Below are 111,629 nucleotides of genomic sequence, written 5' to 3'. Positions count from 1 at the left end.
GCCGATGAGGGCATGCTTGCCGTTGTCACGGAAGTATTCGCCCATCGCGCAACCGGCGAACGGTGCGAGGTACTGCATCGGAGCCGGGTCGGACGCGGTCGCAGCAACGATGATCGAGTACTGCAGAGCGCCACGCTCTTCCAGAACCTTCACGAACTGCGCAACCGTCGAACGCTTCTGGCCGATTGCGACGTAGACGCAATACAGCTTGTCACCTTCCGGACCATTGTCGTGAATGGCCTTCTGGTTGAGGATCGTGTCAAGGATGATCGCGGTCTTGCCGGTCTGGCGGTCGCCGATGACGAGCTCGCGCTGGCCACGACCAACCGGGATCAGAGCGTCGATGGCCTTGAGGCCGGTCGACATCGGCTCATGAACCGACTTGCGCGGAATGATACCCGGAGCCTTGACGTCAACGCGCGAGCGCTGCTTGGCGTTGATCGGGCCCTTGCCGTCGATCGGGTTGCCGAGCGCGTCGACGACGCGGCCGAGCAGTTCCGGACCAACAGGAACGTCCACGATGGCGCCGGTCCGCTTAACGGTGTCGCCTTCCTTGATGTCACGGTCGGAACCGAAAATAACGACACCGACGTTGTCGGCTTCGAGGTTCAGCGCCATGCCGCGAATTCCACCCGGGAATTCGACCATCTCGCCTGCCTGAACATTGTCGAGGCCGTAGACGCGGGCAATACCGTCACCGACGGAAAGCACCTGACCGACTTCGGAGACTTCTGCTTCCTGGCCGAAATTTTTGATCTGATCTTTGAGAATTGCGGAAATTTCCGCGGCGCGGATATCCATCAGCCGACCTCTTTCAGTGCAAGCTTAAGGGTAGAGAGTTTGGTGCGAAGGGAGGTGTCAATCTGGCGGGACCCGACCTTGACGATCAGACCTCCAAGAATAGACGGGTCGACGGTGACGTTGACCGTCACGTCTTTGCCGGTGACGCTTTTCAGCGTCGCCTTCAATTCATTTTCCTGCGCTGCAGAGAGCGCATGGGCCGACGTGACGTCGGCGGAGACTTCGCCACGATGGCGTGCGGCGATCAGGCGGAACGCCTTGATCATGCCCGGCAGCGCGAAGAGGCGGCGATTGCGGGCAACGACCTTGAGGAAGTTGCCGACGAGCCCGGAGATGCCAGCCTTCTCGGCAACTGCCGAAATGGCCTTGAACTGGTCGTCTGCAGAAAAGACCGGGCTTACGATCAGCCGCTTCAGATCATCGCTGCCGTCGATCAGGGCCTGGACGCGGGTCAGATCCGCGCCGACTGCCTCGACGGAACCGGCGCCGAGCGCGAGTTCAAAAAGCGAGGACGCGTATCTTTCTGCAACACCGGAAATAAGCTGGGATGTGTCTGCCACGGGCACAAGCTTCTCTCATTTTCATCCAAGAACCGAGCTGGCGGTGGGCCGTCAACTTAAATTCTTGAATTTGCTGCAATAATTTGCAGGATATCGAGGCCTGGCGACCCACTTCCCCCGCAATTCGCGGTTCGTCTAGCATAGGATGTTTGGACTCGCAACACGCGAACGGCAGGAATGCGGCATAAGTCGGCCACCTTGGCCGAATTTTGCCGTAAATTCGTTTCCTGCGTTGTGAATCGCGGAATGGCCCGCGGCACGATCAGATCATGCCGAAGACGTATGCGAGCGGAAGGATGGCGAGTGCCGCCTGAACGAAGAGCGCCAGCCAGTTGTAGACCGTGCCGCCGTTGTCGCTCATCATCGAGAGGATTCGGCCGAAGGCGGCAAGCGCGAACGCCGCTCCGACGGCAAGATAGACCATCGGCTGCGCCAGGAGGATCGCGGCAAGGCCGAGCCCCACATGCATGCCGCCCATGGTGGAGCGAGCCTCGGCATAGCCGCCGCGCCGCCCCTCGGCAATGCCGATGCCAGCCGCACGAAAGGTAAGCCGCGGCGCAAACAGCATGACGACGCCGATCAGCGCCGCAGCCACGGCCGCGCAGAAGGCGAGGAATTCGCCGGTTTCCGTCGGAATGTAGAATTCCATGCCCGTTCCTGCAGATGAGCCCTTGTCATGCCGTTTCGTCTTCGGCCGAAGCGGCGCGTCCTTGACCTCTAGCGCATGTCGCCCCGGTTGTGAATCGCCCGCGGCCTGTTCAACGCGACGATCACAGGAAACTTGAATTTACAGGAAGCTTTGGGGATCGATGTCGAGCTGGACGCTGATCGAGCCGCGCTCCTTGGGGCCGGCGGCGATCATCGCCTTGACGAAAGCCTGCATGTCGCTGTTGCGCCGGCCATGCACCAGCAGGCGGAAGCGATGCCGTCCACGGATCAGCGCCAGCGGCGCCTCCGCCGGGCCGAGAATGGTGATGCCGTCGGTCCGCGGCGCAGCCATGCGCAAGCCCCGCGCATGGCCCTCGGCATCCTGACGGGTATCGGCCGAAACGATCAGCGAGGCGAGCCGGCCGAAGGGCGGCAGCAAGGCCTTTTCGCGCTCGGCGATCTCGCGGTCGTAGAAGGCATCCGCATCGCCGGAGACGATGGCCCGCATCACCGGATGCTGCGGCTGGTAGGTCTGCAACAGGCCGAGACTCTTGAGGCCGGTTCGCCCGGCGCGGCCGGTCACCTGCGAAAGAAGCTGGAACGTCCGCTCGGCTGCCCGCGGATCGCCATTGGCCAAGCCGAGGTCGGCATCGACGATGCCGACCAGCGTCATCAGCGGAAAGTTATGCCCCTTGGCGACAAGCTGGGTGCCGATGACGATGTCCGCTTCGCCGCGCGCAATGGCGTCGAGTTCCAGCCGCAGCCGCTTGACGCCCATGAGGTCGGAGGACAGCACGATCGTGCGCGCCTCGGGGAAATGCCGCTCCACCTCCTCGGCAATGCGTTCGACCCCCGGGCCGCAGGCAACGAGGTGATCGAGCGTGCCGCATTCGGGGCAGGCCTCCGGCGTCTTCTCCGTATAGCCGCAATGGTGGCACTGGATCTGCCCGCGGAAGCGGTGTTCGACGAGCCAGCTTGAACAGTCCGGGCACTGGAAGCGATGGCCGCAGACGCGGCAGAGCGTCAGCGGCGCATAACCGCGGCGGTTGAGGAAAAGCAGCGCCTGTTCGCCGCGCTCAACGGCCTTGCCGATCTGGTTGATGAGAACCGGCGAAAGGAAGCCGCCGCGCGCCGGCGGATGCTGGCGCATATCGACCACGCCGAGCCGCGGCAGCGCCGCATCGCCGAAACGCGTCGGCAGGTGGATCGGCTTGTAACGGCCGACTTCGCCATTGACTCGGCTTTCGACCGATGGCGTCGCCGAGACGAGCACGACGGGAAAGCCGGTGATCCGACCGCGCACGACCGCCATGTCGCGCGCATTGTAGAAGACGCGGTCTTCCTGCTTGTAGGCCGGGTCGTGCTCTTCGTCGACGATGATGAGACCGAGCTCTTCGAACGGCAGGAACAGCGCGGACCGCGCGCCGGCAACGACACGCACCGTGCCGGTCGTCACCTGGCGCCAGACCTTTTCGCGCGTCCGCGGCGCAAGGTCCGAGTGCCACTCCGCCGGCTTCGCCCCGAAACGATCCTGGAAGCGCTCGAGGAAACTCGATGTCAGCGCGATCTCCGGCAAGAGTATCAGCACTTGCTTGCCTGCCCGAAGCGTCGCGGCAATCGCCTCGAAATAAACCTCGGTCTTGCCGGAGCCGGTGATGCCGTCGATCAGCGACACAGAGAAGCCGCCCTCCTCCACCGCCGCCAGGAGATCGGCTGCCGCATCCTTCTGGGGCCCTTCGAGCCGGGGCGCGACAAAATCGGGATCAGGCAAGGCAACCACCGGCGGCGGCGCCATGAATACGGTTTCTAAGACGCCTTGCTGCGTCAGCCCCTCGATCACGCTCGACGATGTGCCGGCCGCATGCGCAAGCCCGGAGCGCGTCCAGGAGAGGCCGTCGCTCGCGGTCGCGATGACGCGCTCACGAGCCGCCGTCATGCGCTCCGGTCGCATCTCCGTGAGGCGCAGCGCTTCCACCATCGGCTCGGGATCGAAGGCGGCCGGTGCCCGGAGCGCCATGCGCGCGACGAGCCCCGGCGGCGTCACGGTGTAGGCAGCAACCCAGTCGAGAAAAGTTCGCATGTCCCTCGTCAGCGGCGGGCAGTCAAAAACCTTCTCGATTGTCTTGAGTTTCTTCGGATCGACATTGCCGTCATCGTCTCCATCCCAGACCACGCCGACGACGAGCCGGGGGCCGAGCGGCACCTGCACGATCGAGCCCGGCTCGACCGCCATGCCGTCGGGAACCGCATAGGAATAGGCTTTCGGCGCCGGCATGGGCACCAGGACCGGCACGACGCGACGGGCAGAAATCGGCCCGAGCAAATCGCCGAATAAATCGGTTGAATCGCGAGTCATTTTGCCGTGACCTTGCCACGTGTTTCGGTTAAAGAAAACTGCGCTGCGAACCGCAGCCTTGCCGGCGCAGGGTTTGTCACGGTTCCACCAGAGTTTCAACGCGCGCGATCTCTGCCAACGGAATTCCTCCCCGGTAGAGATGCGCCCGAGCGGCAATCGTGCCCAAGGAGTGACTCCATGAAATTTTTCGTTGATACCGCCGACGTCAAGGAAATCCGCGAGCTGAACGATCTCGGCCTTCTCGATGGCGTCACCACCAACCCGTCGCTGATCCTGAAGTCGGGCCGCGACATCACGGAAGTCACCAAGGAAATCTGCTCGATCGTCGAAGGCCCGGTTTCGGCTGAAGTGACCGCCACCGAATACGCCGAGATGATGAAGGAAGCGGCCGTTCTTTCGAAGATCGCCGACAACATCTGCATCAAGCTGCCGCTGACGCTTGACGGTCTCAAGGCATGTAAGGCGCTGACCTCGGACGGCCACCAGACCAACGTGACGCTGTGCTTCTCGGCCAACCAGGCCCTGCTCGCCGCCAAGGCCGGCGCGACCTTCGTTTCGCCCTTCGTCGGCCGCCTCGACGACATCGCCTTCGATGGCATGGACCTGATCCGCGAGATCCGCCACATCTTCGACAACTACGGCTATGAGACCGAGATCCTTGCCGCCTCGATCCGCACCGTGAACCACGTCAAGGAAGCCGCCCTCATCGGCGCCGACGTCATCACCGCGCCGCCGGCAACGCTGAAGGCTCTGGTCAAGCACCCGCTGACCGACAAGGGCCTCGAGATGTTCCTGGCCGACTGGGCCAAGACCGGCCAGAAGATCGCCTGATTGCTTCAGGAATGAATGGAAAACCCCGCAGCGATGCGGGGTTTTTTGTTGCTACTCGTCGCCGTCCATCAGCCCCGTCAGCCGCATGCCCTCGATCCAGGTGGCGCTGTCCTTGCGGATCACCCGGCGCGGACGGATGCCGCAACGCTGGCGCACTTCCTCCGCCAACCGCTCAGAATGGGTGACGATCCAGATCTGGCTTTCGCGCGAAGCGCTGGCGACCATGTCGGCGAGCGCCGGCAGCATGTCCGGATGCAGGCTCGTCTCCGGCTCGTTGAGCGCAATGAACCGGGGCCGGCGATAGGAAAGCAGCGCTGCCGCCAGCGCCAGGAACCGCATCTGCCCATCCGACAGCTCGCGCGGCGAGAACGGCCGGTTGGGGAAATCCGGAAAGACCAGCGAAAACTCGGCAAACTGTCCCGGTTCGGGAACGTCGAGATAGGCGCCGCCGAAGGCGTCGGCGACCGCTCGATCGAGATCAACCGTATCCTCACGTGTGTGCCTGAGCGTCGCAAACACCGCAGCCATGTTGACACCCGTCTCGTCAAGCATCGGCGCCGTGACGGCGAGGCAAGGCAACCGCAACGGCGAATCGCGATCGGTGCGGAAGCCATGGAAGAACCGCCATTGGTCGACCGCGCGGCGAAAGGTGCCGACCTCCGGATAGTGACCGGCATCGCCGAGCAGCGAGATCGCCGTTTCCGAAGTCAGAGCCGTTTCCGGATAGTCCTCCATCCGCCCGCGCTCGCCGCGCACGAAGATGCCGGGGCCAGACCGCTTCATCATCGTCACCGGCCGGCGGCCGGTTTCGACCGTCAACTCCTCTTCCTTGACCTGAGGCTCATAGGCAAAGCCGGCGGCAGCCGTGGGCGGGCGCAGTCCCGCCTCGATGCGGTAGCGGAAGGTGATCGCCCGTTCCTCGTCCAAAAGCTCCGTTTCGAGCCGGATGCGCGCCGGCTTGTCGGCGCGGCGGCGGCCACTCCAGAGCGCCGACGACATGCCGCCCTCCTCCGCGATCTCGCGCGCCAGAGTGCCGCGCGTCGCCGACTGCACGAGTTGAAGCGCACGATAGAGATTGGACTTGCCGACGCCGTTCTCGCCGATGAACAGGTTGACGCCGGTCAGATCCATGCGGATCGACTTCAACGAACGGTAGTTTTCGGCAAACATGGATTGAAGCTGCATGCCCAAGACCTAGCCGATCCGCCGCACGGCGTGAAGCCCGGCAGGCATGGCGCGGCTGATCGCTAGAGCGCGACCTCTGCTTGCAACCGGGGCTGGAACGCCACGTCCGCGTCCATGGCCAGATCGAACACCGTGTGCCGCTCGAGCGCCTTCGTCACCTCGCCAGGCTCGCCTTCCAGCGCCTCCGGCGGGATCAGGTTGCCGATGCGGAAATCGAAGAAGTCGCCCTTCTTGTTGAGCAGCTCGTGGAACACGGTCATGTCGCGCAGTTCCGTCGACCATTTGGCGAACCAGTAGAACAGGCCGGAATTGCGGGCGCTCATGTGCACCGGCAGGATCGGCAGGCCGTATTTGCGCGCAAAGCCCACCGCAGACGTCTTCCACGGCCGCTCGTTGAGGCAGCCGTCCGCCCAATAGGCGATGCGCCCGGAAGGGAAGAGCACCGTCGCCTTGCCCTCGCCGATCGCCCGGTTGGTCACCTGCAGCGTCTCGCGGGCCTTCAGCTTGCTCTTGTGCTCCTCGCGCCATTCGACCGGGATGACCATCTCGACAAAGCGTGGATTGACGCGGATGGCGTCGCGGTTGGCGAAGAACATCATGTCCGGCCGCCGTGTCTTGAGCAGGTCGAAAACAGCGATACCGTCGGCTATGCCGGTCGGGTGGTTGCTGACGAGCAGGAAGCCGCCCTTGGCCGGAATGCGCTCGGCCCGGTCGACCCGCACCTCCAGCGAGAGAAGCGAACTCAGATGTTCGAAGGCCTGGAAGCCGGGCATGTTGGCGACCGCATCGGCGAACTCGTGCGCCTTGCGGTAGTTCAGCAACGCGTAGAGAAAAGGTCGCATCAACGGCCACATCGGGCTCTTGACGATGCGCTGCCCGCGCTCGGCAATCAGGGTGTCAACGATGTGACCAGGTTTTCCCTGTGAGACCAGGGCGAGTACTTCAGCAAAATGCGCGAATCCGTTCACCGAATCCCGTCCCACCATAGTCCGATCCGATTCTTTCCGGCTGACCATCGCAATTCTATATGATCGAAGAATGACAGATTCCAAGGGCGCATTAGCAAAAACATAAGATGCGTCAGGGCATTGTCGCCGATGGACCAACTTGGGAAGCGACAATGAACGAGCTCCTCGTCATCGGCCATCCGGAACTCCTTGCCGAACGCCAACGTTGGCTCAATGGGCTCATGCGGGAGCGGCGCCTCTCCGACAACACCGTCGAGGCCTATGAGCGCGACACCCGTCAATTCCTGACATTCCTGACCGGCCATCTGGCCGGGCCGCCGCGCCTTTCCGACATCCGGACGCTGCGGCCGGCGGATCTGCGCGGCTTCCTCGCCCAGCGCCGCAAGGGTGGCGCCGGTGCACGCACGCTCGGCCGTGGCCTCGCCGGCTTGCGCTCCTTCCTGCGCTTTCTCGAACGCAATGGCCTTGCGAACGCAGCAGGTGCCGCCGCCGTGCGCTCGCCGAAGCAGCCGAAATCGCTTCCGAAGCCGCTGACCGACCGAGAGGCGCTGAACGTCGTGACCTCGGAGGCGCAGCTTGCCGAGGAGCCCTGGATCGCCGCGCGCAATGCCGCGGTGCTGACCCTGCTCTATGGCTGCGGCCTGCGCATTTCCGAAGCGCTCGGGCTGACATCGGGCGATTTCGCCGGCACGCCCTCGTCGCTGCGCATCATCGGCAAAGGCGGCAAGACGCGGCTCGTGCCGCTGATACAGGCCGCACGTGAAGCCGTCGCAGCCTATATCAAACTCTGCCCCTATCAGCCGCCTGCTGATGAACCGTTGTTTCGGGGTGCCCGTGGCGCCAAGCTGCAGCCGGCAATCATCCAGCGGGAAATGCAAAAGCTGCGCGGCGCCCTCGGCCTGCCGGACACGGCAACGCCGCATGCGCTGCGACACTCCTTCGCCACCCATCTGCTGGCCGGCGGCGGCGATCTCAGGACCATCCAGGAACTGCTCGGCCACGCCAGCCTGTCGACCACGCAGGTCTATACCGGTGTCGATTCCGCGCGGCTTCTGGAAATCTACGATCGCGCCCATCCGCGCGCCTGATTTTCGGCGAAACGATGGATTAACCATGCCCTTTAAGGAAGCCGTGACCGGCCCGGCCCTAGGGTTCAGCAACGACCGTCCGACCGTCGGGGAACAACGATGACCGCCTTTGCGAGACCTGATCGAAATCTGCCCCGCGACCTGCTTGCGTTGGTCGCCGACGGTACACTTTGGCTCATTGCCCTCTTGCATGTCGTTCTTGCCGCCAGCCTCGTCGTTGCACTCTTCTTCGTCGCGGAAGCCGATGCACAGGAAGCCGAATGCGGCGGTTCGAATGTGCTTACCGCCCTTGCCCAGTCGGATCCGACCAAATTCGCCGCACTTGAAGCGGAAGCCGCCGCCGTGCCGAACGGCAAAGGCATCTTCTGGAAGATCGAGAAGGAAGGCATCGCGGCCTCCTGGCTGCTCGGCACCATGCACGTGACCGATCCGCGCGTACTGGCATTGCCTGCCGAGGCGCCGGCCGCTTTCGAAGCAGCCTCAACCGTCATCGTCGAATCGGACGAGATCGTCGACGAGAAGAAATCGGCCGCCGCGATCCTGATGCGGCCCGACCTCACCATGTTCCCGGATAACAAGACGATCGCCGATTTCCTGAAGCCCGGCGATCGCGAACAGCTCGAAGCGGGCCTCAAAGCCCGCGGCATTCCGCTGACGCTCGTTGCGCGCATGAAACCCTGGATGATCGCGAGCTTCGTCGCATTGCCCGCCTGCGAGATCAGCCGCAAGGCGACCGGCGCCTCCTTCCTCGACAAGAAGATTGCCGAGGATGCGGTCAGCCAGGGCAAGACGCTCAAGGGCCTGGAGACGCTGATCGAACAGCTCGCAGCGATGGATTCGCTTCCGACCGAACTGCACCTGCGCGCGCTCATCGAGACGCTGGCGCTCGGCAAGACGATCGACGACGTCTTCGCGACAATGACCGACCTCTACCTTTCCGGCGACACCGGCATGATCATGCCGATGATGAGATCCGTTTCCGACAAGGGCACAGCGGAGGATTTCGGCTATGCCGATTTCGAGCAGCGCATCATCGTCGACCGCAACAAGACGATGGCGACACGTGCCGAACCGATCCTGAAGGACGGCGGCGCTTTCATGGCCGTCGGAGCGCTGCACCTTCCGGGCAAGGAAGGCCTGGTCGAACTGCTCCGCGCCCAGGGCTTCACGGTCACGCGCGCCAACTGACTGGCGGGCGTTCAAGCCGGAGACTGATCAGCCAATCTGACCGCCCGGACCCGCCACCCGGGCCAGAAGCGTCGGCACGATCACCTTGTGAAACGGCGTGACCGCCGCGAGGTAAACCCGCCCGAGCGCATTGTGCCGCCGGACGAGCGTGGTGACGCCGACGATCTGGTTGACCGCGGATCCCGCCCTGACATCGACGACGATGCGAAAATCGAGATGCTTGTCGTCAAAACCGAGCACCACTTCGTCATCGCTTTTCGACAGCACCGGAAACGCCCCGACCAGCCCGAAGCGACCCGGTTTCGGCGCCGCCGATTTCAGGCCAATGAGCGAGACCACGCGGTTGCGCAGGCGCAGCAGTTCGCGAATCCATCGCGGCGAACGGCCAAGCGAACGTTCGGCCGCTTCCGCGGCGGTCACGCCCTTGCCGTCGAGGGCGAGCTCGAAACGGTCGGCCCAATCGGCGTGCGGTAGATGCCGGTTCGGCAACGAGGTGGCCACGGCTCTCGGTTTCATGTTTCCTCCTGACGCCACGGCGTCGTTTGTCCTTTGAAACATGATTGCGCCCTCCGTCGTGCCTGGACAGGAGACCGCTTGTCGCAGCCCTCGGTCCAATCGTCACACCCAGTCTGCCGCCGGGGCCGTCCTACGCCGATGCGGTGGGGCCTTCCCTTCGCGCCGACAAGCTGCATAACTCAAGCTGAACGTTGCAAATTCTGGAGATGGACAATGGAAACCAGCCACGACACACGCGAACTCGAAATGGTCGTGCTGATGACGCCGGACATGGCCAATTTCAGCGGCAAGGTCCATGGCGGCGCGCTGCTCAATCTCCTGGATCGCGTGGCTTTCTCATGCGCCTCGCGCTATTCGCAGCAATATGCGGTGACGCTTTCGGTCGACCAGGTGACCTTCCGCCAGCCGATCCATGTCGGCGAGCTCGTCACCTTCCGTGCCGCGGTCAACAATGCCGGCCGAACCTCGATGGAAATCGGCATCCGCGTCGAGGCCGAGAACATCAGGAGTGGCGAGCGGCGACACACCAACTCCTGTTACTTCACGATGGTCGCGGTCGACGCCGACGGCGCGCCGACGCCCGTACCTCCGCTGAACACTGACACCGCTGACCGCAAGCGCCGGCAGCGCGCGGCCGAAGCACGACGCAGCCTCAGGCGGGAGTTCGAGGAGCGCTTCCACGCGCTCCGATCTGCTTCTGAAGAGTGAGAGATAATCGCCATCCGCCACGAAATATCCGGGGGGATGTCAGCGAACGCTGACGCGGCACTGGCGAAAGCACCGCAACAACAGCCGGCATGTTGAAAGCGCGCGGCTGGAACAAGGGGGCCGCTTGCTGCAGCCCCCTCGCTGGATCATTACATGTGAATCGGCTTGAAGAAGGTCGAAAGAGCCGCTTCCTTGACCGCTTCCGACATGGTCGGATGCGCATGGCAGGTGCGGCCGAGGTCTTCCGACGAACCGCCGAATTCCATCAGCACGGCGATTTCGTGGATCATCTCGCCGGCGCCGAAGCCGACGATGTGGCCGCCGAGAACCCGGTCGGTTTCCTTGTCGGCGAGAATCTTCACGAAGCCGTCGGTGGCAAGCATGGCGCGCGCGCGGCCATTGGCTGTGAAGGGGAACTTGCCGATCTTGTAGGCGACGCCTGCAGCCTTCAGCTCTTCCTCGGTCTTGCCGACGGAGGCGACTTCCGGCTGGGTGTAGACGACGCTCGGGATGACGTCATAGTTCACGTGGCCGGCCTGTCCGGCGAGGATCTCGGCAACGGCGACGCCTTCGTCTTCCGCCTTGTGGGCGAGCATCGGGCCGCGCACGACGTCACCGATCGCGTAGATGCCGGTAACGCTCGTCTGGTAGTGATGGTCGATCTCGACACGACCGCGCTGGTCCATGACGACGCCGGCCTTATCGAGGCCAAGACCATCGGTGTAAGGCTTGCGGCCGGTGGCAATCAGCACCACGTCGGCATCGAGCGTCACGGCGTCGCCGCCCTTGACCGGCTCGAAGGTCACCTTGGCGCCCTTGCCGTCCTTGACGACGCCGGTCACCTTGGCGCCCAGCTTGAAGTCCATGCCCTGCTTCGCGAGCATGCGCTGGAACTGCTTGGCAACTTCGCCGTCCATGCCGCCGAGGATGGTATCGAGATATTCGACAACCGTAACCTTGGCGCCGAGGCGCGCCCAGACCGAGCCGAGCTCGAGGCCGATGACGCCGCCGCCGACGACGATCATGTTGGCCGGGACCTTTTCGAGCGCGATGCCGCCGGTCGAGGAGATGATCACCTTCTCGTCGATATCGACCTGAACGCCCGGAATGCCGGCGACGTCGGAGCCGGTGGCGATCACGATGTTCTTGGTTTCGAGGATCTGCTCCTCGCCCTTGTCGTTGGTGACCGAAACCTTGCCCTGACCGAGAACCTTGCCGGTGCCCTGGATGCCGTCGATCTTGTTCTTCTTGAACAGGAACGAGACGCCCTCGACGTTGGACTTAACGGTCGCGTCCTTGTGGGCCAACATCTTTTCGAGGTTCAGCTTCGGTGCTGCGACTTCGACGCCAAGCGCGTCGACGCCATGGGCGACCTGATGGAACACCTCCGAAGCATGCAGTAGCGCCTTCGACGGGATGCAGCCGATGTTGAGGCAGGTGCCGCCATAGGTGGCGCGCTTCTCGACGACGGCCACCTTCAGGCCGAGCTGAGCCGCCTTGATGGCGCAGACATAGCCGCCGGGGCCGCTGCCGATAACGATGAGATCATAAGCCATTAGAATATCCTTCCTTCAGGGCGGTTACCGCCCGCCGCTGACATTGAGAATTGCCCCCGTCACATAAGTCGCCTTGTCTGACAGGAGGTAGAGAACCGCGTCAGCGACTTCCTCGGCGGTGCCGGGTCGCTGAACGGGAATGGTGGGAGCAAGATCGCGCGCCCGGTCCGGCAGGCCGCCGGAGGCATGGATCTCGGTATCGATGACGCCGGGACGGATCGCATTGACGCGAATGCCCTCGGTCGCAACCTCGCGCGCAAGGCCGATGGTGAAGGTGTCGATCGCACCCTTCGAGGCGGCGTAGTCGACATATTGCGCCGGCGAGCCGAGCACGGCTGCGGCCGAGGAGATGTTGACGATGGCGCCACCCTTGCCGCCGTAGCGCGTCGACATGCGCCGAACCGCTTCCGCCGCGCAGCGAATGGAGCCGGTGACGTTAATGCGGAACATCCGCTCCAGCCGCTCGACCGACATCTCGTCGATCCGCGCGGTCGGCCCAACGATGCCGGCATTGTTGACGAGGCCATCCAGCCGGCCGAAGGCCGCATCGACGGCAGCGAACATCGCCTGGATATCCGCCTCCGAGCCGACATCGCCCTGAACCGCAATCGCCGAGCCGCCGGCCGCTTCGATCGCGCCGACAACCGCATCTGCCGCATCACGGTTCGTCGCGTAGTTGACTGCGACACGCCAGCCGGCTTTCGCCGCGGCGACACAAACCGCCGCGCCGATACCGCGGCTACCGCCTGTCACGAGAAGAACGGGGCCTGCGCTCATGCGGCGCATCCCTTGAGGGTGAAAGAATCCCAGCTGTCGGCCTCGGCCTTGCCCTTGCCCCAGGCGCTCGATGCTCTGAGGGAAGGCCCGAAATCGGGAAGCAGCAACTGCTCGGCCGCCTGTTCGGCTTCACCAGGGATCTCGCTGATCGCACCGGCCTTGTCGAGCGCATAGACGACGCCCTGCCATACCGTGCAGGCGCGCAGTTCCTCGCCGGTCGCGTCACCCTCCGGGCAATTGTGCATGATCAGCCCCGTGGCGCGTTCCGGCTCTCCCGCCGGCATCACGACGCCGTCGAGCAGAAGCCCGGGTTTGAGCACCGCCACCTTGAAGTGGTTGCTGGTCGCCGCACTTGCCGAGCCGACCGGCTCGAAGCGCAGCTCATAGCCGCCGTCACGATCGGCGTAGATCGCGTGCGACTGCTTGCAATCGGCAGCGGCAGCCGGCGCTGCAAGCGCGGTGCAGAACAGCATCAAGATGAAGCGACCGGAGATCATGATCACGCTGCCTTCTCCGTCGCGAGCCTGAGACCAAGCGCAATGAAGACCACGCCGCTGGCGCGGTCGATCCACTTGCTGGCGCGGGTGAAGGCGGCGCGCATCCGCGGCGTCGTCATGAACAGGCTGACGCCGACGAACCAGAGGATCAGGCAGGTGGCCATGACCAGCCCATAGCCGAACTTGACGAGGATCGGCGTGTGGGCGCTGACGACGGTCGAGAAGATCGACAGGAAGAAGAATACCGGCTTCGGATTGAGCGCATTGGCGGCAAAGCCGAGGCCGAAAGCCTTGGCGGTCGACTGGCCCTTGGCCGGCTCATTGCCTTCCGCGCGCTCGACCTTGATCTCCGTCTGGCCGGCACGGAGCGCCTTGATGCCGATATAGATCAGGTAAGCGACGCCGCACCATTTGACGATGTTGAAGAGGTAGATCGACTGCGAAATGATCAGCCCCAGACCGAGGATCGTGTAAGTCACATGGAACATCAGCGAGGTGCCGATGCCGAAGGACGTGATGATGGCCGGGCGCCGGCCATGCACGATCGACTGGCGCATGACCATGGCCAGATCGGCGCCGGGAGAGACGATCGCAAAGGCGAAGATCGCCATCAGCGATGCGAGTTCTAGGAGATATTGGCTCATGGTTGTGCGACCGGTGCGTTGAAGGCCCAGACGTGGCCGAAGGGATCCTGGATGCGCGCGTAACGTGCGTGCCAGAAGGTATCCTGCGGCTCCAGAACTGTCGATGCCCCGGCGGCGATCGCCCGGTCATAGGCTGCATCGACGTCGGCGGCATCAGGCAGATTGATGTTGATGGCGACGCTCGCACCACCGACCGTCTTCGGCGAAAGAACGTTCGAGCCGAATTCGGGAAATTCGTCGTGCAGCATGATCTCGCCGCCGAAGAGCGCGAGATTGGAATGCATCACGCGCTTGCGATCCTCCGCCAGCTGGCAAAAGGTGTGTTGGGCACCAAAGGCCTTCTCGTAAAAGGCGATCGCCGCGATGCCGTCCTTGACGCAGAGATGCACCTGGATCGGCGGAACGTTTGGTTCGGATGCCATGCGAGTTCCTCCGTTCAGATCAGAATACCCGCAATCATCAGCAGGAGCCCGACCGCCGAAACGGTCCAGACGGCGGAGCGAACCAATCCGAGGCCGCCAATATAAATCGGCAGGTAGGCGGCTCTTGCCCAGAACCAGATCCCCACGCCCCATTGGGTGAGCGGTCCGCTCCGTCCGGAGAATTCTATCACGACCGCAAGGGCGATGAAGACCGGATAGGTCTCGTGAAAATTGCGCAGCGCCCGTCCCGCCCGCCCGGTAAAGACATTGGGCTCCGGCACGACGTCGCGATTGGTATCAGCTTCGATGACGCCGTGCTGCAGGCGATAGGCGCCCGCCTGCGCCATCATATAGGCGAAGGCGAGAACGGCACTCCAGAGCAGGTAGGTCAGTTCGAACGACATCGATGCGATCCGGAGAAGCGCGGCGCAGAAAGAAGCGGGGGCTGCAATCGCCCCCGCCCAACTCTTAGAGATCGAGAACCAGACGCTCCGGATCCTCGAGGCTTTCCTTGACGCGGACGAGGAAGGTCACGGCTTCCTTGCCGTCGACGATGCGGTGATCGTACGAGAGCGCGAGGTACATCATCGGGCGGATGACGACCTGGCCGCCGATGGCGACCGGACGGTCCTGGATCTTGTGCATGCCGAGAATGCCCGACTGCGGCGCGTTGAGGATCGGCGAGGACATCAGCGAACCGTAGACGCCGCCGTTGGAGATGGTGAAGGTACCGCCCTGCATGTCGGCCATCGACAGCGCGCCATCACGCGCAGCCTTGCCGAGACGGCCGATGTCCTTCTCGATCTCGGCGATCGACATCTGGTCGGCATCGCGCACGATCGGAACGACAAGGCCCTTGTCGGTGCCGACGGCGACGCCGATGTGGCAGTAGTTCTTGTAGATGATGTCGGTGCCGTCGATCTCGGCGTTAACAGCCGGGATTTCCTTCAGCGCGTGGGTCACGGCCTTGGTGAAAAAGCCCATGAAGCCGAGCTTCACGCCATGCTTCTTCTCGAAGATGTCCTTGTACTTGTTGCGCAGCGACATGACGGCGCTCATGTCCACCTCGTTGTAGGTGGTGAGCATGGCGGCGGTGTTCTGCGCATCCTTGAGGCGCTTGGCGATCGTCTGGCGCAGGCGGGTCATCTTGACGCGCTCTTCGCGCACGACATCTTCTGCCGTCGACGGCGCACGGGCCTGGACCTTTGCGGGCTCTGCGACAGCAGGGGTCGAGATGCCCTTGGCGACGGCTGCAAGCACGTCACCCTTCAGCACCTGGCCACGCTTGCCGGAGCCATCGAGCTGATCGGCCGACAGGTTGTTTTCGGCGAGCAGCTTCGCGGCAGCCGGTGCCGGCGGCATCGACGAGGCAGCGGGTGCTGCAGCGGCAGCCGGGGCAGCCGGAGCGGCAGCGGCCGGCTCGGCCTTCTTTTCGGCAGCAGCCGCCGGAGCGGCAGCAGCAGCGCCGGCAGCGATCTGGCCGAGCAGCGCGCCGAGACCGACGGTCTCGCCGGCCTGCGCAACGATTTCGGAAAGCGTGCCAGCGGCTGGCGCCGGCACTTCGATCGTCACCTTGTCGGTTTCGAGTTCGAGCAGGGGCTCATCGGCCTTGATGGCATCGCCGACCTTCTTGAACCAGGTGCCGACGGTCGCTTCGCTGACGGATTCGCCGAGGGTGGGAACGCGGATTTCTGTTGCCATGATTTTTGTTCCGTTGATCAGATATCTGTTTCTATTGGCTCAGAGCGTGGGGAGCGTCAGCCCCCCAGCGCGTCCTCGAGGAAGGCGGCAAGCTGCGCCTGGTGCTTCGACATCAGGCCCGTTGCCGGCGAGGCGGCAGCCGGACGGCCGGTGTAGCGCACGCGCTGATACTTGGCGTCGATATGGGCGAGAACCCATTCGAGATAGGGGTCGATGAACGACCAGGCGCCCATGTTCTTCGGCTCTTCCTGGCACCAGACCATCTCCGCGTTGCGGAAGCGGCTGAGCTCGTTGATCAGCGCCTTGGCCGGGAACGGATAGAGCTGTTCGACGCGCAGCAGGTAGACGTCGTCGATGCCGCGCTTCTCGCGCTCTTCGAGCAGGTCGTAGTAGACCTTGCCCGAGCAGAGCACGACGCGACGGATCTTCGAGTCCTTCTGCAGCTTGATCGGACCATCCTTGATCACCTCGGCATCGTCCCACAGCAGGCGGTGGAACGAGCTCTCGCCGGCCATTTCCGACAGACTCGAAACCGCCCGCTTGTGGCGCAGCAGCGACTTCGGCGTCATCAGGACCAGCGGCTTGCGGAAGTCGCGCTTCACCTGCCGGCGCAGGATGTGGAAGTAGTTCGCCGGCGTCGTGACGTTGGCGACCTGCATGTTGTCTTCGGCGCAGAGCTGCAGGAAGCGTTCGAGGCGGGCGGACGAGTGCTCCGGACCCTGGCCCTCATAACCGTGCGGCAGCAGGCAGACGAGACCAGACATGCGCAGCCACTTGCGTTCGCCCGACGAGATGAACTGGTCGAAGACGACCTGTGCACCGTTGGCGAAGTCGCCGAACTGGGCTTCCCAAAGCGTCAACGCGTTCGGACGGGCGAGCGAGTAACCGTATTCGAAGCCGAGGACCGCTTCTTCCGAGAGCATCGAGTTGATGACTTCGTAGCGGGCCTGGGTCGGCGACAGGTTCGCAAGCGGAATGTAGCGCTCTTCGCTCTGCTGATCGTAGAGCACGGAATGACGCTGCGAGAAGGTGCCGCGTTCGCAATCCTGGCCCGAAAGGCGGATCTTGGTGCCTTCGGTGACGAGCGTGCCGAAGGCGAGTGCCTCGGCCATCGCCCAGTCGACGCCTTCGCCGGTCTGGATCATCTGAGCGCGGTTTTCCATGAAGCGCTGGATCGTGCGGTGTGCATTGAAACCGGCCGGGATCTCCGAGATCTTGCGACCGACTTCCTTGAGCTGCTTCATCGGCACCGAGGTCTTGCCGCGGCGCTGTTCGTCCTGGTTGTCGGCCGAGCGCAAGCCCGACCAGACACCATCCAGCCAGTCGGCCTTGTTGGGCTTGTAGGACTGGCCAGCCTCGAACTCCTGCTCGAGGTGAGCGCGCCAGTCGGCCTTCATCTTCTCGACTTCGCCTTCCGACATCAGGCCCTCGGCGACCAGACGGTCGGAGTAGAGCTGGACGACGGTCTTGTGGGCGCGGATGACCTTGTACATCTTCGGCTGCGTGAACGCAGGCTCGTCGCCTTCGTTGTGGCCGAAGCGGCGGTAGCAGAACATGTCGATGACGACAGGCTTGTGGAACTTCATCCGGAATTCGGTGGCGATCTTGGCCGCGTAGACAACCGCTTCCGGATCGTCGCCGTTAACGTGGAAGATCGGCGCCTCGATCATCTTGGCGACGTCGGACGGATAGGGCGACGAACGCGAGAAGGCCGGATTGGTGGTGAAGCCAATCTGGTTGTTGATGATGAAATGGACGGTACCGGCAACGCGGTGGCCGCGCAGGCCGGAAAGGCCGAGGATTTCAGCAATCACGCCCTGGCCGGCAAAGGCGGCGTCGCCATGCAGCAAGAGCGGCATGACCTTCGAGCGTTCGCGCAACGGAATGATGTCGCCTTCAAACACGGTCGCCATCTGGTCCTGCTTGGCACGGGCCTTGCCCATGACGACAGGGTTGACGATTTCGAGGTGCGAGGGGTTCGCCGTCAGCGACAGGTGAACCTTGTTGCCATCGAATTCGCGGTCCGAGGAAGCGCCGAGGTGGTACTTCACGTCGCCCGAACCTTCGACGTCGTCAGGCGCGTAGGAGCCGCCCTTGAACTCGTGGAAGATGGCGCGATGCGGCTTGGCCATCACCTGAGACAGCACGTTCAAGCGGCCGCGGTGGGCCATGCCGAGCACGATTTCCTTGAGGCCTTCCTGGCCGCCGCGCTTGATGATCTGCTCGAGTGCCGGGATCAGCGATTCGCCACCGTCGAGACCAAAGCGCTTGGTGCCCTTGTACTTGACGTCGATGAACTGCTCGAAGCCTTCCGACTCGATCAGCTTCTGGAGGATCGCCTTCTTGCCCTCGGGCGTGAACTCGACGCCCTTGTCCGGTCCTTCGATGCGCTCCTGGATCCAGGCCTTCTCTTCCGGGTTGGACATGTGCATGAATTCGACGCCGATCGTCGAGCAGTAGGTGCGCTCGAGGATTTCGACCATTTCGCGAATGCTCGCGTATTCGAGGCCGAGCACGTTGTCGATGAAGATCTTGCGGTCGAGATCCTTCTCCTCAAACCCGTAGTTCGAGGGCGAAAGCTCGTTGTAGTCCTCGACCGGGGCAGCAAGGCCGAGCGGATCGAGCTTGGCATGCAGGTGGCCACGGGCACGATAGGCGCGGATCATCATGATGGCGCGGACGGAATCGCGCGTCGCCTGAAGGATATCTGCCTCGCTCACGGCAGTGCCGGTGGCGACGGCGGCTTCCTCAGCCTTCGCCTTGACCTTCTTCTCGATGACCTTTTCGACCGTGCCCCAATCGCCGTCGAGCGCAGAGACGAGTTCGCCATTGGCCGCGATCGGCCAGTTGTTCTTTTTCCAGGAGGCGCCCTTGGCTGCCTTCACCACATCTTCCGGCCGGTCGGCGAGCGCCTTGAAGAAGGCCTGCCATTCGGCCGAGACGGACGCCGGGTCCGTTTCATAGCGTGCTTGGAGCTGCTCGATATAGGCGGCGTTGGCGCCGTCCAGAAACGAAGTGAGCTGGAATTGCTCGTTGGCCTCTTGCCTTGTCATGGTCTCACGCGGACTGTTCTGTCCGCCTCCTGACTGAAGTTGGGTTGCCGGGTATCCCGGTCGTTCATGTTCGTTCGGCGCGTTGGCGCCTGGTGTTCCTACGGCGCCGCGCATCGAAAGGACGCGCCGGGATCCGTGGCACTAAGGTTGCCGCGCATCCTGATCTTCAATCAGCCAAGGAAACACGCGGCAGGCACGCTGTCCGGACCGGAATGGTCCGGCCCGGACAGAAGTCTTGAGATCAGCCCTTGAGGACTTCGACCAGCGTCTTGCCGAGACGGGCCGGCGACGGCGACACGCGGATGCCTGCCTGCTCCATCGCAGCGATCTTGGATTCCGCATCGCCCTTGCCGCCGGAAACGACGGCGCCGGCGTGACCCATGGTGCGGCCCTTCGGCGCGGTACGGCCCGCGATGAAGCCGGCCATCGGCTTCTTGCGGCCCTTCTTGGCTTCGTCGATGAGGAACTGCGCCGCATCCTCTTCGGCCGAGCCGCCGATCTCGCCGATCATGATGATCGAGGTCGTGGCTTCGTCCGCCAGGAACATCTCCAGCACGTCGATGAACTCGGTGCCCTTGACCGGGTCGCCGCCGATGCCGACGGCCGTCGTCTGGCCGAGGCCTTCGTTGGAGGTCTGGAACACGGCTTCATAGGTCAACGTACCGGAGCGCGAAACGATGCCGACCGAACCCTTGCGGAACATCGAGCCCGGCATGATGCCGATCTTGCATTCTTCCGGCGTCAGGATACCGGGGCAGTTCGGGCCGAGCAGGCGCGACTTGGAGCGGTCGAGACGAGCCTTGACGCGCACCATGTCGGCAACCGGGATGCCTTCGGTAATGCAGGTGATGAACGGGATTTCCGCATCGATCGCCTCGATGATCGCGTCCGCGGCGCCTGCCGGCGGAACATAGATCACGGATGCGTCCGCACCGGTCTTTTCACGGCCTTCGGCAACCGACGCGAAGATCGGCAGGGTTTCGCCCTTGGAGCCGGTCCAGGTTTCGCCGCCCTTCTTCGGGTGAATGCCGCCGACCATCTGCGTGCCGTAATAGGCAAGCGCCTGTTCGGTATGGAAGGTGCCGGTCTTGCCGGTCAGGCCCTGAACGAGGACCTTGGTGTTCTTATTGACGAGAATCGACATGAGGTCTGGTCCTTCAGTTAGCCGTTGATCGCGGCGACGATCTTCTTGGCAGCGTCATCCAGATCGTCGGCGGCGGTGATCGCCAGGCCGGATTCGTTCAGGATCTTCTTGCCAAGCTCGACATTCGTGCCTTCGAGACGAACGACCAGCGGAACCTTGAGGCCGACTTCCTGCACGGCCGCAACGACACCTTCAGCGATGACATCGCACTTCATGATGCCGCCGAAGATGTTGACGAGGATACCCTCGACCTTCGGGTCGGCGGTGATGATCTTGAAGGCTGCCGCAACCTTCTCCTTGCCGGCGCCGCCGCCGACGTCACAGAAGTTCGCCGGCTCCTTGCCGTAGAGCTTGATGATGTCCATCGTCGCCATCGCAAGGCCGGCGCCGTTGACCATGCAGCCGATGTTGCCGTCGAGCGCGACATAGGCGAGGTCCCACTTGGAGGCCTCGATTTCCTTGGCGTCTTCTTCGGTTTCGTCGCGCAGTGCCTTGATGTCGTCGTGGCGGAAGAGCGCGTTGCCGTCGAACGAGACCTTGGCGTCGAGAACGCGCACGCGGCCGTTCTTCATGACGATCAGCGGGTTGATCTCGAGCAGGCTCATGTCCTTCTCGACAAAGGCCTTGTAGAGGATCGGGAAGAGCTTTTCGGCATCAGCCTTGGCTTCGCCTTCGAGCTTCAGGGCCGAGGTGAGCTTGGCGAGATCAGCGGCGGTAACGCCGGCTTCCGGGTTGATCGCGACGTTGACGATCTTTTCCGGCGTGTCGTGCGCAACAGCCTCGATGTCCATGCCGCCTTCGGTCGAAACGACGAAGGCAACCTGGCCGACCGAGCGGTCGACGAGCAGCGACAGATAGAGTTCGCGGTCGATGTCGGCGCCATCCTCGATATAGAGGCGGTTCACCTGCTTGCCGGCAGGGCCGGTCTGCGCAGTGACGAGCGTGTTGCCGAGCATGTCCTTGGCATGAGCCTTGGCTTCATCGATCGAGAAGGCAAGACGAACGCCGCCCTTGGCGTCGGCGGAAAGTTCCTTGAACTTGCCCTTGCCGCGGCCGCCAGCATGGATCTGGCTCTTGACCACGTAGAGCGGGCCCGGGAGCTTCTTGGCAGCGGCTTCTGCCTCTTCTGCGGAGAAGATCGCGACACCTTCCGCGACCGGCGCGCCATAGCTCTTCAGGAGAGCCTTGGCCTGATATTCATGAATGTTCATGGTGTTTTTCCTGTCTGGAGCATTCTGCAGACAGGTGAAACACCTGCCGTCGCACAAATGCGGCAAAAACAAAGAGGTTGAGCGGATGCCAGCATCCGCTCAACGGGACGCGATTACTGCTTCAGGCTCGGCGCAATGCCGATGCAGGCTTCGCAAAGGCCAGCGACCGAAGCGACCGACTTGTCGAACGCTTCCTTCTCGGCCTTGTTGAGATCGATCTCGATGATGCGCTCGACGCCGCCGGCGCCGATGACCGTCGGAACGCCGACATACATGTCCTTGACGCCGTACTGGCCGGTCAGATGCGCGGCGCAGGGCAGCACGCGCTTCTTGTCCTTGAGGTAGGCTTCCGCCATCTCGATCGCCGAAGCGGCCGGAGCGTAGTAGGCCGAGCCGGTCTTGAGCAGGCCGACGATTTCAGCGCCGCCGTCACGGGTGCGCTGGACGATTTCTTCGAGGCGCTCCTTGGTGAGCCAGCCCATCTGCACGAGGTCGGTCAGCGGGATGCCGGCAACGGTCGAGTAGCGGGCGAGCGGCACCATGGTGTCGCCGTGGCCGCCGAGAACGAAGGCGGTGACGTCCTGGACCGAAACGTTGAATTCCTGGGAAAGGAACAGGCGGAAGCGCGCGCTGTCGAGAACGCCGGCCATGCCGACGACCTTGTTCTTCGGCAGGCCCGAGAACTTCTGCAGCGCCCAGACCATGGCGTCGAGCGGGTTAGTGATGCAGATGACGAAGGCGTTCGGAGCGTACTTTTTGATGCCGGCGCCGACCTGTTCCATGACCTTGAGGTTGATGCCGAGCAGATCGTCGCGGCTCATGCCGGGCTTGCGGGCAACGCCGGCGGTGACGATGCAGACATCGGCGCCTTCGATGGCGGCGTAGTCGCTGGCACCCGTCAGGTTCGCGTCGAAACCTTCGACCGGGGAGGACTGGCCGATGTCGAGACCCTTGCCCTGGGGGATGCCGTCGGCAATGTCGAAGAGGACGATGTCGCCCAGTTCCTTCAGGCCGGCGAGATGCGCCAGCGTGCCACCAATCATCCCTGAACCGATAAGTGCGATCTTGTTGCGAGCCATGAAAGTGCTTCCTTTGTGATCCCAATATGATCAAGGCCTGAAACGCGGCAAACGCCAAACCTTCGCCGAAAGCCATTAAACGGCAAATGGTAAAATATCAAACGATACTTTTGGATGAAGCAATTTCAATCGGTTAGATCATAAAAGTCTTACGTAAACGTAAGACTTTCCGTCACAACCGCGTCACGAAACGGTCCGATTGGCGGGGTGTTCGGCGGCATATTCCTCGCTTTGCATCTCGATCAGACGCGAAACCGTGCGGTCGAACTCGAAGCCTTCCGTACCCTTCTTCTGGGTCAGGAGATCCTGTGGCTCGGCCGCGGCCGACGCGAACAATCGGGCGCCATTGTCGTAGAGCGTGTCGACCAGAAGGATGAAGCGCTTGGTCTCGTTGCGCATATGGGGTCCCAGATGCGGCACGTGGTCGACGAAGATCGTCGAGTAACGCTCGAGGATTGCCAGATAATCGGCAGCACCCAGTGGCTGCTGGCAGAGATCGGCGAACGCAAAGCGGGCGCTCTGCCCGGCGGCAGCCGGCACATGGATCTTGCGGCCCTTGCGCGGCACTTCGGCCGGAGCAACAGCCTCGTTGCGGGTTTCCCGCATCCAGGCGCGCGCCATCGCCGCATCCGCCTCCGGGCCGAGCGGCGAAAGCCACACCGGACTTCCGTCCGTCTTCGTGAGGCGATAGTCGGTATCCGTGTCCAAGGAAATGACCTCGGCATTCGCCTTGAGCAGATCGATGAAGGGCAGGAACAGGCCGCGATTGAGGCCGTCACGATAGAGATCGTCAGGCGCCACGTTCGACGTCGCGATCAGCACGCAGCCCTTTGCGAAAAGCTCGCCGAAGAGCCGCCCAAGGATCATCGCGTCGGCAATATCGGTCACCGAAAACTCATCGAAGCAGAGCAGCCGGGCCTCGCCGAAAAGCTCCGAGGCGACGGGCGGGATCGGATCGGCCTGTTTCGTCTCGCCGTTCTTCAGCTTCTGGCGGTGCTTGTAGATGCGCTCGTGCACATCGGCCATGAACTCGTGGAAATGCGCCCGACGCTTGCGCTGGATCGGCACGGTATCGAAGAACAGGTCCATCAGCATGGTCTTGCCACGCCCGACGCCGCCATGGATGTAGAGACCCTTTACCGGCGGATGGTCCTTCTTGCGCGAGGCGAACAGCCAGCCGAGCGCATTGGTCTTGCGCGACGGGCGGCTGGCGAGCAGCTCTGCGGAAAGATGATCGAAACGCCGCGCAATCGTAAACTGTGCGGGGTCGCGCTTACGCTCGCCACTCGTAACGAGCGCTTCGAGCTTGCGGTAGATACTGTCGTCAGGATTGAGCACGTCTCACCCGAGAGGAGCCGGAAAACAAAAGCCCGGCGCGAGACCGGGCTGGAAAAGCGTCAGCGGCTGAGGCTGACCGGCTGGCCGCCATTGGTCGAGCCGTCGAACCGGGCGTCGGCCGTCTTGTAGAGACGGGCGATGGCGTTGCCGCTGCGGTCCTTCAGAACCACCTGCTTGCCGGCCACTTCCCAGGAGCCCATGGTCGTCAGCTCACCGGCGCAGCCACGGGTGCCGCCGCGCGAGCCGGAGCCGAGATTGGTGAGTGTCAGGAACATGTCACAGGAGGAGCCGGCGCTCGAGACGCGCCAGTTGCCAACCATCGATTCCTTGGTGACGTCGAGCCCGCCTCCTGCAGCCGCGGCGACCTGCGTGCCGGGCTGCTGAACACCGCCGCCGGCGATCGCCGTGCCGCTCGCCGGTGCAGCCGGGAATTGCGAGGTGTTGCCGCTCGGCGCCGGAAGCTGATTGGACGAAACCGAGGGAACCGGTGCGGCCTGGATGGGAGCGGGTGAAACATCCTGGGAACCGAAACCGCCCATCGATGTTCTTTGGCATCCGGTCAGCGCAAGCACAACTGCCAGCCCCGCCGCCGCATGAATAACCCGCATATCCCTACTCCTGTTCGTGTCCGCGAACCATGATGCAACGCGACAATATAGGCCGAAATACAGCAAATCCACCTGACAAATCAAGCGACGACGATTCCTTGCGACCTGTTGCAGGATTGAAACGTCCTGACAGCCCGGCTGCAAGACGCATGCTCGGCACGGTTATCGCCACATTGCCAATCACCGATCCCCTGTCGCCGCGGCACAATCACGAATTGTCGATCGCCGTTTCACCGATGACATCAAAAAGAAAACGGCGAGCCAAGGCTCGCCGTCTCCTGAACTTCGTTTCCAATCCGGCCGGTCAGACGCGGCGCTCGACCAGCATCTTCTTGATTTCGCCGATCGCCTTCGCCGGGTTCAGGCCCTTCGGACAGGCCTGGGCGCAGTTCATGATCGTGTGGCAGCGGTAGAGGCGGAAGGGGTCCTCGAGATTGTCGAGACGCTCGCCGGTCGCTTCGTCGCGGCTGTCGATCAGCCAGCGATAGGCCTGCAGCAGCACGGCCGGACCGAGGTAGCGGTCGCCGTTCCACCAATAGCTCGGACAGGAGGTCGAGCAGCAGGCGCACAGAATGCACTCGTAGAGGCCGTCGAGTTTCAGGCGGTCCTCGTGGCTCTGCTTCCATTCCTTGGCCGGCGTCGGCGACACCGTCTTCAGCCAGGGCTCGATCGAGCGGTGCTGGGCGTAGAAGTTGGTGAGGTCCGGCACAAGGTCCTTGACGACAGGCATGTGCGGCAGCGGATAAACCTTCACCGTGCCCTTCACCTCGTCCATGCCCTTGGTGCAGGCGAGCGTGTTGGTGCCGTCGATGTTCATGGCGCAGGAGCCGCAGATGCCTTCGCGGCAGGAGCGGCGCAGCGTCAGCGTCGGGTCGATCTTGTTCTTGATGTAGAGCAGACCGTCGAGCACCATCGGGCCGCAATCGTCGACATCAATGTAGAAGGTGTCGATGCGCGGATTGGCGCCGTCATCCGGGTTCCAGCGGTAGATGCGGTATTCGCGAACGTTGGTCGCGCCCTGCGGCTTCGGCCAGACCTTGCCTTCCGTCATCTGCGAGTTCTTGGGGAGAGCGAGTTCAACCATGTGGCTTATTCCTCAAGATCAGTAGACGCGCGCCTTCGGCTCGATCTTCTTGGGATCGATGCCGTCGGCAATCAGGTCGGTATGAACGGGGCGGTAGTCGAGCTTGACGTCGCCGGCTTCGTTGACCCAGGCAAGCGTGTGCTTGCGCCAGTTGACGTCGTCGCGGCCGCCGAGAGCGCCTTCGGTGAAGTCCTCGCGGGCGTGCGACCCACGGCTCTCCTTGCGCGCTTCGGCGCCGTAGATCGTCGTGATGGCGTTGGCCATGAGGTTTTCGAGTTCCAGCGTCTCGACGAGGTCGGAGTTCCAGATCATCGAGCGGTCGGTGACCTTGATATCAGGCAGCTCCTTCCAGATCGCCGAGATGCGCTTGCAGCCCGATTCCAGCGATTCCTGGGTGCGGAACACGGCCGCGTCTTCCTGCATGGCGCGCTGCATCTTTTCGCGCAGCACCGCCGTCGGCGTGCTGCCATTGGCGTTACGCAGACGGTCGAAGCGGTCCATGATCCGGTCGCAGGCGGCCTTGTTGAGCTCCGGCACCGCCTCGTTGCGGTCGATCACCTGGCCGGCGCGGATGGCAGCGGCGCGGCCGAAGACCACGAGGTCGATCAGCGAGTTGGAACCGAGACGGTTGGCACCGTGCACCGAGGCGCAGCCGGCTTCGCCGACGGCCATCAGGCCGGGCGCGATGCGCTCCGGGTTTTGGGCATCGGCGTTCAGGACTTCGCCCCAGTAGTTGGTCGGCACGCCGCCCATGTTGTAGTGCACCGTCGGCAGAACCGGGATCGGCTCGCGCGTCACATCGACGCCGGCAAAGATCTTCGCCGATTCCGAGATGCCCGGCAGGCGCTCGTGCAGGACCGCCGGATCCAGGTGGTCGAGGTGCAGGAAGATGTGGTCCTTGTTCTTGCCGACGCCGCGGCCTTCGCGGATTTCCATCGTCATGCAGCGCGATACGACGTCACGCGAGGCAAGGTCCTTGGCCGAGGGCGCGTAGCGCTCCATGAAGCGCTCGCCTTCGGAGTTGACGAGGTAACCGCCTTCGCCGCGTGCGCCTTCGGTGATCAGGCAGCCCGCGCCGTAGATGCCGGTCGGGTGGAACTGGACGAATTCCATGTCCTGCAGCGGCAGGCCGGCGCGCGCGATCATACCACCGCCGTCACCGGTGCAGGTGTGCGCAGAGGTCGCCGAGAAATAGGCGCGGCCGTAGCCGCCGGTCGCCAGCACCACCATCTTGGCGGAAAAGCGATGGATCGTACCGTCGTCGAGGTTCCAGGCGACGACGCCGGTGCAGCGGCCGTCATCCGACATGATCAGGTCGAGCGCGAAATACTCGATGAAGAACTCGGCATTGTTCTTGAGCGACTGGCCATAGAGCGTGTGCAGGATCGCGTGGCCGGTACGGTCGGCAGCAGCACAGGTGCGCTGAACCGGCGGGCCTTCGCCGTAGTTCTGCATGTGGCCGCCGAAGGGCCGCTGGTAGATCTTGCCTTCGGCATTGCGCGAGAAAGGCACGCCGTAGTGCTCGAGCTCATAGACCGCCTTCGGCGCTTCCATGGCGAGATACTGCATGGCGTCGACGTCGCCGAGCCAATCGGAACCCTTGACGGTGTCGTAGAGGTGCCACTGCCAGCTGTCCGGCGTCATGTTCTGCAGCGAGGCAGCGATGCCGCCCTGGGCGGCAACCGTGTGCGAGCGGGTCGGGAAGACCTTGGTGATGCAGGCGGTCTTCAGACCCTGCTCTGCCATGCCGAGGGTGGCACGCAGACCGGCGCCGCCGGCGCCGACGACGACGACGTCGAAGGCGTGATCGACATATTCATAGGCCTTGCCGTTTGCAGCGGGTGAACTGTTCGATGCCATGGCGAAATTACCCTGCAAAAGCGATCTTCAGGATGGCGAAGAGACAGAGCCCACCAACCGCGATCGTGAAAAATGTATTGAGCATGAGAAGGACGATCTTCGTGCCTTCGCCATGCACGTAGTCTTCGATGATCACCTGCATGCCGAGCCGCATGTGGATGAGGCCCGAGAGCACGACAAGAGCCATGACGACGGCGACGAAGGGGTTCGCAAGCGCGGCGACGACGTCCGCGTGGGGCGCACCGGCGTAGCGAACGAGGAAGATGACGAAGAAGATCAACAGCGGAACGTTGGCGACCGCCGTCAGGCGCTGGCGCCAGAAGTGATCGGTGCCTTCCTTGGCCGAACCGAGGCCGCGGACCTTGCCGAGAGGTGTGCGCATATCCATGGGTGTCTTTCCTCTCAGTTAGCGGACGAGATAGCCGACAACCCAGATCAGCAGCGTCAGAGCCACCGAACCGATGATCGTCGCCTTGGCCATCTTGGTGGCGAAGTGCTTCTCGTAACCGTAGCCGAGATCCCAGGCAAAGTGGCGCAAGCCTCCGAGCATGTGGTGCACCAACGCCCAGGTATAGCCGAAGAGCACCAGCTTGCCGATCAGCGTGCCGAACAGCCAGCTGACCCAGTCGTAGTAGGCCGCACCCGACGCGGCGGCGATCAGCCACCAGGCAACGAGGATGGTGCCGAAGTAGAGCGCGCCGCCGGTGATGCGGTGCACAATGGACATGACCATCGTCGGGATCGGCTTATAGATTTGAAGATGCGGCGAGAGTGGCCGGCTTCTTGTGACATTCGTCATCGGAACCTCACGGAATGCCCGGATTTTCGCCCAAAAAACTGGACGAATTTAGTCCGGTATCGCACCTGATTGTGCGCAATTCAGTCATTCGGACCTTTAATCACCATAATGCTTAACGACAAGTGTGTTTGCGGTGCAAAATCAATTTAATCGATTAGACGAATTGCGCCATTTTCCAGCCTGCCGGAGACATGGGCATCCGTTAACGATAGCCGCAAAAAGCCAAGCAATTCCGTGACTTTCCCGCGAAAGTGGGCGAGAGTGATCTTAACCAATTGTTAAGTGTCCTCCGGAGGGCGAACAGAATGACTCTGTTCAAGGCAATCCATGCGACCAAAGTGCTAGCGCTCGCCGGCCTGGTCATCGTCACCACCTGCATCCCCTTGGAGGCCCGCGACTGGGGCGGAGCACGCGGCGTTCAGACACGAACCAACCATGTCCGCATGTATCAAGGTCGCCCCGGTCCGCGCTACGAGTTTGGCGGCATGGGCTACCGCAACGGCTGGAACCGCAATCGCATGCACCGTCGCGACTGGATGGCCAACGATGGGTTGCCGGACGTGAACACCCGCACCCGGCACGTTCGCCTTCCCCGATATCGCCCCTATCCCGGCCCCTACACCGGGCGCTGGGAGCATCGCGGCGGATGGGTTCGTGACAGGGCAGGCAACGACATCTGGACGTCCGGAGGCCGTCGCCACGATGGTCGACCACGCATCGCCAATGGACTGCCGGAAGTCGAGACACGCACGCGGCATGTTCGCCTCCCGCAGTATCGCCCATATCCCGGCCGCTATGCCGAGCACTGGGGAAGCGGCGGCGGATGGGTTCGCGACAGGGCCGGCCGCGAGATCTGGACGTCCGGTGGCCAGCGCCGCGACTATCGCCAGGGCTACTATGGCGGCGATGAATATCCAGACACCATCCCGGGCATCGGCACCTATGTCGGCGGCATTTCCGCCTATGTGGATCTCGGCAACGGCATCTATTTCAACCAGGAAGGCGACTATGGCTATGCCGACGACGGGCAGTCCGAATCGCCGCCGCAGACCAGACGCGGCAAGATCATCAATGTCACGCCGCAGACGATGAACGGCTCCTGCGCCTATGAACACGGCGTCTGCGTGATCCGGCGTTAGTCACGGCCCTGCCAGCCGGCTCAGCGCCATCACACACCCATGGCGCCGATGATCGTGCCCATTGCCAGAAGCACCAGCAGCCAGTGTCCGCCGTCGATCAGCGACAGGTCCCAACCGAAGCCCTGGTAGCGATGGTTGACGATGAGCGTCGTCGCGACGAAGCCGAGCCAGAGGAAGAAGGCCGAGACGACGCCATTGACGAGCGTGACCTCGCCCGGCCCGAGGTGGCCGACGACGCCGGCGACCATGGTCGCCATCACCAGTTCCGAGACGAAGGAAATGGCAAAGAGAACCGGCGACATTTGCGCAGCCGCGGGATCGATGCGCGCCGCCTTCATCCAGGGTTTGCCGAGAACGCCGTAGTAGATCGCGCCGATGACGAAGGCCGCAATGGCGGCGATCAGCACCGCCAGATAGTTCATGCCCGCAAATACCATGTTCGTTCCCCCGTTTTTGCGGGGATTGGAATCGAAGGCCTTTGGGCTGTCAACTGTCCGTGTTCGCAGTGCCCCCGAAGCGCCAGACCGTCGTGCACTTGACCTCGCTGTCCTCCAGCGCGCGGGTCACGGGAACCTCGTAGGTGGCAAGGGCCGTCATCATCTCGCGCGGGCAATAGGAACGGCCGGGGTCGCCGACGATCACTGTCGCCCCTTTCGCCGTCAGATCCGAAAACCACGGTTTCAGCCGGTCGGCAAAAGCCTTGTCGTAGAAGACGTCGCCGGCGAGGTAGACATCGGCGCCAAGTTCGCGACCGGTCACGTCCTCGTCCGTATAGGAAAGGGCGACGCCGTTGAGTTCGGCATTGAGACGGACGGCCGTTTTCGCCCAGGGATCAATATCGGCGGCAAGAACCGAAGCCGCCCCCGCCTTCATCGCGGCGATTGCCACCAGGCCCGAACCGGAGGCGAAGTCGACGACCTGCCTGCCGCGGACCGTTTCGGGATGATCAAGGATGTAGCGGGCAAGCCCCTGCCCGCCGGCCCAGGCAAAGGCCCAGAACGGCGGCGGCAGGCCGATTTCCTGCAATTCCTCCTCGGTCTTCAGCCAGAGTTCATGCGCCTCTGTTGCCAGATGCAGGCGCACCTCCGGCACGTGAGGCGGCGAAAGCACGCCGGTATTGGCGAGGATGAAACTTTCCGGATCGGTCTTCACGAAAACTCTCCGAGCCTATCCGAAAGGCGAAAGCGGTTTCCGGATAGGCGGAAAAACAAGATTACCGCGGAGGATTGTCGAGCCCGCCCATGCGGCAGACCTCAATCCATTCGTCCTCGGTCACCGGCTGCACCGACAGGCGCATGGAGGTGACGAGCGACATCTTGGCGAGCTTCGGATTGTCCTTGATCTCTTTCAATGTCACCGGACGCGGCATGTCGGCCACGGCGCGGATATCGACGCAATCCCAGCGGGCGTCACCCTCGGCGGTCGAATCCGGATGCGACAGCGCGCAGACCTCGGTAATGCCGACGATCTCCAGACCCTCGTTCGAGTGGTAGAAGAAGCCTTTGTCGCCGATCTGCATCGCCCGCATGTTGTTGCGCGCCAGATAGTTGCGCACGCCGGTCCATTCGGTGCCCTTGGCGCCCGCATCCTTCTGCATCTGCCAGGACCACTTGACCGGTTCGGATTTGTAGAGCCAATGCGCCATCGCGTCTCAGGCCTCCGGATTGTTGAAGACCCAGTTGAAGGCCTTGATCTCGACATTGGAGAAGAGGCCCGCCTTGGCATAGGGATCCGCTTCGGCAATGGCGCGGGCTTCCGCGATGGTCTCGGCCTTGACGATCACCAGGCTGCCGGTCGGCTTGCCGTCGTCACCCAGGAACGGGCCCGCCATCTTCAGAATGCCCTTGGCATTGAGATCATTGAGATAGGCGACATGATCGGGGCGGGTATCGAGCCGAAGCTGCAGCGCGCCGGGTTTGTCGGTGCAATGAAGTGCGAAGAGCATGCTTCCTCCTGAAGTTGTCGTTTGGCGCGGGATGCGAGCGGAAAACCGCTTTACACTTTTCCGCATCCCACTGCCGGATTATTCCTGGGTGATCGGGCGTGTCATCAATTGTTCGAGTGCGGTGCGGACATCGAGCTTGCCGTCGATGATCGCCGCCACCGCTTCGGTGATCGGCATCTCGACACCGAGATCATGGGCGACGCGCGCGGCGACCGACGCGGCAAAGGCGCCTTCGACCAGCTCGCCCTTGCCCCCATCGGCGCGGCCGTTCTGGCCGAGCGCGATGCCGAAGCGCAGATTGCGCGACTGGTGGCTGGTGGCCGTCAGCACGAGATCGCCGAGACCGGAGAGGCCGCGCACCGTGTCGGCTTCGCCACCCTCGGCGGCGATGAAGCGCGACATCTCGGCAAGGCCGCGCGAGATCAGCGCTGCGCGGGCGGAATCGCCGAGACCCGCACCCTCGACGATGCCGCAGGCAATCGCCAGCACGTTCTTGAGCGCGCCGCCGAGCTGCACCCCGATGCGATCCTGCGACGGGTAGAGCCGGAAGGTCGGGCCTGAAAGCACCTCTGCCAGCATCGTCGCCGTTTGAGCATCGGCGGCAGCGATTACCATCGCAGTCGGCAGGCCCTTGGCGATATCTGCGGCGAAACCGGGACCCGAGAGCACGCCGATCGAACGACCGGGCAATTCCTCCGCCAGAACGTCGGTCAGCAACCGGCCGGTCGCTTGCTCCATGCCCTTGGCACAGGTGACGATCGTAGCGGCTGCATTGATCTGCGGGCCATATTGCCGCGCCGCATCACGGTGCGCCTGGGACGGCATGGCGAACAGCACGACTTCGGCTTCGGCGAGAACGGAGACATCCGCCGTATGTTTCAGCGCCGGCGGCAGATCGATGCCCGGCAGGGCATCCTCGTTGCGGCCGGTATTGCCGCACGCTTCAGCAATCTCCTGCCGACGGGCGAGCAACGTCACGTCGCTGCCTGCCGCCGAGGCCGCAACCGCAGCCAAGGCAGTGCCAAAGGCGCCAGCGCCAACCACGACGATTTTCGGCCCGATCTTGGAGGTTTCGCTCATTCTTTATCCGTCACATTCTGGCATCATGCCTTGGCGCCGCGTTTGCCGGAGCCGAGCAGTGCCTGCGCTTGGGCGTCGAGCGGCCAGCGCGAGCGCGGCGCAACGTCGAGGCCATCGGCCACCATGCCCGCCGCCAGGCGCTCCGCACCGGCCCAGGCGATCATCGCCGCATTGTCAGTGCAGAGCGAAAGCGGCGGCGCAATAAAGTCGAAACCGGATTGCGCGCACAAGCTCTGCAGCGTCGAACGCAGCACCTGGTTAGCAGCAACGCCGCCGGCGACCACCAGGGCCGGGCGCACCACGCCGGCATGCTCCGCCTTGAAGCGCTTCAGCCCGCGCCCGACGCGATCCTTGAGCGTGCGCGAGATCGCCCGCTGGAAGGAAGCGCAGATATCGGCGATGTCCTGCTCCGTCACCGGCTCCAGCGATTGCGCCGCCTGGCGCACCGCCGTTTTCAGTCCCGAGAAGGAGAAATCGAGCCGGGCGTCACCGACGAGCGGGCGCGGAAAATCGAAACGCTGGGGATTGCCGGCGAGCGCCGCACGCTCGACCGCCGGACCACCCGGATAGGCAAGACCGAGCAGTTTCGCCGTCTTGTCGAAGGCCTCGCCAAGCGCATCGTCGATCGTCGTGCCCCAGCGCTCGTATTCGCCGACGCCCTTGACGAGGATAAGCTGCGTATGGCCGCCGGAGACGAGCAACATCAGATAGGGAAAGGAAAGTCCGTCCGTCAGCCGCGCCGTCAGCGCGTGGCCTTCGAGATGGTTGACGGCGTAGAGCGGCTTGCCTGTCGCGCGCGCGATCGCCTTGCCGGTCATCAGCCCGACGATCAGGCCGCCAATCAGACCGGGACCACTTGTCGCAGCGATCGCATCGATGTCGGCAAGCGTGACGCCGGCGCGCAGCAGCGCCTCCTCGATCAGCGTGTCGAGCGCTTCCACATGGGCGCGCGCGGCGATCTCCGGAACCACGCCGCCATAGGCGCTATGCTCTTCCAGCTGGCTCAGAACGACGTCGCCGAGAATGTGACCCTTGCCGTCGGAATCGCGCAAAATAACGGAAGCGGCGGTTTCGTCGCAGCTTGTTTCTATGCCGAGGATGCGCAGGGGCGGAGACATCAGAGTATACTCAAAGATTGCGGTCGCACCGAAAGGTGGGTACACGGAACTCCGGTAACAATGGATAGCCTTTGATGCAAACAAAACCTTTCCGGATCGGCACGCGCGGCAGTCCGCTGGCGCTCGCACAAGCCCATGAAACGCGCGATCGCCTCGCAGCGGCGCATGGTCTGGCGCCGGAAATGTTCGAGGTCGTCATTCTCTCGACCAAGGGCGACCGGATCACCGACCGCTCGCTCGCCGAGATCGGCGGCAAGGGCCTGTTCACCGAGGAGATCGAGCAGCAATTGCTGTCGGGCGAACTCGATTTCGCCGTGCATTCGTCCAAGGACATGCCGACGAAGCTGCCGGACGGGCTCTGTCTTTCCGCCTTCCTGCCGCGCGAGGACATTCGCGACGCCTTCATCGGCCGCACGGCACCGAAACTGATGGAACTGCCTGAAGGCGCCACTGTCGGTTCCTCGTCGCTGCGCCGCCAGGCGCTGATCCGCCGGCTGCGCCCGGATATCAACGTCATCACCTATCGCGGCCAGGTGGAAACGCGGCTAAGGAAGCTCGCCGAGGGCCAGGTGGATGCGACGCTGCTCGCCTATGCCGGCCTGAAGCGGCTCGGCATGACCGACGTTCCGACCGAACTGCTCGACCCGACGGATTTCCCCCCGGCCCCGGCGCAAGGCGCGATCTGCATCGAAAGCCGGATCGGCGACAGCCGCATCAACGATCTGCTCGCGGCCATCGACGACCAGCACACCCACGAGGCCGTTACCTGCGAGCGCGGTTTCCTTGCGACGCTTGACGGCTCCTGCCGCACGCCGATCGCCGGCCTCGCCACCTCGGATGGCACCCATCTCCGTTTTTCCGGCATGATCCTCACGCCCGACGGCCAGACCCATCATCGCGTCACGATCGAAGGCAGGGCCACCGACGCCGAAGCGCTCGGCAAGAAGGCCGGCGAGGAAATCCGCGCCAAGGCCGGCCCGGGCTTCTTTGCAAGCTGGACCTGAGCCGATGCGCGTGCTCGTCACCCGGCCGCTTCCCGCCGCCGAGGCGACGGCGCGTCGGCTGGAGGCTGCGGGCCACCAGCCGATCCTCCTGCCATTGATGCGGGCCATGCATCTGACCGCCGTTGCCGAAGCAGCGCTAGACATACCGTTTGAAGCCATTGTCTTGACCAGCGCCGAAGCGGTTCGGGTCCTCGCGACACTGGGCGGCAAATTGGAAAAGCATCTGAAAACCCCGTGCTTCTGCGTCGGCGAGGCGACTGCGCGGGCAGCACGAGAACTTGGCTTCACCGATCTCCGCATCGGCGATGGCACCGGCGAAGCGCTGGCCGGGCTGATTGTTTCGGCGGTCGGCACTTTGCCGAAACAGCCGCTGCTCTACCTGACCGGCTCTCCGCGCTCCGACGGCCTCGAAAGCACGCTCCGGCAACATGGCGTCGAGTATAGGACGGTCGAATGCTATCGCATGGAACCGACCGTGCAGCCGCCCGGTGCGCTGAAAGATCTCGCGCGAACCGACCGGCCCGACGCCGTTCTGCTCTATTCCCGGGAGACGGCTCGACGCCTGGCGGCATTGCTGCTGGAGGCCAGTCTGGACGCTGCGTCCTTCAGCCCGCGCTATCTCTGCCTGAGCGCTGCCGTCGCCGAGGCGCTGCCAAGCAACGTCATGGCGCAGATCGCCGCTAAGCCCGACGAAGAAAACCTTTTTAGTTTGATCTAAAATGGGATGAAGAAAAATGTTGGCGGTTTTCCGCCCGCATTCCACGTCACTCCAGGGCCGATTCAGCCAAAATCGAAACGCAGGGGCTTTCCCTCACCGTTCGGGCTGACTAGGTTTGAGAGAAGAGCCGACAGGAACCAACGGTAAGAGGTCACCATGGTATCGGAAAACCCGCCGCGCCGCTCGAAGTCCGAGAAGGAACCGCTGACGATCGACCTCGAAGCGGAAAAAACCGTTGCGGAACCGACTGAGGCCGAAACAACCCGCGAGACGGTGACGGACGTGGCAAGCGAAAGCCCGGCAAGCGACGCCAAGGCGGATGAGACGGCAACAGACAGCAGCGACGACAGCGCCGCTGGATCGCGCCTGGAAGAAGAGATCGAGGAGCAGCGTGCCGACGCGGCCGCAGCCGTCTTCGCCGAAGAACCGCCGCACGCGGCACAGGAGACGGAACCGGCCCCTCGACAGAAACCGGTGTCGAACTCCGGCGCGCTCGCCGCCGGTATCCTCGGTGGCCTTGTGACGCTGCTAGGCTTTGGCGGCCTGCAATATGCCGGCATCGTCCCCGGACTTGGCCCTGAGCGTGGCGTCGAGCAGAACATCTCCAGCGAACTGCAGGCACTGCGCGATCAGGTCGCAGCACTGCCCACGACCGCCGCAGTCGTCGACAACACGGCGCTCGAAGGCCGCATCGCCGCCCTCGAACAATCAGCCGCCCAACCGGGCACGAACGGCGCGCCGAGTGCCGAGGTCGAAACGCTGAAGGCGGAGATCGACAACCTTACCAAGGAACTAGCAGGGCTGAAGACGACACTCGCCGACGCCCAACAGACGGCGACAACGGAGAAGGCGGAACTGACGAGCCGCATCGAATCCGCCGAGCAGAAGCTCAACGAGCCGGTCAACGACATCCAGATGGCCAAGGCGGTCGCGGTCACCGCGCTGAAGTCGGCAATCGATCGCGGCGGCCCCTTCCTCGCCGAACTCGACGCGCTGCGCAGCATCGCACCGGACGAACAGGCCGTCGCCGCTCTGGCCCAGGACGCTCAGGTCGGCGTGCCGACCCGCTCCGATCTGCGGCGCGAGTTCCCGAAGACGGCCGACGCCATGCTCGACGCCCTCAATCAACCCGATCCGAACGAGGGCATCTTCGACCGGCTGGTGTCCAGCGCCATGTCCGGCATTCGCGTACGCCCTGTCGGCAGCGTCGAGGGTGAAACGCCCGAAGCCGTCATTGCCCGCATCGAGGACAAGCTGAACAATGGCGATCTCAAGGGCGCTGCCCTGGAGTGGGATGGCCTGCCGGATGCCGCCAAACCGGCGGGCGAGGCCTTCAAGGCCAAGCTCGACCAGCGTCTGCGTGTCGAAGCCGCGATCGATGCCGCCGTCGCCGCGACGATGGCAAAGCCGGGCACAGAGGGCTAGAGCGGGATGAGGAAAAGTGTATGCGGTTTTCCGCCCGCATCCCGCTCTAACTTATGGAAAACGATCACGTTTATGACTTTGGGTCGGCGACCCAAAATCATCGTGATCTGAGGGAACCAGATATGATCCGCATTCTGATTTTCATCCTGATCGTGCTTGGTCTCGGCCTCGGCTTCGCGTGGCTCGCGGACCGACCGGGTGAACTTTCGCTCGTCTGGCAAGGTCAGCTCATCGAGATGAGCCTGATGCGCGCCGCATCGCTCCTGATCTCGCTGATCGCAGCCGTGCTGATCGCCGTCTGGCTGGTACGCACCATCTGGCTCTCGCCTCACACCGTCACCCGTTATTTCCGCGCCCGCAAGCGCGACCGTGGCTACCAGGCGCTTTCGACCGGCCTGATCGCTGCCGGCGCGGGCGATGCCAATCTTGCCCGCAAGATGACCGCCCGCACCCGCGGATTGATCAGCGCCGACCAGGAGCCGCTGATCCACCTGCTCGAAGCGCAAACCGCCCTCATCGAAGGCAAGTACGATGACGCGCGCCGCAAGTTCGAGCTGATGGCCGACGATCCGGAGACCCGCGAACTCGGGCTTCGCGGCCTCTACCTCGAAGCCAAGCGCCTCGGTGCCCACGAGGCCGCCCGGCAATATGCCGAACGCGCCGCCGAGAAAGCACCGCATCTGCCCTGGGCGGCTCTCGCGACGCTCGACAGCCAGAGCCAGGCCGGACAGTGGGACGATGCTCTGCGTCTTCTCGACAAGAGCCGCGCCGCCCATGTGGTCGAACGCAAGGAGGCCGACCGTAAGAGGGCGGTGCTCTTGACCGCCCGGGCGATCACAAAGCTCGACGGCGACGTGAAGGGTGCCCGCGACGATGCGCTTGCCGCACTGAAGCTCGACGAACATCTGGTGCCGGCGGCGCTGACGGCCGCCAAGGCGCTGTTTCGCGAGGACAACCTGCGCAAGGGGACCTCGATCCTGGAGAAAAACTGGAAGCACGAGCCTCACCCGGACGTGGCGCGGCTTTACGTGCGTGCCCGCGGTGGCGACACCGCCGTCGACCGTCTGAAGCGGGCGCGCAAGCTTGAAGCCCTCAGGCCCAACAATGCCGTGGCGATGGCAGCTGTCGCCGAGGCCGCGCTCGAAGCGCGCGAACTGCTTCTGGCCCGCACCAAGGCGGAAGCCGCCGCCAGGCTCGATCCGACCGAGAGCGTCTTCCTGTTGCTCGCTGACATAGAAGAAGCCGACACCGGCGACGAGGGCCGCATCCGCCACTGGATGGCGCAGGCCCTGCGCAGCCCACGGGATCCGGCCTGGACTGCCGACGGCGTGACGTCGCCGACCTGGCTGCCGGTCTCGCCCGTCAGCGGACGGCTCGATGCGTTCGAATGGAAAGCGCCGCCGCATACGCTTTCGGCGACCGTCGACCACGACCAATCGAATGCCGACGAAGCGATCCGCAGTCTGCCGCCGGTGGCCGCGGAGCCGCGTGCGCATGAACCGGCCCCCGTAGCCCGCCGCAGCGAAGCGCCCGTCATCCTCGAGGCCGAACGGGAACCGCAACCGATCAAGGTCACGGAGCGCAAACCGTCCGAGCCGATCGCCGACAAGACTCCGGTCAAGAAGACGGAGAAGGAAGAGGTTACCAACGGCGAGCACATGCCTGATCCCTTCTTCGGCCGTCCGCCGGATGATCCCGGCGTGCGCGATCCAGCTACCGGCGAGAAGGCGCCGGAAAAGGCTAGTTTCCGACTGTTCTGAACTCTCAAGGGGCTGTGGCAGAATACATGTTTGAACGCTTACGGACGTTTCTCGACGGCCTGACCGGCCCGGCGACGCGGATAGAGCACGGCGATCCACGCGTGGCGGTCATCGCCCTCTGTTTCCAGGTCATGGAAGCCGACGGCCGGATCCTTGCGTCCGAACGGCGCAAGATGCGATCGGTCATCAAGCAACACTACAAGCTCGACGATGCCTCGCTTGCCGCGCTGATCGAAGCGGGCAAGACTGCCGAAAGCGAGGCGATCGATTACTACCAGTTCACCGCCGAGCTCAAGCGCCACCTCTCGGAGGAACAGCGCATCGAACTCGTCGGCATGCTCTGGGATATCGTCTATGCCGACGGCAAACGCAGCGAAATGGAAGACCACGTGATCTGGCGCATCGCCGATCTGCTCGCCGTCTCCGGGCGCGACCGGGTGTTGCAGCGGCAGGAGGCCGCAGCGAGAAGCGACACCGTCGAGGACGCCGAGCCGCAACAGGAAACCTGAAATGCCGATGCCGGACACAAGCGCGCGAAAACCAGTCTTGATCATCCTGCATCAGGAGCGGTCGAGTGCCGGCCGTGTCGGCCAGATTCTGGAGCAGAAGGGCTTTCGGCTCGACATCCGCCGGCCGGCCCTTGGCGATGACCTGCCGCCGACCCTGGAGCATCATAGCGGCACGATCATTTTTGGCGGTCCGATGAGCGCCAATGACGAGGAAGAGTTTGTCCGCCGCGAGATCGACTGGCTGTCCGTGCCGCTCAAGGAGAACAAGCCCTATCTCGGCATCTGCCTCGGCGCGCAGATGCTGGCGCGCAATCTCGGCGGCTCCGTGGCGCCGCATCACGAAGGCATGACCGAGATCGGCTGGTATCCGCTGATCGCAACCGATGCCGGCAAGGCGCTGATGGACTGGCCTGACATGGTCTACCATTTCCACCGCGAAGGTTTCGACCTGCCTGCCGGGGCCGAGTTGCTCGCAACCGGTAACACCTACCCCAACCAAGCCTTCCGCTATGGCGACAATGCCTGGGGCATTCAGTTCCACGGCGAGCTGACACGCGCGATGATGCACCGCTGGGTCGTGCACGGCGCGCACCGGTTCGAGATGCCGGGCGCCCAGGTGGGCAAGGCGCATCTCGACGGCCGCATGCAGCACGACGGACCGCTGCGCACCTGGATGGAAAACTTCCTGGAACTGATCTTCCTGCGCGATGAGCGGCCGGAAGCAATTCCAGGAAAAGTGTAGAGCGGTTTTCCGTCCGGAATTGCCTGGCTCAAAGGAGCAGCCTGACGACGCGCAGCCCGCCTACTTGTGGTGGTCGGGCACGTCGAGCGTGTCGATCTTGCGCAATTGCGGGAAGCCGAGCGCCCAGAGCCCTGACACGAGCAACGTGCCCATGCCGCCGAAGACCACCGCAAAGACGGCGCCGAAGCCGGATGCCATCATGCCGGCGCGAAACTCGCCAAGTTCGTTCGACGCGCCGATGAAGACCATGTTGACGGCGTTGACCCGGCCGCGCAGCTCGTCCGGCGTCCAGAGCGTGATCAGGATTTCGCGCACATAAACCGAGATCATATCGGCAGCGCCCATGACGACGAGCGCGGCGATCGAGATCCACGGCGTCGCCGAAAGACCGAAGACAACGGTACCGAGCCCGAAGAGCGCGACACCGGTGAACATGTAGAAACCGGCGCGGTGGCGGATCGGATGCGCCGCGAGCCAGACCGCCATACTGACGGCACCGATACCCGGAGCGGCGCGCAAGAGGCCGAGACCCCAAGGACCGAGATCGAGGATGTCGCGGGCAAAGACCGGCATCAGTGCGACCGCGCCGCCGAGCAGTACCGCGAAGAGATCGAGCGATATCGCGCCCAGAACCACCTTTTCGGCCTTGATGTAGCGGAAACCGGCGGTGATCGTCTCCCAGCTCTGGGCGGAGGCTTGCGTGCGGGTCGCGGGCTTCGGGATGGCAAAGACCATGAGCGCGGATGCCAGGAAGAAGCAGACGCCGACGGCATAGGGAACGACGGCGCCGAGCGCATAGATCAAGCCGCCGGCAACGGGGCCAACGATCATCGCCGTCTGCCAGGACGTCGAATTCCAGGCGATCGCATTGGGCAGATCTTCGGGCGGCACGAGATTGGGCGCCAGTGACTGGGACGCGGGCGCCAGGAAGGCGCGTTCGATGCCGAAGACGACCAGGATCGCATAGACCGGCCAGGGTGAAAACAATCCGGATACCGTCAGAAGCAGCAATGCCGTCGCGCAGAGCGTGCTGATGACCATGCAGATCCCCATGATCATGCGCCGGTTGTAGCGGTCCGCAGCCGCGCCAGTGACGAGGATCAGCACCAGTGACGGCAGAAACTGGAAGAGGCCGATCAGGCCGAGATCGAACGGGTCACGCGTAAGGTCATAGATCTGCCAGCCGACTGCGACAGAAATGATCTGGATCGCGAAGTACGCCAGGAAGCGCGAGAAGAAATAGCGGCGATAGCCGACATGCCGAAAGGCGGCAAAACGATGCGAGGCATGAACGGCGGACATGCGGAAGGGGCTCCTGCTGAGGCTCGGTTATCGTGCGGTCCCATGTTAAACATGATCGCGCCCGATAAACCGGCGTACTTGCTCGTTTAGGTCTCAATGTCTACATGTCTGTCAATAACGATTTGGAGACCGGCATGCTTGCTGTCATCGGCACCTTGAACTTCATCATCAACATCGCGTGGTTTCTGGTCATCGCGTCGGCCATCTTTTCCTGGCTCTACGCGTTCAACGTCATCAACGTGAACAACCAGGCGATCAACATGATCGGCCGCTCGCTCTATCAGCTGACGGAGCCGCTCTATCGCCCGATCCGCCGCGTGCTGCCCGACATGGGCGGCGTGGACCTGTCGCCCCTGGTGGTGCTGGTGATCCTCTATTTCATCCAGCTCTTCCTGAACACGACGGTCGCGCAGGCGCTGCTTGGCTGACGATGGCCAATCCGGCCTTCACCGCGCATGGCGACCACGTTCGCCTGACGGTACGCTTGACGCCGAACGGCGGCCGCGATGCCATTGATGGCTTGGAAGCGGCTGCCGACGGGGAAGAACATTTGAAAGTGCGCGTCAGCGCGGTTCCGGAAAAAGGCAAGGCCAACCAGGCGCTGATTGCCTTTCTTTCGAAGAAGCTCGGGCTTGCCAAGAGCAAGCTTTCCCTCATCTCAGGCGAAACGCAGCGCAAAAAAATCCTCCGGATCGATGGCGACCCGGAGGATTTGATAGAGCGACTTGCACAGTTGGTCGGCAAGTAAACTTACTTGGCGCCCTTGGCGCGCTCGACGGCTTCCTTGATCAGCTGCCTTGCGACGGAAGCATCCTTCCAACCAAAAATCTTCACCCACTTGCCGGGCTCCAGATCCTTGTAGTGCTCGAAGAAGTGCTCGATCTGCTTGAGCGTGATTTCCGGCAGGTCGGTGTATTCGTGCACCTTGTCGTAGCGCTGCGTCAGGTGAGCCGACGGAACCGCGATGATCTTTTCGTCCTGGCCGGAATTGTCTTCCATCATCATCACGCCGATCGGGCGGACATTGATGACGCAGCCCGGAACGAGCGGGCGGGTGTTGCAGATCAGAACGTCGATCGGATCGCCGTCGTCCGAGAGCGTGTGCGGCACAAAGCCGTAGTTACCCGGATAGGTCATCGGCGTGTAGAGGAAGCGGTCGACGACCAGCGTGCCGGCTTCCTTGTCCATCTCGTACTTGATCGGATGGCCGCCGACGGGAACTTCAACGATGACGTTGACATCTTCTGGTGGATTCTTTCCGATGGAAATCGCGTCGATGCGCATGGATCTACTCCAGGGTCAGTTTGAGAAGTTTGCCCCGTCGGATAAAGGGAAACATGCCGCGATGCAACATAACTTTCGTCCGAAATGCAGATTCAACCGGTCGTTTTGTCATCACCGAACGACCCGCATGATCGTCAAAATCTCGTTCGAGGGAGATCACGATGAACGGAAAGGTTGCATGCCTGTCGCTGGTCCTGTTGTCCGCCGGACCCGCGGTGGCCAATGAGAGCGTCTATGTCAACGTCAGCCGCGAAAAGTGCAAGACGATTAAAGAGGAGCCGGGCAGGTACTCCCTGATGACCTGCCCGGGCCATGGCGATTATCCGGCTCATTTCAAGGAGATGGATATCCGCCAGAGCTTCTCCTTCGGTCACCTCAACGAGCGCTACCGCAACGAGGCGTTCGAAACCTTCATCCCCTTCAACCACGCCGGCGCCACAGTGGAATGGCGCATTGTCAAAGGCGGCACCCCGGTCGCGACGATCCTGCGCTGGTTCATCGAGAACCCCGACCCGGCGACGGGAGCATCGGCACCGGCGCTTGAAGGGCAGGTTCTCGTCGTCTCCACGGTAGCCCAGAAGGACGACGGCAAGGGCTGCGTCGCCGGCTATGTCGATGCGCTCGCCAATCCCGATCCCAACGCGCTCGCCCGCAAGATCGCCGACGAGGTGGCGCCGACCTTCCGCTGTGGCGTCGACAAGGCGGTCTACCATGGCACGCAAGGCGACAAGGCAAGCGCACCGCGCAACGAACTGCCGGAATAGCGGCTGATCTCAAGCGGAAGCGGGAAAGCCTAGAGCGCCGTGCGTTCAAATGAACGCACAAAGGACGCTCTAGCACTTTGATTCTAGAGCATCTTTCCGCCTCCAGTGATTCCACTTGAGAGCGGGATGCTCTAGTTCCAGGCGAAGCCGACCTTCTTCAGGTGCTTGTCGCCGAAATCTTCCATGCCTTCGGCGATATCCGTGCCGCCGGCGCCCTGGAAGAACTGGTAGGCGTGTTCGCTATCCTCGAGGCACCAGACGACGAGGCCGCGGCAGCCGAGCGAACGCAACAGGCTCTTGGCTTCGCCGAAGAGAATGCGCCCGAGACCGATGCCCTGATATTCCGGCCGGAGATAGATCTCGTAGATCTCGCCCTCCTGCGGCAGGGCCTTGGCGCGGCTGAGGCCGAGCGTGGCGTAACCGGCAATGGTTCCGGCCACGTCGACGACGAGCAGCGTGGCAGGCCCGCGCGTCGCCTTGCGCCACCAGACCTCGTCGCGGCGGTTGACCATCTGAACCAGGGGACGGTGGGGGATGAGACCGCCATAGGCTTGCAGCCACGAAACGCGGTGCACATCGGCAATTGCCGACGCTTCCTGCGGCTCTCCGGGCCGAATCTCTATCGAAACAGTCTTCATGACTCGCGACTCTAAACGCACACAAGGCGAACAGGAATCCCGCCCGGTTGCCGGCCAGCGTTAACCCACAGGCAACTTTAACGGCACCCTATGGAAGGTTAACGCCTTTTTAACTTTATCCGCAAGTCGCCCATCCGTGGCACACACAGCAAAAAACCCCGGATCGCTCCGGGGTTTTTTCAGGCTCGGTAATGTCAGAAGCTTAAGCCGCGCCGGCAGTGCGGGCCTTTTCGAAGCGCTTGCGGTCGTTCGGGTCGAGATGCATCTTGCGCAGACGGATCGACTTCGGCGTCACTTCGACGAGCTCGTCGTCCTGGATCCAGGAGAGCGCGCGCTCCAGCGTCATGCGGATCGGCGGCGTCAGGCGAACGGCTTCGTCCTTGCCGGCGGCGCGCATGTTGGTGAGCTTCTTGCCCTTCAGCACGTTCACTTCCAGATCGTTGTCGCGGGTGTGGATGCCGATGATCATGCCGGCATAGACCTTCTCGCCAGCATCGATGATCATCGGGCCGCGGTCTTCCAGGTTGAACATCGCATAGGCAACCGATTCACCGGCATCGTTCGACAAGAGAACGCCGTTGACGCGGCCACCGATCTCGCCCTTGTAAGGCTGGTAGGCGTGGAACAGGCGGTTCATGATCGCCGTGCCGCGGGTGTCGGTCAGAAGTTCCGACTGGTAGCCGATGAGGCCGCGGGTCGGAGCGAAGAACACCAGGCGGACGCGGTTGCCGCCGGACGGACGCAGCTCGACCATCTCGGCCTTGCGCTCCGACATCTTCTGCACGACGACGCCGGAATGCTCTTCGTCAACGTCGATGACGACTTCTTCGATCGGCTCGAGCATCTGGCCGTTGTCGTCCTTGTGCATGACGACGCGCGGACGCGACACGGCAAGCTCGAAGCCTTCGCGGCGCATGGTTTCGATCAGAACGGCGAGCTGCAGTTCGCCGCGGCCGGACACGAAGAACGAATCCTTCTCGGAGGATTCTTCGATCTTCAGCGCAACGTTGCCTTCGGCTTCCTTGAACAGGCGGTCGCGGATGACGCGGCTGGTGACCTTGTCGCCTTCGGTGCCGGCAAGCGGGCTGTCGTTGACGATGAACGACATGGTGACGGTCGGCGGGTCGATCGGCTGGGCGGTCAGCGCTTCGGCAACGGACGGATCACAGAACGTGTCGGCGACGGTGCCCTTGGTGAGACCGGCGATCGCAACGATGTCACCGGCATGCGCTTCTTCGATCGGCTGACGCTCGATGCCGCGGAAGGCGAGGATCTTCGAGATACGGCCATTTTCCAGCAGCTTGCCGTCCTGGCCCAGAACCTTGACGGCCTGGTTCGGCTTCAGCGAACCCGAATGAACGCGGCCGGTGATGATGCGGCCGAGGAAGGGGTTGGCTTCGAGGATCGTGCCGATCATGCGGAACGGGCCTTCGGCAACCGTCGGCTCGGGAACGTGCTTCAGCACGAGATCGAGCAGCGGCGCCATGCCCTGGTCCTTCGGACCTTCCGGGGCGACGTTCATCCAGCCATCGCGGCCCGAACCGTAGAGGATCGGGAAGTCGAGCTGCTCGTCGGAGGCGTCGAGGTTGGCGAAGAGGTCGAAGACTTCGTTGATGACTTCTTCGTGGCGACCATCCGGACGGTCGATCTTGTTGATCGCGACGATCGGCTTCAGGCCGACCTTCAGCGCCTTGCCGACGACGAACTTCGTCTGCGGCATCGGGCCTTCGGAAGCGTCGACGAGAACGATGGCACCATCCACCATCGACAGGATGCGCTCGACTTCACCGCCGAAGTCGGCGTGGCCGGGGGTGTCGACGATGTTGATGCGCACGCCCTTCCACTCGACCGAGGTCGCCTTGGCAAGAATGGTGATGCCGCGCTCTTTTTCGATGTCGTTGGAGTCCATGACGCGTTCGGCAACGCGCTGGTTTTCGCGGAACGAGCCCGACTGCTTCAGGAGCTCGTCAACAAGGGTCGTTTTCCCATGGTCAACGTGCGCGATAATCGCGATGTTACGAATGCTCATTTTTCGTCTCGGAAGGTTTAGGGCACGCCCCGATGGGCCACGCCGCTTTTTCAATGGTCGGGCTCATACAGGTTTTTTTGCGATTGCGAAAGGGGGGCGCGCGCAAGAGCCTGACCCCGAAGTCCCGGCAGGCCATGGGTTTGCCACTGGAAAGGGCCTTGCCAGCAGGGTTTGGAAAGGGATCTGTGAGGGCCCGAACGCTCATGCGACGGCAGCCGGATCGAGCGTCACCCGCCACAGTTCCTGGTCCTGCCGATCCATCAGCCGCACCGTCATCTGCTTCGTCTGGCCGTTGATATCGACGATGCCGAAGAACTGCAGGCCGGCCGAAGGCGGCAGGTTGCTGTCGACGCCGCCGCCAGACGCCTTGATGAAGCGGACATCGGGGCCGAACGTCATGTCCAGCTCCTTCGGCCCATAGGTGCCGGAATGCAGGGGACCGGAGACGAACTCCCAGAACGGGAGGAAATCCTTGAACGCCGCCCGTGACGGATCGTAGTGATGCGCCGCCGTGTAATGGACATCAGCCGTCAGCCAGACGAGGTTGTCGATCGCATTGTCCCTGATGAAGCGCAGCAGATCCGCAAACTCGGTCTCCCGGCCCATGGGCGGGCCATCGTCGCCGTTGGCGATCGCATCGGATCCGCGCCGGTTGGCATAGTCGTCCCAGACGACGAGGCCGATCGGCATGTCGCAGGCAATCACCTTCCACACGGCACGCGAGGCGGCAAGCTCCCGCTTCAGCCAGTCCGCCTGCCGCCAGCCGAACAGCGCGCCGCCACCGTCTTTGCCCTGGTTGGCGCCGCGATAGGAGCGCAGGTCGACGAAGAACACATCTAGCAGCGGCCCATAGCCGACCTTGCGGAAGATGCGGCCGGGCTGCGTCGCGACGTTGCGTATCGGCGTCATCTCGTGGAACGCGCGGGCTGCCCGTTCCGCGTAGACGGCGACGTCCTTTTCCGGATAGCGGGCATCGTCGCGAAGGTCGGTCGAAGCCGACCAGTTGTTCAAGACCTCATGATCGTCCCATTGATAAAAGGTGGGACAGACGGCATTCAGCTGCCGCACATGATCGTCGAGCAGATTGTATTTCCATTGCCCGCGATATTCCTCGAGCGTTCGCGCCACGTCACGCTTTTCATGGGTCACCACCCGGTTCTTCCAGACGCCGCCGTCGCGCAGCTGGATCTCGTCAGGAATAGGATTGTCGGCATAGATCGTATCGCCGGAATGGATGAAAAAATCCGGCTCATGCAGCCGCATGGTCGAATAGGTCTTCATGCCGACATCATCGATTCCCCAGCCCTGGCCGGCGGTATCGCCGGACCAGACGAAGCGGACCGAGCGCTTGCGCAAGGGTGCTGTGCGAAACCGGCCGGTGACCGGTTCGGAGACCCGGTTGACATCATAAAGATCGGTGGCGGTGAACCGGTAGAAGATGTCGTGGTCCGGCAGCAATCCGTCGAGCGAACACTTGATCGCACAATCCGTCTGCGGCGTCGCTGTGAGATCGGCAAGGCGAACCGGATTGGAGAAGCTCTCGGTGGTCGAATACTCGACCGACACCTTCGACGGTCGATCCACCCGCGTCCAGATCATGCCGGAGGACGTATCGACATCGCCCGATTGCACGCCATGTATGAACTCCGGCCGGCCGTAGCCTCTCGCATAGAAGGGTGTCGCAAGACCGGACGAGGCCACGAAGCCCGCGGCACCGGCGGAAAGCAGGAAAGAACGCCGGGAAAGCGTCTTGAGGATATCGGCCAAACAGACCTCCGATTCGGCAGCGCGACCGCGCGTGCCGGACCTTTGGTCATGCCGATGTCAGCGACGTAACAACGGCATGAAACTATTTGAACGGTTTGGCGACAGTTCAGTGAAGGTTGGGGCACTTCGCTCTGCATCGGAGCAATGGCTTTCGCTGCCAATGCTGCTATCAAAGTAGATAGCCCGGCAGCTTTCGCGAATCCGGGCAATGATCCCGCCTCATGCCGCCGCGCGGCGACACCGATATCGACAGGTCATCATCGTGTCTCACTTCGCCAACACGCCCGCCCGCGATCGCCTGGAACAGATCCTGAGCCGGGTCAACGATCGCCGGCACGAAGAAAAGGCCTTCGTGCGCCTCTATGCGGAACGTGCCCGCGCGGAAGCTGATGCCGCCGACCGCCGGCGGCAAGACGGCGCGAGCCTTGGTGCGCTCGACGGCAAGATCGTTTCGATCAAGGATCTCTTCGACGTGGCGGGCGAGCAAACGCTTGCCGGTTCCATCATCCGTCGCGATGCGGCACCGGCCCAAAGAGACGCGCTCGTCGTCCAGCGGCTGCGCGCCGCGGGTGCCGTAATCATCGGCAAGACCCACATGACCGAGTTCGCCTTCACCGCGGTCGGCCTCAACCCGCACTATCCGGTGCCCGGAAACGCCACCGACCAGCGGCTCATCCCCGGCGGCTCGTCTTCCGGTGCCGGGGTTTCGGCGGCCGAAGACACCTGCGACATCGCCATCGGTTCCGACACCGGCGGCTCGATACGAATCCCCGCAGCGCTCAACGGCATCGTCGGCTTCAAACCGACGGCCAGCCGCGTTCCGCTCGATGGTTCCTTTCCGCTGTCGCCGAGCCTCGATTCGCTCGGGCCGCTCGCCCGAACCGTTGCCGATTGCGCGATAACAGACGCCGTGATGGCCGGTGAGCAACCGATACCGCCTGTCGCCCGCCCGATTGCAGGACTTCGCATCGGTATTCCCCGGGGAAGGCTGCTCGAAGAGCTCTCGCCCGAAATCGCCAATGCCTTTGCCGCAAGCCTCGACCGGCTGGCCAAGGCGGGCGCCGAGATCGTCGACTGTACACTCGATGACTTGATTGAGCGGCTTGCCGAAGCAACGCGAATCGGCTCGATCGCCGGCCTGGAAGCAAGCCGCATCCATGCCGGCTGGCTAAATGACGATGGTGCTCCCGTCGATGACAGGGTCAAGCTCCCGCTTCGCCGCCGCCTCACCGTACGGGATGCAGCCATCTCGGCCCTGTTGGAAACTCGGCGCGCACTCGCCGCCGCCATGGACGAGCGGCTTTCGCCCTTCGATCTCATCGCACTGCCGACGACACCGATCGCCGCCGTGCCGATCGCCAGCGTCGAAACGGACGTGGCGGAATACAACCGCGTCGAGGGACTGCTCCTACGCAATTGCCAGGTTGCCAACCAGTTCGATCTCAACGCCATCACCCTGCCGATGCCGGGTCTCGTGCGGCCGGCCGGACTGATGCTGGTTGGGCGAAACGGAACCGATGCGACCGTACTGGCCTCAGCCCTTTCGGCCGAGGCGCTGCTTCAGGAAAATTGAGCGTCGCCCGATGGTCATCGAATGAAACACCGGCCTGTAAACAGGCCGGTTCAGCAGTCGCTGTCGATAAGGACATCGAGCGGGCACGAATCCCGTCGAAATCGGACCCCGCAACGCCCTGTTCTCTACGGCCGATCGCTCGCGCCTTGATGCGCCAAGCATGCCGAGTGAAGTGCGCGCCGATTTTGCGACAGCGATATGCGATGAAGCAGAATTGATCGCGGCGCGCTTTAGCGTGAGCGCTTCAAGGCCCGAAGGATCAGCCAGACGGGTACGCCGATGATCAGCAGCGCCATGACCATATGCCAGATAGAAAATGTCATGCTCATACGCCTCCCCTAGCGCTGGCGATAAGCGGCCGCGAACTCTCCCGAAATCCGACGCGTCGCCGATTGGAACCCGGCCAGAATAGGATATCCATGATTCGATTCGCAACCGATGCTGGATTACGTTCCAAGAATACTTCGTGGAGGAGACACGCTCCGCTCAATGCATCGTTTCGCCGGAGATCTCGTCGCGGAGGATGCGGAAGGCATCTTCAAGCGCGGCGACCAGGACATCGGTCAGTTCGTCGCCGTCATTGTTCGCGAGATAGAGGGCAACCATCGAATCGGATGGGTCGCGGTAATGCTCGATATCGTTTGACATATCATTGTCCTTCATTCGCCGTGTCACATCCCGGCCATTGCGGTGACGATAGGCGAAGGGACTTGCGTAAAGCTGGATGCATGACGTCCGGCGAAGGGCACAGCATGCAGCCTCGCGTTATTCTCCATGTGCTCCCTAACGGGATCGACCGACAAAGGATAGAGGATAGCGACCTATTTCGCTCGCGCCGGGCGCGCGGGCACGCTAGAGCATGGCGCGGACGAACGGCGCGGGAATGAGCATGTCGAAGAAAACCAAGAGCGACGAAACCGCTGACGTGCAGCGCCTGAAGCTCGATTTTCCCGATATCCACGCCGATCTCATGGCCGGCCGCATTCCGTCTCTGCGCAAGGCGCTTGTTGCGGCAGGGCTCAAGGACGAGCGCACCCGCCTCGACAAACTCAAGAATTCCTGGACCAAGGCAAGCCCCGCCGAGCGTGAGACTTTCCTGAAGTGGCTGAGCAGCAATGGCGCCGTGGAAATGGCCTCCGCACAAGCAGAAAACGATCCGCCGCTCGTGGCGCACCAAGCCGCGGCGATTGCCAGCGGTCGCTATCTGCTTCCTGAAACGATCGCCGAAATCCGCACCATCATGAACCGCCGGCGGATGCGCGCGAACGACATCATGGCCGAGATGGGTTTTGCAGGCGACGACATGTCCCTCACCCGCGCTTTGTCCAAGGGCGCAAGCCTGCGACTGTCCGTCATCGCCGCGCTGGAAACCTGGCTCCGCAACAACGCGGTGGATTGAGTCCGCCGGGCGATTTCGCACCTCCGGCGTCACCCTCCTCCGCCGGTCCCGACCCGCTTTTCGAGCGCAACGGTCGTGGCCGCGTTCAATGTAAGAAAATTACAACCTAAAACTGAGCCGATCCTTGAAAGCACAAAAGCGGTGCTTTATGTAATGGATTATGGCTCAGAGCAACCACACGTCGATCTTGTGCTACGACCTCGCGCCTGACGAGGAGGCCAGACACGCGCTGGAGGAAACCTTCGTCGCCTACGCCAATATGCTCGCAATGCTCGATGAACTCGCCGGAGAAAAGGCGGGGGCCAACCTCGTAACACTGCACGAGCTTGCCTACGAAACGGTCCGCGAGCGTACGGGGCTTCCGGCACGGATGGTCACGCTCGGACTGCGCGACTTCGCGGCGAACCGGGGACAGGCGGCCAACGCCGAAAGGCTGCCGCTGGACGACAAGCTTTTTGCAATCAAGGGACCGTCGGATCTGACCGTCGCCACCGTGCGCGGTCGCGTCGCCATCCCCTACGATGTCGCCGGCTATTCGCCCGGCACCTTGAATATCTTCGCCGCCCAGCTCGTTGCACAAGACGGCGGCTATCAGATCCACATCGGCGTCACCACGCATTCCGACCGAACGGAGAAGAAAATGATGACGAATGAAGGCATCCTATCGCGCATGGGCCGCTTGATCGCCGGTCTCGCCAATGCCGCCGTCGACAAGGCGGAAGGCAGCAACAAGATCGTGATCGTCGAACAGGCGCTCCGCGAAATCGACGCCGCCGCCGAAGAAGCCCGGGTCGATATCGGACAGGCGCGTGCCGAGGAATACCGCATCCTCAGCCGCCGCGACGAAATCGGCGCCGATCTCACGAAACTGGACGAAAAGATCCGGACCGCGATCTCCGCCGCCCGAGAGGACCTCGCCAAAGCCGGCGTCGCACGCCAGATCGATCTGGAATCGCAGCTTGCCGCTCTGGACAAGGCGCTGGCCGGCGCCCGCACCGATCTCGAAGAGGGCCAGCAGGCGCTCCAGGCGGTCCTCGCCACCCGCCGCGAAGCCGAAGCGCGGCTCGCCGATCTCAAGCGCAGCATCGCCCAGTTCCCCGAGAGCAAGGCTTCAGGCCTGGCAAAGGCCAGCCCCGTTGATGGTGCAGCCCGTGCCGCCGCCGCCGTCTCCCGCGCCACCGGGGTTCCGGGCGGAAATCACAGCGACAGTGTAGAACTGGACGAACTCGACCGCCTGCATCGCGACCGGGCGATCGAGGCAAGGCTGGCCGAGTTCAAGGCAAAGCAGCACTAACGCCCATGCTGTTCTTCCTCGCCCCGGAATCCCTGCCATTCGCGATTGCGGCGGTGATGCTGGCCGCCTTCACCGGCATCGAGATCCTCTGCCTGCTGCTCGGCTTTTCGCTGGGCGAGGCGATCGACAAGGCCTGGCTGGACGACCACAACGCGCTCGGCGGACTGATGTCCTGGTTCAATGTCGGCGGCGTGCCGCTGCTTGTTCTGCTGATGCTTTTCCTCGGCCTCTTCGCCATGACCGGGTTTGTCATTCAGGCGGTGGCAGGAGCCCTGTGGGCGCCGCTGCCGACGCTTGCCGCGGCCCTGCCGGCGCTCGCCTTCTCGCTACCCGCAGTTCGCGCGTCGAGCCGGTGGGTGGCGAAGATCGTCCCGCGTGACGAAAGCTATGTCGTCGACCTCGGCGATTTCGTCGGCCGCAGCGGCGAAGTCACCGTCGGTCCGCTGGACCAGGGCCTGCCGGGACGCATCCGCCTCAAGGATCGCCACGGCAACTGGCACGTACTGCGCGCACGGGCCGCCCGCAACGAGCAGCCGATCGCCATCGGCGCACAGGTACTGATCGTTGATCGCGCATCAGACATTTTTATTGCGATATCCGCGCCGTCGGACCTGCTGACGCCGCCCAATCCTTAATCCTTCCTCATCGGAGCAACCATGTTTTACGAACTCTTGGTGCCGGCCGGCATCGGCATCGTCCTGATCCTCGGCATCGGCTTTGTTCTTGCATCGCTCTATACCCGCTCGAGCCGGGATGAAGCCTATGTGCGCACCGGCCTCGGCGGCCAGAAGGTGGTCCTCGACGGAGGCTCCATCGTGCTGCCTATCTTCCACTCGATCGCCCGCGTCAACTTGAAGACGCTCCGCCTCGAGGTCCGCCGCGGCGAAGGCGACGCGCTGATCACCAAGGATCGTATGCGCGTCGATATCGGCGCGGAATTCTATGTCCGCGTGAAACCCGATGCCTCCTCGATCGCGCTTGCGGCCCAGACGCTCGGCGACCGCACCAATGACGCGGAGCAACTGCGCGTGCTGATCGAGGCGAAGTTCGTCGACGGCCTGCGCTCGGTTGCCGCCACCATGAGCCTCGACGCGCTGCAGGAGCAGCGCATGGATTTCGTCAAGGCGGTGCAGGAAGCAGTCGGCGCCGACCTGCAGTCGAACGGCCTCGAGCTCGAATCGGTCTCGCTGACCCGCCTCGACCAGACGGATATCAAGCATTTCAACGCCAACAACTTCTTCGACGCCCATGGTCTGGCGGCGCTGACCCGCATCACCGAGGGCCGCAAGAAGGAGCGCAACGAGATCGTCCGCGACACCGAAGTCGCCATCGCCCAGAAGGACCTGGAAGCGCGCCAGCAATCGCTGGCGATCGAGCGCACCAAGCGCGAGGCGGAACTGAACCAGGAGCGCGACATCGCCAACAAGTCGGCCGCCACCCGGGCCGAAACCGCGCAGCAGGAGCAGGCCGCCAAGCGCGCGGAAGAAGAAGCCCGCATTGCCACCGAACAGGCGATTGCCGAGCGCGAGGCGACCGCCAAGCAGGTTCGTGAAAACGCCAACATCGACGCGACCCGGTCTGTTCAGCAGCGCGACACGGAAGCCAAGCGCGACCTGCAGATCGTCTCTCAGGAAAGCGCCATCGCCGTCGCCAACAAAAGCCGCGAGGAATCGGAAGCCAAGGCCAAGGCCGAAAACGCCCGCGCCCTGGCGATTGCCGCAGAAGAAAAGGTCGAAACCGCAAAGGCCGTGGAAATCGCCGAACGCGAACGCCAGATCGCCGTCATCGACGCCCGCAAGAACGCCGAAACCGAAGCAACGGCCGTGACCGTTGGCGCCGAAGCCGAAAAGCAGGCGGCCCTCGACCAGGCCGATGCGATCAAGACGCTCGCCACCGCCGAAGCCGAAGCGGCCATCATCAAGGCCAAGGGCGTGCTCGAAACCGGCAAGGCCGCGGCCGAAAGCGAGGCCCTGCTCAACGAAGCCCGCAACAAGCTGAGCTCCGCCATCATCGAGTTCGAGATCCTACGCGAGCGCATCCGCATCATTCCCGAAGCGCTGGCTGAAGCGGTCAAGCCGATCGAGAAGATCTCCGACATCCGCATCTTCGACACCGGCGGCATGCTCGGCCGCGGTGCAGGCGGCGAAGGCGCCAAGAACGGCATCGGCCTCGGCGACGGCCTTGCGGGCCAGCTACTCGCCTACCAGGCCAACAAGCCGGTCCTCGACCAGCTGCTGAAGGAGGCCGGCTTCAACGGCGAGAACGCCATTTCCTCGCTGCTCGGCGACCTACAGGCCCCGGCACCTGCGGAGAAAGCACCGAAGAAGTAAGGCAAGACTGACAAGATCCCTGACCCCTCGTGGGGCCGGGGATCCGACTGTGAGCAGTCACCGACGCTGCCGCTCCGACCGGGAAATCCGGCCTACGAGCTGGAGAACGTCCGCCCGCCTCGCTCCCTTTTTAGCGACAGGCCATGGGTCGGTCAAAATGCGGGCGCACCGTGGCGCGTGTTGCTTGCCCCGAGCGCCGCTGTTTCCGCAAGTTGCCGAGAACTGGGCAAATACATCCACAAGTGCTAATATTTTCGCGCCGAGGGTTCCAGACGAACCGGTCTCGCAGCCGATAATCAGACAAACGCGAATTGTTTGCAGCCAATTGCCGCGCCGTCGGGCGACCGCTCCATGAGTGCTGTCGATGTCCGACGACATCAACGTGGAGGAAAAGCCAATGGCCTGGAGGAGATCTCAGGCGGGTTCGACAAGGTAGGCAGCACGGCCGGGCAACTGTCTGCCGAGCAAAAGGCAGCCCTTTCGGCACTGGTCGGGCCGATGATGCCGACGCTCAACGGGCTGTTCGACAAGGTGTTGGCCATCCCCGGCGTTTCAGACATCCTAAAGCCGACGATCGACGCATTGAAGGCCAAGCTCGCCGGCCTGTCGGCCTGACAGAGCGGCTAGAGAGAGAGAGAGAGAGAGAGAGAGAGAGAGAGAGAGAGAGAGAGAGAGAGAGAGAGAGAGACCGCCGGCCTTTTGCGCGCTGCGCGGACCGGCGGCAATTGTCATCGACAAAATCGAACGAAGGAGGATCAGCCATGGCTGACAAATCGACATTCACCTCGGAAGAATGGACGCTGCTCTTGGAGAGCGTGATGATGGCCGGCATTGCCGTGACGGCGGCAGAGCCGAGCGGCCTCTGGGGTATGCTGAAGGAGGGCATCGCCAATAGCAGCGCGCTTCTGCAGGCAAAATCGGATGCCGCAAATCCTCTTGTCAAAGCGCTTGTCGCCGACTTCGAAACCTCGGAAGGACGGACCGCCGCCCGCGACGGCCTGCAGGCAAAACTCAAAGGTACCAAGCCCCAAGAAATGAAGACTCGTTGCATTGAAACGCTGCGGCAGGCCCGAACCACCGTCGAGACCAAGGCGCCCGGCGACGCCGGGGCATTCGCCGCATGGCTGTACCAGATCAGCCAACGGGTGGCAGAGGCCGCCAAGGAAGGTGGCTTCATGGGCTTTGGCGGCGTTGCGGTGAGCGACGCGGAGAAAGCTACCTTGTCGGAAATATCGGTAGCTCTGAAAGTCGCCTGACGCAGGCCCTGCCGGAGCAGGTCACGTCGTGCAACGGGCCTTTGACGGAACTACGAGATTCGCGCCGCCATCTCTGGCCGTTTGACGAACTGCGGCATGATTGCGACGATTGAGTCGAAGAAAATATGGCGGAGAGGGTGGGATTCGAACCCACGGTACGGTTGCCCGTACGCCGCATTTCGAGTGCGGTGCTTTCGACCACTCAGCCACCTCTCCGCTTTGCTGGTCGGCGCTTGGTTAGCGCGGTCGGGTTCATAGCGGCAGATTCGGGTGCTGGCAAGTGCCTGTTTGAAGAATATGTAACGGCTCTGTTGCTTTCGCCTTGACACACACGCGCGATTCCTTGTAATCCGCGCAATGAAGTGGTGTGGCCTGGCCATTCCGCATCGGGTGTGATTTGCGCCCTTTCACCGGTGGATATCCTTTTGGGCATTCCACTCAACTGTCGACTGACAAAAAGACGGCCTTGTCCTCGGGCAGAGAGCCGGATCGAACATGAAAGGATAAAAAATGTTCGCAGTCATCAAGACCGGCGGTAAGCAGTACCGCGTGGCCGCCAACGACGTCCTCACCATCGAAAAGCTGGAAGGCGTTGCAGGCGACAAGATCGAATTCACCGAGATCCTGATGGTCGGCGTTGGCGCCGATGCAACCATCGGTGCTCCGTTTGTCGAAGGCGCCGTTGTCAGCGCTGAAGTTGTGGAACAGGGTCGCGCCAAGAAGGTCATCGCCTTCAAGAAGCGTCGCCGCCAGAACTCCAAGCGCTCGCGCGGTCACCGCCAGCACCAGACGACCGTCCGCATCCTGGACATCGCTGCTGCCGGTGGCAAGGCGAAGAAGGCTTCGAAGAAGACCGAAGCTGCCGCCGAAGCCGCTGCAAACTGAGTTCAGGGATCTAAGGTTTAAAGGAGAACACCAATGGCACACAAAAAAGCTGGCGGTTCGTCGCGTAACGGTCGCGATTCTGAGTCCAAGCGCCTTGGCGTGAAGAAGTTCGGCGGCGAAAACGTCGTTGCAGGCAACATCATCGTGCGCCAGCGCGGCACGAAGTGGCATCCGGGCGCCAATGTCGGCCTCGGTAAGGACCACACGATTTTTGCACTTACGGCCGGCAATGTGGACTTCCGTACGAAGGCCAATGGCCGCGTGTACGTGTCTGTAATGCCGAAAGCCGAAGCAGCGGAATAAGCCGGTAGCGCTCTAAAACAGCCGGCGTCTCATCGACCCGGCTGACGCACCTGATGGTTCCAAGCCAGACTTCAAAGGGGAGATGGGGCAATACCCAACTCCCCTTTTTCGTTTCTGGAGGAAACCATGCAAACCGAGTTGTTGAGGGAAGACCAATCCCGGTCTCCCGAGCAGAGGCTGAGGCCCCAACGGTCAAGGACCGATTGCCCGATATTGTTGTCACCCAGGCTCGTTCTGCGCGCGCCCCATGAAGACGATATCGACGCCCTTGCCCATCTTGCCAACAATGCCAATGTCGCGACCATGGTCTCGCGCATGCCGCACCCGTATACGACGGCCGATGCCGCCGACTTCGTGCGACGCGCGAAAGCCGGCACGATTGGCAAGTGCGTCTACGCGATTACCAAGGCGGACAATGGCGCATTTCTCGGTTGCTGCGGTATCGAGCCGCATCCCGACGGCAAGACGGCGGAACTTGGCTATTGGCTGGGCGAACCATACTGGAACCAGGGCTATGCCACCGAGGCGGCCCAGGTCCTGACCGACATGGCCTTCCGCACCCGCGATATCGACCAGATCGATGCGCGCTGCCGGGTCATGAACCTCGCATCCCGCCGGGTCATCCAGAAGTGCGGCTTCCAGTTCCAGGGAAGCGGCATGGTCGGCAGCCTGGCGCTCGGCGGCTCGATCGCTGTCGAATGGTACCGGCTCGACCGCAAGACCTGGGTCTCCTTGAGAAGCTGGGGAGGCATGCGATGAACGCGCTCGTTTCCGAACGCCAGCGGGTCGTCGCCCGCCCCGGTCCCGGGCCCTGCCCGGTCATCGAGACGAAGCGTCTTGTCCTGCGCCCGCACCGGCGAAATGACGCCGAGGCGATCGCCCAGTCGCTCGGCGATTTCCAGGTGGCGCGCATGCTTGCGCGCGTTCCGGCGCCCTACGACCTGCAGGATGCGCTCGACTGGCTGACGGCGCAGACCTCAGGCCTGACGCCCGACTGGACATTCGCCGTCACCACTGGCGACGACGTGCATATCGGTTGCGTCGGCATCGAGCTCAGGCACGGCCAATGGAATGTCGGCTACTGGCTGAACCGCTTCTACTGGGGCAAGGGTATTGCCTCCGAGGCGGTCTATGCCGCGGTCGAGCGCTTCTTCCGCCGCATGCCGGAAACGATGCTGCATTCCGGCGTCTTTGCCGACAATCCGGGCTCGCTGAAGGTGCAGGAAAAGATCGGCTTTCAGATCACCGGCTGCACCCAGGTCTATGCGCTCGCCCGCAACGCCATGGTCGCGCATATCGAAACCCGGCTGACCGCTGCCGATCTGCACCGACCGCATTGAACGACATCCCCCGCGAAGCTCGCCTTTGCGGGGGATTTTTCATGAAAGCGTGAAGCCGACTGGCAGGTGATCGGAGCCCTTGGCGTCATATTCCGTCCAGGCGTCCGTCAACCGCGGAACGAGGCCGGCGCTTAAGAAACAATAGTCGAGGTGCATGCGTTTTTCGGGGTTTTCGGGATGAATCCAGCTATAGCTTTCCGGCGTCAGTCGACCGAGATGGGCAAGCACGTCGACCGGATTCTCAAGCCGCAGCGAACGGCCATAGTAGGCATCGCGCGCACCCACCATGGCACAATATTCCGGCGTCTCCGGCTCCATGTTGAAATCGCCCATGACGACGAAGTCCTCCGGATGCGGCGGCTCGGCAAGGCCGAAATCGACCGCCCCGGTGATCGCGCCACCTTCGAGCGGATAGCCGAGCAACCGGTCCTTCAGGTAGCGGATCTGGGCGATGCGCTCGGCGGGAAGCACATGATCGAGATGCACGGAATAGACCCGGAGCGGACCGCCGGGCGTCGCGATCAACGCTTCGGTCGCACCGCGCTGCAGGTTCATCGGGCTGATCGTGCGGGTGCGTGGCAGGGGGATCAGCCGCGTCGCAAGGATCGGCCAGCGCGACAGGATCATGTTGCCGAACTGGAAGCGGCGGCTGACGGGGCGGCCATCTTCGATCGTCGAGCCGACGTCGATATCGCAGGGCGCGTGAAAGGCCGCGAAATGACCCGGGAACAACTTTTCGAAGCGGGCGACGAGATCGACGTGATCGTTGCGATGAAAACCGCGCGTTACTTCCTGCAACGCAATGATGTCGGCGTCCCCGACCGAGGCCGCGATGCGTTCGGGGTCGAAGCGGCCGTCGAGACCGATGCCGTATTGGATGTTGTAGCTGACGAACCGCACGATATTCTTTGACCTCCGAATAAACCGCCTATATCGATGGCGGCAAATTAAGACCGCGCACCTACACCGAACAGATGGCAGCCCAATGAAATTTCTCGACGAAACGAAAGTCTATATCCGCTCCGGCGACGGCGGCGCAGGCGCCGTCTCGTTCCGGCGCGAGAAGTTCATCGAGTTCGGCGGACCGGACGGCGGCGATGGCGGTCGCGGCGGCGATGTCTGGGTGGAGGCCGTCAACGGTCTCAACACCCTGATCGACTTCCGCTACCAGCAGCACTTCAAGGCCAAGACCGGCCAGCACGGCATGGGTCGCAACCGCACCGGCGCCGGCGGCGACGACGTGACGCTGAAGGTGCCGGTCGGCACCCAGATCTTCGAGGAAGACAACGAGACGCTGATCGTCGACATGGTGGCCGAAGGCCAGCGCTACCGGCTGGCCGCCGGCGGCAATGGCGGCTTCGGCAACGCCCGCTTCAAGTCGTCCACCAACCAGGCGCCGAACTGGGCCAATCCAGGCCTCGAAGGCGATGAGAAGACCCTCTGGCTGCGGCTGAAGCTGATCGCCGACGCCGGTCTGGTCGGCCTGCCGAATGCCGGCAAGTCGACCTTCCTCGCCGCCTGCACCCGTGCGCGTCCGAAGATCGCCAACTACCCGTTCACGACGCTCCATCCCAATCTCGGCGTCGCGACCATCGACGGCAACGAATTCATCATCGCCGATATCCCGGGTCTGATCGAAGGCGCGCATGAGGGTGTGGGCATCGGCGACCGCTTCCTCGGCCATGTCGAGCGCACCCGCGTGCTGCTGCATCTGGTTTCCGCCCAGGAAGAAGATGTCGCCAAGGCCTATAAGACGGTGAAGTACGAGCTCGAAGCCTATGGCGGCGGCCTCGAGGACAAGCCGCAGATCGTCGCGCTGTCGCAGATCGACGTGCTCGACGAGGACGAATTGAAGGTGAAGGCCAAGGCGCTGGCAAAGGCCTGTGGCGAACAGCCCCTTCTGCTTTCCGCCGCAGTCGGCAAGGGCATGACCGAGGCGCTGAGGGCGCTGCGCAGCGTCATCGTCGCCGCCAAGGCCGGCGAAGGCTTCGGCGAGGAGAACCTCTAAGATGACCAAGACCCGCAAGCCGCTTTTGAAGTATCGCCGGGTCGTCATCAAGATCGGGTCGGCATTGCTGGTCGACCGCGCCACCGGGCTGAAGAAAGCCTGGCTCGACGCGATGTGCACCGATATCGCCAATCTCAAGGCCAAGGGCGTCGAAGTGCTGGTCGTCTCCTCGGGCGCGATCGCGCTCGGCCGCAGCGTGCTCAACGTGCCGGCGGGCGCGCTCAAACTGGAAGAAAGCCAGGCCGCCGCCGCCGTCGGCCAGATCGCGCTGGCGCGCGCCTGGTCGGAGAGCCTCTCGACCGATGCGATCGTCGCTGGCCAGGTGCTGCTGACGCTCGGCGACACCGAGGAGCGCCGCCGTTATCTCAATGCCCGCGCCACCATCAACCAGCTGCTGAAGCTCGGTGCCGTGCCGATCATCAACGAGAACGACACGGTCGCAACGACCGAAATCCGCTATGGCGACAATGATCGCCTCGCCGCCCGAGTCGCCACCATGGTCGGCGCCGACCTTCTGGTGCTGCTCTCCGACATCGACGGGCTCTATACCGCCCCGCCGCATCTCGACCCGAATGCCCGCTTCCTCGAAACGATCGCCGAGATCACGCCGGAGATCGAGGCCATGGCCGGTGGTGCCGCGTCCGAGCTTTCGCGTGGCGGCATGCGCACCAAGATCGATGCCGGCAAGATCGCGACGACCGCCGGCTGCGCCATGATCATCGCCTCCGGCAAGCCCAACCATCCGCTCGCAGCAATCGAAGAAGGCGCCCGCTCCTCCTGGTTTGCCCCCTCGGGTTCACCGGTGACCGCGCGCAAGACCTGGATTGCCGGGCAATTGCTGCCCGCCGGAACGCTCAGCGTCGACGCCGGCGCCGAAGAGGCGCTGCGCTCTGGCAAGAGCCTGCTGCCGGCCGGCGTTCGCGACGTCACCGGCAGCTTCAGCCGCGGCGATACCATCGCTATTCTCGGCACATCGGGCCGCGAGATCGCCCGCGGTCTCGCCGGCTACGACGCCGACGAAGCGCGCCAGATCGCCGGCAAGAAGTCGGCCGAGATCGCTGCGATCCTCGGCTATGCCGGCCGCGCCGCCATGGTGCATCGCGACGATATGGTGATGACCGGAAAACGCGCCCAAGAAGAGGGCAGCCGGAAGGATGAGGTCCATGCTTGACGAGGTGAAGAACAAGGACGACGTCGAGAGCGTCATGCTGGAAATCGGCCGCAGGGCCAAGGCCGCCAGCCGACCGCTTGCCGTCGCCGGCGCCGAGCGCAAGCATGCCGCCTTGATCGCCATGGCCGACGCGATCGTCGCGCGCATGGGCGAGATTCTGGCGGCCAATGCCATCGACCTGGAAAATGCCCGCGAGACCGGCGTCGCCAGCGCCTTCATCGACCGCCTGACGCTCACCGAAGGCCGCATCCGCGACATGGCGAACGGCATCCGCGCCATCGCCGAGTTCAAGGACCCGGTCGGCGACGTGATTGCCGAATGGGACCGGCCGAACGGCCTACACATCGAGCGCGTGCGCACCCCGCTCGGCGTCATCGGCGTCATCTATGAAAGCCGGCCCAACGTGACGGCAGACGCCGGCGCGCTCTGCCTCAAGGCCGGCAATGCCGTGATCCTGCGCGGCGGCTCCGACAGTTTCCATTCCTCGGGCGCCATCCACGCCTGCCTCGTCGAGGGCCTCAGGGCCGCGGGCCTGCCCGAGCACGCGATCCAGATGGTGCCGGTCGCCGACCGCGCCGCCGTCGGCGCCATGCTTGCTGGTCTTGGCGGCGCAATCGACGTCATCGTGCCACGCGGCGGAAAGAGCCTGGTTGCCCGCGTCCAGAATGAAGCGCGCGTGCCGGTCTTTGCTCATCTCGAAGGTCTCTGCCACATCTATGTCGACGCTTCGGCCGACCTTGCCATGGCGGAAAAGATCGTCGTCAACGCCAAGATGCGGCGTACCGGCATCTGTGGCGCGGCCGAAACGCTGCTGATCGACCGCAACGACGCCGAGCGGCTGGTCAAGCCACTGTTGAGCGCCCTACTTGCGACCGGCTGCGAAGTGCGTGTGTCGGATGAGCTCGCAGGCTCAGTCGACGGACTGAAGGCCGCGACCGACGAAGACTGGGCAACGGAATACCTCGACGCCATCATCTCGGTGAAGCTAGTGGACGGCATCTCGGGCGCCATCGAGCACATCGCCACCTGGTCGTCGGCCCATACTGAGGCCGTCATCGCCGAGGATGCTGCGGTGGTCGAGCGTTTCTTTGCGGAGATCGATTCCGCGATCCTCCTGCACAACGCCTCGACCCAGTTTGCCGATGGCGGTGAGTTCGGCATGGGCGGCGAGATCGGCATCGCGACGGGCAAGATGCACGCGCGCGGACCAGTCGGTGTCGAGCAACTGACCTCCTTCAAGTATCGGGTGCGTGGTGCTGGACAGGTCAGGCCCTGAAGTGACCGCGGGCAAGGTGAACGCCCGCTACCTGCGCATGCCCCATGTCGAGAGCGGCATGGTGGTCGGCCTCTTCGGCGGATCCTTCAATCCGCCGCACGAGGGCCATGTGCTGGTCGCCGACACGGCGATCCAGCGGTTGGGGCTCGACCAGCTCTGGTGGATGGTGACGCCCGGCAATCCGCTGAAAGACCACAACAACCTGGCGCCGCTCGCAGACCGCATCGCCATGAGCGAGAAGATCGCACCCAACCCGCGCATCAAGGTGACCGCCTTCGAACAGGCGCTCGGCCAAAGCTACACCGCTCGCACGCTGGAGACGGTGCGCGCCCGCAACCGCGATATCCACTTCGTCTGGATCATGGGCGCCGACAACCTGAAGAGCTTTCACCGCTGGCAGAACTGGCAGAAGATCGCCCGCACCTTCCCGATCGCCGTCATCGATCGGCCGGGCTCGACGCTCGCCTATCTCTCCTCGCGCATGGCCAGGACCTTCGACTATGCCCGCATCGACGAGGACGACGCCCGCCGTCTGGCCTATCACGCAGCCCCCGCCTGGACCTTCATCCATGGGCCTCGCTCATCGATGAGCTCGACCGCGCTTCGGGCGGTGAAGCCTACGTGAATTCCCATGATTCACTTCTCCTGTCTTGAAACCGCTACGGTTTGATGCCTACATTCACTAACGGTTCGATCTTTGTTCGAATCGATAGTGCCTGTTCTGTTCATGTGGAAAGGAAAGACCCTGACAACAGCACACGCCAAGGGATATGCGGTCTCCGCGTTCCCGCGCAGCACGGGATCTAGCGACGAAGCCGCTGTCCGTGCGCTTCAACTGGTCCTCGAAAGCCTAGAGGACTCGAAGGCAGAAGATATCGTCAGCATCAACATTGCCGGAAAATCGGCGCTGGGAGACTTCATGGTCGTTGTCTCCGGGCGATCGACGAGGCATGTGATGGCCATTGCCGATCACCTGACGACCGACCTGAAAGACGGGGGCTTTGGCAATGCCCGTGTCGAAGGTCTGGAAGGCGGTGACTGGGTGCTGATCGACACCGGCGATGTGATCGTTCACATCTTCCGGCCGGAGATCCGGGAGTTCTACAACATCGAGAGGATGTGGGCGGCTCCTGAGATCGAGGACGGCACCTTGCATTGAGACCGACCGGGTCGCCGCGCAGCTGAGTGCCGGACGAGCCGAGATGCGGTCATGCATGAATTTGAAGGGCTGGCGCCGCTCGCGGCGTTGTCAGCCGGAAGTTTGTTGCGACTGATCGTAACCTTTTGGGCTCGTTATCCGGACCAGGCGCGAACGACGCTGCAAGGCTCCATGGACGCGGCATAAGATTCTCCTTGAATCGATCCGATTTCAGGAACTATGCAGTGTGCGTTGCAGCGCAAGCGAGGACGGGTAAGGTCATGCGTATCGGACTTTTCGCAGTCGGCCGCCTCAAGGCGGGGCCGGAAAAGGATCTCGCGGCCCGTTATCTCGATCGCTTTTCCAAGGCCGGTCCGGCGATCGGTCTGGAACTTTCCCGCGTCGTCGAAGTCAACGAAAGCCGTGCCTCCAATGCCGACACGCGCAAGCGGGAAGAAGCCTCCCAGCTTGAGAAGGCGCTTGCCGAAGGCAGCCTGCTCGTGCTTCTCGACGAACGTGGCAAGGCGCTCGATTCCGAAGGCTTTGCATCGCTCCTCGGTACGTTCCGCGACAGCGGCAAGCGCGACCTGATGATTGCGATCGGCGGCGCCGACGGCCTCGACCCGAGCCTTCACGCCCGCGCCGATGCGGTGCTCAACCTTGGAAAGATGACCTGGCCGCACCAGCTCGTGCGCATCCTGATTGCCGAGCAGCTTTACCGCGCCGTCACCATTCTCTCCGGCCACCCCTATCATCGGGTCTAGGCCAGGTGGGCCGTTTTCCGCGGGATACTTCACCCGGCAACACGCACCGATAACGAGAATATGCTTGGTCGTGCGCGACAAATCAGATTAGGTTTTTTCTTCATAATTCCGGATGGACGCACGCGAACCGATGACGCGCCGAGGCAGGACCAGCGCTTTCAGCATGGGAAGAGACGACGCAGGACGGCTTGCCCGTAAAGCGGCGGCCTTTGCGCTCGCGCTGGCGATCGGCCTGCCGGCCGGCGCCCAGGAGGTCACGCCGCCCGGCGCCTCGATGGCCGGCCAGGAACAGGGGCCGCCCGATCCTGCCGCCGACCTCACCCTTCGCCGCAACAACACGCGCAGCGAACTCGACGCGCTTTCGAAGACCATCACGCTGTCGCAGGAGCGCGCCAACGCGCTGACCGAGACCATCGCCGAGATCGACAAGACCAACGAGACGCTGCGCGCTGCGATCGTCGATTCCGCCAAGAAGCGCCAGGGTCTTGAGCAACAGATCGTCGACGGCGAGAAGAAACTGAGCGATCTGCGAACCAAGGAGGACGCCGTCCGAAAGTCCCTGCACTCGCGCCGCGGGGTACTTGCTGAGGTTCTCGCCGCGCTGCAGCGGATGGGACGCAACCCGCCGCCAGCGATCCTGGTGACGCCGGAGGATGCGCTGTCCTCGGTGCGAAGCGCCATTCTGCTCGGCGCCGTCGTACCCGGTCTTCGCAAGGAAACCGAAAACCTGGTGGCCGACCTCAAGGCATTGGCCGACATTCGCGCTGGCATCGACCGGCAGCGTGAAGAGCTGACCGCGACGATGACGGCCAATGTCGAAGAAGAGCGCCGCATGTCGATGCTGGTCGCCGAAAAGGAGAAGCTGCGCCAGTCGCGCGCCAGCGAGCTCGCCGCCGAGCAGCGCAAGGCGCAAGAACTTGCCAGCCAGGCCACCAATCTCCAGGGCCTGATCGGCTCGCTCGAAAGCCAGATCGCCTCTGTTCGAGAGGCCGCAGAAGCAGCCCGCGCCCAGGAGCAAGAGCGCCTGCGCATGAGCGAGGCCGAGCGCGAAGCGGCACGCGAGTTGGCCCGCAATGCCGTGCCCGACAAAAACCGCATTGCGCCAGCATACGTGTTTTCGGAGCTGAGGAATAAGCTTGCCTATCCGGCCGCGGGATCGCTTTTGCGAAAGTTTGGTGATGCCGATGGCACGGGGCACTCCCTGCAAGGGATCATGCTGGAAACCAATCCCGGCGCGCTGGTGACTGCGCCGTCAGATGGCTGGATCGTCTATGCAGGCAATTTCCGCAGTTATGGGCAGATGATCATTCTCAATCCTGGTGACGGCTACCATGTGGTGCTGTCCGGCATGGAGACGGTGAGCGTGCAGACCGGACAATTCGTCGTGGCGGGTGAACCGCTGGCGACGATGGGCGCAAAAAGAGTCGCAAGTGCTGCGGCCTTGGCGCTGGAAACGGACCGGCCGACGCTTTACATTGAATTCCGAAAAGACGGAAAACCGGTTGATTCCCGACCGTGGTGGACCGCAGCAGAGGTTGGAAAGGCGCGAAATGATACGTAGGGCTTCACTTGTTCTGGTCGGAGCGCTCATGGGCGCGACCGCGATGGGCGTGGTTTATTCGGCTGTCGTTCCGGCCGTCGCTGCCAACACCTCGACCTATCGCGAACTGGCAATTTTCGGCGACGTATTCGAACGCGTGCGCGCGCAATATGTGACGCCGCCGCAGGACGACAAGCTGATCGAGAACGCCATCAATGGCATGCTCTCCTCGCTTGATCCGCATTCGAGCTACATGAACTCGGCCGACGCCGAGGACATGCGCACCCAGACCCGCGGTGAGTTCGGCGGTCTCGGCATCGAAGTCACGATGGAAGACGACCTCGTCAAGGTGACGAGCCCGATCGACGACACGCCTGCGGCTCGCGCCGGCGTGCTTGCCGGCGACTTCATATCGAAGATTGACGGTGCGGACGTTCGTGGCCTGAAGCTCGAAGACGCCGTTGAAAAGATGCGCGGCGCCGTCGGCACCCCGATCAAGCTGACGATCCTGCGCAAGGGTGCGGACAAGCCGATCGAACTGACGATCGTTCGCGACGTCATCGCCGTTCGCGCCGTCAAGGTTCGCACCGAAGGCGACGTCGGCTACCTGCGCGTCATCTCCTTCACCGAGAAGACCTATGACGACCTGAAGAAGGGCATCGAGAAGATCAAGGCGGAAGTGCCGGCCGACAAGCTCAAGGGCTATGTGCTCGACCTGCGCCTCAATCCGGGTGGCCTGCTCGACCAGGCGATCAACGTCTCCGACGCCTTCCTGGAGCGTGGCGAGGTCGTTTCGACCCGCGGCCGCAACCCGGACGAAACCCGCCGCTTCAACGCGACGCCGGGCGACCTGACCGATGGCAAGCCGGTGATCGTGCTCGTCAACGGCGGCTCGGCTTCCGCTTCGGAAATCGTCGCCGGCGCCCTGCAGGATCTGAAGCGCGCAACCGTTCTCGGCACGCGCTCCTTCGGCAAGGGTTCGGTCCAGACGATCATCCCGCTCGGCGAAGCTGGTGCGCTGCGTCTGACGACGGCGCTCTACTACACGCCGTCGGGAAAATCGATCCAGGGCACGGGCATCTCGCCCGACATCAAGGTCGAACAGCCGCTGCCGCCGGAACTGCTCGGCAAGGTCGAGGCTCAGGGCGAATCCGACCTGCGCGGTCACATCCAGGGTCAGAGCGAGACCGACGAAGGTTCGGGCTCGGTCGCCTATGTGCCGCCGGAAACAAAGGACGACCTGCAGCTCAACTACGCACTCGACCTGTTGCGTGGCAAGAAGACGGATCCGACCTTCCCGGCCAACCCGGAACAGGCGCAGCTCAAGAAGTAAGCCTGCAGGGTATGCAATTGAGAGCGCCGCGTGTTCGAAAGAACACGCGGCGCTCTGCATTTCAGTAAGGCGCATCCTCCGCCCTAGGCAGATGCACTGGTCAACGCGACACCGCTAAATTATAGGGGTACAGGCGCTGTCGCGGCCACTGATTCTCAGACCACCGGCGCGCTAAGGGAAGAACAGGCGAAGCGTCTCAGCGCCGCCTCGCACTGCAGCGCCGCGCGTCCTGCTCGATGCGCGAAGGTCGCTGCAGCACTTTGAATTGCTGCGTGTTTTGTCCTTTGATCGACTATGATCATAGGCAGGCGTGCAGAAGCGGCAACATCGCACAGATCGACCGAGGCTCCGTTTGGGAACTGATCTCAATGCCCCCCTGGGCCAGAACCGGCGGGTAAAGCCAGCGGCGAAGCGCAATCCCCGACGCATGCTCGGGTTCTCTCTACTCGGTCTCTGTATTGCGTCGGTCGTCGGACTGTCGCTGTGGGGCACCCTTGCGCCTGATGGGCTGAAGCGCGGTCAGACCGAAACAGCGGCGAGCGAGAGTGCGAAGGGCACCGACGAGAAACCAGCGAAGGCAGATAATGGCCAATCGGGCGTAGGCGGAACGATGAAGCCGGGGACCGCCTATTCCGGCGCCGACGTCGAACATACGCTCACCGATGACGGTTCCACCGTTACCACGTTTTCGCCGCGCGGCCGCGACGGCAAGGGCCCTGCCCTCATCAATGTCGGTCCGATCCGCGGCCAGGATCCGCGCATGGCGGCCATGCCCAATGACGATCTCCTGGAAGAGAGCCCCGCCGGGCGCCTGCCGATCACCGGTCCGGACGGGCTGCGCCCGATGGATCAATATGCGCGGCCCTGGTCCGGCGCGCGCGGCACCCGCATCGCGCTGGTCGTCGGCGGTCTCGGCCTCAGCCAGACCGGAACGCAGAGGGCGATCCGCGACCTGCCGGGCGAAGTGACGCTGGGCTTTGCTACCGCCGGAAACAGCCTGCAGCGCTGGATGCAGGAGGCACGCCGAAGCGGCCATGAGATCCTGCTGCAGGTGCCGATGGAGCCGTTCGACTATCCGGCCAATGATCCCGGTCCCAACGCCTTGCGCATCGGTCTCGGCGCCAAGAAGAACCTGACCGAACTGCACCGCAACCTCGCCGAGATCACCAATTATACCGGCATCATGAATTATCTCGGCGGCCGCTTCCTGTCGGATGCCGATGCGCTGGAGCCGGTCATGCGCGATCTCGGCAAGCGCGGCCTGCTGTTCCTCGACGACGGTACCTCGGCGCAATCGCTCTCGGGCAAGCTCGCCGATGCCTTCGATGTGCCGCATGGCTTTGCCGACCTGACACTCGACACGGAGCTCAGCCGCAGCGCGATCCTGAAGAAGCTCGACGAGCTCGAGCGCATTGCGCGCCGCAATGGCACCGCCATCGGCGTCGCCTCCGCCTTCGACGAAAGCGTCGGCGCGATTGCCTCCTGGATCGGCGAGGCACAGGGGCGCGGCATCGAGATCGTCGGCGTTTCCGCGCTCGTCAAGGATCCGCAACAGAACTAGGTTACAGCCATCCCGACAGGATGATTTGACGATTGTAAAGAAGAGGCAGCCGATGAGCAAAGACAAGGACAAACAACTCAGAGCGGAGGACCTTCCCTATCGTCCTTGCGTAGGGGTCATGGTGCTGAACCGCGCGGGTCTCGTCTGGGCTGGACATCGCATCGCCGTCGGCAATTCCGAATATGATGGCTCGCCGCAGCAATGGCAGATGCCGCAGGGCGGCATCGACAAGGGTGAGGATCCGCTGAAGGCCGCCTATCGCGAACTCTACGAAGAAACCGGCATGAGCACAGTGTCGCTGCTCGCCGAAGCGCCCGGCTGGATCAACTACGATCTGCCCGAGCACCTGATCGGCATCGGTCTCAAGGGCAAGTATCGCGGCCAGACACAACGCTGGTATGCCTTCCGCTTCGAGGGCGAGGAGAACGAAATCGCCATCAACCCGCCGCCGGGCGGGCATGAGCCGGAGTTCGACGCCTGGGAGTGGAAACCGATGCGCGAACTGCCGGAACTGATCGTGCCGTTCAAGCGCAAGGTCTACGAGGAGGTCGTCACGGCCTTCGCGCATCTCGCGCCGTAAGGCGTGTGGCGCAAAAGTGCGCAGCAGTTCTCACTGACAAAAAAGCCGGCGAGATCGCCGGCCTTTCTTTCAAATATTGCGCCGAACTCAGTCGGCTTCGGCCTCGTTGGCCGGGGCAGCGTTGAGCTGGCCGTATTTCTCTTCGCCGATCTTGTCGAGCAGCTCGAGCTGGGTTTCCAGGAAGTCGATGTGGCCCTCTTCGTCGGCGAGCAGTTCTTCGAAGAGCTTCATGGAGACATAGTCTCCAGCGGCGTGACAGATGTCGCGTGATTTCTTGTAGGCGGTGCGGGCGTCGTATTCGCCGGCGAGGTCGGCCTTCAGCACTTCCTTGACGTTCTGGCCGATGCGCAACGGCGCAACCGTCTGCAGGTTGGGGTGGCCTTCAAGGAAGATGATGCGCGCAACGAGCTTGTCGGCATGCTGCATCTCCTCGATGGATTCTGCGCGCTCCTTCTTGGCGAGAAGCGTGTAACCCCAGTCTTCGAGGAGGCGGTAATGCAGCCAATACTGGTTGACGGCACCGAGTTCGAGATAGAGCGCTTCGTTAAGCTGCTCGATGACTTTTTTGTCGCCTTTCAAGATCCGCCCTCCGATTATCCTCATGGAATTGTTTGAGGCGGGTCATGAAATCAAATATCTCGGCGTCCGTCGAGTCGCGGTGCGCGTGATATTGCTCGGTGGTGCGGATGATGATGTCGACGACATTGGGGAAGCAACCGCAGCAACGGCCGCGCTTTTCCATCGCGTGATAGACTTTCGCCGGCACGATCAGCTGCCAACAGTCCTCGTCGAGGAGGCCGATGATCGTATCCTCGATCTCTTTTTCCGTGATGAAATTGCAGCTGCAAACCAGCATGTCGTCTCGCCTGTCGTACGCAACGCCCTGTATCAGCGCATAAAGCAAAACAGGACATTTAGTGTCAACTAAAAACTCCGCGAGCGGAAGTTGCAGGTCGATTAGAACGACTCTAAACTTGACAAAAAACTTCGTCTTTTCAGAATTTTAGAGAAACGTGAACGACTATTCTTGTAAACCAGAGGTCGATCATGCCGCGCGTTTCCTGCGACATTTTTACACACCGCAGGCGCTACCCTACTATGAAGAGCCCGACTGTGGCCTCACACATGATGATCCGGACCGTTCCGGACCTAGGTAAGTTGATCTGCTTTTTCCTCGAAAGGCCCACCCGGCTGCCCGTTGAAGCAGCGAGGGTCGGACCCTCCCTTCAATGGAAATTGCGCCCCTTCGGCATCACGTCTGCCACCTCGGCCGTCGTCTGTTCCGGGCTGCCACCGGAACGCCGCACCGTGGCCAGGCGCAGATCGCCCTGCGCCTTCTTCTCGCGCGCGTCGCCGGTGGGCCTCAGCGCTTCATCGGCACGGTCGCTTGCGCCGAACCGCCGCGCCTCCGTGCGCAACAGTCCCAGCATCGGCGTGATGTCCTCGATGTGTTCGGCGACCACGTGGATGACGCTGCTTTCGCGCTGCAGCCGGCCGCGGATCTTGACCAACCGCGCGCCCATGACCACCGGGCGATAGGTCGCAAACACCTTCGGCCAGACGATCGCATTGGCAACGCCGGTTTCGTCCTCGATCGTCATGAAGATGACGCCCTTGGCGGAGCCCGGACGCTGGCGAACGAGCACCAACCCGGCGACGGTTATCCGCCGCCCGACCGGGGCGGTCGCAAGCGTGCGGCTGGTGACGATGCCCTGTTCGGAAAGCGTCTCTCGCAGGAAGGAGACCGGATGCGCCTTGAGCGAGAAGGAGAGATAACGATAATCGTTGATCACCTGCTCGCCCGGCAACATCTCCGGCAGGATCATGGCTGGCTCCGGCCGCAATTCCGCCCTCGCCGCGCCTTCGAAGAGCGGCAGCCTTTCGGCAGCACTCTTTTCGTCCAGCGCCTTTACCGCCCAGAGCGCCTTGCGGCGATCGAGCCCGATCGAACGGAAAGCGTCCGCATCGGCGAGCCTTTCGAGCGCGGAGCGGGAGAGACCCGAGCGCAGCCAGAGGTCACGGACCGTCCCGTAACCGGTACCCCGGTTGGCGACGAGTTTCTTCTCGATCTCTTCTTGGTTCAGCCCCTTGATCGAATTGAAGCCGAGGCGCATCGCCTTGTCAGTCTTGATCACGTCCTCCATTTCGCGATGACGCGGCTCGATGGCACCCTTATCGAGGCCGCCGTCTTCGAGATCGGCATCCCAGACCGAATGATTGATGTCGACGGGTCGCACCCGGACCCCATGCTCGCGCGCGTCGCGCACCAGTTGCCCGGGCGCGTAAAAGCCCATCGGCTGCGAGTTCAGAAGGGCGGCACAGAAGACATCCGGATAATAGGTCTTCAGCCAGGACGAGACATAGACCAAGAGCGCGAAGGACGCGGCATGACTTTCGGGAAAGCCATATTCGCCGAAACCTTCGATCTGCTTGAAGCAGCGCTCGGCGAAATCGCGCGGATATTTGTTCTTGACCATGCCTTCGATCATCTTCTCGTGGAAGGTATGGATGGTGCCGGTGCGCTTGAAGGTCGCCATGGCGCGACGCAGCCGATCGGCCTCACTGGGTGAGAAACCGGCGGCGGTGATGGCGATCTGCATCGCCTGCTCCTGGAACAGCGGCACGCCGAGCGTCCGCTCCAGCACGACCTTCAGCTCAGGGCTTGGATATTCGATGGGGATATTGCGTGCGCGCTGCTCGCGCCGCTTCAGATAGGGATGCACCATGTTGCCCTGGATCGGCCCGGGCCGGACGATCGCCACCTCGATGACGAGATCATAGAAGATGCGCGGCTTCAGCCGTGGCAGCATGCTCATCTGCGCCCGGCTTTCGATCTGGAAGACGCCGATCGTATCGGCGCGGCATATCATGTCGTAGACGGCTTTCTGCTCATCCTTGAAGAGCTGGTGCAGGTTTTTCCGCTCGCCGTAATGCCGGTCGAGAAGCTCGAAGGCGCGGGCGATGCAGGTGAGCATGCCGAGCGCCAACACGTCGATCTTCAGGATCTTCAGCGTGTCGAGATCGTCCTTGTCCCACTCGATCATGTAGCGGTCGGGCATTGCCGTGTTCATGATCGGCACGACCTCGTCGAGCCGGTCGCGGGTAATAACGAAGCCCCCGACATGCTGCGAAAGATGGCGCGGGAAGCTCATCAGTTCGGTGGCATAGTCGAGCACCTTCACCGTCGTCGGATCCTTCGTATCGAGCCCGGCAGCCTGCGCCTCACGCTCCGAGAGATCGGCGACCGACCAGCCCCAGACCGAACCGGCAAGCGCCGATTGCACGTCTTCTGAGAACCCGAAAGCCTTGGCAGTCTCGCGGCCGGCCGAGCGCGCCCGATAGCTGATGACGGCGGCCGTCAGCCCCGCATGCTCCTTGCCGTAGGTGCGGTAGATATGCTGGATCACCTCTTCCCGCTTCTCGTGCTCGAAATCGACGTCGATATCCGGCGGCTCGTCGCGCTCGGTCGAGAGGAAGCGGTCGAAGAGCAGGGTGGTCGAAAGCGGATCGACTTCGGTGATCCTCAGACAGTAACAGACGGTGGAATTCGCCGCCGAGCCGCGGCCCTGGCAGAGGATTTCGGCCTTGCGCGCAAACTGCATGATATTGCGCACCGTCAGGAAATAGGGCTCGTAACGCTTGCTGGCGATCAGCTCGAGCTCGTACTCGATCTGCGTCGAAACCTTCTGCGAAATGCCCTCGGGATAGCGCTCGTGCGCGCCTTGCATCGTCAGCCGCCTAAGGGTCTGCGTCGGCGTCTCGCCCGGAATGCTTTCATCCGGATACTGATATTCGAGATCCGACAGCGAGAACTTCAGCCTCCCGAAGAAATGCCCGGTATTGGCGATCGCTTCCGGATAGTCGCGGAAGATGCGCGCCATTTCGGCGGGCGTCTTCAGATGCCGCTCGGCATTGGCATGCAACCGGTAGCCTGCGGTCGCGATCGTCACATGCTCGCGGATGGCGGTGACGACATCGGCGAGCGGCCGTCGCGCGGCGACATGAAACAGCGGACTGTTGGTGGCGACGAGCTTGATCGCGGCATGGCGGGCAATGGTCGCAAGTCCGGCGAAGGCAAGCTGGTCGAAGCCGTCATAGCGCGGCACCAGCGCCAGATAGAGCCGGTCGGCAAAATGCGGCTTCAGCCGCCTGAGGAAATCGGCAAGCAGGGTTGCCTCCGGCGCGCCGATCACCGGATCCGGCAGCACGACGAGCAACAGGTCCTCGCCCCACTCGACGAGATCGGCTTCATAGAGCGTGCAGGTGCCCTTCTTGGCGCGCAGGTTTCCAGCACTCAGCATCCGGCAGAGATTGCCCCAGCCGCGGCGATTGCAGGGATAGGCGAGCACGTCGGGCAGGTCCTCCGCAAAGGAGAGCCGCGCGCCGGGCTGAAAGGCGTATTTCTCCACCTTGGCCTGCGCATGCGCGCGCACCACGCCGGCAACCGTATTGCGGTCAGCAATGCCAAGGCCGCCAATGTTAAGACGGCTCGCCGCAACCACCATCTCGCCCGGATGAGACGCGCCTTCGAGGAAGGAGAAATTCGACCAGGCGCCGATCTCGAAATAGGGGACAGCGTCGCTCATGCGAAGACTCCATGCATGAACCAGCGCGGCGGGGCGCTCGCACCATAATGCCCCTCGCGAAACAGCCAGAACCGCCGGCCGCGTTCGTCTTCCACCCGAAAATAATCGCGCTCCATCGCCGGCTCGCCGTCGAGCCACCACTCGCCGGCGATCCGCTCCGGCCCCTCGGCCCGTGCGATGCGGTGCAGCGTGCGCCGCCAGCGGAAGCTTCTCGGCGGCCCCTCCGGCACCTCGGCCACCGCCTCCACCGGCTCGGGGCTTGGAAAGAGCCGCTGCGGCCGAGCCGCCGCGGCAAGCAGGATCGCGGGAATGTTTTGCGCAGGCGCCTCGGCCTTGCCCATGAGCGCGAGATCCGTGAGTGGGCGGAAGCTTGCCGCCCGCTCCGGCACGTGGCTTTCCGAAAGAGCCGGCACCAGCAGGCTCTCCGCCCCGAACCTTGCCATCACCCGGTCGGCAAAGGCCGCAAGCGGGCGCTCGCGATCCGGCGTGCCGGAGAAATCCTCCTGCATCACCTCGTATTTTTCGCTCTTCGGCACCGAGAGCCTGAGGATTTCGAAGCCGAAGCCGGCATCGAGATCCTCGTGCACCGCCTGCAGCCGTTCACGGAAGAGACCGGCGACGCGCCGCGGCTCGTTGAGCGGCGAGGACGTGCCGGCGGCGATGCGGAAGACCGCGCCATCGACGCGGAAAAGCAGAAGCTCGAACAGACGCCCGCCCTGCCCACGCTTTTCCAGTTCCGGCTTCAGCCGCATCGCCAGCTCTTCCGTCAAGCCGAGAATATCGTCTTCGCCCTGGACCGGTTCGCCGAGACGGCGCTCCACTGAGAGGGCGGCGACGGGCAACCGCGGCGACAGTGGCTCATCCTCCCGCCCGAGCGCCTGATCGAGGCGCAGAAGCAGGGTCGCGCCGAACCGGCGGGCAAGCGGCGCGCGCGGCGCCTCGACGATGTCGCCGACCTGCTTGAGCCCGACCCGGCCAAGCGTTTCGATCGTCTCCCGCGGCAGCCGGAGCGCCGCCATCGGCAGCGGCGCCAGCACCCGCGCCGCCTCGTCCGGGGCAAGAATGCCGTCGGAGCCGAACCGCGCCACCGCCCAGGAGAGCCCGGCGGACGAGGAGATCGCCGCGCGGGCCTCGACCCCCAGATGAAAGAGGCGGGCGAGCAGATCGTCGAACAGCGCCTTTTCCCCGCCGAGAAGATGGGCGCAGCCGGTGATGTCGAGAAAGAGGCCGCTGTCGCCATCGAGCGCGACGAGCGGCGTATAGCGGCAACACCAATCCGCAAGCCCTTCGAGCAGGGCCCGATCGGCGGCGGGATCGGCCGGCAGCACGTCGATCTCGGGACACATGGCCCGGGCTTCGGCAACACCCTGGCCGATGTGAAAACCCGCTTTTTCGGCGTAACCGTCGAGCGCGACGAGGCGCATCGCGCTCTTCACCTTGTCAGCGAAGACGACAGGCGGATGCTCAGGACGCCCGCGGGAAAGCCACGAGTTCCCCCAGCGTTTGCGGGCGACCCGATCGGCCGGGAGATGCGGAAAGGCGAGCGACAGAATGCGCTGGTTCTGGATCTGCCGCAGCAGCGGCTGGTAGGGGCTCGACGGGGTAAAGGCGGCGGTCATGGGGGTTCCACTCCAGCAGGAAGCCGAGCGGCGCAGGAGCCCTGCTCTTCTCGGCGATGACATGAAAGACGGGATGGCCGATGCTGCCGCGAAGCATCGATCCATCCGGTAGGGGACGCTCGCGCGCCGGCGCCGGCTCGACGAGGAAGCGGAAGAAGGCGCTGCTCGCCTCCTCGTGCCCGGACTGGCGCAGGAGCAGAAGGGGAACATGGCCCGCGCGTGAGCGAACATGCAGGCGCCGGCTCTCGCTGAGCGCAAGAGCTGCGGGATTGCCGCGAATTTCCAGGATGACGGCACAGAAGCTCGGGACGGAAAGCGCCGCCTCGGCGATCCAGAGCGCGTCCTTCACCGTGCGCGGCAGGCTGAAGACGAGGCCGCGGACATCGAGCCCATAGGCCTTGAGACCCAATCCATAGGGCAGGCCCGCCTCGTTGGAAGCCATCGACTGGCTGATCCAGAGAACCGGAGCTGCCGGCTCGCCTTTTTCCAGGCGCGCCTGCTGGCAGAGCACGCTGAGTGCCGCGGCAAAACCGGCGGCAGCGCCGGCATCGCGCGTCTCGGCATTGCGGATTTCCGTCATGCCTTCGAGCGGTAGGCCGCCTTCGAGAAGCGTGTCCAGATCCGCAACCCCGAGCGCAAGCGCCCGACGGCCAGGCTCATCTTCCTCGCGCTGACGGAAGCCGCCGGGATCGGCCGCCTTGGCGGCGCGCACGACGCCCGGAAGCCGACGGTTTTCGATCCTGGCTATGGTCTCTCGGAGCGAAAGTACCGTCTCCCGCTCCACGGCTTTGTCGGCCATGACGGTCAACTCCCATCATAAATGTTCATGTTATGTTCTATTAGATTCCAGAGCTTCCTAAATGAGTCAACAGCCAATTCTAAGAATTTATTCCTGTCCCCATGCCCGCGGAATTCAACACTCGAAAAACACTGGCAAAATCGCTATATGGAGGGCAACAAGGAGTGCCTATGGCCCGCATTGACCAGACCGATGATTGGCGGGAACGCCACGCACCGACGCTTACCACTTTTGAACAGCTCGCACTGGAAGCCTACGGCCACCTGCCGCAGGAATTCCGCCAGCTGACGACCGACCTCATCATCGAAGTTGCCGACTTCCCGAGCGACGACATTTTCGAGGACATGGCACTGGAAACGCCTTTCGACCTGCTCGGCCTTTTCGAGGGCCGTGGCATCAGCGAGCGCTTCACCATGGAAACCGGCCAGTTTCCAAACCGCATCACCCTCTATCGCCGCCCGATCATCGACTATTGGGCTGAGAACGAGGAGACGCTGGGTGACATCATCACCCATGTCCTGATCCATGAGATCGGCCATCACTTCGGCCTTTCCGACGACGACATGGAGCGGATCGAAGCCAGCGTCGAGCACGTCGGCGGCTAACCCGTTTTATCTGCCCCTCATCCGCCTGCCGGCACCTTCTCCCCGCAAGCGGGGCGAAGGAGACTCGCGGTACCGTTCGCATCCCAATCGGAGCACGGGTTAACCGATACCAGAAAACAGGCCTCACACGCCGATTGCGAGCATCAACCGCGTCCCCTCGCCCCGCCTGCGGGGAGAGGGTTAGGGTGAGGGGCAAACTTGCACGACGGCAAACAGCCTCGACTACTGTTCCGACAGCTTGATATCCGGGGTGTAATCCTTGCCCTCGACCTCCTTGAACACCGCCTGGCCGCACTGCATGTGCTGCGTATCGGCATTGAAGGCATAGGTGGGCGAGCCGTGCAGGCTCCAGCCCTGGTTCAGCGCTGCCGTCACCTTGTGACAGAAGGAAGCGTCGTCGGGACCGGTCAGGAAGCGATAGAGTTTCAAGATCTTGTCTTTCGTTTTTCGATGAGATCCGCCTTGGCGGCGAGCATCACGGCCTGATCGAGGTGCAGCCGCTCGACCATCCGTCCGTTGAGATTGATGACGCCCTTGCCGGCGTTTTCCGAGAGCGCAAAGGCAGCGATGATCGCGCGCGCCTCGTCGACGGCGATCTGCTCGACGCCGAAACGTTCGTTCGCCGGGCCGATCTGGGCCGGGTGGATCAGCATCTTGCCGTCATAGCCCATGTCGCGGCCCTGCCGGCATTCCTCGTCGAATCCATCAGCGTCGCGAAAATCGTTGAACACGGCGTCGATGACGTCGAGCCCGCCGCCGCGCGCCGCCAGCAGGATCTGCATCAGCCAGGGGATCAGATAGGGACGGCCGGGGCGATCCGGAACGCCGGTGTCCTTGCGCAGGTCGTTGAGACCAACGACGAAACAATCGAGCCGGCCGCCGAAGGTGCGGCCGGTCTCGGCGATAAGAGGCGCGTTGATGACACCGCGCGGCGTCTCGATCATCGCCCAGAGACGCAGCGTCTCCGGCGCATCGTTTTCGGCCAGCCAGTCGGCCGCCGCCTGGATATCCGCCGGGCTTTCGACCTTCGGCAGAAGAATGGCGTCGGGCTTCGCCGCAAGCACCGCGGCGAGATCGTCCTGGCCAAAGCCGGAACCGAGCGCATTGATGCGGATGACGATCTCACAATCCGGCCGGTTCGTCGTCAGATGCCGAACCAGCGCCTCGCGTGCTTCCATCTTGCGCTCAGGCGCAACCGCATCCTCGAGATCGAAGATCGCGGCATCGGTCGCGAGTTCAGCGACCTTGGCAAGCGCGCGGGCATTGTCGGCCGGCACCGATAGCACCGAGCGACGCAGGCGCACCGGGTGATGTTCGATCGATTTGCTCATGTTTCAGTTGTGCCCGCCTTTGCCTCGTTCCGCAAGACGAGGCGAACCGCCGCACCCCTTTCGCAAAGCCGCCTCTTGCAAGTGCGGGGAGGAGCCCCCACATCGCCATCAGAAAGGTGACGATTATGCAAAGCATTCGCTCTGTTCTCTTCACGGCCGCAGCCCTGACCATCACGTTTGCGGCCTTCGTTCTGACCGCCTCGCTGGCGCTGGCACTGGCCGGCATCGCCGCCGTCGTCGTGATCGGCAGCGCGATTGCCGCCCGGCTGAACCTCAGGCCGGCCCGCGCCACCGCCCGTCCGGCCGCCGCCGCTGCCGCCCACGGCCAGCGCGAGATGCGCATCTGGAACGACGGTCGCGGCACGATCATCGACCTCTGATCCCGGCGATCGTAGTGATCCGCAATCGGGCCGATCCGTAATCGGCTCGAAGCCTTTTGCTGTTTCTCGAGAGCTGCCATTCAGCCGGCTGCGAAATTTTTCCATCCCCGTGTCGGATCCATCGCTCCATGTCCGTCCTTGAGGCAGGCCAGCACGGTCCTGGCTCTTCGAACAGGATGGAGAACGACATGGACACTGAGACGCAGCAAACCGAAACGAAGCAGCCGGCACCGGTCCTGAACGGGCTTCTGCCCTATCTTCAGGTCGATGGCGCCGCCAAGGCATCCGAATTCTACCAGCGCGCCTTCGGCGCCAAGGAGGTCAACCGGCATCCGCTCGACGAGCAGGGCCGGACGATGCACATCCATCTCTACGTCAACGGCAGCTCGCTGATGCTGGCGGATGCCTATCCGGAATATGGCCATCCGCTGGAAAAGCCGCAGGCCTTTACCTTGACGCTCACCGTCGAGGACATCGATGCCTGGTGGGACCGCGCCGTTGCCGCCGGCGCCGAGGTGGTGATGCCGATCGAGGTGATGTTCTGGGGCGACCGCTACGGCCAGCTCCGCGATCCCTTCGGCGTTCTCTGGGCCATGAACAGCCCGGTGAAGGCAGGCTGAGGCTTCCCGACAATCGAAATCCGGGCGAAGCTTTCACCGGGCGGGCATTTTCACCCGCCCGGCGAAGCGTGTTTGGATAGATTTTCCTTCATTTCGGCGCAAAACTCATCTAAACGCTAGCGCAACATTCTTCTGAAATCGAAGGCCTGAAGTTATGGAAAAATTCGTCAAGCTCACCGGTGTCGCCGCCCCCCTCCCCGTCGTCAACATCGACACGGACATGATCATTCCGAAGGATTACCTGAAGACGATCAAGCGCACCGGCCTAGGCAAGGGTCTTTTCGCCGAAGCCCGCTACAATGAGGATGGCTCGGTCAACCCGGACTTCGTGCTCAACAAACCCGCCTACCAGAACGCCAAGATCCTGGTTGCCGGCGACAACTTCGGCTGCGGCTCCTCGCGCGAGCATGCCCCCTGGGCGCTGCTCGACTTCGGCATCCGCTGCGTGATCTCCACGTCCTTTGCCGACATCTTCTACAACAACTGTTTTAAGAACGGCATTCTGCCGATCGTCGTCAGCCAGGCCGACCTCGACAAGCTGATGGACGACGCTTCGCGCGGCTCCAACGCCATCCTCTCGGTCGACCTGGAATCCCAGGAAATCACCGGCCCGGACGGCGGCTCGGTCAAGTTCGAGGTCGATGCCTTCAAGCGCCACTGCCTGCTGAACGGCCTCGACGATATCGGCCTGACGCTGGAAAAGGCAACCGCGATCGACAGCTTCGAGAAGACGGTCGGCGCCTCGCGCCCCTGGGCTTAAAGCGAGACATGGCGCGCAAGCTCATCTCTTCGGGTTCGCCCTTCGAAAAGACGGCAGGCTATTCGCGTGCCGTCGCGATGGGCGACTGGTGCTTCGTCTCCGGCACGACCGGCTACGACTATGCCACCATGACCATGCCCGAAACGGTGGAAGAGCAGGCGCGCAATTGCCTGAAGACGATCGAGGGCGCACTGAAGGAAGCGGGCTTCTCGCTTAAAGACGTGGTGCGCAATCACTACTACGTCACCGATGCCAGCTTCGCCGACCGGGTGTTCCCGATCTTCGGCGAAGTCTTCGGCGAGATCCGTCCGGCCGCAACCATGATCGTCTGCGATCTGATCCGCCCGGAAATGCTGATCGAGATCGAAGTCACCGCCCTCCGCGGCTGAGACCGAGCTTTTCTGCTAACGCCATCTCTTCTCAAATCGATTCCGATTTTGGCCAATATGCGATAGTCCATGGACACCGCCTGCTAGACCTATGCTGAACCGGAAGACGATTATGCAATTCGAAGGCACCGCAGATTACATCGCCGACAAGGACCTGATGATCGCCGTCAATGCTGCGATCCGGCTGGAGCGGCCGCTGCTCGTCAAGGGTGAACCCGGCACCGGCAAGACCGAGCTTGCCCGCCAGATTGCCGCTGCCCTTGGCCTCGATCTGATCGAATGGAGCGTCAAGTCGACGACCAAGGCGCAGCAGGGCCTTTACGAGTATGATGCCGTGTCGCGCCTGCGCGACAGCCAACTCGGCGACGAGCGCGTCAACGAGGTCAGGAACTATATCCGCAAGGGCAAGCTCTGGCAGGCCTTCGAGGCCGACCGTCGCGTGGTGCTTCTGATCGACGAGATCGACAAGGCCGACATCGAGTTTCCGAACGACCTCTTGCAGGAACTCGACCGCATGGAATTCCATGTCTACGAGACCGGCGAGATGATCGGCGCCCGTCACCGGCCGATCGTCATCATCACCTCCAACAACGAGAAGGAACTGCCGGACGCCTTCCTGCGTCGCTGCTTCTTCCACTATATCCGCTTCCCCGATGCCGAAACGCTCGCGCGCATCGTCGAGGTGCACTATCCCGGCATCCGCAAAACGCTGCTATCTGCGGCCCTTGCCGCCTTCTACGACATCCGCCAGGTGCCGGGCCTCAAGAAGAAGCCGTCCACCTCCGAAGCGCTCGACTGGATCCGCCTGCTTGTCGCCGACGAGGTCGATCCGGCCGACCTCCGCGTCGACGCCAAGACCATGCTGCCGAAGCTGCACGGGGCGCTGTTGAAGAACGAGCAGGACGTGCATCTCTTCGAGCGCCTGGCCTTCATGGCGCGCCGCGACGGATGAGGCCGGACGCCCACAAGGTCCTGATCTACGCCACCTGGCAGGACCACCTGCTGGTCTTCGACGAGCCGGACTTTCCCGAAATCGAGTTGCAGGTACCCGGCGGCACGATGGAGCCGGGCGAAAGCCCTGAAGCTGCCGCCTTGCGGGAATTCGTGGAAGAGACCGGGCTGACGCCATCGCGGGCCCTCACCCATCTCGTCACGAAGGACTACTCCTTCCGGAAGGAAGGCCAGACCATCTGCCATCGCCGGCACTATTTTCATATCGCCCTTGCCGGCGAGCAACAGAAAACCTGGCTGCACCATGAAATGACGCCCTTTGGCGGTGGTGCGCCGATCCGCTTTCGCTTCTTCTGGCTCGGCTTAGACGAGGCTAGCCGTCGGCTCGGATACGGCATGCAGGACGGCCTAGATTATCTTCACACGCACGGAAGTTGCCCCTCACCCTAGCCCTCTCCCCGCAGCCGGGGAGAGGGGACGGAAATGGCGACGGTCGCCGCGAGACAATGATGTCCGGGCTTCTTTCTGGAACGGAAATGATCGGCCCCTGGGAGGCGCGAGCGGGTGCCACAAGCTCCCTTCTCCCCGCCTGCGGGGAGAAGGTCGCGGCAGCGGGATGAGAGGCCGCCCGACCGCCCGAATCGTTTTTCTTGACCCCCGCGCCCCAGTCGCGCTATCAAATTCCTCGTGGTGATTTGGCCGGCCGGCTTGCAGCCACGTTAAACAAGTCGCTAAAGGGCCGAGGAAAGTTGGATTTCCGAGGACCGGTCGCGATCAATCGCCGCCGGTTTTTTTGTATTGATCGAGTGGAAGCCCATGCCCATCAAGATTCCCGATACGCTGCCCGCTTTCGAAACCCTCGTGCATGAGGGTGTGCGGGTGATGACCGAGACCGTGGCGATCCGTCAGGATATCCGCCCGCTCCAGATCGGGCTCCTGAACCTCATGCCGAACAAGATCAAGACCGAGATCCAGATGGCGCGCCTGATCGGCGCCTCGCCGCTGCAGGTGGAATTGTCGCTGGTACGCATCGGCGCCCACCGGGCGAAGAACACCTCGGAAGATCACCTGCTTTCTTTCTACGAGACCTGGGACGAGGTGAAGGGCCGCAAGTTCGACGGCTTCATCATCACCGGCGCGCCGGTCGAGACGCTCGAATACGAGGACGTCACCTATTGGGACGAATTGAAGCGCATCCTCGACTGGACGGAGACCAACGTGCATTCGACGCTCAACGTCTGCTGGGGGGCGATGGCGGCGATCTACCATTTCCACGACGTGCCGAAGTATCCGCTGAACGAGAAGGCCTTCGGCGTCTACCGCCACCAGAACCTCAATCGCTCGTCGGTCTATCTCAACGGCTTCTCCGACGACTTCGCCGTCCCCGTCTCGCGTTGGACCGAGGTCAGGCGTGCCGACATCGACAAGGTGCCCAGCCTCGAAATCCTGATGGAATCGAAGGAGATGGGCGTCTGCCTCGTGCACGAGAAAAAGGGCAACCGGCTCTACATGTTCAACCACGTGGAGTATGATTCGACCTCGCTGTCGGACGAATATTTTCGCGACGTGGACGCAGGCGTGCCGATCAAGATGCCGCACGACTATTTCCCGCACAACGATTCGACCCTGCCGCCGCAGAACCGCTGGCGCAGCCATGCGCACCTCTTCTTCGGCAACTGGATCAACGAGATGTACCAGACGACGCCCTATGATCTCGCAGAGATCGGCACCGGAGAAAGCCAGGACTGACCGATGTTCATCCCCTTCTTCCTCGAACTCAAAGCGGCGAAAGTTCCGGTGACGCTCCGGGAATTCCTGTCGCTGATCGAGGGGATGGAGGCGGGCATCGCCACATTCGATGTCGAAGCCTTCTACTTCCTGGCGCGCACGGCGCTGGTGAAGGACGAGCGCCATATCGACCGCTTCGACCGGGTGTTCCAGCACTGCTTCTCCGGGCTCGAGGCGGTCAATCCCATGGAGACGGGCGAAGAGGCCGTCATCCCCGAGGACTGGCTGCGCAAGCTCGCCGAAAAACACCTGACCGAGGAAGAAAAGCGCCTGATCGAATCCCTCGGGGGCTTCGACAAGCTGATGGAGACCCTGCGCCAACGGCTTCGGGAGCAGCAAGGCCGGCATCAGGGCGGCTCGAAATGGATCGGCACCGCCGGCACCTCCCCCTTCGGCGCCTATGGCTACAATCCCGAAGGGGTCAGGATCGGCCAGGACCAGTCGCGCCACCGCCGCGCCGTCAAGGTCTGGGACCGGCGCGAGTTCAGGGATTATGATGACACGGTCGAACTCGGCACCCGCAACATCAAGGTGGCGCTGAAAAGGCTCAGGCGCTGGGTGCGCCAGGGGGCGGCTGACGAACTCGACCTTTCCGGCACGATCCGTGCCACCGCCGAGCACGGCTATCTCGACGTGGTGACGCGGCCCGAACGCCGCAATGCGGTCAAGCTGCTGATGTTCTTCGATATCGGCGGCTCGATGGACGATCACATCCGCATCGTCGAGGAACTGTTTTCAGCCGCCCGCGGCGAGTTCCGCCATATGGAGCATTTCTACTTCCACAACTGTGTCTATGAGGGTCTGTGGAAGGACAATCGTCGCCGCCGCGTCGACATCACCCGCACCACCGAAGTGCTGCGCACCTATGGCGGCGACTATCGCGCCATCTTCGTCGGCGACGCGTCGATGAGCCCCTATGAGATCAGCCATCCCGGCGGCTCGGTCGAACATTGGAACGACGAGGCAGGCGCACTCTGGCTTTCGCGCATGACAGCGCATTTTCCGCGTTCGATCTGGATCAATCCCGTGCCCGAACAGCACTGGGGCTACACCCAGTCGATCGGCATGGTGAAGAGCCTGTTCGAGGGGCGGATGTTCCCTTTGACGCTCGCCGGCCTGCAGGATGCCACCAAGCAGCTATCGCGCTGACATGACCGCAGAGAGGTCGCTGTAGCACCTTGAATAGCTAGACGTTTTTGCCCTCAGGCCAGAGACGAAGCAAGGCCCCATTTAGTATGATTTTCCGGTTGCCGTGCCTTTGGAAATGACGCAGGTTGCTGCGGTCGCGAAGAGGGAGCCAGCGGTGAACATGCATCAGAACACGGAAATCTTCGGCCATCTGCCGTCCGGCGAGCCGGTCCATCGTATGGTGCTCTCCGGTGGCGGCCTCACCGCCCATGTCTTGACCTGGGGCTCGGTGATCCAGGACCTGCGCCTGGAAGGCCATGAGCCGCCATTGGTGCTCGGTTTCGCCGATCTCGAAAGCTATCTCGCCCATTCGCCCTATCTCGGCGCGACACCGGGGCGCTGCGCCAACCGGATCGCCGACGGGCGCTTCACGCTCGACGGTGAGACCTACCAGCTCGAACTGAACGAGAAGGGTGTCACCCACCTGCACGGCGGCAGCGACAATATCGGCAAGCGCAACTGGACGATCGTCCGCCAGACGCCTGATAGCGTGACGCTCACCATTACCGATCCGGATGGACGCGCCGGCTATCCCGGCAACTGCAAGGTCACTTGCACCTACGCGCTGAAGCCCGGCGGCGTCTTGAGCGTCGTCTACGAGAGCGAGACCGACCGGCCGACGCTCGCCAATGTCTGCCAGCACAGCTACTTCAATCTCGACGGCACTGTCGACGCGCTCGGACACGACATCATGATCGCCGCCGACCACTACCTGCCGACCAACGAACGCCAGGTGCCGACGGGCGAGATCCGTGCGGTCGAGGGCACCGCCTTCGATCTCCGCGAAATGACGTCGATGCGTCGCCAGACCGAAGGTGAACGCATCAGCTACGACCACAATTTCTGCCTTTCGAACGAGCCCATGGCGAAACATTCGGTGGCGCTTGCCCGCAGCATCAATTCCGGCGTCACGCTCGAAGTGCTGACGACCGAGCCTGGTGTGCAGCTCTATACCGGCGCAAAGCTCGACATCCCCGTCCCCGGCCTCGAGGGACGCCGCTACGGCGCATTTGCCGGTTTCTGCCTGGAAACGCAGATCTGGCCGGACGCCATCAACCATGCCGGCTTCCCGAACGCGGTACTGCGCACCGGTGAGATCCGCCGGCAGGAGACGGACTACGTCTTCATGAAGAGCTGAGTGGCGCGCGGGTGTCGACGATCTCTAGCGACAAGGGAAGGGACGGCGAACGTTCCAAAGGACCGTCGTGCTGTCCGATCGCCGACAGGTGTTCGCATGGCGAAGCATCCGGTTGCGAAGCGCAATGCGCCTGACGGCGGATGCCGTTCATTTCCAAAATAACAGTGAAATGAAGTGGTTGGGAGAAATTGGAGCGGGTGAGGCGATTCGAACGCCCGACCCCAACCTTGGCAAGGTTGTGCTCTACCCCTGAGCTACACCCGCTCATAAACCGCGGCCCGGGGGTAGTCGGTGGGCCGTGGCGTCGCTGTCTTGCGGCGACGGGCGGTATATGGCCTAAGCGATTTTGGAATGCAACAGGGAAATGACGAGAAATCGAATATTTTTTTGGAGACCCTTCGCGAAGCCCGGAAATGCCGCGTTTTTGGCCGCTGCCGCCGCCTGTGAGATTGCGCGGCCACCGCCTTCTCCCCTAAAGCAGAGGCGAAACGAATGCCCAAGGGATGAGAATCATGAGTGAATCACAGCCGAAGACCGCCGAAGACCTCTTTCATTTTCTCGACGGACTTGGGATCGAGCATAAAACCAAGAGCCACGAGCCGGTGTTCACCGTCGCCGAATCGGTAGCGCTGCGCGACGAGATCCCCGGCGGCCATACGAAAAACCTTTTCGTGAAGGACAAGAAGGACAACTATTTCCTGCTAACCGTCGAGGAACACGCGACGGTGGACCTGAAGACCGTTCACCAGGTGATCGGCGCGGCAAGCAAGGTGTCCTTCGGCAAGCCGGAGAAGCTGATGGAGTATCTGGGCGTCATCCCAGGTGCCGTGACCGCCTTCGGCGCGATCAACGACACCGAGGGCAACGTCAAGATGATCCTCGACGAGGAGCTGATGAAGTTCGACGTCGTCAACTGCCATCCGCTCTCCAATGACGCGACGACCTCGATCGCATCCAGCGATCTGCTGCGCTTCATGGAAGCGACCGGACACGAACCGCTTGTCTTGAAAGTCACGGCCTGACATACGATCTTTGGCGCGAATGCAGTAAGCTGGCAGACGAGCCGGCGAGGAGAGAAGAATGACGGGCAGCGACAATCCCTATGCAGGGTCTTTCGGCACTCAGATGACGGCTTCGGCCTCTTTCGGTCAGCCGGCGCCGGCGGCCGCGTCGGACGGTGACCTGATCAAGGAAACCACCACTGCCAACTTCACCAAGGACGTGCTCGACGCCTCCAGGCAGCAGCCGGTTCTCGTCGATTTCTGGGCGCCCTGGTGCGGCCCCTGCAAGCAGCTGACCCCCGTCATCGAAAAGGTGGTCACGGAAGCCGCAGGCCGCGTCAAACTCGTGAAGATGAACATCGACGATCATCCCTCGATCGCCGGACAGCTCGGCATCCAGTCGATCCCCGCCGTCATCGCCTTCGTCGGCGGGCGTCCGGTCGATGGCTTCATGGGCGCGGTGCCGGAAAGCCAGATCAAGCAATTCATCGAAAAGATCGCCGGTCCGGCCGTCGACGACAGCAAGGCCGAGATCGAAGCGGTTCTCGCCGATGCCAAGGCGCTGCTCGACGCCGGTGACGCCCAGAACGCCGCCGGCCTCTACGGCGCCGTGCTTCAGGCCGACCCCGAAAACGTCGTGGCGATCGCCGGCATGGTCGATTGCATGATCGCGCTCGGCCAGGTCGCCGAAGCCCGCGAAGCGCTCTCCGGGCTGCCGGAAGACCTTGCCAAGGACGCAGGCATTGCGGCCATCGGCAAGAAGCTCGACCAGATCGAGGAAGCCCGCAAGCTCGGCGATCCCAACGAGTTCGAGCGGCGCCTTGCCGCAAATCCCGATGATCATGAGGCGCGCGTGCTGCTCGCCAAGATCCGCAATGTCGAAGGCGACCGGACGGCTGCGGCCGATCACCTGCTGACGGTCATGAAGCGCGATCGAACTTTCGACGACGACGGCGCGCGGCGCGAGTTGCTCTCCTTCTTCGAGGTCTGGGGACCGAAGGATCCGGCAACGATCGCCGCACGGCGCAAGCTCTCGTCGATCCTGTTCTCCTGAGCCGTCAGGCATTTTTTTCGAGGAGGGGCGCTGTTTGCGCCCCTTTTTCGTAAGTGCGTCTGATCACGATCCACATTCACCCATGAAGATCGGTGTGCTCGTCCCTTGAGATTTTCAAGGAATGCACCATCTTTTGGTCTGGTTGACCACGCTTCCTTGGCGGGGCAAGAGCGGACATCTGCAAGGTCTATCGGAAAATGCACGTCGGAAATGCACGCTATCTCGGTCCGAAGGACTTGCCGGAGATCATTCCGGTGTTTCCGCTGACCGGTGCCCTGCTGCTTCCCGGCGCCCAGCTTCCGCTCAACATCTTCGAACCGCGCTACCTTGCCATGCTCGATGACGCGCTCTCCGGCAACCGCCTGATCGGCATCGTGCAGCCCTCCTTCTGCGAAGGCCGCAGCGAGACTGCCACCGGCCCGATGCAGGCGCTCTGCGAGGTCGGCTGCATCGGCCGCATCACCTCCTTCGCCGAGACCGGCGATGGCCGCTACATCACCTCGCTCACCGGCGTCTGCCGCTACCGGCTGTTTTCGGAAGTTTCAGCGACGCGCGGTTACCGCCGTTTCCGCATCGGCCCCTTTGCCGCCGATCTCGAAAACCGTGACGATGAAACTCTCGTCGACCGGGCAGCTCTGCTTGCCGCCTTCAAGGCCTATCTCGAAGCCAACAAGCTCAAGGCCGATTGGGAAAGCGTCGAACGGGCGAGCAACCGCACCCTGGTCAATTCCATGGCGATGATGTCGCCCTACGGCCCGGCAGAAAAACAGGCGCTGCTCGAAGCGCCCGATCTCAAGACACGCGCGGAAACCCTGATCGCCATCACCGAGATCGTGCTCGCGCGCGACTTCGGCGATATGGACAGCATCCTGCAGTGAGCGACGGATAATGGATATCAACGCCAGCAAGGTCGATCCGAAACTGCTTGAACTGCTCGTCTGCCCGCTGACCAAGGGGCGGCTGAGTTACCACGCCGAAGCCAACGAACTTATCTCGGAAAAGGCCCGCCTCGCCTATCCGATACGCGACGGCGTGCCGATCATGCTGGTCTCGGAAGCCCGCAAGATCGAGGATTGAGGGCGCGGCCGCCACCTCGTTGAGAGGTAGTTGCCCCTCATCCGGCCTGCCGGCCACCTTCTCCCCGCAGGCGGGGAGAAGGAACCTCGTGGCGCACTCGGCGCCAACCTCTTCTCTTCGACATCAAGACAGTGCCACGCATTCGACCGAGTCCCCTCGCCCCGCTTGCGGGGAGAGGGCTAGGGTGAGGGGCAATCCTCAGGTCGATGTTCAGATCGGCTCGCCCGACAAGAGCCGCGGATCCGCCTCGCTGGCAATCCCGGCCGCCTGGCGAATGAAGAAATTCTTGAGAGACGGCAGCCGGTCGACCAGACCGAGGCCGAAGTCGCGGGCGATGCGAACCGGAGTGATATCGTTGGAAAACAGCCGGTTGAGCACGTCGGTCGTCACCCCCATGCGGAAGGTGTCGAACCGCCGCCAGCTCTGGTAGCGCTCGAGCACGGCGAGCGAGCCGATGTCGAGCCCGAGGCGATCCGCCTCGACGATCGTTTCCGCCAACGCCGCCACGTCCTTGAAGCCGAGATTGAGCCCCTGCCCCGAGATCGGATGAATGCCGTGGGCCGCGTCCCCGGCAAGCGCGAAACGTGGTTTGACAAAATCGCGCGCAAGCGTCAGCCCCAGCGGAAAGGCCCGCCGTCCGCCGACCACCTTCAGGTGCCCGAGCTTGTGGCCGAAGCGGCGCTCCAACTCTTCCTCGAACAGGAAATCGTCGCCGGCGACCAGGCGTTCGGCGTCCTCGGTACGCTCGGTCCAGACCAGCGACGAGCGGTTGTTCTTGAGCGGCAGGGTCGCAAACGGACCGGCCGGCAGGAAATGCTCCTCCGCCGTGCCTTCGTGCGGCCGTTCGTGTTCGACCGTCGTGACGATGCCGGACTGGCCGTAGTCGAATTCGACCGTCTTGATGCCGGCAGCATCGCGCAGCTTGGAGCGTACGCCGTCACAGGCGACGAGCAGGCGCGCTTCCAGTTCTTCGCCGTCGGCGAGCGTGATGGCGACCGCATGGTCGCCGCTTTTAAAGGTTTCGACCATCGTCGACTGACGATTGACGACGCCAAGGTCCTCGCACGCCCCGCGCAGCGCGCCGACCATTGCCGTGTTCGGCACCATATGGGCAAAGGGCCGGCCATCGCCGCTGTCGCCATCGAAGGTCAGGAACACAGGGCGCACCGGATCGGCCGCCTTTGAATCGGTAATCACCATGCGGCGGATCGGCTCCGCCTCCGGCACGATCTGATCCCAGACGCCAAGCACGTCGAGCATGCGTTCGGCAGCCGACGCAACCGCCGAGGCGCGCTGGTCCTTCTTCCAGGCGCCTTCCGGCGCGCCGTCGATCACCATGACGCTGAGATGCGGCGCCGCCTTTTTCAGGGAAACGGCGAGCGAAAGGCCGACATAGCCGCCACCGGCAATCAAGACATCGAGCATCGGCTTTCTCCGTCGCACTTGAGCATCGTTTTATGTCTATATAGATCAATGCCATCGACGTTCCTACCATCGGAGACAGCCGAAATGTCGCGCCCTACCGAGACCGCCACACCCATGGATGCGCTGCTCGCCATTCTCGATATCGAGAAGCTGGAGGAAAACCTGTTCCGCGGCTTGAGCCCGCAGGTCGGCTGGCAGCGGGTCTTCGGCGGCCAGGTCATCGGCCAAGCACTGGTGGCGGCCCAGCGCACCGTCGACGCGGACCGCTTCGTCCATTCGCTGCATGCCTATTTCATGCGGCCGGGCGATCCATCCGTGCCGATCATCTACGAGGTAGACCGTATCCGCGACGGTTCGAGCTTCGCCACAAGGCGCGTCGTCGCCATCCAGCACGGCAAGGCGATCTTCTCGATGTCCGCCTCTTTCCAGTACGACGAGGACGGTTTCGACCACCAGATCGAAATGCCGAAACTCGCCATGCCGGAAACCCTGCCGGGCGAACAGGAGCTGAAGGAGAAATTCCTCGTGCATGCGCCGGAAGCGATCCGGCGCTACTGGGAGCGGCCGCGACCGATCGAGATCCGCCCGGCCTCGCTGCACCACTATTTCACCCGTAACGACGGCAAGCCGATCCAGGACGTCTGGGTCAAGGCGGTCGGCACGGTTCCGGACGAGCGCCATATCCAGGCGGCCATCCTTGCCTATCTCTCCGACATGACCCTGCTCGACACCTCGCTCTATGCGCACGGCACCTCGGTCTTCGATCGGAACCTGCAGGTCGCGAGCCTCGATCACGCCATGTGGTTCCACCGCCCCTGCAAGATGGACGACTGGCTGCTCTATACCCAGGACAGTCCGAGTGCACATGGTGCCCGCGGGATGACCAGAGGCAGCCTTTTTACGCGTTCCGGCGTGCTGATCGCCTCCGTCGCCCAGGAAGGGCTGATCCGGAAAAAGGCAACTGAATAGAAAACGGGCAGTTTTTTCAATCTGCCTATTTTTTAATCTTCTAAATTGACGATTTTTTGATGCGCCGCAGCATTGTCGCTGCGGCGTCCGCTTTTCCCATTGTTTTTCATAGACTTAGAACAGACATCCGAATCTGGCACGCCCCTTGAATGTCATTATCCGGTTGCACGGCGCACTGGCGCTCCGCAGCAAGGAGAGATGGCCTCCTCCGGAGGCGAACAAGGATGAAACCAGATGAAAATTGTGATGGCCATTATCAAGCCGTTCAAGCTCGATGAGGTTCGCGAAGCCCTCACTGCTGTCGGCATCCAGGGCCTGACCGTGACCGAAGTCAAAGGCTACGGCCGCCAGAAGGGACACACCGAAATCTACCGCGGCACCGAATATGCCGTCAGCTTCCTGCCGAAACTGAAGATCGAAATCGCCGTTCCCTCGGAGCTCGTCGACATGGCGGTGGAAGCGATCGCCGCAGCCGCCAAGACCGGCCAGATCGGCGACGGCAAGATCTTCGTCTACGCCATTGACCATGCCGTGCGCATCCGCACCGGCGAAACCGATTCAGAAGCGTTGTAAATCACGCCGTTCAGGGAGCACTACTCGATGTCATCTACGAAACTTTCCACCTCTCTTGGACGCCTCGGCGCGCTGACGGCCGCCTTGCTTGCGCCGGTTGTCGCCTTCGCACAGGAAACAGCCCCGGCTGCAACGGAGGCTGTTGCCGCCGTCCCGGTTCCCGACAAGGGCGATACCACCTGGATGCTCTTGTCCACCATTCTCGTGCTCCTCATGACCGTTCCGGGCCTTGCGCTCTTCTACGGCGGCCTGGTGCGCGCCAAGAACATGCTGTCGGTTCTGATGCAGGTACTGATGATCACCGCGATCGTCATGATTATCTGGGTCACCTACGGCTACTCGCTGGCCTTCACTGACGGCGGCTCGCTCAACCCGTTCGTCGGCGGCTTTTCGAAGATGTTCCTTGCCGGCGTTGATACGACAACGCTCGCCGAGAGCTTCTCCAAGGGCGTGTTCATCCCCGAATATGTCTTCGTGGTGTTCCAGATGACCTTCGCCTGCATCACGCCGGCGCTGATCGTCGGCGCCTTTGCCGAGCGCATCCGGTTTTCGGCCGTCGTCCTGTTCGTCATTCTCTGGGTCACTTTCGTCTACTTCCCGATCGCCCACATGGTCTGGTTCTGGGGCGGCCCGAGCGCCTACACGGCTCCGACCGGCCTGATTTTCTCCTTCGGCGCTATCGACTTTGCCGGCGGTACCGTGGTCCACATCAATGCCGGTATTGCCGGCCTCGTCGGCGCCATTCTGCTCGGCAAGCGTACGGGCTTTAAGAGGGAAATCATGGCTCCGCATTCGATGACGCTCACGATGGTCGGCGCATCGCTGCTCTGGGTCGGCTGGTTCGGCTTCAACGCCGGCTCCAACCTTGAAGCCAACGCCTATGCCGGCCTCGCGATGATCAATACATTCCTCGCAACTGCCGCTGCCATCATCTCCTGGGCGGTCGTCGAAACGCTCGTCCGCAGCAAGGCTTCGATGCTTGGTGCGGCCTCCGGTGCCGTCGCCGGTCTCGTCGCGATCACGCCGGCCGCTGGCTTTGCCGGCCCGATGGGCGCGATCGTGCTCGGTCTCATCGTCTCCCCCGTCTGCTACTTCTTCGTCGACGTCGTGAAGAACAAGTTCAACTACGACGACAGCCTTGACGTCTTCGGCGTTCATGGCGTCGGCGGCATCCTCGGCGCGATCGCCACGGGCATTCTTGTCAATCCGGCGCTCGGCGGTGCCGGCATCGTCGACTACTCGACCGCGGATTTCGCGGCGGGCTATCCCGGCGTGGCAACCCAGGTCCTGGCGCAGCTCAAGGGCGTACTCGTCACCGTCGTCTGGTCCGGCATCGGTTCGCTCATCATCTTCAAGATCGTGGACGCGATCGTCGGCCTGCGTGTCTCCGTCGAAGCCGAGCGCGAAGGCCTCGACCTCTCGTCCCACGGCGAAGCCGCCTACCACATCTAAGCGGATTGCAGCGTCGAATCTGGCGCCGCTCATAGTCCCGTCGCGATCCGTCTGATGCGGATCGCCCTTGGCCCGGATCGAAAGGTCCGGGCCTTTTTCATGCCGATCTTCAGGTCAACCACCGCTATTTTAGCGGCAACTACGCATGGTTAATGTCGCATTAACCGTACTCCGCTTAGGTTGATTCCATGGCGCGCAATGCGCCCTAGAGATCGAGACGGGCAGCAGGCAACATGAGCAGAAGCAATCCGGCAACGCTTGACAGCCGTTCCAACCGGTTCGTGCTAACCACCTTCGTTTGGCGACAGATCGCGTCGCTGGCGGGCTTTGCGCTGTTCGGCGCATTGGCGCTGGCCGTCGCGGCGCTATCGACATGGAACGTCGCCGACCCGAGCTTCTCCTACGCCACATCGGAAGCACCGACCAACGTGCTTGGTTATCCGGGTGCGGCCTTTGCCGATATCTTCATGCAGTTCTTCGGCCTTGCCAGCGTCGTCGCCCTTCTGCCGGCTGTCGCCTGGGCGCTCGTGCTGATCAGCGGCAAGCGCTTCGACAAGACCTTCAAGCGCCTTGGCGTCTGGTTCATCGGCTCCGTGCTTGCCGGCGCGGCGCTGAGCTGCGTCCCCGCCCCAATCACTTGGCCGCTGCCCAACGGCCTCGGCGGCGTCTTCGGCGATATGATTCTCCGCTTCCCGGCACTCTTCACCGGCGCCTTCCCGACCGGCACGCTCGCAACCGTACTCGCCTGCATCTTCGCCGCACCGGCCGCCTGGTGCCTGATCTACAGCGCCGGCCTCATCGGTGTCAGCGATGAAGAGGAAGACGAAGAGGTTGTCGAGCCGACGCCGAGCAAGGCGCGCACCGTTCGCGACGAGCTGGACGAGGACGACAGCGAGGGCCCCTTCACCCTGCTGATGGGCTCCTTCGCCCATATGCGCTACACCATGCACGCACGCGTGCGCCGCATTTTCGGCATGAGCGGCACGCGCAGTTCGCCCAAGCGCCAGTATGACGAGCCTTACGATTTCAACAACGACGAGTTCGGCACGCTGAACGAGCCGGTTCGGCCGAAGCCGATGGCCGCCGGTGACCGCATCGAACCCTCGCTCGATCGCTCCGAACGCCGCATCGTCACGCCGCCGCCAATCATGGCCGATGACGAGGACGACGACATGCCCTTCGACATCGACGAGCGTCGCCCTGCGGGCATCCTGCCCGACGACGAAGACGACGATCCGGCAGCCGACTGGGCGCCGCGGGCAGCGCCGCCGAAGCAGGGTCTGCTGAAGTCGGGCTCGCGCGTGGCAACGCCGGCTCCGCGTCCGAAGACCGGTCAGCGGATCGAGCGCGAAGCCCAACGCTCCTTCGTCGAGGACGATGGCGACTTCACGCTGCCTCCGATGCATTTCCTTGCGGAACCGAAGAACGTCGGCCGCGATGCATCGCTCTCACCGGACGCGCTCGAACAGAATGCCCGCATGCTCGAGGGTGTGCTTGAGGACTTCGGCGTCAAGGGCGAGATCATCCACGTCCGCCCCGGCCCGGTCGTAACCCTCTATGAACTGGAACCGGCACCCGGCATCAAGTCGTCCCGCGTCATCGGCCTTGCCGATGACATCGCCCGCTCGATGAGCGCGATCGCTGCCCGCGTCGCCGTCGTTCCCGGCCGCAACGCCATCGGCATCGAACTGCCGAACCAGCGGCGCGAGACCGTCTACCTGCGCGAGCTCATCGGCTCGCGTGACTTCGAGACCTCCAAGGCGCGCCTTGCCATGGCGCTCGGCAAGACGATCGGCGGCGAACCCGTGGTCGCCGATCTCGCCAAGATGCCGCATCTGCTCGTTGCCGGCACCACCGGTTCGGGTAAATCGGTCGCGATCAACACCATGATCCTGTCGCTGCTCTATCGCCTGCGCCCGGATCAGTGCCGCCTGATCATGATCGACCCGAAGATGCTCGAACTATCCGTCTATGACGGCATTCCGCACCTGCTTTCGCCCGTCGTCACTGACCCGAAGAAGGCGGTGGTCGCGCTGAAGTGGACGGTGCGCGAGATGGAAGAGCGCTACAAGAAGATGTCGAAAATCGGCGTGCGCAACATCGACGGCTTCAACAGCCGCGTCGAGCAGGCGCTTGCCAAGGGCGAGCAGATCACCCGCACGGTGCAGACCGGCTTCGACCGCCAGACGGGCGAAGCCATGTACGAGACCGAGGAATTCGATCTCACGCCGCTGCCCTACATTGTCGTCATCATCGACGAAATGGCCGACCTGATGATGGTCGCCGGCAAGGACATCGAAGGCGCGGTGCAGCGTCTCGCCCAGATGGCGCGCGCCGCCGGCATCCATGTCATCATGGCAACGCAGCGCCCCTCGGTCGACGTCATCACCGGCACGATCAAGGCCAACTTCCCGACCCGCATCTCGTTCCAGGTCACCTCGAAAATCGACAGCCGTACGATCCTTGGCGAACAGGGTGCCGAACAGCTGCTCGGCATGGGCGACATGCTCTACATGGCCGGTGGCGGTCGCATCCAGCGCGTCCACGGTCCCTTCGTCTCCGACACCGAGGTCGAAGAGGTCGTCGCCTATCTCAAGACCCAGGGCGTGCCGCAATATCTCGACGCGATCACCGAGGATGACGACGAGGATGGCGAAGGCGGCGGCCCTGCCGGTACCTCCAACCTCGCCGATTCGGACGACCCTTACGACCAGGCGGTCGCCGTCGTCCTGCGTGACGGCAAGGCATCCACATCCTACGTTCAACGGCGCCTCGGGATCGGTTACAATCGTGCCGCCTCGCTGATCGAGCGCATGGAGCAGGAAGGCATCATCGGCCCGGCGAACCACGCCGGAAAACGCGAAATACTGGTTCCGACCGAGGAATAAAGCAATTTCGGCAGGATCTCGGGGCGTTTTTCGTCCGGACTTATGCCGATAGATCAACACGGCAATCCCGCACCGGATTGCGGGGCCGAACTGGTAACGGTCATGTGAGAGCGCGAGCCTTAAAGCTCGAAAGTAGCGCCTTGAAGGCGCCGCACTTGCGCTCCAGATGATCCGTAAATGAAGGAGACTGAGATGACAGAGACCAAGAACGGCGAGCGCAACCACCCGGTAATTTCGCGCCGCCTCTTCGTGTGCGGGCTTGCGGCATTCGCCGGCATCGGCGGCACCGGCCTCGACATCGCTGAGGCCTTCGCCCAGGCGCCGAGGGCCGCCCAGAAGATCGCCGATCACTTCTCCTCGGTAAAGACGATGGCCGGCGAGTTCGTGCAGTTCGGCCCGCGCGGCGAGCAGACCGGCGGCAAGTTCTACATCCGCCGCCCCGGCCGCATCCGCTTCAACTACGAGGCCCCCTCGCCGATGCGTGTCATTGCCGACGGCAAGTCGGTGGTCATCGGCAATATGAAGCTCAAGACCTGGGACATCTATCCGCTGTCGAAGACACCGCTCAATCTGCTGCTCAGCGAGAAGATCGACCTGACCGGCAAGATGGTGCGCGACGTCAAGGAAGAGTCCGACCTCATCACCATCGTGCTTGGCGACCGCTCGATCTTCGGCGATTCGACCATCACCATGATGTTCGACCCGAAGACCTATGATCTGCGCCAGTGGACGATCACCGATGCGCAGAAGAAGGACACATCGGTCATGATCTTCAATGTCCAGACCGGGATGGCGCTGGACGACAAGGTCTTCCAGATCCCCTACGACGAGGTCCGTAACAAGCGGGGCGGCTGAGCGATCCAAACGCTACGAACCTATACGCGCCCACAAGACGCGCGGTTTAGTGCGGCCTTCTTCATGCATTCCTTGTCCCGGCGCGCCGGACCTGCTTAAAGCTCGGGTCAACATCCATCCCGAGCCGGCCTTCCCTTCGCGAGCGTCCGGCCCCAGCCGATCAGGGAATGACGCATGGCCCTTTCCGTCGCCACTTGGAACATCAACTCCGTTCGCCTGCGCATGCCGCTCGTCGAACACCTGCTGAAGACCTGGCAGCCGGACATCCTCTGCCTGCAGGAAACCAAGTGCCCGAATGACCAGTTCCCGTCCAAGCCACTGAAGGCACTCGGCTACAATCATATCGAGATGCACGGCCAGAAGGGCTATCACGGCGTGGCGACGATCTCGCGCCTGCCCCTGCATGAGCTCAGCGACCGCCGCGACTATTGCGGCGTCGGCGATGCCCGCCACCTCTCGGTTGTTTTCGAGGCCGGCGGCAAGAAGATCCGCCTGCACAATTTCTATGTCCCGGCAGGCGGCGACGAGCCGGACCGCAGCATCAACCCGAAATTCGGCCACAAGCTCGATTTCGTCGAAGAGATGAAGCTGCTGCATGCCGAAGCCGAGGCTGGCATTTCCTCGATCCTCGTCGGCGACCTCAACATCGCGCCTCTGGAAGACGACGTCTGGTCGCACAAGCAGCTCCTGAAGATCGTCAGCCACACGCCGATCGAAACCGAAGGGCTGACCACGGTCATGAACGGCGGCGGCTGGGTCGATCTGATGCGCCAGCACACACCGGCGCCGACCAAGCTCTACACCTGGTGGAGTTACCGGGCGAAGGACTGGGAAGCGGCCGACCGCGGCCGCCGGCTCGACCACATCTGGTCCTCCGCGGACCTGGCGCCGGCGCTCAAGAACGTCGACATCCTGCGCGAAGCGCGCGGCTGGGAACGCCCCTCCGACCACGTGCCCGTCATCGCGCATTTCGATATCTAACCGCTTTTCACCAAGCGGCGGCACGCGCCTTGCGCGCTTGACGTTTTCATCAAGAAAAACATGACTAAAAGAATCATATTTTTCTTGATGCCCATTTCCAAACGGACTATCCCTCTTTTCGGGCGGCGGGGACACCGCCTCCGACGGCAGATCAGCCGTCGTTTTCACTAGATCACGATGATTGTGGGTCGTTCGACCCACAATCATAAACGTGATCGATTCTCAGAAATGAGAGCGAGAGGCGGGCGGAAAACCGCACGCACTTTTCCTCATCTCGCTCGGATATTGGGGCGCTTTGCTCTGGCGTTTGCCGGAGGGCTTTCGTGCGCCCGCAAGAGGGCCAGACATGCGAAAGACCTTGCCGATCCACGTCATGCGCGCGTCGCGCCACGCGCTCTCCGTAACCACCGTCCTGGCCGCAAGCACTGCCGCCGTATTCCTTTCGCCGACTGCGGCCTACGCGCAGTCGGCCGAAAGCCAGAAGACGACACGGCTGGAAAAGATCGAGGTGACCGCCGGCAAGACAGCCGCGACGATCGCTGAGGATAACGACACAATCGTGCCGACGCGCAACGTCTCGGCGCTGAAGACCGATACGCCGCTGATTGAAACGCCCCGCTCCGTCTCGGTGGTCACGCGCAAGGAACTCGAAGAGCGCGGCGTGCAGGACATGATCCAGGCGACGCGTTATGCCGCCGGCGTCACGACCGGCGCCTTCGGCTTCGATCCGCGCTTCGACCAGATCTACATCCGCGGCTTCGAGACGACGACGACCGGTGACTTCCGCGATGGCCTGCGCCAGCCCTACATGAACTACGGCACCTTCCCGACGGAGGTCTATGGCCTCGAGCGGATCGAGATCGTCAAGGGCCCGGTCTCGGTCATGTACGGTGCGGCCGGCGTCGGCGGCATCGTCAATCGCATATCGAAGATGCCCGAGGAGGAGACGCACCGCGAGGTCGAGCTGCAATATGGCACGATCGGACGCACCCAGGCCGCCTTCGACATCGGCGGGCCGGCAATGGCCGATGGCGATTTTCTCTATCGCATCGTCGGGCTCCTGAGGAACGGCGAGACCAGCTACGACGTCGCCGACGACCGCTACCTGCTGCAGCCCTCCTTTACCTGGAAGCCGGACGAAGGCACGTCGCTGACCGTCTATGGCCTCGGGCAGAAGGGTGAGAGCGATGCCAGCCCGCGGGTGCTTGAACATGATGGCCGGCTGCTGCGCTACAGCGACCCGGACTACGACTATCAGAAGGTTCGGCAGTATCAGGCCGGCTACAAATTCGAGCACGAATTCGACAATGGCCTGACCTTCCGCCAGCACGGCCGCGTCAGCGATCTCGATCTGAGAGCCCGTTACCTGCAGTTCGGGACTGAGGTGGCACCCGACGTCTTCGATCGCTCGCCCGTCGCCATCAAGGACGACCAGCGCGCCTACCAGATCGACAATCAGCTCGAGGCCATCTTCGATACCGGCGCAGTCTCGCACACGCTCCTGACCGGCCTCGACTATACGTGGATCACCTCCGATTTCGGTCTCGGCTTCGAAGCCGTCGATCCGGCCTATCGTTTCGATCTCAACAACCCCACCTTTGGGATCAGCGGCCCGACGCCTGCGCTCACCAGCTTCAGCGGGCGGGATCTTCGGCAGACCGGCATCTACATCCAGGACCAGGCGGAGTTCGGCAACTGGCGCGCCGTCGGCGGCCTTCGTTATGACTGGGTCGACCAGACGAGCACCGACAAGAACATCGGCGTCGTCGACCGCAAGGACGATGGCGAACTCACCGGCCAGGCTGGTCTTCTCTATCTCTTCGACAGTGGCATCGCACCCTATGCCAGCTACAGCACCTCCTTCGTGCCGCGCACCGAACTTTCGGCCGACGGCAGAGTGCTTGATCCGACGACCGGCGAGCAGATCGAGCTTGGCGTGAAGTACCAGCCGGAGGGCGAGACCTATTCGCTGAGTGCGGCCTACTACCGGATCGTCGAGACCGGTGCTGCGCAATATGTATCGGACGCTTCGCTACCCGCCGGCTACTACTACAAATCGGCAGGCGAGGTGACGACCAACGGCTTCGAGCTGGAAGGACGCCGGGAATTCGATAACGGCCTGAGCTTCATCGCCGCCTACACCTACAACGACGCCGAAATCACCGGAAATGTCGACCCGTCGCTGATCGGCAACGTGCCGTCGACGAAGCCGCGCCATGTCGCATCGCTGTGGGTGAACTATCTGCTGCCCGACGACACGCAGCTTGCGGGTTTGAGCCTCGGCGGCGGGGTGCGCCTGGCATCAAGCTCCTACACATCCGATGCTAATACCGCCAAGAACGGTGGTGCCGTCTATTTCGACGCCTCGATCGCCTACGACTTCGGCGTCAAGAATCCGGAGCTTGACGGACTGTCGCTCGCCGTCAGCGCCACCAATCTCGGCGATCGCCGCGAAGAGGTCTGCACCGATGGCTATTGCTATTTCGGCCAGGGCCGCACGGTGCTCGGTTCGCTCAAATATCGGTGGTAGCGGCCGGAAGCCGTTGCTTACTTCAAGCAAAGCGGCCGGCGAGCGCGCCGGCCCGGCGGATCATCGCCTGCAGATTCTCGCGGATGCGGGCTTCGACGAGCTCTGCCACTTCCGGGTACTCTTCCAGCATGCGACGGAAGAGCGGCCGGTTGATGCGGATGACCTCGCTATCCTCCTCGGCGGTCGCCGTGAACTTCCGTTCGACCATCGAGATCAGCGCCAGTTCCGACAGCAGCGCCCCGCGGCCGACCGTCGAAACCGTCGCCTCGGAACCATCGACACCAACTTTCGACAAGGAGAGGCTGCCGCTCGCAATCGCAAAGGCGCAATCCGCCGGCGCCCCTTCGCGAAACAGTTCCTGCCCCTTGAAGATCCGACGTCGCTCCGCTCCAAAGGCGATCAGCCGCAGCTTGTCCTCGCTGATATCGGCAAACAGCGGGACGTTGGACAGAAGCACGATATCGTCGTTGAGCGCCAAACGGCTAACCTCCCGAAATCACGGCACCCGACCCCAAGCGAGCCGGATCGCGCACGATCAGTCTAGATGACATGGAGCAGGATTCGGGCGGCAAACCGCTTCGCACCTTCCCCACCCCGGCTACGGTACGATCTTGTAGCCGCCGTTCTCTGTCACCAAAATCTCGGCATTGGAAGGGTCCCGCTCGATTTTCTGGCGCAGCCGGTAGACGTGGGTTTCGAGCGTGTGTGTCGTGACGCCGGAATTGTAGCCCCAGACCTCTTCCAAGAGCACGTCGCGCGTCACCACTTTCTGGTCGGCGCGGTAGAGGTAGCGGATGATCGCCGCTTCCTTCTCGGTGAGGCGGATCTTCTGGCCGTTTTCCAGCGTCAGCAGCTTCTGGCTGGGCTTGAACGTATAGGGCCCGACGCTGAAGGTCGCATCCTCGCTCTGTTCATGCTGGCGCAACTGCGCACGGATACGGGCAAGCAGCACGGCGAAGCGGAACGGCTTCGTGACATAGTCGTTGGCGCCGGCCTCGAGACCGAGGATCGTATCCGAATCGGTGTCGTGCCCGGTCAGCATGATGATCGGCGCCTTGAAGCCGCCCTTGCGCAGAAGCTTCACCGCCTCTCGGCCATCCATGTCGGGCAAGCCGACATCCATGATCAAGAGGTCCACCTGCTGCGCCCGCGCGGTCTGGATGCCCTTGCCGGCGGTCGCTTCCTGGATGAGATCGAACTCTTCGTAGAGCGAGAGTTGCTCGACCAATGTTTCGCGCAGGTCATTGTCGTCATCGACAAGAAGAATGGTACGGGTCGCCATGGGACAATTCCTGTTTGCTTCCGTTTTCAAACTAGCTCAAATGCCCATGTTGGCAAGCGAGCCAGCGTCGGTAAGTCCTTATACCTGCAACCGTGCTTATGGTGCCGCCCAAATCACGGGCAAAGCAAAAATCCGTGAGAATGATGCGCAAGAAAACGTCGGGAAAAAGACCAGCCCAGTCCATCATCACAGTCCGCCCGGCGCCGCGCGATCGAAAGCGGGCCCTGGTGTGTTTCGATGGCCGCGTCGAGCAGGCGGCGATCGGACGAAGCGGCATTACCAGCCTGAAGCGTGAAGGCGACGGCGCGACGCCGCGTGCCGCCATGAAGGTGATCGGCGGCTATGTCAGGCGCGATCGTCTCTTTCTGCCGCCGACACCACTGCCGACGCGAGCGACGCGCAAGGACATGCTCTGGTGCGACGCCCCAGGTCACGCCCAATACAATCGTCCGGTCATGGCACCTTTCTCACCGAGCCACGAAGAGATGATGCGCGAAGACGGGCTCTACGACATCTGCCTGGTGATGGACTGGAACCTCCTCGCACGCCGTCGAAATGCCGGTTCGGCGATCTTCTTCCACCTGATCCGGCCGGGTTATGAACCGACGCAGGGCTGCGTCGCGGTCAGCCTGCCCGCCATGTCGCGGCTGATGCCTCATATGCGGCGCGGCACCGTCGTGCGGGTGCTTTGATCCAGGCCTGCAAACAACTCAGTCGAGCGAGCGCGGGGTCACAAAACGCGCGAGTTTGGCGCCGCCGGGCATAAGCTCACGCCAGCCCACAGCTTCGAACTCGAGCACCGCAAGGGCGGCCGTCGGAAACTTGTCCGCCATGCGTATGCGCAGATCCGCATCGCCGGAGCCGACGAGTTCGTGCGCCAGATCTTCCATGCCGGGATTATGGCCGACGATCAGCAAAGTCCTGACAGCCGGATCCGTCGCGCGCAGAACGCTCAGGATCTGCGAGGCGCCCACCTCGTAGATCGCACGGGTATTCTCGACCGCGACCTCGGACGACAGGGCGGACGCCACCAATTGCCAGGTCTCTTGCGCGCGCTTGGCGGTCGAAACCAGTGCAAGATCCGGCACGAGCTTATGCCGGGCTATGTACTTTCCCATCAGCGGCGCCGCCTTGCGGCCGCGCTCGCCGAGCGGACGATTGATGTCGGCAACACCATCCGGCCAGGCGGACTTGGCATGGCGCAACAGCATCAGGCAGTAGCTTTGTACAGGCAGATCGTCGCTCATCCGTCGTCCTCCCAAACGCCCTTCGGCCAACCGTTCCTACTGCATGTTTCCTTTAATCGTAGCCGATTTAAGGACAAAAACATGCAGCAATTCAAAGTGCTACAGCGACCTTTGCGCGTCTGATAAGACGCCCGGCGCTGTAGACTTGTGAGCAGGCAGCTTAGCGCAATTCGCCGATCCGCGCGGAGCGCTGACGTGCGGACAAACAAAAAAGGCCGCCCCGAAGGGCGGCCATTTGCGCCGGAAAAGCTCAAATCCGGCTTATTTCCATTCGCGGATGTCGACGAAGTGACCCGAAACCGCAGCGGCCGCCGCCATTGCCGGCGAGACCAGATGCGTGCGCCCCTTGAAGCCCTGACGTCCCTCGAAGTTGCGGTTCGACGTGGACGCGCAACGCTCGCCCGGCTTCAGCCGGTCGTCGTTCATCGCCAGGCACATGGAGCAGCCCGGCTCGCGCCAGTCGAAGCCGGCTTCCTTGAAGATCTTGTCGAGGCCTTCGGCTTCCGCCTGTTCCTTGACGAGGCCCGAGCCCGGAACGATCATTGCCGAAACCGTCGAAGCAACCTTGCGGCCTTCCACCACCTTGGCAACTTCACGCAGGTCCTCGATGCGGCCGTTGGTGCAGGAGCCGATGAAGACGCGGTCGATACCGATGTCGGTGATCTTGGTACCCGGCTTCAGGCCCATATAGTCGAGCGCACGCCACTTGGAGGCGCGCTTGGTTTCTTCCTGGATCTCGTCCGGGTTGGGAACGATACCCTGAACCGAAATCACGTCTTCCGGAGAGGAACCCCAGGAAACGATCGGCGGCAGGTTGGCAGCATCGAGCACGACGACGCGATCATAATGGGCGCCCTCGTCCGTGTGCAGCGTCTTCCAGTAGTCGAGCGCCATGTCCCAGGCCTTGCCCTTCGGCGCGCGCGGCTTGTCCTTGATATAGGCAAACGTCGTCTCGTCCGGCGCGATCAGGCCGGCGCGGGCGCCGCCTTCGATCGTCATGTTGCAGATGGTCATGCGACCTTCCATCGACAGCGAGCGGATCGCTTCGCCGGCAAATTCGATGACGTGGCCGGTACCGCCGGCCGTGCCGATCTCGCCGATGATGGCAAGAATGATGTCCTTGGCGGTGACGCCGGGCGGAAGCTGGCCGTCGACGCGCACCAGCATGTTCTTCGCCTTCTTCTGGATCAGCGTCTGGGTGGCGAGCACGTGCTCGACCTCGGACGTGCCGATGCCGTGCGCCAGCGAACCGAAGGCGCCGTGCGTCGAAGTGTGGCTGTCACCGCAGACGATGGTCATACCCGGCAGGGTGAAGCCCTGCTCCGGGCCGACGATGTGCACGATGCCCTGGCGCTTGTCGTTCTCGGAGTAGTATTCGACGCCGAACTCGGCGGCGTTCTTGGCCAGCGCCTCGACCTGGATGCGGCTTTCCTCGTTCTTGATGCCGAGGTGGCGGTCAGGCGAGGTCGGAACGTTGTGGTCGACGACGGCAAGCGTCTTTTCCGGGGCGCGGACCTGGCGGCCGGCCATGCGCAGGCCTTCGAAGGCCTGCGGGCTCGTCACTTCGTGAACGAGGTGACGGTCGATGTAGAGAAGACAGGTGCCGTCTTCCTGTTCGTTGACCAGGTGGTCGTCCCAGATTTTGTCATAGAGGGTACGCGGTGCGCTCATGGCGGTATATCCATCGAGTTTTTCAAAAGGTAGGGAAAGCCGGCGGCAGGGCGGCCGGAAACACTGATCAGCAGATCAGGATAGGCGGCTTGTGAGCGCCCCGTGGACGCGCGCAAAGAAGCGTGCCGGCAGGCGCTTGTGATCCTGCAGCACGACGATTTTCTGTTCGCGACATCCGAATTTGGATTCCATGAGCGCGTTCATATCAATTTTTTGACAGGTCGGCAATTGGCGTGATCGCGCTCAGCGGGCCTCCGCGCGCCGCAGCCGCCGCTCCAGACCCCGCAATCCCAGCGACAGACCAATAGTCAGCACCAGATAGACATAGGCGACGATCGAATAGGTCTCGAAGAAGCGAAAGGAACCGGAAGCATAGACCTTGCCCATCTGCGTAATGTCGGCGACGCCGAGCACCGAGACGAGCGAGGAATCCTTGACCATGGCGATGAAGTCGTTGCCAAGAGGCGGCAGGATCACCCGGATTGCCTGCGGAAAGACGACCAGGCGAAAGCGCTGGTAGCGCGAGAGCCCGAGCGCCTTGGCCGCCTCGATCTGTCCCTTGTCGACCGAGAGGATGCCGGCCCGGAACACTTCGGCAATGAAGGCGGAATAGCCGATCATCAAGGCGATGATCGCCCGCCACATCAGCGATATGTCGCGAACGACGAAGGGCTCGATCCAGCCGGCGCCGATCAACGGCGCGCAGATGAAATTGGCGGCGACGACAAGCGCCGGCGCCCCGACGAAGGCGATATAGAAGAGAAGCACAAGGATCGGCACACCGCGAATGATCTCGGTGTAGAAGCGCGCGATCTGCCGGAGCGACGAGTGCTCGGACAGCGCCATCAGCGCAATACCGAGGCCGAGCGTCGTCGCCAGCACAAAGCCCATGAGCGTTACGAAGACGGTGACGCCAAGGCCTTTGAAGACGACGGTGAAGACCTCGGAGAAGATGTCATTGCTGACGATCACGGCGGCAAGCGCCACCGCGATCACAAGAAGGGCGACCAACCACCAGGGATAGTCGCCCTTGCCGGACATGTCAGGAGATTGCGGAGCGGCCATAGCCTCGGATCAGCCGCCCATTTTGTATTCGAGGAACCACTTCTTATCGAGGGCATCGAAGGTGCCGTCTTCCTTCAACGCCTTGATCGCGGCGTTGACCGGAGCGACGAGGTCCGAGCCCTTCGGGAAGATGAAGCCGAAATCCTCGGTGCCGAGCGGACCGCCGACGACCTTGAGCTTGCCTTCGGAGGAATCGACATAACCCTTGGCGGCGACGCTGTCGGTCAGAACCACGTCGACGTCGCCGGCCTTCAGCGCCTGGACAGTCGCACCGAAGGTCTCGAACAGCTTGATGCGTGGGTTCTGCTCGTTGCCGTCGAGCATTTCGTAGACGGCGGTGTAGAACGGCGAGGTGCCCGGCTGTGCGCCGACGAGACCGTCGGCAAAGGCGCCGAAGCTCTTGCCGTCGTTGAAACGGTTTTCATCGCTGCGCACCAGCATGAACTGCTGCGAGCGCATGTAGGGGTCCGAGAAGTCGACCTTCTCCTTGCGGTCGTCCTTGATGGTGATGCCGGTCATGCCGATCTGGTACTGGCCGTCATGCACTGCCTGGATCATCGCGTCCCAGCTGGTGTTCTGGTATTCGACCTTGAAATTCAACCGCTTGGCGATCTCGTTCATGGCGTCGTATTCCCAGCCTTTGGCCTCGCCGGTCTTGGGGTCGACGAACTGCAGCGGCGGGTAAGCGTTCTCCGTGACGACGACAACCGTCTTGCCGCCGAGATCGGGCAGATCGCTGGCAACAGCCGGTGCAGAAAATGCGAAAGGAACGGCAAGTGCAGCTGCGATGCCCGCAAGCACGTGGCGACGGATTGTCATTGGAGGGCTCCCGAAAAGTGTGGCAGCGGAAAATGTCACAAATTCCGTCGGAAAGACAAGCGCATAGTACCAAAAAAGAAAGGCGGCCCGAGGCCGCCTTTCCAACAATCCGAATGGATTGAAATCTTATTCCGCTGCAGCTTCTGCTGCCTTGGCTTCGGCGGCTTCTGCAGCGGCCTTGGCTTCTGCTGCTTCGGCTGCTGCCTTTTCGGCGGCGAGAGCCTGAGCTGCTGCGATCTTTTCAGCTTCGATGCGTGCCTTTTCCTCGGCAACGGCCTGGCGCTCGGCGTCGTTCAGCTTGCGGGCGCGCGTACCGGTGTTCTCGACGATACGAGCCGACTTGCCGCGACGATCGCGCAGGTAGTAGAGCTTGGCGCGACGGACCTTACCGCGGCGAACAACTTCGACGCTTTCGACGAGCGGAGAGTAAACCGGGAATACGCGCTCGACGCCTTCGCCGTAGGAGATCTTGCGAACGGTGAAGCTTTCGTTGATGCCGCCGCCCGAACGAGCGATGCAGACGCCTTCATAGGCCTGAACGCGGGTACGGCTGCCTTCGACAACGCGGACGTTGACGCGCAGCGTGTCGCCGGCGGAGAATTCGGGGAGCGTGCGCTTGGCGGCAATCTTGGCGGCCTGTTCGGCTTCCAGCTGCTGGATGATGTTCATCGGTCTAACCTTTCAAGTTCTTCTGAAACAGCCAGAGCGCTCTCGATGAACCTGTCGGGCTTGCCTTCAGGTCTTGCCGGAAACCGGCAGGAGCGGATTCGCCATTCTTTGTTTTGGTCGACGGGCACAGAACCCGAACCGGGCCGGCACATACACCAATCGATCCGCCTTGTCATCCCCGGAGGCCATATTTTCTCGGCGATCCGCGGCAAGAAACGCCTTTCTATCAGAAAACCCGGATGGATGCATGCTCGATTGTCCGAGCGGACGGGCTTGCGGCCATCCCTGCCACCGGCTATCCCGAGCGTGGTGGGTCGGGGGAGACCATGCATATCTTTGAAGTGCTCATGCTGTTTGCGGCCGGCTTCCTGTCCGGCGTCGTCAATGCCATCGCCGGCGGCGGAACGTTCCTGACCTTCGGGGCGATGACGCTTGGCGGCCTGTCGCCGATCGTCGCCAACGCGACCTCGTCGATCATCCAGTTCCCGGGCTACATCACCTCGGCACTCGCCTATGCCAAGGAGATCCGCGCCGACAGACGATACGCCGTCCTGCTCGGCGTGATCTCGGCGCTCGGCGGCCTTGCCGGCGCACTGCTTCTCATCTCGCTTTCCAACGCCTCCTTTCGTACTCTGGTGCCCTGGCTGCTGCTCGCCGCGACGGCGATCTTCGCCGCCGGGCCGCTCTTGAAGCCCAAGGCGCGCGTCGACGAGCATGCGATCAATCCGGCCGGCATCGGCGCCCAGTTCGTCACATCAATCTATGGCGGCTTCTTCGGCGCCGGCATGGGCATCATGATGCTGGCGGTACTGGGGCTGGCGACCGGTGGCGGCTATCACCGGCTGAACGCGCTCAAGAACTTCATCTCGATCGTGATTGCGGCCATCGCCATCGTCGTCTTCGCCGCCGGCGGCGTCGTCTCCTGGCTGCATGCGGCAATCATGGTGCCGGGGGCGGCACTTGGCGGCTACAGCGGCGTCTGGGCGGCCCGGAGGGTACCCCAAGCCGTCATCCGCGCGCTGGTGGTCGCCGTCGGCCTGCTGCTTGCCGCCTATTATTTCTTCACGGGCTGATCGAGAAGGTCGGGCCTGCGCTCGGCCGTCAGACGCCGCGCCTCTGCCTCGCGCCATTTGGCAATGGCGCCGTGATTGCCCGAGGTCAGCACCGGCGGGATCTCGCGGCCCTCGAAGATCTGAGGGCGGGTATAGTGCGGATGTTCGAGCAGACCGCCTTCGAAGCTTTCATGCACGCCTGAAAGCTCGTTGCCCATGACACCCGGCAGGATGCGCACCACGGCATCGAGAAGCGTCAGCGCTGCCGGCTCGCCGCCCGAAAGAATATAGTCGCCTATGGAAACCTCTTCGAGGCCGCGGGCATCGATCACCCGCTGGTCGACGCCTTCGAAGCGTCCGCAGACGATGACGACACCAGGACCATCAGCGAGCTGACGCACCCGCTCTTGCGTCAGCGGGCGACCGCGCGGGCTCATCAACAACCGTGGACGGTCGTCACCCTCAGAGACATGGTCGATCGCGCGGGCGAGCACGTCCGGCTTCAGCACCATGCCGGCTCCGCCGCCGGCCGGCGTGTCGTCGACGGTGCGGTGCTTGTCCTCGGCGAAATCGCGGATCTGCACCGGCTCGATCGACCATTGGCCGCGCTCCAGCGCCTTACCCGAAAGGGACGCGCCGAGATGGCCCGGAAACATTTCGGGATAGAGCGTCAGGACAGTCGCGCGAAAAGTCATCACCGCATCGCTCACTTGCGCTTGGCGGAAAACGGATTGCCCGAATCCTGGTCCTTGTCCTCGGAAAGACCGGCAGCCACCGGATCGACCAGCAGCTTGCCCGCTTCCAGGTCGATCTCCAGCACTGACCATTCGGTGAAGGGGATCAGCACCGGGCGCCGGCCAGGACCCTTCAGCTCCAGAAGATCGCCGGCGCCGAAATCGTAAACGCCGCTGACCTTGCCATAGCTGGTGCCATTGCCGTCGATCGCTTCCAGCCCTTCGAGATCGGCATAGAAGAACTCGTCCTCGTCGAGGTCGTCGTCGGGCAGGTTGTCCCGCTCGATGAACAGCTCAAGACCATTGAGCGCCTCGGCGGCGTTGCGATCGTTGACACCACGGAAGCGCACGATGACGACGTTCTTCGCCTCGCGGATTTCCAGCACCTCGAAAACACGTCCGTCGGCGCTGTGCAAATTGCCGTAGTCGCCGAGCGCCGTCGGGTCGTCGGTAAAGGATTTGACCCTGACCTCGCCGCGCAAGCCTTGCGCCGCGCCGATCGTCGCCATCAGAACCGGGTTTTCGAGTTTGCTCATCGTCCGCGTCCATTTCGGGAGTTCAGGGTGCACATAACGGAAAACGGGCGGCATGGAAATGCCACCCGTTTCCTTAAAGTCACGACAGGTTGGAAGCGGACGCGGACGGAAGCCCGTGCATCCTGCTTCAAACCATTTGCCGGCTATTATTCTGCGGCAGCTTCTGCAGCGGCAGCAGCGGCGTCTTCAGCCTTCTGCTTGGCTTCAGCAGCGCGCTCCTGAGCCTTCTTGCCCGGAACGGCCTTGGTCGGGTTGCTGCGAGCCGGACGCTTTGCGAGGCCAGCCTGGTCGAGGAAGCGCAGAACGCGGTCGGTCGGCTGGGCGCCCTGGGCGATCCAGTGAGCGATGCGCTCGGCGTCGAGCTCGACGCGCTTTTCGTCGTCCTTGCCGAGCATCGGGTTCCAGGAGCCGATCTTCTCGAGGAAGCGGCCGTCACGCGGGCTGCGGGCGTCAGCAACGACGATCTGGTAGTACGGACGCTTCTTGGAACCGCCACGGGCGAGACGAATTTTCAGTGCCATTTCAGTTACTCCTTGCAGGCTTTCTTGACCGCTTCGTTCAAGCGGAATGGTTTGTGCCGGCGTTACCCGCGGAATGCGAGCGATCGGCGGCGATGGCTTCATGATGCCGGATGACTTCCTTGATGATGAAGTTCAGGAACTTCTCGGCGAAATCCGGATCCAGATTGGCATCCTTGGCCAGGCGGCGCAGGCGTTCGATCTGGTATTCTTCGCGCGCCGGGTCGGCCGGCGGCAGATCATGCTTGGCCTTGAGAACGCCGACTGCCTGGGTGCAGCGGAAGCGTTCGGCCAGCATGTGGACGAGTGCGGCATCGATGTTGTCGATCGACTGCCGGTAACCCGCCAATTCCTGTTTGATTTCGGGATCAATCATCTCTCACCGATCCTCACTTCTTCTTCGGCAGGCCGGGAAGGCCGGGGAAACCGCCACCGAGGCCCGGAAGCTTGGCGCCGCCGAGACCCGGCAGGCCACCGCCGCCAAGACCCGGCATGCCGCCCGGCTTGAGGCCGGCTGCTTCCGCCTGCTTCTGCAGGGCCTCGAGCTGCTTCGGGTCGAGCTTCGACAGGTCGGGCACACCGCCGCCGCCGAGGCCACCAAGCCCCATCTTGTTGGCAAGGCCGCCCATCATCTGCTTCATCATGCCGCCTTTGCCCTTGCCACCCATCATCTTCATCATGTCCGCCATCTGGCGGTGCATCTTCAGAAGCTTGTTGATGTCGGCGGCATCGGTGCCGGAACCGGCGGCAATGCGCTTCTTGCGCGAATGCTTGAGCAGGTCCGGGTTGGCGCGCTCCGCCTTGGTCATCGAGGAGATGATGGCGATCTGGCGTCCGAACAGCTTATCGTCGAGACCGGCGGCGGCCATCTTGTCCTTCATGCCGGACATGCCGGGCATCAGGCCCATGATGCCGCCCATGCCGCCCATCTTCTGCATCTGGCCAAGCTGGTCGGCGAGGTCGTTCAGGTCGAACTTGCCCTTGGCCATCTTCGCGGCCATGGCGGCCGCTTTCTCGGCGTCGATGTTCTCGGCCGCCTTTTCGACCAGCGAGACAATGTCGCCCATGCCGAGAATGCGGTCGGCGACGCGGCGCGGATGGAACTCTTCGAGTTCGCCCATCTTTTCGCCGACGCCGATGAGCTTGATCGGCTTGCCGGTGACGGCACGCATCGAGAGCGCTGCACCGCCTCGGCCGTCACCGTCCATACGGGTGAGCACCAGGCCGGTGATGCCGACGCGTTCGTCGAAGTTGCGGGCAAGATTGACGGCGTCCTGACCGGTCAGCGCATCGGCGACGAGCAGGATTTCATGCGGATTGGACTTCCGCTTGATCTCCGCCATCTCGATCATCAGCGGCTCGTCGATATGGGTACGGCCGGCGGTGTCGAGGATGACGACGTCATGACCGCCGAGCTTGGCGGCCTGGACCGCGCGCGCGGCGATATCGGTCGGCGACTGGCCGGTAATAACAGGCAGCG

The 111,629-nt window shown here is 62.9% G+C and carries 115 protein-coding genes, 2 tRNA genes and 1 riboswitch (2 of these 118 only partly in view); of the genes, 58 read left to right on the top strand and 59 right to left on the bottom strand.

Annotated features, from left to right (window positions below; genetic code table 11):
• From atpA to ASE60_RS28840, 4 genes are all read right to left on the bottom strand, one after another.
• Window positions 1-801, bottom strand: partial view of a F0F1 ATP synthase subunit alpha gene (gene atpA, locus ASE60_RS28855; RefSeq protein ID WP_057255020.1) — the 5' portion only. It extends 729 nt beyond the left edge of the window; only the first 801 of its 1,530 coding nucleotides appear in the window; the start codon lies at window positions 799-801; its stop codon lies beyond the left edge, outside the window.
• Window positions 801-1,361, bottom strand: coding sequence for a F0F1 ATP synthase subunit delta (locus ASE60_RS28850; protein ID WP_057255019.1), 561 nt, complete (start codon window positions 1,359-1,361; stop codon window positions 801-803). Before ASE60_RS28850 ends, atpA begins: the two co-directional genes overlap by 1 nt.
• Before the next feature lie 262 nt (window positions 1,362-1,623).
• On the bottom strand, window positions 1,624-2,010 hold the full coding sequence (locus ASE60_RS28845; RefSeq protein WP_057255018.1) for a hypothetical protein: 387 nt from the start codon (window positions 2,008-2,010) through the stop codon (window positions 1,624-1,626).
• A 138-nt stretch (window positions 2,011-2,148) separates the two neighbouring features.
• Window positions 2,149-4,365: a primosomal protein N' gene (locus ASE60_RS28840; protein ID WP_057255017.1), complete on the bottom strand. Its 2,217-nt coding sequence runs from the start codon at window positions 4,363-4,365 to the stop codon at window positions 2,149-2,151.
• 177 nt (window positions 4,366-4,542) lie between these two features.
• Here ASE60_RS28840 and fsa point away from each other — a divergent pair, with 177 nt between their 5' ends.
• Window positions 4,543-5,196: a fructose-6-phosphate aldolase gene (gene fsa, locus ASE60_RS28835; protein ID WP_057255016.1), complete on the top strand. Its 654-nt coding sequence runs from the start codon at window positions 4,543-4,545 to the stop codon at window positions 5,194-5,196.
• A gap of 51 nt (window positions 5,197-5,247) precedes the next feature.
• Here the strand turns inward: fsa and ASE60_RS28830 are convergent, their stop codons facing one another.
• Window positions 5,248-6,381 carry an AAA family ATPase gene (locus tag ASE60_RS28830; protein ID WP_057255015.1) on the bottom strand — a complete coding sequence of 378 codons (1,134 nt, stop codon included), beginning with the start codon at window positions 6,379-6,381 and terminating at the stop codon, window positions 5,248-5,250.
• A 62-nt stretch (window positions 6,382-6,443) separates the two neighbouring features.
• Window positions 6,444-7,367, bottom strand: a complete 924-nt coding sequence (locus ASE60_RS28825; protein ID WP_057255014.1) for a GNAT family N-acetyltransferase — start codon at window positions 7,365-7,367, stop codon at window positions 6,444-6,446.
• A gap of 134 nt (window positions 7,368-7,501) precedes the next feature.
• On the opposite strand from ASE60_RS28825, the gene ASE60_RS28820 reads away from it, so the two are divergent.
• Together ASE60_RS28820 and ASE60_RS28815 are read left to right on the top strand one after the other, a co-directional pair.
• Entirely contained in the window at window positions 7,502-8,437 is a 936-nt protein-coding gene (locus ASE60_RS28820; protein ID WP_057255013.1) for a tyrosine recombinase XerC, read from the top strand.
• Window positions 8,438-8,536: 99 nt separating this feature from the next.
• Entirely contained in the window at window positions 8,537-9,625 is a 1,089-nt protein-coding gene (locus ASE60_RS28815) for a TraB/GumN family protein (RefSeq protein ID WP_057255012.1), read from the top strand.
• A gap of 27 nt (window positions 9,626-9,652) precedes the next feature.
• Here the strand turns inward: ASE60_RS28815 and ASE60_RS28810 are convergent, their stop codons facing one another.
• The gene (locus ASE60_RS28810) at window positions 9,653-10,141 is read right to left on the bottom strand and encodes a DUF2867 domain-containing protein (RefSeq protein WP_057255011.1); all 489 of its coding nucleotides are present in this window, start codon (window positions 10,139-10,141) and stop codon (window positions 9,653-9,655) included.
• Between the two features lie 213 nt (window positions 10,142-10,354).
• Here ASE60_RS28810 and ASE60_RS28805 point away from each other — a divergent pair, with 213 nt between their 5' ends.
• Window positions 10,355-10,849, top strand: coding sequence for an acyl-CoA thioesterase (locus ASE60_RS28805; protein WP_057255010.1), 495 nt, complete (start codon window positions 10,355-10,357; stop codon window positions 10,847-10,849).
• 149 nt (window positions 10,850-10,998) lie between these two features.
• Here the strand turns inward: ASE60_RS28805 and lpdA are convergent, their stop codons facing one another.
• The 17 genes from lpdA to sdhC form a co-directional block, all read right to left on the bottom strand.
• Complete coding sequence (lpdA, locus tag ASE60_RS28800) at window positions 10,999-12,405, bottom strand: dihydrolipoyl dehydrogenase (protein ID WP_057255009.1); 1,407 nt, start codon at window positions 12,403-12,405, stop codon at window positions 10,999-11,001.
• A gap of 24 nt (window positions 12,406-12,429) precedes the next feature.
• The gene (locus ASE60_RS28795) at window positions 12,430-13,182 is read right to left on the bottom strand and encodes an SDR family oxidoreductase (protein ID WP_057255101.1); all 753 of its coding nucleotides are present in this window, start codon (window positions 13,180-13,182) and stop codon (window positions 12,430-12,432) included.
• A complete protein-coding gene (locus ASE60_RS28790) occupies window positions 13,179-13,679 on the bottom strand; it encodes a hypothetical protein (protein WP_057255100.1) in 501 nt (166 codons plus the stop codon). Before ASE60_RS28790 ends, ASE60_RS28795 begins: the two co-directional genes overlap by 4 nt.
• Window positions 13,680-13,681: 2 nt before the next feature.
• The gene (locus ASE60_RS28785) at window positions 13,682-14,323 is read right to left on the bottom strand and encodes a LysE family translocator (RefSeq protein WP_057255008.1); all 642 of its coding nucleotides are present in this window, start codon (window positions 14,321-14,323) and stop codon (window positions 13,682-13,684) included.
• Entirely contained in the window at window positions 14,320-14,745 is a 426-nt protein-coding gene (locus ASE60_RS28780; protein WP_057255007.1) for a VOC family protein, read from the bottom strand. Before ASE60_RS28780 ends, ASE60_RS28785 begins: the two co-directional genes overlap by 4 nt.
• Window positions 14,746-14,759: 14 nt before the next feature.
• The gene (locus tag ASE60_RS28775; protein ID WP_057255006.1) at window positions 14,760-15,149 is read right to left on the bottom strand and encodes an MAPEG family protein; all 390 of its coding nucleotides are present in this window, start codon (window positions 15,147-15,149) and stop codon (window positions 14,760-14,762) included.
• Between the two features lie 64 nt (window positions 15,150-15,213).
• Window positions 15,214-16,446, bottom strand: coding sequence for a 2-oxoglutarate dehydrogenase complex dihydrolipoyllysine-residue succinyltransferase (odhB, locus tag ASE60_RS28770; protein WP_057255005.1), 1,233 nt, complete (start codon window positions 16,444-16,446; stop codon window positions 15,214-15,216).
• 56 nt (window positions 16,447-16,502) lie between these two features.
• Window positions 16,503-19,499, bottom strand: a complete 2,997-nt coding sequence (locus ASE60_RS28765) for a 2-oxoglutarate dehydrogenase E1 component (protein ID WP_057255004.1) — start codon at window positions 19,497-19,499, stop codon at window positions 16,503-16,505.
• A 241-nt stretch (window positions 19,500-19,740) separates the two neighbouring features.
• Window positions 19,741-20,643, bottom strand: a complete 903-nt coding sequence (sucD, locus tag ASE60_RS28760; RefSeq protein WP_057255003.1) for a succinate--CoA ligase subunit alpha — start codon at window positions 20,641-20,643, stop codon at window positions 19,741-19,743.
• 17 nt (window positions 20,644-20,660) lie between these two features.
• Window positions 20,661-21,854 (bottom strand): ADP-forming succinate--CoA ligase subunit beta, encoded by a 1,194-nt coding sequence (sucC, locus tag ASE60_RS28755; RefSeq protein ID WP_057255002.1) that lies wholly within the window; start codon window positions 21,852-21,854, stop codon window positions 20,661-20,663.
• Between the two features lie 113 nt (window positions 21,855-21,967).
• Window positions 21,968-22,933, bottom strand: coding sequence for a malate dehydrogenase (gene mdh / locus ASE60_RS28750; protein WP_057255001.1), 966 nt, complete (start codon window positions 22,931-22,933; stop codon window positions 21,968-21,970).
• 183 nt (window positions 22,934-23,116) lie between these two features.
• Window positions 23,117-24,271, bottom strand: coding sequence for a cell division protein ZapE (zapE, locus tag ASE60_RS28745; RefSeq protein WP_057255000.1), 1,155 nt, complete (start codon window positions 24,269-24,271; stop codon window positions 23,117-23,119).
• A 59-nt stretch (window positions 24,272-24,330) separates the two neighbouring features.
• Window positions 24,331-24,879, bottom strand: a complete 549-nt coding sequence (locus tag ASE60_RS28740) for a protease inhibitor Inh/omp19 family protein (protein ID WP_057254999.1) — start codon at window positions 24,877-24,879, stop codon at window positions 24,331-24,333.
• Window positions 24,880-25,183: 304 nt separating this feature from the next.
• Window positions 25,184-25,963, bottom strand: a complete 780-nt coding sequence (locus ASE60_RS28735; RefSeq protein ID WP_057254998.1) for a succinate dehydrogenase iron-sulfur subunit — start codon at window positions 25,961-25,963, stop codon at window positions 25,184-25,186.
• An 18-nt stretch (window positions 25,964-25,981) separates the two neighbouring features.
• A complete protein-coding gene (gene sdhA / locus ASE60_RS28730) occupies window positions 25,982-27,823 on the bottom strand; it encodes a succinate dehydrogenase flavoprotein subunit (RefSeq protein WP_057254997.1) in 1,842 nt (613 codons plus the stop codon).
• 7 nt (window positions 27,824-27,830) lie between these two features.
• The gene (gene sdhD / locus ASE60_RS28725; protein WP_057254996.1) at window positions 27,831-28,211 is read right to left on the bottom strand and encodes a succinate dehydrogenase, hydrophobic membrane anchor protein; all 381 of its coding nucleotides are present in this window, start codon (window positions 28,209-28,211) and stop codon (window positions 27,831-27,833) included.
• Window positions 28,212-28,229: 18 nt separating this feature from the next.
• Entirely contained in the window at window positions 28,230-28,622 is a 393-nt protein-coding gene (gene sdhC / locus ASE60_RS28720; protein ID WP_034802580.1) for a succinate dehydrogenase, cytochrome b556 subunit, read from the bottom strand.
• 305 nt (window positions 28,623-28,927) lie between these two features.
• Between sdhC and ASE60_RS28715 the strand changes: the two genes are divergently transcribed.
• Entirely contained in the window at window positions 28,928-29,761 is an 834-nt protein-coding gene (locus ASE60_RS28715) for a hypothetical protein (protein ID WP_057254995.1), read from the top strand.
• A 29-nt stretch (window positions 29,762-29,790) separates the two neighbouring features.
• On the opposite strand, the gene ASE60_RS28710 is transcribed toward ASE60_RS28715, so the two are convergent.
• From ASE60_RS28710 to tsaD, 6 genes are all read right to left on the bottom strand, one after another.
• Entirely contained in the window at window positions 29,791-30,198 is a 408-nt protein-coding gene (locus tag ASE60_RS28710; RefSeq protein ID WP_057254994.1) for a DUF1761 domain-containing protein, read from the bottom strand.
• Between the two features lie 49 nt (window positions 30,199-30,247).
• Window positions 30,248-30,913: a methyltransferase gene (locus tag ASE60_RS28705; protein ID WP_057254993.1), complete on the bottom strand. Its 666-nt coding sequence runs from the start codon at window positions 30,911-30,913 to the stop codon at window positions 30,248-30,250.
• 61 nt (window positions 30,914-30,974) lie between these two features.
• Complete coding sequence (locus ASE60_RS28700) at window positions 30,975-31,406, bottom strand: EVE domain-containing protein (RefSeq protein WP_057254992.1); 432 nt, start codon at window positions 31,404-31,406, stop codon at window positions 30,975-30,977.
• 6 nt (window positions 31,407-31,412) lie between these two features.
• The gene (locus tag ASE60_RS28695; protein ID WP_057254991.1) at window positions 31,413-31,706 is read right to left on the bottom strand and encodes a YciI-like protein; all 294 of its coding nucleotides are present in this window, start codon (window positions 31,704-31,706) and stop codon (window positions 31,413-31,415) included.
• A gap of 78 nt (window positions 31,707-31,784) precedes the next feature.
• Window positions 31,785-32,786, bottom strand: a complete 1,002-nt coding sequence (locus ASE60_RS28690; protein ID WP_057254990.1) for an NAD(P)H-dependent glycerol-3-phosphate dehydrogenase — start codon at window positions 32,784-32,786, stop codon at window positions 31,785-31,787.
• A gap of 23 nt (window positions 32,787-32,809) precedes the next feature.
• Window positions 32,810-33,904, bottom strand: coding sequence for a tRNA (adenosine(37)-N6)-threonylcarbamoyltransferase complex transferase subunit TsaD (gene tsaD, locus ASE60_RS28685; RefSeq protein ID WP_057254989.1), 1,095 nt, complete (start codon window positions 33,902-33,904; stop codon window positions 32,810-32,812).
• A gap of 74 nt (window positions 33,905-33,978) precedes the next feature.
• Between tsaD and hemC the strand changes: the two genes are divergently transcribed.
• From hemC to ASE60_RS28655, 6 genes are all read left to right on the top strand, one after another.
• Window positions 33,979-34,908 (top strand): hydroxymethylbilane synthase, encoded by a 930-nt coding sequence (hemC, locus tag ASE60_RS28680; RefSeq protein WP_057254988.1) that lies wholly within the window; start codon window positions 33,979-33,981, stop codon window positions 34,906-34,908.
• 4 nt (window positions 34,909-34,912) lie between these two features.
• On the top strand, window positions 34,913-35,626 hold the full coding sequence (locus ASE60_RS28675) for a uroporphyrinogen-III synthase (RefSeq protein WP_057254987.1): 714 nt from the start codon (window positions 34,913-34,915) through the stop codon (window positions 35,624-35,626).
• Window positions 35,627-35,782: 156 nt separating this feature from the next.
• Window positions 35,783-37,051, top strand: a complete 1,269-nt coding sequence (locus tag ASE60_RS28670; protein WP_057254986.1) for a mitofilin family membrane protein — start codon at window positions 35,783-35,785, stop codon at window positions 37,049-37,051.
• 122 nt (window positions 37,052-37,173) lie between these two features.
• Window positions 37,174-38,811 carry a heme biosynthesis protein HemY gene (locus ASE60_RS28665; RefSeq protein ID WP_057254985.1) on the top strand — a complete coding sequence of 546 codons (1,638 nt, stop codon included), beginning with the start codon at window positions 37,174-37,176 and terminating at the stop codon, window positions 38,809-38,811.
• A 26-nt stretch (window positions 38,812-38,837) separates the two neighbouring features.
• A complete protein-coding gene (locus ASE60_RS28660; protein ID WP_057254984.1) occupies window positions 38,838-39,320 on the top strand; it encodes a TerB family tellurite resistance protein in 483 nt (160 codons plus the stop codon).
• 1 nt (window position 39,321) lies between these two features.
• A complete protein-coding gene (locus tag ASE60_RS28655) occupies window positions 39,322-40,062 on the top strand; it encodes a glutamine amidotransferase (RefSeq protein ID WP_057254983.1) in 741 nt (246 codons plus the stop codon).
• Window positions 40,063-40,122: 60 nt separating this feature from the next.
• On the opposite strand, the gene ASE60_RS28650 is transcribed toward ASE60_RS28655, so the two are convergent.
• Window positions 40,123-41,364: an MFS transporter gene (locus ASE60_RS28650; protein ID WP_057254982.1), complete on the bottom strand. Its 1,242-nt coding sequence runs from the start codon at window positions 41,362-41,364 to the stop codon at window positions 40,123-40,125.
• 134 nt (window positions 41,365-41,498) lie between these two features.
• Here ASE60_RS28650 and ASE60_RS28645 point away from each other — a divergent pair, with 134 nt between their 5' ends.
• Window positions 41,499-41,792: a YggT family protein gene (locus tag ASE60_RS28645; protein WP_093233116.1), complete on the top strand. Its 294-nt coding sequence runs from the start codon at window positions 41,499-41,501 to the stop codon at window positions 41,790-41,792.
• Window positions 41,793-41,794: 2 nt separating this feature from the next.
• Window positions 41,795-42,112 (top strand): DUF167 domain-containing protein, encoded by a 318-nt coding sequence (locus ASE60_RS28640; RefSeq protein WP_057254980.1) that lies wholly within the window; start codon window positions 41,795-41,797, stop codon window positions 42,110-42,112.
• 2 nt (window positions 42,113-42,114) lie between these two features.
• Here the strand turns inward: ASE60_RS28640 and ppa are convergent, their stop codons facing one another.
• Window positions 42,115-42,648: an inorganic diphosphatase gene (gene ppa / locus ASE60_RS28635; protein WP_057254979.1), complete on the bottom strand. Its 534-nt coding sequence runs from the start codon at window positions 42,646-42,648 to the stop codon at window positions 42,115-42,117.
• A 161-nt stretch (window positions 42,649-42,809) separates the two neighbouring features.
• On the opposite strand from ppa, the gene ASE60_RS28630 reads away from it, so the two are divergent.
• A complete protein-coding gene (locus ASE60_RS28630) occupies window positions 42,810-43,412 on the top strand; it encodes a hypothetical protein (RefSeq protein ID WP_057254978.1) in 603 nt (200 codons plus the stop codon).
• Window positions 43,413-43,543: 131 nt separating this feature from the next.
• On the opposite strand, the gene ASE60_RS28625 is transcribed toward ASE60_RS28630, so the two are convergent.
• From ASE60_RS28625 to ASE60_RS28615, 3 genes are all read right to left on the bottom strand, one after another.
• Window positions 43,544-44,050, bottom strand: coding sequence for a GNAT family N-acetyltransferase (locus tag ASE60_RS28625; RefSeq protein WP_057254977.1), 507 nt, complete (start codon window positions 44,048-44,050; stop codon window positions 43,544-43,546).
• Window positions 44,051-44,252: 202 nt separating this feature from the next.
• Entirely contained in the window at window positions 44,253-46,079 is a 1,827-nt protein-coding gene (typA, locus tag ASE60_RS28620; protein ID WP_057254976.1) for a translational GTPase TypA, read from the bottom strand.
• Window positions 46,080-46,280: 201 nt separating this feature from the next.
• Complete coding sequence (locus ASE60_RS28615) at window positions 46,281-47,846, bottom strand: alkaline phosphatase (RefSeq protein ID WP_057254975.1); 1,566 nt, start codon at window positions 47,844-47,846, stop codon at window positions 46,281-46,283.
• Window positions 47,847-48,108: 262 nt separating this feature from the next.
• Here ASE60_RS28615 and ASE60_RS28610 point away from each other — a divergent pair, with 262 nt between their 5' ends.
• Window positions 48,109-49,419, top strand: a complete 1,311-nt coding sequence (locus tag ASE60_RS28610; RefSeq protein ID WP_057255099.1) for an amidase — start codon at window positions 48,109-48,111, stop codon at window positions 49,417-49,419.
• 486 nt (window positions 49,420-49,905) lie between these two features.
• Here ASE60_RS28610 and ASE60_RS35320 read toward each other — a convergent pair whose 3' ends face one another.
• Complete coding sequence (locus ASE60_RS35320) at window positions 49,906-50,067, bottom strand: hypothetical protein (RefSeq protein ID WP_192495158.1); 162 nt, start codon at window positions 50,065-50,067, stop codon at window positions 49,906-49,908.
• A gap of 241 nt (window positions 50,068-50,308) precedes the next feature.
• Between ASE60_RS35320 and ASE60_RS28605 the strand changes: the two genes are divergently transcribed.
• From ASE60_RS28605 to ASE60_RS28580, 6 genes are all read left to right on the top strand, one after another.
• Window positions 50,309-50,818: a hypothetical protein gene (locus tag ASE60_RS28605; protein ID WP_057255098.1), complete on the top strand. Its 510-nt coding sequence runs from the start codon at window positions 50,309-50,311 to the stop codon at window positions 50,816-50,818.
• Between the two features lie 160 nt (window positions 50,819-50,978).
• Window positions 50,979-52,112, top strand: a complete 1,134-nt coding sequence (locus tag ASE60_RS28600) for a PspA/IM30 family protein (RefSeq protein ID WP_057254974.1) — start codon at window positions 50,979-50,981, stop codon at window positions 52,110-52,112.
• Between the two features lie 5 nt (window positions 52,113-52,117).
• Window positions 52,118-52,747, top strand: coding sequence for an OB-fold-containig protein (locus ASE60_RS28595; protein WP_057254973.1), 630 nt, complete (start codon window positions 52,118-52,120; stop codon window positions 52,745-52,747).
• A 21-nt stretch (window positions 52,748-52,768) separates the two neighbouring features.
• Window positions 52,769-54,442, top strand: a complete 1,674-nt coding sequence (locus ASE60_RS28590) for a flotillin domain-containing protein (protein WP_057254972.1) — start codon at window positions 52,769-52,771, stop codon at window positions 54,440-54,442.
• 351 nt (window positions 54,443-54,793) lie between these two features.
• Window positions 54,794-55,057 carry a hypothetical protein gene (locus tag ASE60_RS28585; protein ID WP_057254971.1) on the top strand — a complete coding sequence of 88 codons (264 nt, stop codon included), beginning with the start codon at window positions 54,794-54,796 and terminating at the stop codon, window positions 55,055-55,057.
• A 203-nt stretch (window positions 55,058-55,260) separates the two neighbouring features.
• Window positions 55,261-55,698 (top strand): hypothetical protein, encoded by a 438-nt coding sequence (locus tag ASE60_RS28580; RefSeq protein ID WP_309140417.1) that lies wholly within the window; start codon window positions 55,261-55,263, stop codon window positions 55,696-55,698.
• A gap of 126 nt (window positions 55,699-55,824) precedes the next feature.
• Here ASE60_RS28580 and ASE60_RS28575 read toward each other — a convergent pair.
• Window positions 55,825-55,914: transfer RNA gene (locus tag ASE60_RS28575), tRNA-Ser, on the bottom strand.
• A 294-nt stretch (window positions 55,915-56,208) separates the two neighbouring features.
• Here ASE60_RS28575 and rplU point away from each other — a divergent pair.
• The 4 genes from rplU (at window position 56,209) to ASE60_RS28555 (ending at window position 58,226) form a co-directional block, all read left to right on the top strand.
• Complete coding sequence (rplU, locus tag ASE60_RS28570) at window positions 56,209-56,583, top strand: 50S ribosomal protein L21 (RefSeq protein ID WP_057254969.1); 375 nt, start codon at window positions 56,209-56,211, stop codon at window positions 56,581-56,583.
• A gap of 33 nt (window positions 56,584-56,616) precedes the next feature.
• Window positions 56,617-56,886: a 50S ribosomal protein L27 gene (gene rpmA, locus ASE60_RS28565; RefSeq protein ID WP_037470908.1), complete on the top strand. Its 270-nt coding sequence runs from the start codon at window positions 56,617-56,619 to the stop codon at window positions 56,884-56,886.
• 126 nt (window positions 56,887-57,012) lie between these two features.
• On the top strand, window positions 57,013-57,645 hold the full coding sequence (locus ASE60_RS28560) for a GNAT family protein (RefSeq protein ID WP_034802649.1): 633 nt from the start codon (window positions 57,013-57,015) through the stop codon (window positions 57,643-57,645).
• Entirely contained in the window at window positions 57,642-58,226 is a 585-nt protein-coding gene (locus tag ASE60_RS28555) for a GNAT family N-acetyltransferase (RefSeq protein ID WP_057254968.1), read from the top strand. The genes ASE60_RS28560 and ASE60_RS28555 overlap by 4 nt, the downstream gene beginning before the upstream one ends.
• A 39-nt stretch (window positions 58,227-58,265) precedes the next feature.
• Here the strand turns inward: ASE60_RS28555 and ASE60_RS28550 are convergent, their stop codons facing one another.
• Window positions 58,266-59,126, bottom strand: coding sequence for an endonuclease/exonuclease/phosphatase family protein (locus ASE60_RS28550; RefSeq protein ID WP_057254967.1), 861 nt, complete (start codon window positions 59,124-59,126; stop codon window positions 58,266-58,268).
• Window positions 59,127-59,211: 85 nt separating this feature from the next.
• On the opposite strand from ASE60_RS28550, the gene obgE reads away from it, so the two are divergent.
• The 10 genes from obgE (at window position 59,212) to ASE60_RS28500 (ending at window position 69,597) form a co-directional block, all read left to right on the top strand.
• Window positions 59,212-60,234, top strand: a complete 1,023-nt coding sequence (obgE, locus tag ASE60_RS28545; protein ID WP_057254966.1) for a GTPase ObgE — start codon at window positions 59,212-59,214, stop codon at window positions 60,232-60,234.
• Window position 60,235: 1 nt separating this feature from the next.
• A complete protein-coding gene (gene proB / locus ASE60_RS28540) occupies window positions 60,236-61,405 on the top strand; it encodes a glutamate 5-kinase (RefSeq protein WP_057254965.1) in 1,170 nt (389 codons plus the stop codon).
• Complete coding sequence (locus ASE60_RS28535; RefSeq protein WP_057254964.1) at window positions 61,398-62,681, top strand: glutamate-5-semialdehyde dehydrogenase; 1,284 nt, start codon at window positions 61,398-61,400, stop codon at window positions 62,679-62,681. Before proB ends, ASE60_RS28535 begins: the two co-directional genes overlap by 8 nt.
• A 16-nt stretch (window positions 62,682-62,697) precedes the next feature.
• Window positions 62,698-63,306, top strand: a complete 609-nt coding sequence (locus tag ASE60_RS28530; RefSeq protein ID WP_082616199.1) for a nicotinate-nucleotide adenylyltransferase — start codon at window positions 62,698-62,700, stop codon at window positions 63,304-63,306.
• 102 nt (window positions 63,307-63,408) lie between these two features.
• Complete coding sequence (rsfS, locus tag ASE60_RS28525) at window positions 63,409-63,840, top strand: ribosome silencing factor (RefSeq protein WP_057254963.1); 432 nt, start codon at window positions 63,409-63,411, stop codon at window positions 63,838-63,840.
• A gap of 260 nt (window positions 63,841-64,100) precedes the next feature.
• Window positions 64,101-64,583: a 23S rRNA (pseudouridine(1915)-N(3))-methyltransferase RlmH gene (gene rlmH / locus ASE60_RS28520; RefSeq protein ID WP_057254962.1), complete on the top strand. Its 483-nt coding sequence runs from the start codon at window positions 64,101-64,103 to the stop codon at window positions 64,581-64,583.
• A gap of 163 nt (window positions 64,584-64,746) precedes the next feature.
• Window positions 64,747-66,144 (top strand): murein hydrolase activator EnvC, encoded by a 1,398-nt coding sequence (locus tag ASE60_RS28515; RefSeq protein WP_057255096.1) that lies wholly within the window; start codon window positions 64,747-64,749, stop codon window positions 66,142-66,144.
• Window positions 66,134-67,456, top strand: a complete 1,323-nt coding sequence (locus tag ASE60_RS28510) for a S41 family peptidase (RefSeq protein WP_057254961.1) — start codon at window positions 66,134-66,136, stop codon at window positions 67,454-67,456. Before ASE60_RS28515 ends, ASE60_RS28510 begins: the two co-directional genes overlap by 11 nt.
• Window positions 67,457-67,808: 352 nt before the next feature.
• Complete coding sequence (locus ASE60_RS28505) at window positions 67,809-69,017, top strand: divergent polysaccharide deacetylase family protein (protein ID WP_057254960.1); 1,209 nt, start codon at window positions 67,809-67,811, stop codon at window positions 69,015-69,017.
• A 52-nt stretch (window positions 69,018-69,069) separates the two neighbouring features.
• On the top strand, window positions 69,070-69,597 hold the full coding sequence (locus ASE60_RS28500; protein ID WP_057254959.1) for an RNA pyrophosphohydrolase: 528 nt from the start codon (window positions 69,070-69,072) through the stop codon (window positions 69,595-69,597).
• 87 nt (window positions 69,598-69,684) lie between these two features.
• Here ASE60_RS28500 and bfr read toward each other — a convergent pair whose 3' ends face one another.
• The 5 genes from bfr to ASE60_RS35080 all read right to left on the bottom strand — a co-directional run bounded on the left by bfr (window position 69,685) and on the right by ASE60_RS35080 (window position 76,601).
• A complete protein-coding gene (bfr, locus tag ASE60_RS28495; protein ID WP_034802698.1) occupies window positions 69,685-70,176 on the bottom strand; it encodes a bacterioferritin in 492 nt (163 codons plus the stop codon).
• A complete protein-coding gene (locus ASE60_RS28490; protein WP_057254958.1) occupies window positions 70,142-70,453 on the bottom strand; it encodes a (2Fe-2S)-binding protein in 312 nt (103 codons plus the stop codon). Before ASE60_RS28490 ends, bfr begins: the two co-directional genes overlap by 35 nt.
• A gap of 370 nt (window positions 70,454-70,823) precedes the next feature.
• A complete protein-coding gene (locus ASE60_RS28485) occupies window positions 70,824-74,183 on the bottom strand; it encodes an error-prone DNA polymerase (protein ID WP_057254957.1) in 3,360 nt (1,119 codons plus the stop codon).
• On the bottom strand, window positions 74,180-75,733 hold the full coding sequence (locus ASE60_RS28480) for a DNA polymerase Y family protein (RefSeq protein ID WP_244495723.1): 1,554 nt from the start codon (window positions 75,731-75,733) through the stop codon (window positions 74,180-74,182). The genes ASE60_RS28485 and ASE60_RS28480 overlap by 4 nt, the downstream gene beginning before the upstream one ends.
• Window positions 75,648-76,601, bottom strand: coding sequence for a hypothetical protein (locus ASE60_RS35080; protein WP_057254955.1), 954 nt, complete (start codon window positions 76,599-76,601; stop codon window positions 75,648-75,650). Before ASE60_RS35080 ends, ASE60_RS28480 begins: the two co-directional genes overlap by 86 nt.
• 170 nt (window positions 76,602-76,771) lie before the next feature.
• Between ASE60_RS35080 and ASE60_RS28470 the strand changes: the two genes are divergently transcribed.
• The gene (locus ASE60_RS28470; protein ID WP_057254954.1) at window positions 76,772-77,206 is read left to right on the top strand and encodes a metallopeptidase family protein; all 435 of its coding nucleotides are present in this window, start codon (window positions 76,772-76,774) and stop codon (window positions 77,204-77,206) included.
• 222 nt (window positions 77,207-77,428) lie between these two features.
• Here the strand turns inward: ASE60_RS28470 and ASE60_RS28465 are convergent, their stop codons facing one another.
• Complete coding sequence (locus ASE60_RS28465) at window positions 77,429-77,635, bottom strand: DUF1737 domain-containing protein (protein WP_057254953.1); 207 nt, start codon at window positions 77,633-77,635, stop codon at window positions 77,429-77,431.
• Window positions 77,632-78,537, bottom strand: a complete 906-nt coding sequence (locus ASE60_RS28460; protein ID WP_057254952.1) for a CoA ester lyase — start codon at window positions 78,535-78,537, stop codon at window positions 77,632-77,634. The genes ASE60_RS28465 and ASE60_RS28460 overlap by 4 nt, the downstream gene beginning before the upstream one ends.
• A gap of 125 nt (window positions 78,538-78,662) precedes the next feature.
• Between ASE60_RS28460 and ASE60_RS28455 the strand changes: the two genes are divergently transcribed.
• The 9 genes from ASE60_RS28455 to ASE60_RS28415 all read left to right on the top strand — a co-directional run bounded on the left by ASE60_RS28455 (window position 78,663) and on the right by ASE60_RS28415 (window position 85,751).
• Window positions 78,663-78,917 carry a hypothetical protein gene (locus ASE60_RS28455; protein ID WP_057254951.1) on the top strand — a complete coding sequence of 85 codons (255 nt, stop codon included), beginning with the start codon at window positions 78,663-78,665 and terminating at the stop codon, window positions 78,915-78,917.
• 188 nt (window positions 78,918-79,105) lie between these two features.
• Window positions 79,106-79,537, top strand: coding sequence for a glyoxalase/bleomycin resistance/extradiol dioxygenase family protein (locus ASE60_RS28450; RefSeq protein ID WP_057254950.1), 432 nt, complete (start codon window positions 79,106-79,108; stop codon window positions 79,535-79,537).
• Between the two features lie 154 nt (window positions 79,538-79,691).
• Entirely contained in the window at window positions 79,692-80,297 is a 606-nt protein-coding gene (gene leuD / locus ASE60_RS28445; RefSeq protein ID WP_057254949.1) for a 3-isopropylmalate dehydratase small subunit, read from the top strand.
• Between the two features lie 8 nt (window positions 80,298-80,305).
• Entirely contained in the window at window positions 80,306-80,686 is a 381-nt protein-coding gene (locus ASE60_RS28440) for a RidA family protein (RefSeq protein WP_057254948.1), read from the top strand.
• 112 nt (window positions 80,687-80,798) lie between these two features.
• Window positions 80,799-81,638 carry a MoxR family ATPase gene (locus ASE60_RS28435; RefSeq protein WP_057254947.1) on the top strand — a complete coding sequence of 280 codons (840 nt, stop codon included), beginning with the start codon at window positions 80,799-80,801 and terminating at the stop codon, window positions 81,636-81,638.
• Window positions 81,635-82,087, top strand: coding sequence for an NUDIX domain-containing protein (locus ASE60_RS28430; RefSeq protein ID WP_057254946.1), 453 nt, complete (start codon window positions 81,635-81,637; stop codon window positions 82,085-82,087). Before ASE60_RS28435 ends, ASE60_RS28430 begins: the two co-directional genes overlap by 4 nt.
• A 227-nt stretch (window positions 82,088-82,314) precedes the next feature.
• A riboswitch (SAM riboswitch) is annotated at window positions 82,315-82,392 on the top strand.
• A 61-nt stretch (window positions 82,393-82,453) separates the two neighbouring features.
• Window positions 82,454-83,386: a homoserine O-succinyltransferase gene (gene metA / locus ASE60_RS28425; RefSeq protein ID WP_057254945.1), complete on the top strand. Its 933-nt coding sequence runs from the start codon at window positions 82,454-82,456 to the stop codon at window positions 83,384-83,386.
• Between the two features lie 3 nt (window positions 83,387-83,389).
• Window positions 83,390-84,574: a VWA domain-containing protein gene (locus tag ASE60_RS28420; protein WP_057254944.1), complete on the top strand. Its 1,185-nt coding sequence runs from the start codon at window positions 83,390-83,392 to the stop codon at window positions 84,572-84,574.
• A 160-nt stretch (window positions 84,575-84,734) separates the two neighbouring features.
• Entirely contained in the window at window positions 84,735-85,751 is a 1,017-nt protein-coding gene (locus ASE60_RS28415) for an aldose epimerase family protein (protein WP_057254943.1), read from the top strand.
• 189 nt (window positions 85,752-85,940) lie between these two features.
• On the opposite strand, the gene ASE60_RS28410 is transcribed toward ASE60_RS28415, so the two are convergent.
• Window positions 85,941-86,015 (bottom strand) — tRNA-Gly (locus ASE60_RS28410).
• 248 nt (window positions 86,016-86,263) lie between these two features.
• On the opposite strand from ASE60_RS28410, the gene ASE60_RS28405 reads away from it, so the two are divergent.
• From ASE60_RS28405 to ASE60_RS28390, 4 genes are all read left to right on the top strand, one after another.
• Entirely contained in the window at window positions 86,264-86,773 is a 510-nt protein-coding gene (locus ASE60_RS28405) for a prolyl-tRNA synthetase associated domain-containing protein (protein ID WP_082616175.1), read from the top strand.
• A gap of 58 nt (window positions 86,774-86,831) precedes the next feature.
• Entirely contained in the window at window positions 86,832-87,806 is a 975-nt protein-coding gene (trxA, locus tag ASE60_RS28400) for a thioredoxin (protein WP_057254941.1), read from the top strand.
• 197 nt (window positions 87,807-88,003) lie between these two features.
• Window positions 88,004-88,684 (top strand): LON peptidase substrate-binding domain-containing protein, encoded by a 681-nt coding sequence (locus ASE60_RS28395; RefSeq protein ID WP_057254940.1) that lies wholly within the window; start codon window positions 88,004-88,006, stop codon window positions 88,682-88,684.
• Between the two features lie 10 nt (window positions 88,685-88,694).
• Window positions 88,695-88,883, top strand: a complete 189-nt coding sequence (locus ASE60_RS28390; protein ID WP_057254939.1) for a Trm112 family protein — start codon at window positions 88,695-88,697, stop codon at window positions 88,881-88,883.
• A 210-nt stretch (window positions 88,884-89,093) separates the two neighbouring features.
• Here the strand turns inward: ASE60_RS28390 and ASE60_RS28385 are convergent, their stop codons facing one another.
• Window positions 89,094-90,308 (bottom strand): ubiquinone biosynthesis hydroxylase, encoded by a 1,215-nt coding sequence (locus ASE60_RS28385; RefSeq protein ID WP_057254938.1) that lies wholly within the window; start codon window positions 90,306-90,308, stop codon window positions 89,094-89,096.
• An 84-nt stretch (window positions 90,309-90,392) separates the two neighbouring features.
• On the opposite strand from ASE60_RS28385, the gene tesB reads away from it, so the two are divergent.
• From tesB to ASE60_RS28350, 7 genes are all read left to right on the top strand, one after another.
• Entirely contained in the window at window positions 90,393-91,277 is an 885-nt protein-coding gene (tesB, locus tag ASE60_RS28380; protein WP_057254937.1) for an acyl-CoA thioesterase II, read from the top strand.
• 234 nt (window positions 91,278-91,511) lie between these two features.
• The gene (locus tag ASE60_RS28375) at window positions 91,512-91,850 is read left to right on the top strand and encodes a P-II family nitrogen regulator (protein WP_057254936.1); all 339 of its coding nucleotides are present in this window, start codon (window positions 91,512-91,514) and stop codon (window positions 91,848-91,850) included.
• Between the two features lie 27 nt (window positions 91,851-91,877).
• On the top strand, window positions 91,878-93,302 hold the full coding sequence (locus tag ASE60_RS28370) for an ammonium transporter (protein WP_057254935.1): 1,425 nt from the start codon (window positions 91,878-91,880) through the stop codon (window positions 93,300-93,302).
• Between the two features lie 233 nt (window positions 93,303-93,535).
• Window positions 93,536-96,190, top strand: coding sequence for a DNA translocase FtsK (locus ASE60_RS28365; protein ID WP_057254934.1), 2,655 nt, complete (start codon window positions 93,536-93,538; stop codon window positions 96,188-96,190).
• Between the two features lie 192 nt (window positions 96,191-96,382).
• The gene (locus ASE60_RS28360) at window positions 96,383-97,045 is read left to right on the top strand and encodes an outer membrane lipoprotein carrier protein LolA (protein WP_057254933.1); all 663 of its coding nucleotides are present in this window, start codon (window positions 96,383-96,385) and stop codon (window positions 97,043-97,045) included.
• Window positions 97,046-97,219: 174 nt separating this feature from the next.
• Entirely contained in the window at window positions 97,220-98,026 is an 807-nt protein-coding gene (locus tag ASE60_RS28355; protein WP_057254932.1) for an exodeoxyribonuclease III, read from the top strand.
• Window positions 98,027-98,372: 346 nt separating this feature from the next.
• Window positions 98,373-100,556, top strand: coding sequence for a TonB-dependent siderophore receptor (locus ASE60_RS28350; RefSeq protein ID WP_057254931.1), 2,184 nt, complete (start codon window positions 98,373-98,375; stop codon window positions 100,554-100,556).
• Window positions 100,557-100,578: 22 nt separating this feature from the next.
• Here the strand turns inward: ASE60_RS28350 and ASE60_RS28345 are convergent, their stop codons facing one another.
• Both ASE60_RS28345 and ASE60_RS28340 read right to left on the bottom strand, forming a co-directional pair.
• Window positions 100,579-101,034 (bottom strand): cyclic nucleotide-binding domain-containing protein, encoded by a 456-nt coding sequence (locus ASE60_RS28345; protein WP_057254930.1) that lies wholly within the window; start codon window positions 101,032-101,034, stop codon window positions 100,579-100,581.
• 120 nt (window positions 101,035-101,154) lie between these two features.
• Entirely contained in the window at window positions 101,155-101,838 is a 684-nt protein-coding gene (locus ASE60_RS28340) for a response regulator transcription factor (protein ID WP_034802783.1), read from the bottom strand.
• A 143-nt stretch (window positions 101,839-101,981) separates the two neighbouring features.
• Between ASE60_RS28340 and ASE60_RS28335 the strand changes: the two genes are divergently transcribed.
• Window positions 101,982-102,530 (top strand): L,D-transpeptidase family protein, encoded by a 549-nt coding sequence (locus tag ASE60_RS28335; RefSeq protein ID WP_082616185.1) that lies wholly within the window; start codon window positions 101,982-101,984, stop codon window positions 102,528-102,530.
• Between the two features lie 18 nt (window positions 102,531-102,548).
• Here the strand turns inward: ASE60_RS28335 and ASE60_RS28330 are convergent, their stop codons facing one another.
• From ASE60_RS28330 to rplS, 5 genes are all read right to left on the bottom strand, one after another.
• On the bottom strand, window positions 102,549-103,085 hold the full coding sequence (locus ASE60_RS28330; protein WP_057254928.1) for a histidine phosphatase family protein: 537 nt from the start codon (window positions 103,083-103,085) through the stop codon (window positions 102,549-102,551).
• A 261-nt stretch (window positions 103,086-103,346) separates the two neighbouring features.
• Complete coding sequence (gene leuC, locus ASE60_RS28325; protein WP_057254927.1) at window positions 103,347-104,756, bottom strand: 3-isopropylmalate dehydratase large subunit; 1,410 nt, start codon at window positions 104,754-104,756, stop codon at window positions 103,347-103,349.
• A 243-nt stretch (window positions 104,757-104,999) separates the two neighbouring features.
• Window positions 105,000-105,821: an amino acid ABC transporter permease gene (locus ASE60_RS28320; protein WP_057254926.1), complete on the bottom strand. Its 822-nt coding sequence runs from the start codon at window positions 105,819-105,821 to the stop codon at window positions 105,000-105,002.
• A 9-nt stretch (window positions 105,822-105,830) separates the two neighbouring features.
• Window positions 105,831-106,640 carry a basic amino acid ABC transporter substrate-binding protein gene (locus ASE60_RS28315; RefSeq protein WP_057254925.1) on the bottom strand — a complete coding sequence of 270 codons (810 nt, stop codon included), beginning with the start codon at window positions 106,638-106,640 and terminating at the stop codon, window positions 105,831-105,833.
• A gap of 126 nt (window positions 106,641-106,766) precedes the next feature.
• On the bottom strand, window positions 106,767-107,309 hold the full coding sequence (gene rplS, locus ASE60_RS28310; protein WP_057254924.1) for a 50S ribosomal protein L19: 543 nt from the start codon (window positions 107,307-107,309) through the stop codon (window positions 106,767-106,769).
• 326 nt (window positions 107,310-107,635) lie between these two features.
• Between rplS and ASE60_RS28305 the strand changes: the two genes are divergently transcribed.
• Window positions 107,636-108,382, top strand: coding sequence for a sulfite exporter TauE/SafE family protein (locus ASE60_RS28305; RefSeq protein WP_057255095.1), 747 nt, complete (start codon window positions 107,636-107,638; stop codon window positions 108,380-108,382).
• Here the strand turns inward: ASE60_RS28305 and trmD are convergent.
• The 5 genes from trmD to ffh all read right to left on the bottom strand — a co-directional run.
• A complete protein-coding gene (gene trmD, locus ASE60_RS28300) occupies window positions 108,364-109,056 on the bottom strand; it encodes a tRNA (guanosine(37)-N1)-methyltransferase TrmD (RefSeq protein ID WP_057255094.1) in 693 nt (230 codons plus the stop codon). The two genes, ASE60_RS28305 and trmD, sit on opposite strands and share 19 nt — an antisense overlap.
• An 11-nt stretch (window positions 109,057-109,067) precedes the next feature.
• Entirely contained in the window at window positions 109,068-109,631 is a 564-nt protein-coding gene (gene rimM / locus ASE60_RS28295) for a ribosome maturation factor RimM (RefSeq protein WP_057254923.1), read from the bottom strand.
• Window positions 109,632-109,777: 146 nt separating this feature from the next.
• Window positions 109,778-110,152: a 30S ribosomal protein S16 gene (gene rpsP / locus ASE60_RS28290; RefSeq protein ID WP_057254922.1), complete on the bottom strand. Its 375-nt coding sequence runs from the start codon at window positions 110,150-110,152 to the stop codon at window positions 109,778-109,780.
• A 37-nt stretch (window positions 110,153-110,189) separates the two neighbouring features.
• The gene (locus ASE60_RS28285) at window positions 110,190-110,525 is read right to left on the bottom strand and encodes a chorismate mutase (protein ID WP_057254921.1); all 336 of its coding nucleotides are present in this window, start codon (window positions 110,523-110,525) and stop codon (window positions 110,190-110,192) included.
• 13 nt (window positions 110,526-110,538) lie between these two features.
• Window positions 110,539-111,629, bottom strand: partial view of a signal recognition particle protein gene (gene ffh / locus ASE60_RS28280; RefSeq protein WP_057255093.1) — the 3' portion only. It continues 475 nt past the right edge of the window; 1,091 of the gene's 1,566 nt are visible here — the last part of the coding sequence; the start codon falls outside the window, past its right edge — the gene reads right to left on this strand; the stop codon is at window positions 110,539-110,541.

It is taken from the genome of Ensifer sp. Root278, from assembly GCF_001429285.1.
Taxonomy (GTDB): Bacteria; Pseudomonadota; Alphaproteobacteria; order Rhizobiales; family Rhizobiaceae; genus Ensifer.
The sequence above is the reverse complement of the archived record's forward strand: the minus strand, read 5'-3'. Positions and strand labels throughout refer to the sequence as shown.

Excerpts from the sequence above, each read along its gene's own strand:
- ASE60_RS28365 (WP_057254934.1), top strand. The coding sequence starts at position 93,536 with ATGAGCAGAAGCAATCCGGCAACGCTTGACAGCCGTTCCAACCGGTTC.
- ASE60_RS28435 (WP_057254947.1), top strand. The coding sequence starts at position 80,799 with ATGCAATTCGAAGGCACCGCAGATTACATCGCCGACAAGGACCTGATG.
- ASE60_RS28555 (WP_057254968.1), top strand. The coding sequence starts at position 57,642 with ATGAACGCGCTCGTTTCCGAACGCCAGCGGGTCGTCGCCCGCCCCGGT.
- hemC (WP_057254988.1), top strand. The coding sequence starts at position 33,979 with ATGCAAACAAAACCTTTCCGGATCGGCACGCGCGGCAGTCCGCTGGCG.
- ASE60_RS28535 (WP_057254964.1), top strand. The coding sequence starts at position 61,398 with ATGCTTGACGAGGTGAAGAACAAGGACGACGTCGAGAGCGTCATGCTG.
- ASE60_RS28595 (WP_057254973.1), top strand. The coding sequence starts at position 52,118 with ATGCTGTTCTTCCTCGCCCCGGAATCCCTGCCATTCGCGATTGCGGCG.
- rsfS (WP_057254963.1), top strand. The coding sequence starts at position 63,409 with ATGTGGAAAGGAAAGACCCTGACAACAGCACACGCCAAGGGATATGCG.
- trmD (WP_057255094.1), bottom strand. The coding sequence starts at position 109,056 with ATGACTTTTCGCGCGACTGTCCTGACGCTCTATCCCGAAATGTTTCCG.
- ASE60_RS28845 (WP_057255018.1), bottom strand. The coding sequence starts at position 2,010 with ATGGAATTCTACATTCCGACGGAAACCGGCGAATTCCTCGCCTTCTGC.
- ASE60_RS28740 (WP_057254999.1), bottom strand. The coding sequence starts at position 24,879 with ATGCGGGTTATTCATGCGGCGGCGGGGCTGGCAGTTGTGCTTGCGCTG.
- ASE60_RS28305 (WP_057255095.1), top strand. The coding sequence starts at position 107,636 with ATGCATATCTTTGAAGTGCTCATGCTGTTTGCGGCCGGCTTCCTGTCC.
- ASE60_RS28690 (WP_057254990.1), bottom strand. The coding sequence starts at position 32,786 with ATGAGCGAAACCTCCAAGATCGGGCCGAAAATCGTCGTGGTTGGCGCT.
- ASE60_RS28470 (WP_057254954.1), top strand. The coding sequence starts at position 76,772 with ATGGCCCGCATTGACCAGACCGATGATTGGCGGGAACGCCACGCACCG.
- ASE60_RS28285 (WP_057254921.1), bottom strand. The coding sequence starts at position 110,525 with ATGATTGATCCCGAAATCAAACAGGAATTGGCGGGTTACCGGCAGTCG.
- tsaD (WP_057254989.1), bottom strand. The coding sequence starts at position 33,904 with ATGTCTCCGCCCCTGCGCATCCTCGGCATAGAAACAAGCTGCGACGAA.
- ASE60_RS28695 (WP_057254991.1), bottom strand. The coding sequence starts at position 31,706 with ATGCTCTTCGCACTTCATTGCACCGACAAACCCGGCGCGCTGCAGCTT.
- ASE60_RS28460 (WP_057254952.1), bottom strand. The coding sequence starts at position 78,537 with ATGAGCAAATCGATCGAACATCACCCGGTGCGCCTGCGTCGCTCGGTG.
- rplS (WP_057254924.1), bottom strand. The coding sequence starts at position 107,309 with ATGAACATCATCCAGCAGCTGGAAGCCGAACAGGCCGCCAAGATTGCC.
- ASE60_RS28645 (WP_093233116.1), top strand. The coding sequence starts at position 41,499 with ATGCTTGCTGTCATCGGCACCTTGAACTTCATCATCAACATCGCGTGG.
- sdhD (WP_057254996.1), bottom strand. The coding sequence starts at position 28,211 with ATGGATATGCGCACACCTCTCGGCAAGGTCCGCGGCCTCGGTTCGGCC.
- ASE60_RS28490 (WP_057254958.1), bottom strand. The coding sequence starts at position 70,453 with ATGCTGGTTTGCAGCTGCAATTTCATCACGGAAAAAGAGATCGAGGAT.
- ASE60_RS28640 (WP_057254980.1), top strand. The coding sequence starts at position 41,795 with ATGGCCAATCCGGCCTTCACCGCGCATGGCGACCACGTTCGCCTGACG.
- ASE60_RS28710 (WP_057254994.1), bottom strand. The coding sequence starts at position 30,198 with ATGGTATTTGCGGGCATGAACTATCTGGCGGTGCTGATCGCCGCCATT.
- ASE60_RS28650 (WP_057254982.1), bottom strand. The coding sequence starts at position 41,364 with ATGTCCGCCGTTCATGCCTCGCATCGTTTTGCCGCCTTTCGGCATGTC.
- ASE60_RS28315 (WP_057254925.1), bottom strand. The coding sequence starts at position 106,640 with ATGACAATCCGTCGCCACGTGCTTGCGGGCATCGCAGCTGCACTTGCC.
- ASE60_RS28665 (WP_057254985.1), top strand. The coding sequence starts at position 37,174 with ATGATCCGCATTCTGATTTTCATCCTGATCGTGCTTGGTCTCGGCCTC.
- lpdA (WP_057255009.1), bottom strand. The coding sequence starts at position 12,405 with ATGGCTTATGATCTCATCGTTATCGGCAGCGGCCCCGGCGGCTATGTC.
- leuD (WP_057254949.1), top strand. The coding sequence starts at position 79,692 with ATGGAAAAATTCGTCAAGCTCACCGGTGTCGCCGCCCCCCTCCCCGTC.
- ASE60_RS28670 (WP_057254986.1), top strand. The coding sequence starts at position 35,783 with ATGGTATCGGAAAACCCGCCGCGCCGCTCGAAGTCCGAGAAGGAACCG.
- odhB (WP_057255005.1), bottom strand. The coding sequence starts at position 16,446 with ATGGCAACAGAAATCCGCGTTCCCACCCTCGGCGAATCCGTCAGCGAA.
- ASE60_RS28700 (WP_057254992.1), bottom strand. The coding sequence starts at position 31,406 with ATGGCGCATTGGCTCTACAAATCCGAACCGGTCAAGTGGTCCTGGCAG.
- ASE60_RS28355 (WP_057254932.1), top strand. The coding sequence starts at position 97,220 with ATGGCCCTTTCCGTCGCCACTTGGAACATCAACTCCGTTCGCCTGCGC.
- ASE60_RS28360 (WP_057254933.1), top strand. The coding sequence starts at position 96,383 with ATGACAGAGACCAAGAACGGCGAGCGCAACCACCCGGTAATTTCGCGC.
- trxA (WP_057254941.1), top strand. The coding sequence starts at position 86,832 with ATGACGGGCAGCGACAATCCCTATGCAGGGTCTTTCGGCACTCAGATG.
- ASE60_RS28330 (WP_057254928.1), bottom strand. The coding sequence starts at position 103,085 with ATGAGCGACGATCTGCCTGTACAAAGCTACTGCCTGATGCTGTTGCGC.
- ASE60_RS28675 (WP_057254987.1), top strand. The coding sequence starts at position 34,913 with ATGCGCGTGCTCGTCACCCGGCCGCTTCCCGCCGCCGAGGCGACGGCG.
- typA (WP_057254976.1), bottom strand. The coding sequence starts at position 46,079 with ATGAGCATTCGTAACATCGCGATTATCGCGCACGTTGACCATGGGAAA.
- ASE60_RS28795 (WP_057255101.1), bottom strand. The coding sequence starts at position 13,182 with ATGAGCGCAGGCCCCGTTCTTCTCGTGACAGGCGGTAGCCGCGGTATC.
- ASE60_RS28455 (WP_057254951.1), top strand. The coding sequence starts at position 78,663 with ATGCAAAGCATTCGCTCTGTTCTCTTCACGGCCGCAGCCCTGACCATC.
- ASE60_RS28500 (WP_057254959.1), top strand. The coding sequence starts at position 69,070 with ATGAGCAAAGACAAGGACAAACAACTCAGAGCGGAGGACCTTCCCTAT.
- ASE60_RS28715 (WP_057254995.1), top strand. The coding sequence starts at position 28,928 with ATGACTCTGTTCAAGGCAATCCATGCGACCAAAGTGCTAGCGCTCGCC.
- rlmH (WP_057254962.1), top strand. The coding sequence starts at position 64,101 with ATGCGTATCGGACTTTTCGCAGTCGGCCGCCTCAAGGCGGGGCCGGAA.
- ASE60_RS28560 (WP_034802649.1), top strand. The coding sequence starts at position 57,013 with ATGCAAACCGAGTTGTTGAGGGAAGACCAATCCCGGTCTCCCGAGCAG.
- ASE60_RS28825 (WP_057255014.1), bottom strand. The coding sequence starts at position 7,367 with ATGGTGGGACGGGATTCGGTGAACGGATTCGCGCATTTTGCTGAAGTA.
- sucC (WP_057255002.1), bottom strand. The coding sequence starts at position 21,854 with ATGAACATTCATGAATATCAGGCCAAGGCTCTCCTGAAGAGCTATGGC.
- ASE60_RS28335 (WP_082616185.1), top strand. The coding sequence starts at position 101,982 with ATGCGCAAGAAAACGTCGGGAAAAAGACCAGCCCAGTCCATCATCACA.
- ASE60_RS28820 (WP_057255013.1), top strand. The coding sequence starts at position 7,502 with ATGAACGAGCTCCTCGTCATCGGCCATCCGGAACTCCTTGCCGAACGC.
- ASE60_RS28630 (WP_057254978.1), top strand. The coding sequence starts at position 42,810 with ATGAACGGAAAGGTTGCATGCCTGTCGCTGGTCCTGTTGTCCGCCGGA.
- ASE60_RS28375 (WP_057254936.1), top strand. The coding sequence starts at position 91,512 with ATGAAAATTGTGATGGCCATTATCAAGCCGTTCAAGCTCGATGAGGTT.
- ASE60_RS28405 (WP_082616175.1), top strand. The coding sequence starts at position 86,264 with ATGAGTGAATCACAGCCGAAGACCGCCGAAGACCTCTTTCATTTTCTC.
- ASE60_RS35080 (WP_057254955.1), bottom strand. The coding sequence starts at position 76,601 with ATGGCCGACAAAGCCGTGGAGCGGGAGACGGTACTTTCGCTCCGAGAG.
- ASE60_RS28485 (WP_057254957.1), bottom strand. The coding sequence starts at position 74,183 with ATGAGCGACGCTGTCCCCTATTTCGAGATCGGCGCCTGGTCGAATTTC.
- mdh (WP_057255001.1), bottom strand. The coding sequence starts at position 22,933 with ATGGCTCGCAACAAGATCGCACTTATCGGTTCAGGGATGATTGGTGGC.
- obgE (WP_057254966.1), top strand. The coding sequence starts at position 59,212 with ATGAAATTTCTCGACGAAACGAAAGTCTATATCCGCTCCGGCGACGGC.
- ASE60_RS28395 (WP_057254940.1), top strand. The coding sequence starts at position 88,004 with ATGCACGTCGGAAATGCACGCTATCTCGGTCCGAAGGACTTGCCGGAG.
- ASE60_RS28415 (WP_057254943.1), top strand. The coding sequence starts at position 84,735 with ATGCATCAGAACACGGAAATCTTCGGCCATCTGCCGTCCGGCGAGCCG.
- ASE60_RS28735 (WP_057254998.1), bottom strand. The coding sequence starts at position 25,963 with ATGGTTGAACTCGCTCTCCCCAAGAACTCGCAGATGACGGAAGGCAAG.
- ASE60_RS28810 (WP_057255011.1), bottom strand. The coding sequence starts at position 10,141 with ATGAAACCGAGAGCCGTGGCCACCTCGTTGCCGAACCGGCATCTACCG.
- ASE60_RS28840 (WP_057255017.1), bottom strand. The coding sequence starts at position 4,365 with ATGACTCGCGATTCAACCGATTTATTCGGCGATTTGCTCGGGCCGATT.
- ASE60_RS28440 (WP_057254948.1), top strand. The coding sequence starts at position 80,306 with ATGGCGCGCAAGCTCATCTCTTCGGGTTCGCCCTTCGAAAAGACGGCA.
- leuC (WP_057254927.1), bottom strand. The coding sequence starts at position 104,756 with ATGAGCGCACCGCGTACCCTCTATGACAAAATCTGGGACGACCACCTG.
- rpmA (WP_037470908.1), top strand. The coding sequence starts at position 56,617 with ATGGCACACAAAAAAGCTGGCGGTTCGTCGCGTAACGGTCGCGATTCT.
- ASE60_RS28590 (WP_057254972.1), top strand. The coding sequence starts at position 52,769 with ATGTTTTACGAACTCTTGGTGCCGGCCGGCATCGGCATCGTCCTGATC.
- ASE60_RS28625 (WP_057254977.1), bottom strand. The coding sequence starts at position 44,050 with ATGAAGACTGTTTCGATAGAGATTCGGCCCGGAGAGCCGCAGGAAGCG.
- ASE60_RS28775 (WP_057255006.1), bottom strand. The coding sequence starts at position 15,149 with ATGTCGTTCGAACTGACCTACCTGCTCTGGAGTGCCGTTCTCGCCTTC.
- ASE60_RS28585 (WP_057254971.1), top strand. The coding sequence starts at position 54,794 with ATGAGTGCTGTCGATGTCCGACGACATCAACGTGGAGGAAAAGCCAAT.
- ASE60_RS28515 (WP_057255096.1), top strand. The coding sequence starts at position 64,747 with ATGGGAAGAGACGACGCAGGACGGCTTGCCCGTAAAGCGGCGGCCTTT.
- ASE60_RS28785 (WP_057255008.1), bottom strand. The coding sequence starts at position 14,323 with ATGAGCCAATATCTCCTAGAACTCGCATCGCTGATGGCGATCTTCGCC.
- ASE60_RS28655 (WP_057254983.1), top strand. The coding sequence starts at position 39,322 with ATGCCGATGCCGGACACAAGCGCGCGAAAACCAGTCTTGATCATCCTG.
- ASE60_RS28430 (WP_057254946.1), top strand. The coding sequence starts at position 81,635 with ATGAGGCCGGACGCCCACAAGGTCCTGATCTACGCCACCTGGCAGGAC.
- proB (WP_057254965.1), top strand. The coding sequence starts at position 60,236 with ATGACCAAGACCCGCAAGCCGCTTTTGAAGTATCGCCGGGTCGTCATC.
- ASE60_RS28815 (WP_057255012.1), top strand. The coding sequence starts at position 8,537 with ATGACCGCCTTTGCGAGACCTGATCGAAATCTGCCCCGCGACCTGCTT.
- ASE60_RS28780 (WP_057255007.1), bottom strand. The coding sequence starts at position 14,745 with ATGGCATCCGAACCAAACGTTCCGCCGATCCAGGTGCATCTCTGCGTC.
- ppa (WP_057254979.1), bottom strand. The coding sequence starts at position 42,648 with ATGCGCATCGACGCGATTTCCATCGGAAAGAATCCACCAGAAGATGTC.
- ASE60_RS28340 (WP_034802783.1), bottom strand. The coding sequence starts at position 101,838 with ATGGCGACCCGTACCATTCTTCTTGTCGATGACGACAATGACCTGCGC.
- ASE60_RS28580 (WP_309140417.1), top strand. The coding sequence starts at position 55,261 with ATGATGGCCGGCATTGCCGTGACGGCGGCAGAGCCGAGCGGCCTCTGG.
- rplU (WP_057254969.1), top strand. The coding sequence starts at position 56,209 with ATGTTCGCAGTCATCAAGACCGGCGGTAAGCAGTACCGCGTGGCCGCC.
- ASE60_RS28790 (WP_057255100.1), bottom strand. The coding sequence starts at position 13,679 with ATGATCTCCGGTCGCTTCATCTTGATGCTGTTCTGCACCGCGCTTGCA.
- ASE60_RS28385 (WP_057254938.1), bottom strand. The coding sequence starts at position 90,308 with ATGCTCGATGTCTTGATTGCCGGTGGCGGCTATGTCGGCCTTTCGCTC.
- ASE60_RS28510 (WP_057254961.1), top strand. The coding sequence starts at position 66,134 with ATGATACGTAGGGCTTCACTTGTTCTGGTCGGAGCGCTCATGGGCGCG.
- ASE60_RS28320 (WP_057254926.1), bottom strand. The coding sequence starts at position 105,821 with ATGGCCGCTCCGCAATCTCCTGACATGTCCGGCAAGGGCGACTATCCC.
- ASE60_RS28450 (WP_057254950.1), top strand. The coding sequence starts at position 79,106 with ATGGACACTGAGACGCAGCAAACCGAAACGAAGCAGCCGGCACCGGTC.
- sucD (WP_057255003.1), bottom strand. The coding sequence starts at position 20,643 with ATGTCGATTCTCGTCAATAAGAACACCAAGGTCCTCGTTCAGGGCCTG.
- ASE60_RS28605 (WP_057255098.1), top strand. The coding sequence starts at position 50,309 with ATGTCGAAGAAAACCAAGAGCGACGAAACCGCTGACGTGCAGCGCCTG.
- sdhC (WP_034802580.1), bottom strand. The coding sequence starts at position 28,622 with ATGACGAATGTCACAAGAAGCCGGCCACTCTCGCCGCATCTTCAAATC.
- ASE60_RS35320 (WP_192495158.1), bottom strand. The coding sequence starts at position 50,067 with ATGTCAAACGATATCGAGCATTACCGCGACCCATCCGATTCGATGGTT.
- ASE60_RS28370 (WP_057254935.1), top strand. The coding sequence starts at position 91,878 with ATGTCATCTACGAAACTTTCCACCTCTCTTGGACGCCTCGGCGCGCTG.
- rpsP (WP_057254922.1), bottom strand. The coding sequence starts at position 110,152 with ATGGCACTGAAAATTCGTCTCGCCCGTGGCGGTTCCAAGAAGCGTCCG.
- ASE60_RS28390 (WP_057254939.1), top strand. The coding sequence starts at position 88,695 with ATGGATATCAACGCCAGCAAGGTCGATCCGAAACTGCTTGAACTGCTC.
- ASE60_RS28765 (WP_057255004.1), bottom strand. The coding sequence starts at position 19,499 with ATGACAAGGCAAGAGGCCAACGAGCAATTCCAGCTCACTTCGTTTCTG.
- tesB (WP_057254937.1), top strand. The coding sequence starts at position 90,393 with ATGTCGCGCCCTACCGAGACCGCCACACCCATGGATGCGCTGCTCGCC.
- ASE60_RS28350 (WP_057254931.1), top strand. The coding sequence starts at position 98,373 with ATGCGAAAGACCTTGCCGATCCACGTCATGCGCGCGTCGCGCCACGCG.
- ASE60_RS28805 (WP_057255010.1), top strand. The coding sequence starts at position 10,355 with ATGGAAACCAGCCACGACACACGCGAACTCGAAATGGTCGTGCTGATG.
- sdhA (WP_057254997.1), bottom strand. The coding sequence starts at position 27,823 with ATGGCATCGAACAGTTCACCCGCTGCAAACGGCAAGGCCTATGAATAT.
- ASE60_RS28660 (WP_057254984.1), top strand. The coding sequence starts at position 38,838 with ATGTTTGAACGCTTACGGACGTTTCTCGACGGCCTGACCGGCCCGGCG.
- ASE60_RS28600 (WP_057254974.1), top strand. The coding sequence starts at position 50,979 with ATGGCTCAGAGCAACCACACGTCGATCTTGTGCTACGACCTCGCGCCT.
- ASE60_RS28830 (WP_057255015.1), bottom strand. The coding sequence starts at position 6,381 with ATGCAGCTTCAATCCATGTTTGCCGAAAACTACCGTTCGTTGAAGTCG.
- ASE60_RS28420 (WP_057254944.1), top strand. The coding sequence starts at position 83,390 with ATGTTCATCCCCTTCTTCCTCGAACTCAAAGCGGCGAAAGTTCCGGTG.
- fsa (WP_057255016.1), top strand. The coding sequence starts at position 4,543 with ATGAAATTTTTCGTTGATACCGCCGACGTCAAGGAAATCCGCGAGCTG.
- metA (WP_057254945.1), top strand. The coding sequence starts at position 82,454 with ATGCCCATCAAGATTCCCGATACGCTGCCCGCTTTCGAAACCCTCGTG.
- rimM (WP_057254923.1), bottom strand. The coding sequence starts at position 109,631 with ATGAGCAAACTCGAAAACCCGGTTCTGATGGCGACGATCGGCGCGGCG.